Genomic DNA, 115,343 nt, shown 5'->3' on the forward strand with positions numbered 1-115,343 from the left:
GAAGTGAAAAGTTATATGACGTATTACAACCATTATCGAGGGCAATGGAACTTGAAAAAGCTGCCGCCTGCAAAATACAGACAGCAGCTTCAAAAAGTTGCCTAGCTTTTTTTCAAAATGACCTTTACAAAGGGTACACTTCAAAAGAGATAGCTTTTCTTCAACTAAATCAATTGTTTTTTTGCTCCTTGTTCAACTAAGGCACCCCGTTAGTTTAATAAGGACAGCTACGCTTCCGCCCGATTGCTGAATTAGTGAAAACTACTTTTCAATTGTAAATTCTTGACTATGAGTGCTACCATACCCCGATGACGAGTCAATAGCGATTTCATAGTTTCCTTTTAAGAATCTCATTTGTATTACTTTCATGTCTTTGAATATTCATAATTGCACCTCCATTATATTTATATATAACATGTGACTAATTATGATCTTTATGAATAAGTTAACCATATTTTCCCAATATTTTTAGGGGCATCTTATTTCGCCTTGTTACATTTCACTAATTGAATTTAAAACACATCCGTATGCTATTTGGTGAAATTTACCATTCGAGACGTAATTATTGCAGTAATTAAGATAATAATAGCGGTTATCAAACCAGATTCTCCAATCCAAATCTCAGTTTGATATCCTGTACTTGCACGTGCAAAAGGTCCTTGAATAATGGCATTCCAAGTAGTATGGATGATAACCGAAAGCCAAATGCTACCTGTGATAAGTCGTAAATAGGCTGTAATATAACTGAATGGCACAATACAAAAATAGATGCCAAGTACTGAAAGAAGGACAGGTGGTCCCTCTACATATAGACCAGCAATAACTATTGGAACATGCCACGTTGCCCAAATCAATCCACTAATAAGGATGGGCCGTGAAAACTCTGCATCGACTAGCCTTGTGAGCATATAACCTCGCCAACCCATTTCTTCTCCCAAAACTGGGATTAAGCTAAGCAAACTTCCGAAAATGCCGCTCAATACTACTAGATAAATGAAACTGAATGGGGCCGTTAGATACTGAAGCCCAAGTATATTGTAGATTGGTTCTAACATACCACCTTCGGGATTCTGAAACCCCGCAATTCCGCTCAACCAGGCGATAGAATAAGTAATTCCACAAATAATCATAGGGATTAGCAGAGCAAAACCAATCCCCTTCCATATCTTTAAGTTACCGAGACTAAAAGATACATCTTTAAACCCTTCTTTCAGTATTATGCGAGTCAAAACAGAAGAAAATGCTGGGGTAAACATATATACCACAATAAGCGGCATACTTTTCGTAATTATTACTACTACATTTAGGATGATAGAAGTAATGATTAAAATACTCAGAAAGAGTTGAAGTCCTATTTTAGCACGTTGGATTTTATCTTTATTGTGGAACGATTTTGCGTGTAATATCATTGTAATCCGCCCTTCCCCTTTAATTCATTTGTTTATCGTATTTACTTCCTGTCATTTCCACAGACACAACTTAGAATAAAAATATTTTGGCATACAGATTAATTCATCTTTAAAATCCCTCCCAAATTTATAATCTAGTCTTACTTGCGACTCATCAATGTAATTATTATTTATAAGTTGTCATAGCCGATAGTACAAAAGTGTAATGATTTTCCTATGACCTGTGTCAATTAACCTTATGACAATATGTAACTAGAAAATATGATATGGGATAGATAACAATTGAATTAAGGCAATTGATTCGTGCAAGTACATGAATCAATCTTGCTTTTACAAATAATTCAATTGAGGTGGAAAAAAATGAATAAGAAAAGAATAATTGCAATGGTTAGTACAGCTTTATTAGTCACAGGATGTGGAGAAGTAGGAAAGGCTCAAACAGTAGCAGTCGAAAAAGTAGCAGTCGAAAATTCAGGCCAATCAATCCAAAAAAATATAGTTAAATCAATACAATCACAGGCTTATCCATTAAAAACAATAGAGCCGTCAAAATCATTTGAGGATTTAAAACCACTTAAGAAAATGATTGGGAGTGCACAATATGTAGGATTAGGAGAGAATACTCATGGAAGCTCTGAAATTTTCACTATGAAGTTTCGCCTTGTGAAATATTTAGTTACTGAGATGGGTTTTACAAATTTCACAATGGAAGAAGATTGGGGAAACGGCTTAAAACTAAATGAATATATACAAACAGGAAAAGGAAACCCTAGGGAATTTTTAAATTATTTATATCCTACTGATGAAATTATAGCCATGATTGAGTGGATGAAAGATTATAATGCTGATCCATCCAATAAAAAAAAGATCCAATTTATTGGGCTCGACTTAAAGGAGTTGGACCAAGGTTGCTTTAATAAAGTAATTGATTATGTAAGGCTGCATCGACCAGATTTGCTGGCAGAAGTAGAAGAAAATTATAAAGAATTGTCGGCTTTTAATGGAAGTACACAGGAATATATGGACCTTGCTCCTGAAATAAAAGAAAAGTTCAAGGCAAACGCTGAGAGAGTAGCTCGATTATTAAAAGATGAGAATAAGCAAGCCAACACAGAAATAGCTTCACCCGAGTACATCTGGGCGAAAGCAACGGCAAGTGCAATAGAGAAATTTACCACAATGCTAATTCCTAACGACTATCCAAGTATGTTAAAGCTACATGAGCAATACTTGGCCGATCATGCAATGTGGGCACAAGAGACATTGGGTGGTAAAACGATGGTATGGGGACACAATATTCATATAGCTAAAGGAATTATCGATGAGAAATTATACCCTTATGTTGCAGGGCAGTATTTGAAGGAACGTTTAGACAATAATTATGTCACAATTGGCAGTACAACCACGGAGGGGAATTTCACCTTATACAACGACACCCAAGATAAGATTATAACGGATCCTATTCCACAAGATGTAAATAGTTTCAATTATACCCTTGGGAAAGTACCCTATAAAATGTTTTTATTGGATAACCGTCACCTTAAAGGACCAGCAGAGAAATGGGTTAAAACAAAAAGACCATTACTAAGTATAGGAGGACGACTCTTACCGAACGAATCGGCATACTTTGATAAGTCATTGCTTGAGCAATTTGATATTATTTTTCATATTCGAAAAACAAGTCCATCTCATATTCAATAAAAGTACAAAACAATCCCTTCTTGCATCTGCAAGAACGGGATTATTTTATGGTGATTGATATAAGCATCTTTTTTAACCAGAAGTAGGTTACTCTCCCCTTTTTAGCATTGTTTAGAATTGTCATATGACACTTTTACACTAGTGAGAATGACAAAAAAAGCAGTACAATTCGGTTATTACATAGATAGGAGCGAGAACTTTATGAAATCAAGATTCATCCAGAATGGTTATTTTTTATTGCTAACTTTCGTTACAGGATTGTTTTATTTTTGTTTTTATCTAATAGCTCTGCTATTCAGCTTCACCCTTTCATTTTCGGTAATTGGGATTCCACTAGTTATACGCGTACTACAGACTACTACACCTTTTATCCAATTCGAGCGCATACAGACGAAAATTTATACAGATATTTCAACAGACTCTTATGATAGAAGTATAACAATAGATACATCGAACTGGACTCAGGTGAAATTAGTGCTTACCGATCGTCGCAATTGGTCTGCTGTCTATTGGTTAATGCAGAAATTTGTGATTGGCATTTTTAGTCTCATTTGTGCAACCATTTTTTATATAATGCCACTTATGTTGCTGTTCGCACCGCTACTGTATCGCTACATCGAAATGAATATTATATTCATACAGATAGATACTTTTGCCAAGTCACTCTTTCTAATGTCTATGGGTATAGTATTTATCGCCATAAGTAGTAGAATAGTAGATCGTTTGACAAAGAAAATTGGGGGCTATACACGTAGCATGATCCGGCAACTAAATCAATAGAATTTTACCTTCTATGAGAGAATTGCAGTGTGAAATTAAAAAGTACAACCACAATGTATGAAGGATTAATTTATAATATAGGAAGTAAAAAGGTAGGCTATTTAGGGGGTAAATGACTTGTTAGATATGGTTAAGTATTGGTTTTGGTACGATTGGATTATGTTAGGAGTCCGTATACTTGTTAGTGTCTCTATCGCCATAACCACATTCGATTTTCAGGATAGTTTAACATTGCCACTTTGGATTATTATTCTTTGGGAAATTATTGCCTTCTCGATTCCATGGGTAGCCTTATTGTTCAATTACAAATATTACTTGTTCACAGAAATACTGCTATTTGGGGGACTGTGTATATATTTAACTTCTTTATTTCCGGGAGCTAACGTTACATTTCTTATATCGGTTTTTCTAATTGCTGCGAATAGTCAGCATCCTTCCTATTATTGGACCGCTCCAACAACAGTTTTTATAACAACTGGAATTTTCTATGCGGTTGCGCCAAGTAATAGCTACTGGATTATGGTTACCTACCATGGACTTGCTTATGTAATGGGCTTCGCTTTCCATTTATTAATTGTCAATCATAAGCAAAATGAAGCGATTCGTAAACAAAACGCGGTACTTGAGCAATATATGTCTCAGATTGAACGTATTACACTCGCAGAAGAACGGAACAGGCTGTCGAGCGAGCTTCATGATACAGTTGGTCACGCTTATACTTCTATTATTATGGGGATGGAAACGTTGCGTACCGAACTTGCTACTGAAATGGGTATACAGAGGCTAGATTCTTTGCTTGAAATGGGACGTAAAAGCATCGAGGACGTGAGAGGTTACCTACATCAAATGGATTCTCCGTGTCAATCGCCTTCCTTGATTCAATCTCTACAAAATCTTGGAGCCGAATTTCAGGAGCACGCTCAGGTAAATGTAAGTTTTAGGACATTCGGAGAGGAATATCAACTGTCTCAGCAAGCGAAGATCGCATTCATTCGTTGCTTACAAGAATCTCTTACAAATGCAGTACGTCATGGTCAGGGGACTGAAATTATAGTTTCATTGCAGTTTGAACAACAATATACGAGGTTAGAAGTTCAAGATAACGGAAAAGGAAATGTAGAATGGCAGGAAGGCTTCGGTATGAATGCGATGAAAGAACGGGCAATGAATTTGCAGGGGCAATTGTCTGTATATACAAAGCCAGAGGAAGGAATGCTTGTTACATGTACCATACCGCGACAAATTGAAATAAAAGATGGACTTATTCGTTTGTTAATTGTAGACGACCAGCCATTTGTTCGAGAAAGTTTGAGGACACTACTCGATAGATATGAAGATTTAAATGTAGTCGGTTTGGCTGAGGATGGCAATCAAGCCATCGATTTGTGTGGGCGTCTTCAACCCCAAATTATACTTATGGATTTAGATATGCAGCACATGGATGGAATCGAAGCAACCAAAAAGATTAAGCAACAATGGCCACATATCCGCGTATTGATTTTTACAATGTTTCAAGATACCGAACAGGCGTTAGAATCGCTTCGCAACGGTGCGGATGGTTTTTTACTCAAATCTATTGAAACGTTGGAGCTAGCTAATACGATCCGACTTATTCACAAAGGTGGGACACTGATTGATCAGGGGATGTCTCACAAAATATTTGAGAAGTTTGATGAGCAAAAAGAGACACCACAATCAAAAGCAACCGCTTATGAGCTAACAGCTAGGGAGATAGAAATATTGCAGCTAGTAGCAAAAGGACTTCGATACAATACGATAGCTTCAAGGCTATATTTATCGAATGGTACGGTCAGGAACTATGCTTCAACAGCTTACTCAAAGTTAGGAGTGCGTAACAAGGAAGAAGCTGTCCACAAGGCTCTAGAAATTGGAATTATTGATTGAACTACCCCCACTTTCACTTCGTGATATATAAAAAAATGGGTGTTTTGAATATGTTTTCTTATTAAAATTGTAACTAAACATTTTTATGAGATGATATTTAAACTTTTGACTATCCTTATACAAGAGATGCCTTTTTGGTAATATAAAAGTAAGCGTCAAATATTCCCCACCTACTATTTAACGCTTACTTTTAAAGGAAAACAATTCAAAAAAGTGAAACCCGCTAGGGTTTATTTCGTATGCAAATCTTTCAATCAACTACACTTGCCCCTTAAAAAAAAAGAAACAATCTTGTCTAAAATTGACTTTGCATAAGCTTGGCCAGATAGCGATGTGGCGGTACCCCATCGCCATCAAGTTAAGGTTCTGAAGCCCCCTAAATGAAAATTTCATTTCTCTGTAGTTATTTATTTCAGGAGTAAGCTCACAGTTAACTATGAATCTTGTTTTGTTAAATAATAGAACCACCTCCCGAATTTCGAGGGTAGTGACCCCTTAAAGTTAGAGTTTTTATTATGCAGCTAATTGGCTGGCTTGAGTTCGGTATTTTACTGGACTCATGCCAGCCAGTTTTTGTTTAATACGTTCATTGTTATAGTAGTCGATATATCGTTCGATTTTCTTCTTCAATTCTTCATATGAGAATAATATCTCACCGTAATACATCTCTTGTTTGAGTATGCCAAAGAAGTTTTCCATCGCCGCATTGTCTGCACATGTCGCTTTGCGAGACATGCTTTGGAAAATTTTATTTTGCCGTAATGTTTTCACCCATGAATTATGTTGATAATGCCAGCCTTGAACCGAATGAATCGTTGTACGATATGTAGCTTGGTTCTGAATGATTGGCAGAACTTGGTATAGCGATTCTAATACGAAATCCAATGTTGGGCGTTTAGACATACTAAACCCAATAATTTCGCCATTATAGAGATCCATAATTGGACTTAAATAAAGTTTTTCATCTTCTGTACACTTGAATTCTGTTACGTCTGTAACCAGTTTTTGTAAAGTGTTTGGCGTATTGAAACGGCGGTTTAATCGATTATGTGCGACCATTCAATCCCAAACTAATCATAACAAATGATAATTTTATACTTTTAATCTTCGGTAATCCAGCCGACCAAAATAAAATTTGGAAATTTCAATATTATATAGCTTCAGTAAGCCTTTTTGTAAAGATAATGCGTAATACAAACAAAACCAGCAAAACACCTTTTCGGTGTCGTACTGGTTTTATTGAAATCCTTCTTGAATTGTAGCTAGTTCAACGTGATTGCAAATTCCGAATTCGGCGCTCCAGCAAATACAACTGTTCCGTTCTTCGGTAGTTTTACTTTGTTATTGCCACTCACAACAGTAAAATTGACACATACACCATTCTCATCATACACCGCGAACGAACTCTTCGATGGCAACGCCACAGTCATCGTTTTCCCGGCTACCGCTTGTGGGATCGTAAACCATCTCGCATGCCCATTTGCTTGTAGCGTAACTTTGGATGATTGGCCTATATCAAGTGGCTTTATGTTGGATCCACTTACGTATAACAATCCGGACATCTCCATATATTCATTACCGCCTTCTGTATAGAAACGAGATTCCGTCGTATCACGGCCTGTCATCACGGGGATCTGGAGCTGATGTGCAGCAGTGTTTGGGCCTGTAATTTTTCTGCCGTTCCAATATCCCTCTAAACCCTCATTGCGATTAATTTGTGTTGTAAGCATCATTGGTAGGAAATATTGAGCAGAACTATATTTCTCGTTTATGAGATAGAACTTAACGCCTTCCCGCTTCGCCCATACGGCAGCGGTTTCCTTCGATAGCACATTGTCTTCTAGTTTCTCGGCTAAATATTGAGTAGCCGCTGCTTGCCCTAAACCTGGCAACGATATAAATGTGCTCTCCTTCAAATATGTTCGTCTATTCTTCTCTGTAACGAAGTTGAGCTTGGAGGTACCGGTCTCATTAATAAAGCTTCCATTCGCAGTATATACATATTTTTCTTCTGGATTAGATGGTAAGATCAGTTCTCCATTCTTCGTAATTTCTATTTTGAAATGACTGAAACTATTGCCGTAAAAACCCGCTTTCTTTTCTACTTCTTGAGGCATTTTGGCTTTGACCGGCTTGCCAAAGGATTTGTTCGGCTTGATATCCTTAATTGTGCCCTTCTCTTTAAGGGCTGCGAGCAGTAATTCAGTCGCCATCAGTTGATTTGTAGAGCTGCTACCGCCTGATGACAACACAGCCACTGCCATCTTCTGTTCAGGAAGTACGACCAGTGAAGCATGTTGCAGTCCCGTGTCGCCGCCTTTAGCCAAGCCCTTTATCCCATATTCACTAAATGGATATAGTTTCACACTATCCCAGCCAAGACCATAGTTGAAGGTATTATCTCCATCCCCTGGCCACATTCCTTTTTTATATTCCTCTTGCTCCATCGCCTTGACTGCCTTATCAGAGAGGATTCCTTTTCCCTGTCTCATAAATATTTGTGAGAATCGCACCATATCTTCTGCTGTGGAAGAGATCCCTCCCGTACCAATCACATTCACCAATTCAGTAGGAAGCTGCCCTTGGTACGTAGGAAAATAAAGCCCAGCCCGTTTATCGTTTTCCCATTTGTCCTGCGGAGTTTTCGTATGATTTAGCTTTAAGGGTTCTGTAAACCGTTGATGTATAAATTCGGTAAAGCTCATACCGCTTACTTTTTCCACCATTATCTCAGCCAGCGTAAAGCCGTCGTTGCAGTATACCGAGAACGCGCCAGGGTCCGCCTTCAAGCTCTGGTTGGACAATTGTCGCAACAAGTTATCATGGGCATAGGTATCATTATCTTTGAATAAAAATGAATTACCATACTCAGTACCTTGCAAGCCGGAGGAGTGGTTCAACAGCATACGCGGCGTAATACGTTTATACCGTTCATCCTTCATCTTGAAATCAGGAACATAGTGGACGGCAGGACCATCCAAATCAACTTTTCCTTCGTCTACTAATTTCATCACAGCCGCCGCTGCATACATTTTACTGACTGAACCAATCCCGTATAGGGTATCTTTGGTCAGTGGTTGTTTCCCATTCATATCGTTCTTACCTGTCTGACCCGACAAAATAAGTTTGCCATTATCAATTAGCGCATACTGCACGCTAGTCGTTTCATACGACTTCGTGAGTAGCGCAGCCTTCTCTGCCGCAATCTTCTTCAGTTCTTGGCTAGCTACTTCTTGGTTAGTTACTACAACCGTATTCTGACTGCTAGAAAACGCCATCGCCCCTGTTGGTAGGCTCATCGTTAACGCTAATGTAGCAGCTAACACCCCAGATAGTTTATTTTTCATAAAAGAATTGCCTCCTTAGATAAGTAATCGATTTCATTGCTTATTTCGAACAAAGGTGCCCCTTGTAGTCCTTGTTTAGCAGTATACATAAGCAAAAGTCAGCAGATTTGTTTTTAATATATAACTCATTTAATACCTCCTTTTATCTTATACTTTAATTGTAAGAATCTATCTTCTCTTTTTTCTTACTCATTTCTTACAAATTTATTAATTGTAAAAAAGATCGTCTCATACGGCCTTTGAGGGAATCATTCACTATTTATGCAGCTGGAGAAGGAAGAAGGAATTATATGATGTAATGCTACAGCCCAATCAAGTTCGTTGAATTTCATCTCTCCAAATTTTTAAAAAACTCATGTTGCCTTTTAGTCTTCCAAGCATTTAATCTAGTCACATTTCATTAGGAGAGAAATCTTGTACATTTAGCCAAAGGGTATACTCACTTAAATTCCCCTTACCTCTTCCTTCCTTTTTATAACATGCATCTTTTCTTCTGTTCATCCACTCTTTCTTTTTGCCATACATAAATAAACCCCAATTTTTATAAAATAAAAAATCATTTTTAAGGTAATAACTTCCTTAAATATGATCAAAATCAGAGAACTTGATTATTAAACTACTCGTTTCTTTCCTTTTGATTTAACATTTTTCAATATACTCATTTCTTCAGAGTGATCAATATAAGGAACATTTTTAATTTGAAGCCCTAATATTTCTTGTATCCTTGCTCCAGTACTTGCTAAAAGTATCCAAATCAAACGGTCACGTTTGTTATCTATAGCATTACGGATTTGTTTAATTTGTTCTAAGGTAAGGATATTAAAATCACTCTTTACCTCTTTAACCTTAAATATGGAATGAACTGTTGTATTGGCTGCACGAGCATGTTCTAAAAAACCTTTAAACACATTAAACCCACGATTGATCTCTTTCATAAGTATCGGATTTCCCACTTCATGAACTTCCCCCAAATAAACATAGAAGTTATATATGGTACTTAATATACGGTTAATTGTAGTGGGAGTTCGTTTACTTTCTTGATATAGGACAGGTGTACTGTCATATGGGTTTTCTTTGAAAAGGAATTCTCTAAATTGCTGAATATGTCTTGGAGTTATTTCATCATAAACATAATAATTATGGATAAGAAAATCCCAATATATTTTCAAATCCCTACCATTCGCTATTAATGTGTTATCTGCTTTGTTGTCTGATTTTAGTTTTTTCATATATTCATATACTGGCTTAACAATTTTCATTTCATCATCTAACAGTAGAGGGAATTTACCATTTTCACCTTCTAATATATGTAGTTCCAATTCTATATCACCACCAACACACAATATATACATATTATGTAATAATGCTTTAATATTACCATTTTATGTATAAATAATGTATCTTATTTCACTAAAAAATATTAGATTATTTGTTAAACTATAAAGCATTGTGTATCTCTGAATAATATCATTTTTTTCCAAAATAAAAATGGTGAAAGGTAGATATAAATCCTACTCTCATTCACCATTTTCTTTCTACTATATTATGTCTCTATGATCCTCATACGTGTTAAACACTTTTCACTTAAGATAACATCCGCCTCACCCCCCTTCAAAAGGGAGTTCAGCCGCCACCTGCATTATGAATTGTTGCTATTGTTAGTCTAACAATTTTACGAAATATATTCTATGGAAAATCCTCAGAAAATTTAAAATTGCTACTCACTTACATAATTAGTCAAACAACTCTAAAGAGTTGCTCTGTACATTAATCCAAGTCTGACAACTTAGCTAATGACTCTTTCAAAAGCTGTAATTCAGACAGTGACAACGTAACACCCTTCCCCATCTTTGTATGATCTTCCGACCAATCTCTAATATCGTATTTCGGCTCACGACCATTCCAGCTAATTAAATTCAATTCTTTTTTCCAGCCTTTATTGCCTTCCGATAATACCGCAACTGTTTCAACAATTTCGTATTTAATTTCAGCCATATTCATTCCTCCTTATTGTATCTGTAATAAGAACTATATCTTGAAATAATAGGATTATCAAACGTGACAACACTTGCAACTTGTATACCTTCCTTAGTTCCCATAACGTCGTATATCCGTTCATTATTGAGTAATCATATAAATCTACAAGTTTGTTATTTTCATATGTATAAAAATAATTGGTTCTCTAACAATTGACACTAAATTATGGTTTCTTTCAAGCATGGACTCTAAATAAAATTTAGTTGTGATTTTGTCACTTTTTTGCAAGTTACAATCATTACACGCCAACACTAAAATCCATAAATTATCATTTTGAACAAAGCTCCACGGAATGAAGTGATCGACGTGTGTTTTTCGGCGATTAGTTGATAAATCACAATTACAATAGAAGCATCGATTTTGTTCAAATTGTGTAGGAACCTTGTAAAATTAAAGAACTGTGCTTTGAAATCACTTCTACTTTCGAAAGCAAAGCCATTATACTTGTAACTTCATTCACTTTTTCGAGATATTTGGCTAAATGATAATTTGTTAGATTTGTTAAAACCCGCTGGTATTTTTCATGAATTGATAGACAGGATTGTTGAAACGAAAATGTGCATGTTTGATGTCAAATTCATAGAATACCCCTGCTGTATCTCCGTAAAATGCGCCGATCACGTTCTGCTTACAATCACGCTTTACCTCATTGACGATTTTTAGTTGCAACGAATCTAAAAGTTGATCGAATTGCCATTCGGGAGGGATAGCATTATCATTAGCATATTTCTGCAAGATGGTTCATACGACTACTGCTTCCTCCTAGTCCTTCACCTCAACTAAATATATACCTTTCGAAAAGCCTCCGCGTTGGCTCTTCTTCTGAGTACGTATTTGTTCTAATTGTTCGTAGGGCACGTCGTACATTTGTATAGCTGTATGTACTAATTCTAAAATATCCGCAAGTTCCTCAACGGCCTCTTTTGGTGAGGCTGCCTCTAGAAATTCTAATGCTTCTTCTTGCATTTTCACTTTTATTTCCTCTAAGTGTTCTCCTTGTTCTAATACTCTTATGCTACATGTTTTACCCTGCTCTTCAATTACTTGAGGAATTAAATCACGTACTAATTTATTGTATATTGACATGCCAACTGTCCCCTTTACATACGATTATTTTCCATATTTCTGCTGAATCGTTTGAATATGTTGTTTTTTGACTTCATTGGATACTTGCATTTGAGGTACCAGCTTATTGTAAATTGCTTGAATATCGTCTTGAGAGAAAAACTGTTGTGCAGTTTGCTTTTGTGTTTGGATAAAACGCCTTACATTTTCTCGTTTTATAACATGAACATTTTGGGAAGTTACTAACACCTTTTTTAATGTACAGCGGTCACTAAAGACAATGACTGAATGAATTGCTTCTTTCGGGAGGTCTAAAAAGTCTTGAATTGCACGGATATGCGTAGCATTTTGACGGATTGGATTGAAAAATTTATATTTTTTCTTATTCGGCATCGTTTGTGTCCATTGTTGTTGTGTTTCATTGCCAAAAATCCAACCACTATAGTTTTTTGACTCAATTACATATAGACCAGTTCGATCAATATAAAGTAAATCAATCTCCGTTAATTCATCTGAATTTCTTTTTGGAATATATACATTTAATAATTGTCTATGACTTTGTAAGGCATGCCGTTCAATAATTTTCGATGTTAAGTACTCACCATTTCTCCCTTTATTTAGTTTAACTGCAAAGTAATTATTTTTTGTCTGTTTATAATAGACACTTTTCCGATAATGTTTTTCCATAAAGTAAAAGCTTATCACTATCGATATAAAAATTATAATTAGCATAAACATACTCTCCTATCTCTTGTTTCTTTCACTTCATATAAGCCAAAAATCCTAAAACTATTATATCAATATTTTTATGGATATTTTTAGTATTTTTTTACATTAGTGTTCAATTTTTCATCAAAATAGTTTCTTGTAGCATTTTAGTTTGAATTAAATTATTTTTTGGAAGCTATCTTGTTCAAACACTGATTTTTTGTAACATCTACAACCCTTGGCTACTAGTTTACTAACCCCTTTTTTTGTTCCAATCAATCATTTGTCAAAAATTCATTATTAATACAATTTTCATATCCGTTGAAATAGTGTAAATGCATTATTAACATTAAATTCCGGATATAATTAACTGTAGATATATGACTTTAGTATTGTTATTATTATGAAGTATTTTTTAAGAAAGGGGGTTTTCTTATGTACGATTCTTCATATTACAATGATTTCGATGATTTAGACGTGGAATTTCTCATTATTATGTTAATTTGTATTGCATTGATAAGTATTGCAAGCTATGTAATTAGTTCACTTATTTATTACCAGGCATCTAAAGTAAATGGCTTTAGCAAACTGGCTTATATTGCTTGGATTCCGATCATTGGTATATATAACCTTTTCTTATTAACAGCAAAGGGTAATAATGACGTAACAGTTCGAGCAGCAGCAATGAAAAATGCTATTATTTATGCTGTATTGACATTTGTTTCTTTTATTCCGTTTCTGTTTCTGGATGTGATTGCTTCAATAGGTCTTCTCGGCTTTATTTTCTATATCACATATCGCCTCTTCTATCGTTGGACTGGTGGAACTGGGAAAGCTGTACTTTATACGATTTTATCGTTCATCACATTAGGACTATTCTATTTTATCTATGGCTTAATAAAAATGAATAAACCTTTCGTTGCATAATACATATGCAAGTACAAAAACCTCTTTTTACCATTTAAGGTTAAAGAGGTTTTCTAGTTATTCACGTAATTTCACACTATAGTGTCTTATGGACTTAGGAATACCTTTTAATGCAAGCACCCCACTATAGACTAAAAATCTTATTCTAGATTCTAAAAAGAAGACACTAGGAAGCTCTTCTATCAAAGGTAAGAGTTCCGCAATCACTGCCCCTGTCTTGATAAAATCTGTTGTTGCTTGTTCACTATGTAGCCTTTCTATCGTCTCTATAATAAGGGGATCAAAATAATTTTCTGGTACCCCTTTTATTCCATTATTAATCCATAAGCGCAGAATATCGTTAGTTTGCGATAATGTTTCCCATTCATTTTGGAAAATACGACGGTCCTGGATAGTTAATGGCTTTTTTTCTTCTATGTTCATAAAAAGCTGCGCTAATTGCTGTGAACTAAGATGGCTTGTCGCACAATTAACCTTACTCTGTTCTGTTGTATTAATAAGAAAAATCTCATTTGATTTATTTCGCAATAAATAGAGGAAAAAACGAAGCCCGCATTGTTCATCTGCATTATTACCATACCAAATATAGATAGGAACATGATTCGAAATATCTTCTATTTCACGCAAAGTATTTGTAAACTTATTTTGATAAACATCTTCTTGTTCATCGTTAATATTTTCAAATAACCAATTGTTTCGGAATGTTTGACCTCTTTTCTCCTCTAGCTTCCACAATGGTCCAATTGAGAAGCAATCAGGGAATCCAATCACATGTTTAGGTGGTGCTAGTGCTACTCTCACTGAACCAGCTGCAGATTCAGAGCTCACAATATGAACTGCCTGTGTTGTTATTCGTTGATCCACAGAACAATGTTTTTGAATACAGTCATTGATAATTTCTACGATGTCGCTTAATTTATGTTGCTCAAGCCAGAATCCCCACTCGTCAATTGCTTTACTTTCTTCATGGTTGAATGCTTCAAATTGAACATGATGCTGTAATTCATAAGCCTCCCATTCACTCCTATCTATCAAATCCGATGCGTTCAAATAATTATGTGTTTTAATTCGATAGACAAAAACCATATTTGATTCCAATAAAAAATAAATATATGGATACTTTACTTTCGATTCCATCACTTAGCCCCCCTTCTATAAAAATTTTACCATACAAAAAATTAATCAGATGTATTTCCTACTCTCTTACGACACTTGATCTATCAAATTTTGAAAAAGAAGTTAGCTAACAGAAAAAATATGCTATATTATAGTTAGAAAATTTCGAATTTCTAATTTTTAATACAAAGGGGTTTGATGATTGTGTATGAAAATATTTTAAGACATCCAGGACCTACGCCAATTCCTAAAAAGGTTCAGCTTGCGATGAATCGCGATATTATTAGTCATCGAAGCAATGAATTTGTAGCGCTTTACCGTGAAACAATTGAATTAGTAAAACCTATTTTCGGGACAAAGCAGGATATTTTACTTCTTCCATCAGGTGGTACAGCAGCTTTAGAGGCCGCGGCGGTTAACACTGTTTCTGCTGGTGAAAATGTTGTTGTGATCACTGTTGGAGCATTCGGAGACTATTTTGTTTCGATTTGTGAGAAATTCGGCTTTCATGTACATAAGCTTGAAAAAGAATGGGGACAAGCTTGCACAGCTAAGGGGCTACGAGAATTCTTGCAACCGTTGAAAGATATTAAAGCTGTTTTTGTCACATACAATGAAACTTCGACTGGTATCTTAAACCCAATTGCTGAATTAGCACAAGTTGTACGTGAGGAAACGGATGCATTGTGTATTGTCGATGGTGTAAGTTGCATAGGTGGAGCTCCTGCTGAAATGGATGCCTGGGGGATCGATATTCTTGTTACTGGATCTCAAAAAGCGATGATGCTACCTCCTGGACTTTCTCTTGTCAGCGTTAGTGATAGAGCTTGGAACGTTATTGAAGAAAATAATACACCGTCCTATTATTTAAACCTATTAAGCTATCGTAGCTGGGCAGAAAAAGGGATGACTCCAAACACGCCTACTGTGACACTTATTTCTGGACTTCATGAGGTTTGTAAACTTATAGAGGAAGAAGGAGGCTTTGAACATACAGTTGCTCGCCATGAGCTAATGAAAAACATGGTGCGTCATGCGATGAATGCCCTTCATATTGAACTTCTCACTACGGATGAGCATGCTTCTCCGACCATTACAGCGATTATGGCACCAAAAGGGATTGCACTCGGTAACTTCTTGGCACATTTAAAACAACAATATCATTTAGATTTTGCTGGTGGCCTCGGCCATTTGCAAGGTAAAATTTTTAGATTCGGCCATATGGGCTATTGTTTCCCAAGTGATATTTTACAAGCAGTTTCTTTAATGGAAGCGGCACTTCAAGACTTTGAATATGACTTTGAGCCAGGTGCAGGTGTGCGGGCAGCACAGGAAGTATTTTTAACCGCTCAGCGAAAACAATGCCACGATAAAGTGAAACTTTAATCAGCGAGGCCTTCTTCATCCCCACAGATATGATTCCCCTTCACCAATTGGGATTATATGGGTAATTATTCTTCCTCTTATTGCTTGATAATGTGGGATAAAGATTTAAACTTCCAAATCTATGTATGGATTTGGAAGTTTGTTTATTTATTGTCCCTATTCAATCTCTAATTAAGCAAAAGGGCCATATAATGTAGTAACTGATTGTACTAATTCAAAATGGTTTCATTCCTCATAATGAAAGGAGTTATTTCAATCAAAAACAATAATGATTGCCATCCTCTAGACAAAATAGAGAAGTGGTTGGTTTTTACTGGTTATGCAGCTTTTGTTTGGTCGACTCTATTCGGGTTGATCCACATTTACTGGGCTACAGGAGGCACTTTAGGATTTGAAGGCCAGACAATGGGCGAAGTGTTATTCATCATTAATCTGGTTGCAATTGGCCTATGTATAATTGCTGCATTTACTGCACTTGCACTTGTTCAAGCATGGGGACGACGGTTTCCATCCTGGTTGTTGCTCATTTTAGCATGGGGAGCATGTGTGGTTTTAGGTTTGCGGGGTGGTGTAGGGATAATTCAAAGCTTATCGGGATCAGATTCACTTCCTTTACTTTTAGTAATTGTTGAACCGTTTTTCTTGTTAGGAGGAATCTTATATGGACTTCTTGCTTTTCTTTATATCTATACGAAAAAAAGTAAAACAGGACGGGATAAATAGGAGATAACCCTTTAGTAATTCAAGAAACGAGCGCGATTACTGAGCAAGAAGAAATGTTCAATTTAATAATCCTTATAGACTGAACATCCTTATTTAGACCAATATCTTCAACTTTGATCTCATCATGTATACCTGTCATTAAATTGAAAATTCTTAATGCATAATGAAACGCACATATACTATTTCATTTTTTAGTTATTATTATTAAATATTAAACAAGCATTGAAATCTAAGAGAACGATACACCTAAGTACATGATCAACTGAATAATCTTTTACAGCCCGAATTATGAATATGAGTACATTTTCAAAAGCTAAAAGTGTTATACTAATAAACACGTTATAAATTGAGGAGTTAGACAGTATGAAATATTTTAAACCACAAATGCAGCAACTTGTGAAAGAAAACCGTGAATTACATGATCGCCTAAAAGAGTTAATGTCCGAAATGGATTTGCAAAAAAATTATGCTTTAAAAGCTTTATATCACGCTGAAGTAGCGGACGGTGGACGCTATCAGCAAGATTATCAAGCGTTGGACTATTTATATAAATAACTTTAAAAGTAATAAACGCAAGAATGTTGATTCCGATAGCATTCTTGCGTTTTCTTATTAACTAACTACCTTAATCATTAATTCTTGCTACTGGCACACCTTTGCCATGTATTCCCCACGCATTTCCTCCGGCACCATACTTCCACCTGTTGCCCATACAAGATGGGTAGCTTGCTCCATCTTATTAACTAAATCATGCTTTTCTAAATAACTTTGTCCATTTTTCATTAACTGAATTGGTCCGAACATCCCTGCATGTGCAGATGGTTCTAAAAATAGACCTTCCGAATCCAACGCTAAACCGAGCGACGTAAATAATTCTTCATCTTTCACTGTATAACAACCACTAATATATGTTTCCATCACTTTGCCAACAAATTTTGACGCACGACCAACAGCAAGGCCATCTGCTTCGGTTTTATTATTAAGACCGATATCTTCTACACTAATTTCATCATGTAAACCTGTCATTAAGCCAATTGTCATACAAGGAGATGCTACGGGCTCTGCGAAAAATATATGGGCATGCTCTCCAAAAATTTCACGTATCCCGTACGCAACTCCCCCCGGTCCTCCACCTACACCACATGGTAAATACACGAACAATGGATGGGTAGCATCCACAGAAATATTCGTCTTTTCAAACTGTGCTTTTAAACGCTTCGCCGCCACTGCATAGCCGGCAAATAGGTCCTTCGAATTTTCATCATCAATAAAATGACACATAGGATCTTGTTCAGCCTCTCGACGACCTTGTTCTACAGCAACACTATAATCTGCTTCATATTCAATAACTGTCGCACCTTTTTCACGCAGTAATGCTTTTTTCCACTCTTTTGCATCACTCGACATATGTACAACGACATTAAAGCCGAGTTTTTTGCCCATAATGCCGATACTCAATCCTAAATTACCTGTAGAACCTACGGCAATTGTGTATTGCTGAAAGAACGATTGAAAGTCCTCTGTTGCCAACACCGCATAACTATCCTCTTTTGTTAGCTTGCCACTAGCGATCGCAAGCCGTTCTGCCTGCCTTAATACTTCAAAAATACCACCACGGGCTTTAATAGAGCCGGAAATTGGCAAGGCATGATCGCATTTTAAGATAAATTGACCTGGTATTAATACATCAAATTCTTTTTCAAGAGCTTTCTTCATGCAAGGTATATCTAGTAAAGACGATTCAATAAGCCCTTTGCTTTCCAAAAGCTCTGGAAATGCTAAAGTTAAATAGGTAGAAAAGCGTTTAAGTGTTTCCTCTGCCTCCTCAACTTCCTCCATTGAAAAAAGATTTGTTTGCGCTTTTTTTTCTCGATTTGTATTTTTCCAAAGTACAGTATGATGATTTGCTAACTCGTTTAGTCCCGGAAATTGATTTAATAGTTCGTGTTTACGCTCATTTTCCACCTTCAGATCCCTCCATTTTTTGAGCTAAAATCGCTCGTTCACAAATTTGTCGAAATTTCAATTCAAACGAAATATTGTTTTCTTGAGTTCGTTTTTTAGGCCCTTTCGTCCGTCCTCCAGCACGTCTAATTTTCTGTCCAACATGGCGCATATCGAGCAAACGTTCGATATTTTCATTGGACATCTCTCTTCCATTTTGATCGATTGGATAACCTCCTCTTGCCAAAACCATAGCTGCTAAACCGTAATCCTGCGTAATGACAATATCATGTTTTGAAAGCGCATTCACTAGCGTAAAATCAACCGAATCTGGACCCTTCGGAACCATAATTGTTATTACATTATCACGTTCGATACGGTGGGATGTATCGCAAAACAAGATTGTTTCAATCTCAAACTCAGATGATATAGATAGCGCTAAATCCACGACTGGACAGGCATCAGCGTCAATTAAAACCTTCACAATAAAGCATCATTCCTTTCTCATAATTAGATAGATCGCTCAACCCATTATTATTTTAATATAATAAATTCTTTCCCCTATTTGCTCAATTCTTCACAAACTTTAGACTGTTGGAAAAAGTATTTTATTGAATAGTGTGAAAAATAGATATACGATACAAATATCAAATAACTGGAGGTTTTTTACTATGACAACTACAACTGTAAGCAACGAACAATTAGCAAAAGAATATGTTGATGGCGTATTCGAGCAACTAAAACAACAAAATAGTTATCAAGCAGAGTTCTTACAAGCAGCTGAAGAAATTTTCATTTCATTAGTGCCTGTATTTGCACAACACCCTGAATATATTAAAGCCAATATCTTATCTCGTATCGTTGAGCCAGATCGTATCATTTCTTTCCGTGTAGCTTGGCAAGATGATAACAATGAAGTTCAAGTAAACCGTGGTTACCGTGTGCAATACAGCAACGTAATGGGGCCATACAAAGGCGGTCTTCGCTTCCACCCTTCCGTTAATGAATCCATTATCAAATTCTTAGGCTTTGAACAAATCTTTAAAAATGCTTTAACAGGCCAACCAATCGGTGGTGGTAAAGGTGGTTCAAACTTCGATCCTAAAGGTAAATCAGATTCGGAAATTATGCGTTTCTGTCAAGCATTCATGACTGAATTATACCGCCATATTGGTCCAGATGTCGATGTTCCAGCAGGTGATATCGGTGTTGGCGCTCGTGAAGTAGGTTATTTATGGGGCCAATATAAACGTTTAACAAAAGCAAGCGAATCTGGTGTATTAACTGGTAAAACTCCTGGCTACGGTGGTTCTTTAGCCCGTAAAGAGGCAACTGGTTATGGTACTGTATATTTTGTAAACGAAATGCTAAAAGATGTCAATGATTCATTCGAAGGTAAAACAGTTGTAGTTTCTGGTTCTGGTAACGTTTCAACATATGCTATTGAAAAAGCACAAGCTTATGGCGCAAAAGTTGTTGCTTGCTCTGACTCTTCAGGCTATGTTTACGACCCAGAAGGTTTAGATCTTGATGCAATTAAAGCAATTAAAGAAGTAAAAGGCGATCGTATCTCCACTTACCTAAACTATCGTCCAAATGCTACATTTACAGAAGGTTGCACTGGTATCTGGACGATCCCTTGTGACATCGCGCTTCCATGTGCAACACAAAATGAAATTAATGGCGATTCGGCTCGTACTTTAATCTCTAACGGAGTGAAAGCTATTGGTGAAGGCGCAAACATGCCATCAGATCTTGAAGCAATTAACGAATTCTTAAATGCTGGCGTATTATTCGGTCCTGCTAAAGCTGCTAATGCCGGAGGTGTTGCTGTATCTGCTCTTGAAATGGCGCAAGATTCAAGTCGTGTTTTCTGGTCATTTGAAAAAGTAGATGCTAAATTACATGAAATTATGAAAAACATTTACGCGGACAGCAAAGCAGCTGCTGAAAAATATGGCTACCCCGGCAATCTTGTAGTTGGCGCGAACATCGCTGGCTTTATAAAAGTTGCTGATGGTATGCTAGCTGAAGGCGTTTATTAACATTAATTTCAGAATCCTTTCAATACACTTAAGGTGATAACGAACATTCGTTATTACCTTGATTCACCATTAGAAACGAAGTTGAAAACATAAAAAAATCGTTTAAAACGAACATTTTTACTATTAAATATCCAAAACATTCGTGTTATAATAATGAAGTAGTACGAAATATTGGAGGGGTGTTTGTGGAATTATTGTATACAGGTAAAACGAAAAATGTGTTTCAATTAGAAGATGGTCATTACTTATTACAATTTAAAGATGATGTAACTGGAGAAAACGGCGTATTCGATCCGGGTGCTAATACTGTAGGGTTAACAATCGACGGCGCTGGTTTAGCTGGACTTCGCTTAACTTCTTATTTCTACTCAAAACTAAACGAACAAGGTGTTCCTACTCACTACGTTGATGCAAACTTCAACGATGCAACAATGACAGTAAAGCCTGCAACTGTTTTTGGTAAGGGTTTAGAGGTCATCTGCCGCTTCAAGGCAGTAGGCTCTTTCCTACGTCGCTTTGGCGCTTACGTAAAAGAAGGACAAGACTTAGATTCTTTCGTAGAGGTTACCATCAAAGATGATGATCGACTAGATCCGCCCATTTCTGAAGATGCTTTAGCCATGTTAAACCTGTTAACACATGAAGAATACGCAATTTTAAAGCAACGTACAATTGAAATTGCTAAATTTGTTGCTGCAAAGCTTAACAAAAAAGGGTTAACACTTTATGATATCAAACTAGAGTTTGGCCGCGACGCTAAAACAAATGAAATTTTATTAATAGATGAAATTTCAGGTGGTAATATGCGTGCTTACAAAGGCGAACAATACATAGAACCATTAGATCTTGAAAAAATTATGTTAGCTGAATAAAAAATTATTCTATTAAAATGCCATGACTGACTAGATACGAGTAATCAAAAAGAGTCGCTTTCTTGCGGCTCTTTTTGTTGCTAACATGTTTTTTCGAAACTTTTCATCGAATTACACGTATACTAATTATACGCATCATGCATTTATACTATTATTTTGGAGGTAATTTAATGGATGACTTTAATGAAAGATCACAAGAAAGGCTAAAGGTTAATCCATTTTTGTCTATTTGGTTGCATCCAAAGCAAACAACCCGTTACATGATAGAAGAAAAATCAATTGGTTTTGCTCTTCTTCTTTTGTCAATTGGTTATATTGGTGTTACACTTTCAAACCTTATTGATAAGATATCCGTGATAGACTTTTCTCCTTGGTTTATCTTACTATTTTGTGTTATTGCATCACCGATTTCAGGAATAATCGGTACGGGTTTTCTTGCACTAATCGCTTGGCTGTTCGGTAAACTTTTTAAAGGAACAGGTACGTACTCACACTTATTTAAAGGGTTAAGTTTAACTGCTATTCCATCTATAGTACTTATTCCTTTTTATTTAATTTGGTTATTTACATCACCTGAGTCTTTAATGGATCCTGACTTCGCCGGGCCTTACCCTTGGGTTTTTTGGATTGCAATTTTATTATCGATTGTGGTTGCAATTTGGAACCTCATTATTACAGTAGGAATTATTGCAGAAGCACACCAAATAACCAATTGGAGGGCCTTCTTTACTCTCTATATTCCAGGCATTCTTCTCATTGTCCTCATTATTCTGATGATTGTTCTCTTTGCAGTTATCGGCATTTTAGCCGGAACGTAAAAAATCTCCCCTCTCTCTATGAGAGGGGGAGATTTTTTCACGTTAAACAGAAAGCACTGTATTTTGTTGGAAAAGCTCCGACACACCAGACTCAACAGCTGCTCCACTTACAGCTTGGGAAACAATTTCAACAACCCGCTCATCTAATGATTTAGGTACAATATATTCCTCCGTTAATTCCTCATCACTTACAAGAGCGGCTATCGCTTCCACTGCAGCTATTTTCATAGCCTCATTAATATCTGTTGCTCGAACATCCAATGCCCCACGGAAAATACCAGGGAAAGCAAGCACATTGTTAATTTGATTTGGATAATCGGAACGTCCTGTCCCCATAATACGCACACCCCATGCTTTAGCATTTTCATACGTAATTTCAGGATTTGGATTTGCTAGTGCAAACACGACTGGATCATCATTCATTGAAGCAATATGTGTTTCTGTTAATAAATTAGCAACTGATACACCGATAAAGACATCAGCACCTTTAATGGCGTCTTCCAATGTTCCATGTATTTTTTCAGGATTTGTTAAATGGGCTACTGTTTCTTTAATTGGATTCATACCTTCAGCGCGACCTTCATAAATGAGACCTTTTGTATCGCACATAAAAATATTTTTATAGCCCATTTGCACAAGAATACGCAAAATAGCAATTCCGGCTGCTCCTGCACCATTAATGACGACCTTCATCGTTGCCACATCTTTTTTCACAATGCGATTGGCATTAACCATCCCTGCACCTACTACAATCGCCGTTCCATGCTGGTCATCATGGAACACAGGAATATCACATTCTTGGCGCAGACGATCTTCAATTTCAAAGCATCTTGGCGCCGAAATATCTTCTAAATTCACAGCACCAAAAGTAGGGGCAAGCGCCTTCACAATGCTGACGATTTCATCCGTATTTTTCGTATCTAAACAAATAGGAAAAGCATCAACATTGGCAAAACGCTTTAATAAAATAGCCTTCCCCTCCATTACTGGTAATGCTGCCTTCGGGCCAATATCCCCTAACCCTAATACCGCCGTACCATCTGAAACAACCGCTACCATATTACCTTTCATTGTATAGTCGTAAACAAGCGATGGATTTCTTTCAATCTCTATACAAGGCGCAGCTACCCCAGGCGAATACGCGAGACTTAAATCATATGAATCTTGCACAGGTACTTTCGAAATTATCTCTAATTTTCCACTATAATACTCGTGCATTTCTAAAGCCTTTTTCATAATATCCATTCAATCCCATCCTTTTCTTTTCAAATTATTATATATTCCAGAATCATAATACTTTGTGAAAGTAAAGTCAACGAATTTTCTGTCAATTTTAATTTTCCTTCGAAATAGCGCTATTTATTATTAACTTCGATCATTTATTGCTTTGTTATTAAGTTCACAATCAATTATTTTAATATAACACTTACATCAATTGGCTTTATACAAAATGTACAAATACCGCCACTAAACCTGTTCAACTTTTCACATAGTATTTTTCTTGTGTAAATGAGAAATTTTTCACAAACTAATGTAAGCGTATCCATTATTCCATCTGGTTCCGTCACATTTTCTTCACATTTTTTCACAAAGTTTTTATTATGCATCCTCAAGTATTCTTTTTTACTTTCTGAATCCCTCGACTTCAAAGCACAAAAAAGAGCCCTTATTTTAAGGACTCTTGCGCAAACTTATTTATAAAAGCAGTGATAATATGCTTGGAAGACCACTGTTCTTCCGATACTTTGGTAATCGGATAATCACGAGAAAAGATTGATTTTGTTATTTCTTCTACCGAATAACCTTTATCAAATAATTGCCTTATATTGCCCTCCATTTCTTCTAAATAAGTAATTTTTTCTTGTATTTTCGCTCGACCATCCGCTAAAAAGCCCGCATGACAGCAATAAACTTCTTCGAAATCATAGTTTAATATTTTCTTCAATGACGCCAAGGTATGTACGATATTTTCTTCATCAAGGACAACCTTAGTTTTCGTCTGAATATACAAATCACCTGTAAACATAGCACCTGTTTCTCGATTGTAAAATGATACATGATCTGTCGTATGCCCTGGTGTTTCGATAACATCCCATGTAGCTGATTTCGTTTGTAATGTATTTCCTAGCGGTTGGGCAATAAACGCAGGTCGCTCCCCCCATAATGCCTGTCGATAAAAAGGATATTCACCATCCTTTGTACAAAGACTTACCGAATCACGGTGAACATAGATAGGAATACCCTTATGTTGCTGAATCCATGCTGCATTTCCTGAGTGATCCTCATGAGAATGAGTGAGCGCCAATTGTTCAATCGGTATTTCGTTAAAAAAGGATTGAAACTCCTGTGAAAGTGAATATGAGCCTGTATCAATTAGTAAACCATCCACAAAAAAACTATAAACACTCATTGCTATCCCCTGAACCGCCACTTTACCGTGAGCACATTGCACATCGCGATCTTGTTGAATCTCTATACTTTTCTCTCGTTTAATCATCCTTTTCCCCCCTTTGTAAAAAGAGTGTAGCATAAAATGAATAACCAGTCATTTTATGAATACATCACAACTCGCATCGTTATTTATTGTTTCATAATTACTCGCTCTGACGGGGCTATCCATCATTTTGACGATTCTATCCATGATTTGGGCGGGGCTATCCACGACTTTGGATTTCTATCCGTCGCTTCGGCTTTTCTTTCCGTCGCTCTGACGGGGCTATCCACGATTGGGCGGGGCTATCCAGCATTTCAACGATTCTATCCACGATTTGGGCGGGGCTATCCAGCATTTTGACGATTCTATCCACGATTTGGGCGGGGCTATCCAGCATTTTGATGATTCTATCCACGATTTGGGCAGGGTTATCCACGACTTTGGATTTCTATCCGTCACCTTGGCTCTTCTTTCCATCGCTCTTGCCTTTCTATCGTCACCTCGGCTCTTCTTCCCGCCGCTCTTGCCTTTCTTACCGTCGCGTCGGCTTTTCTATCCGTCACACTTGCCTTTCGTTCCGTCACTTCGCCCTTACTCCCCTTTCCACTCCAATAAAAGGAAAAAACGCCCACCAAAGTGAGCATTTTTTCCTCAATCATTTATTCATTAGTTCCTTTTTCTACATCATATTGTGTAATCCAGTCACTAAAGCTACCTACATACAGTTGAATATTTTCATAACCTTCATCTGCTAGTACTGCATACAATGGCGATGCTGTAACACCGCTGCCACAATACACAACAACGTGCTCGTCTTGAGAAACCTTGCTGCGTAACTCATCATTCGCTTGTAGACGACCATCTGACTTTAATTGTTCCCAGTCAAAGTTTTTCGCCGTTGGTATATGCCCAGCTACCATATCAAGTGGCTCTATGTCACCACGGTAGCGAGCTGCGGCACGTGCATCAAGCAATGTCGCTTCGACTTCTCTATCGACTATGGCTTTAACTGCTTCACGCGGAGCATACAGTTCATCTCGCCAAACAAATTCAATCGTAGATGGTGGGTATTTTATAATGTCTTTTGTAAAAGATATTTTTTCCTCGAGTGCAGGTGCACCACCATTCACAATCACTACATTTGGAAAGCCCGCATATGTCAGCATCCACCAGGCACGTGGTGCGAATGGTGCGGCGCCTTGATCGTAAATGACAATTTGATCTTCATAATTTAATCCTAATCCTTGAAATAATGCCAATAGCTTTTCTTTATTTGGCATAGGATGGCGGCCATTGATAGACCCCATATCTGATAGATCCTGCTCTAGATCGATATAAATCGCTCCTGGTGCGTGTCCCTCTTCAAATAGTTTATTCCCTGCCTCTTTGTTTTGTAAATCAAAGCGAGCATCTACGAAACGGACTCCATCTAACTGAATTTCCTCAACTGATTTGAATACTTTTCCCAAACGAATCACCTCATGCGTATTGTAATTGTTCGTAAATAGCTTTCCAAGAAGCTAAACGACTTTCTTCCTGAAGTGCAAGTCTTTCTGTTGCAATTTGTTCAAGTGCCTGATGGTAAATATGCAGACGTAATTGCTCTGCTTCCTCAGCAATATTGGTAATAGCCCATGTCATAAGGGATACTTTCTGTGAATCTAAATAGTTTTGCGCATCTGGTTTTGTTAATACTTCAAGCGCCTCACTTAGCTTAACTTTTTCATTCTTCTCAAAGAATGCCTTTTGATTTCTGAAGTGTGATTTAACACCCGAATATTTCGCGATATCTGTAAATGGTCCTTCAAAATCAAGTAAATCTGGCTCGGAAGATTCAAACGCTAGGAACGAGAAGCTACGGTTTAATTCTTTCAGCTCACGTACTTCATCTTTAAAGCGTAATTGCATCTTCTTACTAATAAACTGTGATAAACGGAAGTTTGTGACACGCATTTCTTGTGTAAAGTCAAAGCGTAAACTTTGCATTACTTCTTTTAAAGCATGCTCTAATGCTTGCTGAGCTGGCATTGCTGCAAATGTTGAAGGATTGTAGCCTTCCTTAAAGAACTCTGGGTAACGATAATACACACGCTGAAGAACATAATATAATAATTCATCAAGTTCTTGCTTCGTTTCACTTTCTAACATACTTGTATTAAGTGAATTAAACTTCGATGTTATATGCTGTTCAAGAGTTGTTAATTCCTCTAAACGTTCATCCTTACGCTTTAAGTTCTCTTCAGTCTGCGTAATTAAGTCACCTAAACGTTGCTCCGTTTTATCAACTTCCTCTGCAAGTGCCTGAACAGCCAATGCACTTAATTCATCATTTAGGAATGTGTGGAAGGCATCTTCGAAAGGTGGCATACCTGATGTTAAATCTGCACCCTCTACTTTTTCCTTCAATGCCAATAAGCTTGACACACCGTAAAGTCGAGGGAAGCGAATGCCAAAGCGTTGTAGCTCTGAACGTACATAGCCTTTGACATCTTCCTGCTCTTCTTCTGTTGTCGCTAAATCAATCGCATTGACGATAAAGAACATCTTATCAAGTTCGAAGGCATCCTTCACACGCCCTAGCTGAATTAAAAACTCACGGTCAGCTTTAGCAAAAGCATGATTATAATAAGTAATAAACAAGATTGCATCAGCATTACGAATATATTCAAATGCAACTCCTGTATGACGCGCATTAATAGAATCTGCTCCTGGTGTGTCAACAAGTGTCACACCCATGCGTGTTAACGGACTATCATAATAGAAATCAATATTATCGACAAAGCATGATTTATTTTCCTGCGCAACAAATTTTTCGAACTCTTCACGGTTAACACGTAATACTTTTCCAAGCTCAGACTTAAATGTTGGAAATCCTTCTTTATATGCACGAATAAATGATTTATGCACATTTAAGCGTTCGTCCGATAGCTGTACCGCAAGTCCTTCATCTGCACGATTAAATGCCTCTTCTAAAGAAGAAACTGATAAACCAACTGCTGCATATGAAGCTTGAATATCCTCTAGCATTTGGTCAGCTATTTTTAACAGTACATCTGCTGTTTCATGCGGATGCTCTGGTGTTACAGGGCGAATTTTATTAATAGCCGCTGTAGTTGGGTTTGGTGATACTGGTAAAACTTTAGCACCCATTAACGCATTAGAGAAGGAAGATTTCCCTGCACTAAATGCACCGAAAAGCGCGATTGTGAAATCTTTTTTCTGTAATCGTTCTACTTTATTTTCTAAGTAAGTTGCTACTTCCGCAAAGCCTTGTACATCCTTTACCGAGTTTGCCGTATGAAGTGCACGCTTAACTACACCTTCAATAGGTAGGCTTGTTGCACTTACTGCTTGCTGTGCCTCTTCCTGTTGTAACGCTTCCTCTTTTGGCTTTAACATTGATTCATCAAACAATCGAATATCCGCTAAATCTTGCTTAAAGGCTTGATCCCAATTTGTAAGCTGTTGATTTGCAAGCTGACGTATTTCATTGCTTGCCTGATGCATAATACTCGCACTATATTGTTGATACCCCTCGATTTCAAGCACTGCCTGAATAGCATCAACTTTCGCTTGCATCCCAGCCATTTTTAATTTAGATGGTGCTGCTGTTTCAGTAGCCACTGCTTCTAAAGTTGTCGCTTGTGCATCCTTCCAATTATCTGTGTCCTGGATGAAGTAGCGTTTTGTTGCCTCTGCTACACGGTTTGCGAAGTTTAGAACTGCATCTCCAGTTAATAGAGCACCAACTTGTACCTGCTGCTCAATAAGGGAGAAAGGTAATTCAAAGGCGTAGGCATCAATAGCGGTAGCACGTTCTTCATTTAATGCACTAACATCCTTTAACACCTGTTTCATTAGCCCTTTTAAATGTCCAGTAATCTGTGCATGCACAACATTTTGATAGGCACTATAGGCATCCTCTTTGCGGCGGTTACGCTCTTCCTCTGTTTTTTTCTTAGCAGTAAATAAACCTCCTACTTTGAAACCATCTTGCTGACTCTCTAAATATAGACGTAATTTATCGCGTAAATCAGCCGGCATAATGGCAGCATTCGCAAGAAGTTCTTTACGCTGGTCCTCGAACGTTTCATTCCAGGCCTCAATCGAAAACAATTCAACTTGACGATTTAGCTTATTGTACTGCTCTAAAATATCTTTATGGTTTGCCCAGTCATCGGCACTTAATACATCTTCATCGATGTCTAAACGATCTTCTCTTTCTTCTGTTAAATAAGTGTCATGTTCACTTTGTAATAAACGCAGTGTATTTGATGCTGTCTGTACAAGTTGATCCTGCCAATCATTCATACTATCCATAACAATTTTTTTAACAGCTTTAAAATCGTTATAAGGGTGCCCAGGCTCTCTTAATGAAGTGAAAAATACACCCTTAGGAACTACTCCCCAAGCTGCAAAGGAATTGTGAACAGTTGCTTTAAATTCCTCAAAGCTTAATTCATTTTCATTATGCTTATCAATCATGTTTACGATTAAATAAACGTTTGGATTGTACTTCATTAATTGCTTTGTAAATTGAAAATTCATTTCTGATTGCACATGATTGTAGTCCATTGTATAAAATACGATATCAGCAATATGAAGGGCTGACTCTGTTGACATACGGTGTGCATCATCTGTCGAGTCGACACCTGGCGTATCCATAACTGTGACGCCTAATGGTAATGTCGATGTACTATGACCAATTTCAATTTGAGACACTAGGTCCCCATTTTTACTAAGCTCTTTCACTGTTTTAAAATCATAACCCGCTTCAAATTTTACAGGTTTTTCATTGTGCATATAGACAATCGCAAAGTCTTCATCTGATTTATGGACTTTGACGATATTGGCACTCGTTGGAATAGGACTTGACGCAAGTAAATCTTCACCTGATAGCGCGTTAATCATACTAGACTTACCAGCAGAGAAATGGCCAGCAAAGCCGATAACATATTCTTTTTGCTGTATTTTACGCGCAAAAAGTGATGTCTTATCCATACGCTCTGTATCACCATTATGCTGATAAATTATGTATTGTAACGAAGCTTGCTTTAATAGCGCCTCCAACTGTTGTTCAAAATCATTCATAAAACCAGTAACCCCTTTATTCATATTAATCAATTTCACCTTGGCGTAATTGCCGCTGTCGCGCCGATCAACAATGCGTCCGGATTTTGAAGTGTTGAGCACAGTTCACTCCTTTAAAAATCTATGACATCCGCCGGAAGCTTTAGGCCAACAAATGTTTTTTGTGCGAAAGCGAAGCAGCAGCAACACGATGTTGGTCACTCAGTCGTTGCCACAGGACGTGGCGTTCTTAGACTGAGTTCCTCTATTTCAGTAATGTTTGGAAAGAAACTATATCCGCATTCATCTTACCACTTCAGAGGTGGTATTTTTCTGAATGAAGATAGTCATAAATAGTATTCTACCTTATTCGACAAGCAAAGTATAACACTAATTTACTTTAAAAAGCATATATATAAAGGTTTCAGACGCCATATTCATCCATATCGTCCTGTTTAATCAAAAGAATGCACTATTCAGGCTCACTATCAAAACGTGTGGTTGATTTCCGTTCCGACTGGGCGCTTTGTTGCTGTCGCTTCGCTTTCGCACAGTTAAAAAATTGTTGCTGTCGCTGCACTTTCGCACAGGTAATACATTGTTGCTGTCGCTTCGCCTTCGCGCAGAACAAAGCTTCTTGGGGGGCGTCCGATGAGCCGCTTCGCTCCAGGGTCTCTAACAAATGGTATCTTCAATTTATGATAGTAGGCCATTATTTTTTTATAAAACTACTAATTATTCCAAATGGTTGCACAACTAAGTAAATAATAATTTTCTCCATATTTTAAGGTAAGGAAAATTAAGTTTTAAAAAGGGGTATTATGCGATTGCAATACTAAAATTTCCAAATACAGTGGAAATTTTAACCACGAAACGAAATGAGGGACAAACAATTAAATGAGGTGATAAAAAAATGGTGAATTATAGGGATCACGGTAAGATCGAGCAAAAATGTAAATGTGGGTGTGAAGATCGGTTTATTTGGCCTCGAATAAAAGCTAGTACCATTCTTTCGGTAGACCCTCCCCCGGTTATTAAACCTAATGGAAATATCATTCCAACAGTAAATAGATATTTCTTTATTGCTACATCAGATATTCATTTAACGAATGGGGTGACTCTACCTGCTAGCCAATTTTGGGATGATGATGGAAACCCAGTAACTGAATTTAAGATTTTTAATCCGAATGGCTACGTTAATCTTTTTATCAATGCCGTAATGCAGGAAGGTGGAATTTATACTATAATCCCAACCTCGTTAACCTTAAGTCCAGATAATTCAACAATATATAAAGGAACTCCAATCATTATAGAATCATTAGGATTTTCTACAATGTAAGAAACAAACCTGAAAGGGGGTGAAAATAAGTGGCACTTTCTATTATTAATATTCATGTCAATGTTACAAGTACTTCGACTAGATTTTTCAATGTTTTAGCTACACCTTTAACGATCTCAGATGGTACAACGGTTGCCGCTACTACCTTTTTAAATGATAGCGGTTCTGCTGCAACTACTTTCCCAATCGTAACAAACGGGTACTATAATTTATATATAAACGGGGTGCTTCAGGAGGGTGGTTCCTATTCTGTTTCTGCAACCGAATTAACATTCCAAACTGTTACAGGCACTTTACCAGCAGGAACACCAATTATTGTTGAGGCTGTTGAATTAGTGACTACACTTTAATCATCTTAGGGAAATTGGGTAGAGAAGGAAATATATGTTGTTATACGAATCTATCCAATAATATGCTTCATCTATAAAAAAATAAACTTCATATAATAAAAATAATGGATGCCTTAAAAAATTTAAGAGCATCCATTATTTTTATTTTCCATTTGACATTTAAGCTCATATTTTTTTCATAATCCAGTGCACCCCGTGTTACACAGTGTTTGCAACTGAAATTTTATTTTTCTTTTGCTATACTGACATGACATCACTTCATTTGATGTTAGAATACTTTGACATGTACAAGCCTATTTGAATCAATGCATTTGATTGAAATCGACTCACAAATAGGAAATTAATTATTTGTTGCACGAATTGTCTCCTCGATACAGAGCCTAATGGACGTTATTAAATCTTGAATATTCCATCCCGGGATTTTTCCATGCTGAATCGCCAAATCAAATGACGCAGGAATATGAATAAATCCAGCGCGGACTCCTTTATGTTGCTTTGCGTAAACTAGCCCTTCATACATAATATTGTTGCATAAATAGGTACCCGCCGTATTTGATATTTCCGCTGGATACCCCTCTTTGCATAATCGATTCACCATATTTCTAATAGGTAAATTCGTTATATACGCGTCTTCACCGCCATCATAAATGCTTTCATCTGCTGGTGTATAACCATTATTATCCGCTTCGCCATCTTTAATATTAATCGCTATTCGCTCAGGTGTTATTTTAAAACGTCCTCCAGCTAAACCTAATGAAATAATGATTTCTGGCTTTATCTCAGCAATATATTGTTTCAGCTGCTGAGCAGATTGCTGAAAATCTACTGACAAAATGCGTCCTATAATTTCATAGCCATCCATCATTTCTCCATGTAAGTTTTCTACAATTTGCATTGTTGGATTAATTTTATACTCAAGAAATGGTACAAACCCTGTTAACAATATTTTTGTCATGTTTTCTTCACCTTAATTTCTATAGGACGTCGCTTGATTGCCCATCCTTTTTATTATTTTTATTTACTGGTCCGAATTCTGTAACCGAAATAACAACTGAATCCATCAATGACCCACATTGCACTGATATACTAATTTTTTTAATTCTACAAAAAAATGACTCCCATTTACAATATATTTCAGAAAAAACAAACAACTACCCTCTTTTTATTACAACAAAAGTATGAAAGATCAATAAAAAAAGCATGATCTCAAAATTACTTAGACCATGCTCTAGCTATATAAAAATTGTCTTTATTGATACCCTCTTATTTCAAATGTGCAGTCGCCTGTTTCATAACGTGTTTTCCCACTCCAATATAGATAACCACTGCCGCTCCAATAAATACGAATGTCATCGCTAACCGCTCCTTTTAATATAAATATTTGTATTCGAAAAGACTTAACGTCCACTTATTGATTTTGAAAATCATTCTCATTAATATAATATAAATTTCCCACTAATTCGTCAAGACATACTTTCATCTTACCCATTTAACATGGTAAGATGTAGAAAAGTCGGAAAAAGGATGCGGTAATGATGAGTAATTCGAAGTACTTTCAAACTATTTTAAACGGGACAATTCACGCTTTAAAATCGATCCTTCCTATGGATATAGAGGTGAAAACACCTAGTATTATTTCTGAACCATTTCAACAACAGCAAATGGGTGTTTTAATCGGTTTAATAGGAGATTTAAAGGGCCGTGTAATCATTGATTCCTCTCCTGAAATTTTTAGTGGTATCGGCAATATAATGTTTGGTATGCCTCTTGAAGGAGAAATGTTGGAATCCTTTACAGGGGAATTCGGAAATATGATTGCAGGAAATTTATGCACTACTGTAGGACAAGAAAGCTTAGAAATTGATATCACACCGCCAACAGTGATGGTTGGCAACACAAAGTTATACGGCTTTGAAAAGGCATTTATACTCCCTGTTACAATTCCAAGTGTTGGTCCGCTGACAGTTCTTTTAACAATTGAAGGAGAATAGAGTACTAGAATATCGAACTATTCCAAATGATATATCCTATGCCAATTCATTAAACATTTATGAACACACTTTGTCATTCTCAATAATTAACAGAGGATGCCCCATTAGGCTTAAGTCCAAAATACAATTAGTAAAATTTCTTGAAAATAAAGATATTTTAATAACAATTCCTCTAATTCTAACCAATAAGTGGCTATCTCAATGACTATTGAGGTGGCTATTTTTTATTCTACCCTCAATTTTTCACATTTTTTTCACACATTTCGCCAATATATGTGATTTTTTTCACATCTAAAAGAAATTTATTTATATATCATGGCAATAAGAAAGACACAAAAAAAGCGTAGGAGGAGCAAAAATGGCAAATAAAAAAAAGTCAGATGAAAATTTAAAAGGTTCACTCTATGCGGTATTTGGAGTAGGAATCATCATTATCTTGCTTTGGGTGTACTGCTTCGATTTGTTCATCAATCGTTTTTAACTTCTTTCAGCAATTGTTTTTTGTAGCAAAAGCGAAGCGACAGGTACAAAAGTCTCCACCTCTATAAGTGGTGGATGAATGCGGATTTAAGCTACTTTTCTGCGAGTATTCAAACGCCCGCTGAAAGAAGTTAAAGCCTCTGGCGGATGTCACGCAATCGGAAAAGAGTTCTTTGTGCAAGCACAAAGCCGATTTCAGAAGCATTGTTTATTTGCGCGAAAGCGTAGCGACAGCGGCAATTATGCCGAGGCATAATGATTCTACTAAGAAAGGACAGAGACATATGCACTTACATAAGTATGAAAAATATTGGCTTGTGTTTGGAGTTACTACTTTAGTAGCATTCCTTATCATTCTAGGCATCGGTGCATTCCATCAAGGCTCACATCCGAACAATGGTAAAAAAACACTAGATTATGAGAAAGTAAGAGAATTTGCACCCTTCGATAACCCGGGTGTACATAAAGTAGAAGGTAAAGATTGGGATTACGAAGTAGTTGTTTTAGCATCAGCATTTAACTACAATCCTCCAGAAATTGAAGTGCCACTTGGAGCTAAAGTGAAATTTATTGCAACGAGTGCAGATGTAATGCACGGTTTTGAAGTTGCAGGTACAAATATTAATATGATGCTTGAACCAGGTTACATTTCTGAATATGTAACTACAGTAAATAAAGAAGGAGAGTTTTTAATCGTATGTAATGAATATTGTGGTACAGGACATACGATGATGCACTCTATGCTAAAGGTGGTGAAGCCAAATGAGTCTCAACAATAATTTGACAAAAGTGGATCGTCGTGATGCGAAGCTAGCGATGGCACATATTTATGTGGCATTCATCGCATTGTTATTAGGGGGTCTTGCTGGTTTATTACAAGTTTTCGTTCGTTCTGGTCAATTTACATTACCAGCAGGCATTGGTTACTATCAAGTTTTAACCGTACATGGTGTTTTACTCGGTCTTATTTTAACAACATTCTTTATTTTTGGTTTCCAAATTGCTAGTGTTAGCCGTACGTCAGGGACTTTTTCAGACGGTCAACGTCGCCTTGGCTGGATCGGCTTCTGGTTAATGACTATCGGTACAGCAGCTGCTGCAACAATGGTTCTACTTAATGAGGCATCTGTTTTATATACGTTCTATGCTCCATTGAAAGCTCACTGGATATTCTATTTTGGCCTTACATTAGTCGTTGTTGGTTCTTGGGTTGGCGGCGCGGGTCAAATATTACGCTATGCACAGTGGCGCAAAGAAAACAAAGGAAGCGGACAACGAAGCCCATTACTATCATTTATGGTTGTTGTTAATAATTTAATGTGGTTTGTAGCAACTCTAGGTGTAGCTGCTTCTGTTCTATTCCAGTTACTACCATGGTCCTTAGGCTTTGTTGAACGTGTCGACATAGCACTATCCCGTACATTATTTTGGTATTTTGGTCATGCGCTTGTGTATTTCTGGTTATTACCAGCATACATGGTTTGGTATGTCATTATTCCGAAGGTTATTGGCGGAAAAATTTTCTCTGATTCTTTAGCAAGACTATCATTTATGCTATTTTTAATTTTCTCTGTACCAGTTGGGATTCATCACCAATTAACAGAGCCTGGTATTGCTAGCACATGGAAATTCATACAAGTTGTATTAACGTTTGCCGTAATCGTACCATCCTTAATGACTGCCTTTTCGATGTTTGCAATGTTTGAACTACGTGGTCGCGAATTAGGTGGTAAAGGTCTTTTCGGCTGGCTCAAAAAGTTACCATGGAAAGATGCTCGTTTCTTCGTGCCATTTATCGGTATGCTAGCGTTTATTCCTGGTGGCGCTGGCGGTATCATCAATGCTTCTTACCAAATGAACCAATTAATCCATAATACTATTTGGGTTACAGGGCATTTCCATTTAACAATTGCAACAACAGCCGTTTTAACTTATTTCGGTGCAGCATTTTGGTTAATTCCATATTTAACAGGTCGTACATTGACTAAATCTTTAAACAATCTTGGTAATTTTGCCGCTATTTTATGGGCTACTGGTATGACAATTATGTCTTCCGCTATGCATATCGCTGGGCTGATCGGTGCACCTCGTCGATCTGATTACTCTGAGTATGGCGGTGCTCAACAAGCTTATGATTGGATTCCTTATCAAATCGCTCAAGCTGTTGGTGGTACGATTCTATTCATCGCTATCTTAATCATCCTTTATATTGTGGTGAAATTAGCATGGTTTGCACCAAAAGGCGAAGAGGAATTCCCAGTTGGTGAAGTACATGAAAACGGTGGTACTACTCCAGCTATCTTAGAGAACTTTAAAGTATGGCTTGTTATTTTAGTAGCATTAATTTTATTTGCTTATACTATTCCAATTATCGATATTATTTCTAATTCCCCTCCTGGTTCTAAAGGCTATAAACTTTGGTAACAATGTTTTGCATCTTCATAAAAAAAGCGATTTCTCTAGCTGAGAAATCGCTTTTTACTTTGCTGAAAAAATGTAATTTAGGTATTAATTAAAGTAAAGCTTCTATGCAAAACAAGGGGTTGATTTCAGTTCCGGCTGGGCGCTTTGTTGCTGTCGCTTCGCTTTCGCACAGATAAAACATTTGTAGCTGACGCTTCGCTTTCTCACAGAGCAAAGCTTCCTGGGGGCGTCCGATGAGCCGCTTCACTCGCGAAGCTCGCTCCAGGGTCTTATCTGTGACGCAGATCCCCAAGAGTCGTTAGCCTCCACTTCAATCAACCAATTCACATTGCATATTTTTTATGTACGAAACGGAGCGGCAGTAACAAGATGTGTTTTTATGCCAAAGCGAATCAGGAAAATACTTAAACGGAGGAAGTTGCACAACTCCCTCCCCCAGGTGAGCGAGTAACTTAGATCCACCCTCATCGAAAACGCCACAACATACAAAGTAATTTCCTTGACCATTACCTTTTCAACATTATGAAAAGCGATTTCTCTGTAGTGGAGAAAACGCTTTGTCCTTTAGAGCTGATACAGCTTCGTATACTTTTCTTGTAAATAGTTTGCTAAATATTTGGCGTTTAAGCCTTCCCCTGTTGCCTCTTGTAACAATTCAAACGGCTTCTTCAACGCGCCGTATTGATGGACTTTGTCTGTTAACCACTCTCGAATTGGTAGGAGCTCTCCCTTTACTAACAGCTCATCAAAGTTTGGATGATCTTTATCCATTGCATGCTTCCATTGTGCAGCGTAAATCATTCCTAAAGCATAGGATGGGAAATAGCCAAACATGCCCCCTGACCAGTGCATATCTTGTAGTACCCCTTTTGCATCTGTTTCAGGACGAATGCCTAAATATTCTTCGTATTTATCATTCCATACTTGTGGAAGATCTTTCGCTTGAAGATCGCCGTTGAATAAATCACGTTCAATTTCATAGCGAATCATAATATGTAGTGGATACGTTAACTCATCTGCTTCAATGCGAATAAACGATGGCTCCACCATATTAATTGCTCGTAGGAATTCCGCTAATGCTACATCACCAAATTGCTCAGGTGAATACTTTTGAAGTCGCTCGTAGTTATGCTCCCAGAACTTTTCGTTCCTACCAACAAAATTTTCATAAAATAAAGATTGGGACTCATGTATTCCCATAGATGTACCTGTTGCTAACGGTAAACCATCAAGCTTCACATCAATATTTTGCTCGTACATGGCATGTCCACACTCATGGATAGTTCCAAAAATTGCTGAGCGGAAATCATTTTCATCATATTTCGTTGTAATACGATTATCTCCATGATTTATGCCTATCATAAATGGATGCACACTTTCGTCTAAGCGCCCTGCATCAAAATCATAGCCAAGTTGTGCTAACATTTCTAATGATAATGCACGCTGAGATTCACGAGGGAAATGCTTAAATAATAGGCTTGTATCTGGTTTCTTAGGTGAAGCTGCAATTTTTTGCACAAGAGAAACAATTGTTTCACGTAAGTCACTAAAAACTTGATCTAAAACATCAGTCGTCATATCAGGTTCATATAAATCTAGTAATGTATTGTACGGAGAACCGTTTTTAATACCCCAATATTGAATGAATTTCTTCTGCCAGCTTATAATTTCCTCTAGATAAGGTAGGAACAAAGCAAAATTATTAGCTTCCTTTGCTTCTTCCCATGCTGTTTCCGCTTTAGATTGTAAAATTACAAATTTCTTATATTCATCAGCCGGAATTTTTTTATTTTGATCATACTCTTTACGTACTTCCTCAACTAAACGCAGTGTAACATAATCAAGATCTGCCTTTTGCCCCTCTAGATCCGTTAGTAATTGCCCTAACTCTTCACTAGTTTGCATGTCAAATAAGGAGGCAGATAATGTTCCAACTACCTCTGAACGCTGAGCTAATCCCTTCTTAGGTGCACCCGTGCGCATATCCCAATAAATCACACTTAATGCTTCTCCGTAGTGCTTCATTTTTTTTACATAGTCAGTAAATTGTTGTACGGTCATGCTAACATCCTCCTTTTCACGCTACTAGTTTATCATATTTTCGAAAATTTTGTATATTATGGACTTTATAGTATTTTTTATAGGAATAGTAACTGTTCACAATTTTATTTCTACAAAACTATTCCATTGCGAATAGCATATACAACCGCTCTCGTTCGATCCACTGCACCAATTTTTTGTAAAATGCGAAAAGAAACGTTTTAAAATCCATATTTTTTTATCCAGTAAGTTGTTTGTATCTCATATAAATAATAAACCGACGAGCACATACACTACCAAGCGGTATAAACATAAGAGCATTCGTTAATGATATTACAGCATGCTCTTTTCCCCATTTTGCTGCAAGTAGACGCAAAAGAAGAATTCCTAGAAATACAATAACTCCAGCGACGGAGCTTTGTGTAGTTACGATTCCTCTTTCATGATTAACACGGATTTTTTCTAATTTTCCTCTCCAAATCCCGATACCTATGCCAATTGTTAAACAAATGAAGTACAAGATATAGCTTATCGGTGTTAATTTATCTGAACTTAAAATAGAAGTACACGTTAGCCCAATTAACAAAATCGGTATTATCCACATTCTAGTTGGTCTAACTTTTTTCTCCCTTAACATAAGAAGAATCATGACTATAAAGACAACCAAGTAGCTACTCATTTCACTCATTTCTTTCCTCTCTTTCTTTAATAAATTTTTAGTAAAAGTAGAATATCAATTATAGCTCGGCATAATTGCGTCCGGAATCGGCAGAAGGCTTTTGGCCAATACGAAGTTGGTCACGCAGTCATTGCCACAGGACGTGGCGTATTTAGACTGAGTTCCTCTATTTCAGCGGATGTTTGAACACCCGCTCCAAAAGTGACTTAAAACCGCATTCTTCTTTACCATCAATAGAGGTGGTAGACTTCTTTAGCTGTCACTTTGTTTTCGCTATAGAAAATAATTGCTGAAAGAAGTTAAAGAAAATAAAAAAAGTCCATTTTTTAGATTAATTTTTTTCCTGATAAATGACTTTGTTCCTCAAAATAAAACCTCCCCGTTAGGAATGTAAAAGACTTTCGCCACCTTTTCATTTCTACTCGGAGAGGATCAACTAATTGTAAGATTTGTATAAGTAGATGTTATTTTGATAACTCATATATCTACTTTTATGTACAATAGAAAAATTATAATACTGCTGGGATTATATACTCTTTTATTAATGGCCATCTATCTCGTGGATTCATGATGAATTCTGAACTAATTGCTACAATCATATTCATGTTTGGTATACAACAAATCATATTGCCCCCATCCCCTATTGCTGAAAAGGTAGAAAGTCCATCTTCTTGCCGTAGCCACCATAAATAACCGTAATTGTTATGGTTCATCTCCGTTGATTTACGAATCCATGCCTCAGAGAGAATCCTTTTATAATCCCAAATACCATTGTTTAAATAAAGGTAGCCAAATCGTGCCATATCACGTGTAGTTAATGTTAGCCCCCATCCACCTGTCGAATGACCGTTTGGATCATGGACCCACCCCTTAACGTTTTTTCCGAATAAATCATCAAACTCATATGCGTTCATTTGATAGTCAGGAATTTCTTTCATGCCAAGCGGTGTAAACAAATGTTCATTAGAAAACGCTCGTGCACTCTTGCCTGTACTTTCAGTAAGAATAGCTGACAATAAATGTGCTCCAGCTGTGGAGTATTTAAACGCGCCTAAATCCCCATTTTCACCTATTATATCAAGTGTATATTTTATCCAATCCTGCTGTTGACATAGAATATCTAGCGGTTCATGCCAATCCTCATATGGATATGGTACTGTCATCGTGAGAAGATGTCGTATAGTAATCTCCTGTTTCTGCTTATTAGCACCAGCAATATATTTAGGGAAAAAATCTAACACCTTTTCTTCAACGCTTTTAATATATCCTTTATCGATAGCGATGCCTATAAGTGCAGATAGTACACTTTTCGTTACAGATGCTACATGTTGACAATCATCAGGACTTTTCCCATTAAAATATTTTTCATATGCTAAATTACCATTTCTAATGATAACAATACCATTTATATTGTTATAATCACTTTTTATCGTGTGCTCTAGCTTGGAAAGCTTTTCATTGTTCAATTCAGGCTTTACCGTGTGCCAATTTATTGTTGTTTGCATAGGAACCTCCAAATGGTTTTGTCATTTTTTCTTGACAGGAAAATATACCTCAGTAATATAATCCTCAGAAGAGTTTGCTTGATTTGGATCTGTTACATATATTTCATATGGCGGCATTATCAATTCATAACCCTCGTCTTCAATCCACTTCATCAAATTAGCATAGACAGATGTTAATTCAGGATATGCTCCCTTTAAAACGGATTTAGCACAGAGACTACCAGGCAAATCTCTCGTTCCTTTAACAGACTCAGCTATTGGAATAGCGAACTCAGTATCATTACCAGTAGGGTTAAATTCAGGGCTGTGGTAAATCGTCATCGGCTTACCGAGTAAAGTAAGCTGCTCCGTCGCAATCTTTTCATATAGCTTGCTAAAATAGTTACCGTATCCTGATGAATAGTCATCACTGCTCATTACTAGACGCTTAAAAAGAATATTTTTTGGCTTCGTTTCAACTAGCTGTACCTCGATATCGTCAAGGTACGACATGATTGGCATCCCCTTTTCTAAGTTTGCAATATCATGACTTAGTTGTTTTACAAGATATTCAAAAGCCTTTAGTTTTTCTTGCATCTCATTTCTTTTATGGTTAAGCGCAGAAAAAAGCATTTCTTCGGATTGATCCTCTTCCAATTCCAACATTGCTTTAATTTCTTCAAGAGAAAAATGATAGGATTTTAAACGGTTGATATAGAGCATCCTTTTTAGTTGTTCGATGGAATAATACCTATAACCGCTTTCAGCATTAATCTCATCTGGGTTAATTAATCCAATTTCAGCGTAATATCGAAGTGTTTTTGTCGAGACACCACATATTTTTGAGAATTCTCCTATTGATAACACAAAACCACCTCATTTATTAATTTGTTACTTGCTACAATTCATTTATACACCTTCCCCTTAGGGCAAAGTCAATTACTTTCATTATTCCCATATGAACTACATTACGTGTGTTCCGGTGGCTCCAAGCCGTTTTTCAGCAGGTGTGTCCAAACATTCACCCTATCTTAAATTACTCAATTTGAGCTGTATATACCAAAGAAGCTCTCCTCATCATTTTCATGATCAAGGAGAGCTTCTTACTTTTATATAAATAAGGGGAAATTTTACTAGCTTTTAAATGCCTTGTTCGGTTTCCAATCAAACATTTTTAAGCGTTAAATTTTATAACAATATATAGTTGGGGATCCTACATATTAAATGTTTTGACAAATTGTTAATACTTGTTTGACGGCTTCTGCCGATTGATGGAGCGCCGCTTTTTCTTCATTCGTCAGATGTAATTCAATAACTGACTCAATGCCATTGCCTCCTAATATTGTCGGCACTCCTAAAAATAATTCGTGGTAACCATATTCTCCTTCTAAAAGGGCGATAGAAGGAATTATTTTACGTTGATCTTTCATGATGATTTCGACCATCTGTGCACATGCAGCAGCTGGTGCATAATAAGCACTACCATTGCCTAACAAACCAACAATTTCCCCGCCACCTTTACGTGTACGTTCTACGATTAGTTGCAGTCTGTCTTGAGGGATCAATTTTTCTAAAGGGATCCCTCCAGCATAGGAATATCGAATTAAAGGGACCATTTCGTCGCCATGTCCACCTAAGACGAATCCTGATACATCCTCCGGTGCAATTTGCAATTCTTGTGCCACAAAGGTATTAAAACGTGCCGTATCTAACACACCTGATTGACCAATGATACGATTTTTCGGAAAGCCTGTTTCCTTATAGCAAACATAGGTCATGGCATCGACTGGATTGCTTAATATAAGGATTATGCTGTTTGGAGCATAATGTTTTATTTGTCTAGATACTTGTTGAATAATTTTTGCATTCGTCGTCACTAAATCATCTCGGCTCATGCCTGGTTTACGAGGAATACCAGCTGTAATAATGACAATATTTGCTCCAGCAATATCCTCATAATTGCTCGTTCCTTTAATAGAAACATTAAATTTTTCTATTGGTCCTGTTTGTAATAAATCTAGCGCCTTTCCTTTTGTCGGATTCTCCGCTTCTGGAATATCTAACAGGACAACATCTCCTAGCTCTTTTTGTGCCAAAAATAAGCTTAAAGTTGCACCCGTATGACCAGCACCGATTACAGCAATTTTACTTTTTCGAAATGTCATTTTTCATCACCTCGATTGTCAGCGGCTGCTGTTTCCGTCGTTTTTTTAACACGTGTTGCTGCTGGTGCAGATTTTTTCTTTGGTGCTTCCGGTCCTTTAACCATCTGAAAAACATCTTCATCAGGTCTCGGAATTACGTGAGCGCCTAATAGTTCTCCAACGCGCTTAGCTGCCTCTTTCCCAGCATCTACAGCTGCTTGAACTGAACCAACATCACCTTTAACTACTACAGTAACGATGCCACCATCAACAAATTCTTGTTTGACGATGGTTACATCTGCCGCCTTTATCATCGCGTCTGCTGCCTCATAAGAACCAACTAATCCTTTCGTCTCAATCATTCCTATTGCGCTACCCATTTTCCTCACCTCGCATCACTTCCGTGGAATCAATAATACCTATAACGACCGCATCGATAGGCAATGGATTTTCTTTCATAATATATCGGGATGATCCACCACTTGTAATGAGCACATCATCTCCGATTCCTGCCCCGATACGGTCTGCTGCTACAATTTCTGTTCGAATCGGCTGTTGATTAGAATCGATTGGTTGAATAATTAATAATTTTAAGCCATTCAACCCTTCTTCTTTACGTGTTGCCCATACACTACCGATAACTCTGCCCATTTGCATGAACTTCACCTCTTTATCCCGTATGGACTATTGTTAGTCAGAGCGAATTGTTAACGTCTTATTCAGCTCTCGTATTTTGTCATACGCCAATGCCGTCACAATGGTTTTCTTAGGAACAACAATTTCCGGTGCTTCTATTTCAAGCACTTCTACTTGCGAAAGCAGTTTCTTATCAAATAGATAGCTTAACGGTTTTTCAGCTTGACTGACGATTGGCGGAAGTTCTTTGACGTTCATTTTTTCCTTAGCTTGAGCATTGACAATTTCTGCAAATGTACCCCGTTGGATTAAACCTGCATTTGCCTCATCAGTATCGATATGCATCTCCAATCGATAACGCTCTGAAACGCGAATCATTACATTTGATAAAATAATAGGTCTTATACCTTCTATTTTTATTTGTACCGATTGTCCGTCCACTACTTGGAACTGAGCACTGTCAGTCGGTGACATATGAATATGTGCTTGTGCTATAATGAGTCCCTCATTAAGCACGACACTGCCCTTTGGACCAATTAGTGTAACGGGGCTAGAGCCATTAATATCTCCTGATACCCTTAATGGTGGCTTAACCCCTAATTTCATCGCGTCTGTCCAACTAATTTCTACTTGAGATAATGAACGAGCTGGACCTAAAATGCGTACTCGTTCAATGGATCCCTTCTGACCAGCAATAACAACAGTTTCCTCAGCAGCAAACTGTCCTGGTTGTGAAAGCTCAAACTTAGGTGTTAATTGATAGTTTTCACCAAAAAGCTGCTCCACTTCCGTTTGAGCAAGATGTACATGTCGCGCTGAAACACCGACAGGGATTTTTCCGTCATGATGAGAGGAAGGCTGATTTTTTAAAACTTGCTGTAACACTTCTTCAACAATTTTTTGGATTAAATTTTCCTGCATCTAACCTCCTCCTTATGTCAATGATCTGATAATTCTTCCTTGGGCTTGCTGTTCAATAAAGCCAGCATTTGCTTCATCTGTATCGATATGCATCTCTAGACTAAAATCGTTTGATACACGAACTACAACCCCACGAAATGTCACAGGTCGCTCACTATCAACTTCAACAGATACTAATTCATTATTTTGTACGTCCAATACTAACGCATCTTCTTCCGTCATATGAATATGTGCCTGTGCAATAATGACCCCCTGCTTGATGATTATTTCTTGTTCTTGATTAATTAATTTGATGCTAGCTGAACTTTCGATATCACCCGATTGTCTCAAAGGAGGGGTTAATCCTAATTTCATTGCATCTGTTCGACTAATTTCCACCTGTGTCGCCGCTCTTACTGGACCTAATACACGAACATTGTGAAGAACACCTTTTGGTCCCTCAATAGAGACACGCTCTTTAGCTGCAAACTGCCCTGGCTGCGAAAGATCAAAATCCTTCGTTAGCGTCGCATTTGGACCAAAAAGTACCTGCAAATCTTCTTCACTGACATGTATATGACGAGCTGAAATGGCCACAGGAAATGTTTTTGTCGCTGTATTCAAGTTAGCCACCTCTATATCTATTTCACTATATTATTATAGGAAATGAAGCAGGATGAAGCGCAACGCAATGTGTAACATCCTGCCCTTTCCTTTATGATGTTCTTTCCATCACTCCGAGGATTCTTTCCGTCGCTTCGGCTCTTCTTTCCGTCGCTTTGACTTCCTTCCGTCACTCGAGGATTCTTTCCGTCACTTCGGCTCTTCTTTCCGTCGCTTTGACTTCTTTCCGTCACTCGAGGATTCTTTCCATCACTCCGAGGATTCTTTCCGCCGCTTCGGTCTTTCTTTCCGGCGCTTCAGCTCTTCTTTCCGTCGCTTCGGCTCTTCTTTCCATCGCTTTGACTTCCTTCCGTCACTCCGAGGATTCTTTCCGTCGCTTCAGCTCTTCTTTCCGTCGCTTTGACTTCCTTCCGTCACTCCGAGGATTCTTTCCGTCGCTTCAGCTCTTCTTTCCGTCACTTCGACCCTTCTTTCCGTCGCCCTTGTCCGGACTGAAATAAAATTAAGCCTCTGCTTTTGGTAAAATTAATTCTAATTCATGGTGTGGGCGTGGGATTACATGAACTGATAGAAGTTCTCCAACACGTTGGGCCGCTGCTGCACCTGCATCAGTAGCTGCTTTTACTGCGCCTACATCACCACGAACTAATACAGTGACAATACCGCCACCAACATGTACTTTTCCTACTAAATTAACACTAGCAGCCTTCACCATTGCATCTGCTGCTTCAATTGCTCCTACTAAACCTTTTGTTTCTACCATTCCTAATGCTGTACTCATTTGTCATTCCTCCAAATTATTTATTTTGTAATGTTATTTGTTTTAATACTTGATCAACAATTTGTTGAACTACTGCTGTATCCAAAGATGGATCGTGTGCCTTGATATTGTCTACTACTGGTTTTGCTAAAAATTCTGGTTTTGGCACTTCTACATCTTTAATGCCATAAGCCATGCGTTTAATATTCAATAAATGTCTTGCTGTAATGTTATCGGACGTAATATTGCCACCAAAAGTACCACACCCTAATGTAAAGGATGGTGCCAATCCAGTAGTTCCACCAACTGCGCCGATGGATGATAATGTATTAACAACAATTCTAGACACCGGTAATTCCACTGAAAACTGCTCAGCTAAAGCTGTATTTTCTGTATGAATCGAGCATGTATGCCCGCGTCCACCTATGTTTAGTAAATCAATCATTACCTGTTTTGCCTCTGTACTGTCCTCGACAGTGTATAACGCAAATATCGGTGATAATTTTTCCAGTGAAAATGGAATGTTCTTGCCAATCATCGTTTCCATACCAACAAGTACTTTTGTATCTTCCGGCACAGTAATACCGATAGAATCTGCTAAGCAAGCTGCTGACTTACCTACAATTTGAGGATTTACCTTCCCAGGGACTGGAGAAATCAGCTTCTCCATCTTCACCTTCTCTTCATCACTCAAAATATAAGCATTGTTTTTCTTTAGCTCTGTTAAAACTTGCTCTGCGATGACTTTATCTACGATAATTGATTGTTCTGTAGCACAAATTGTGCCGTTATCAAAAGACTTACTTTGCACAAGCTGGCGAACGGATTTGGATATATTCGCCGATTTTTCAATGTAAGCTGGAACATTTCCTGGTCCTACACCGTAAGCAGGTTTGCCCGAACTATAGGCTGCTTTTACTAGAGCACCGCCACCAGTCGCTAAAATTAAGTGAATATCTGGGTGCTTCATTAATTGCTGCGTAGCTTCCATAGAAGACATTGTTAAACAATGTAGCAATCCTGCTGGTGCTCCAGCTTGTTCTGCAGCTACTCTACAAATCTCTAAAGCTTCCTTTGTACAATCAACCGCATATGGGTGTGGGCTTAGTACGAGACCATTTCTAGTTTTCAATGAGATAAGTGTTTTAAAGATTGCTGTTGATGTTGGATTTGTTGTTGGTACGATGCCAGCGATGACTCCAAACGGACTAGCAATCTCTGTCACTTTCTTCATTCGATCGAAACCAACAACACCAACAGTCTTCAAATCTTTAATATCTTCATAAACATCTCTAGAGGCTACCTCATTTTTCATTTTTTTATGATTAGGTATGCCCATCCCCGTTTCCTGAACGGCCATATTTGCCAAACGTTCTGCCTCTTTATATGCTGCATCTGCAACAGCCTTGACGATATGATCTACTTGCTGCTGTGAATACTGCATGTAAGCAGTCTGGGCAATATTGGCATTTCTCACCGCGTCTCTCATTTCTTGAATTGCTAATAAATCTTTATCTAGTGTGGCCACTAAAGCCCCTCCTTTCTAAACAACTGGGTTTCTCGCTAAATTTTCAATAGCTTCTCTAAAAGCATTTGCAGCAGCTTGGCAGGAAGATTGGCTACCACTTAATAAACCGCCACCGAAATTGGTTTCAGATGGTGGACCAAAGAAAACCTTTAGTTCTACATCTGCAGCCTTTAATGCCGCATCTAAACCGACTACAGCCTCAAGGGGCGGTGCTATTAAATAAGCAAGGGCTGTTCCAACCTTAACGTTTGCTAGCTCAGCCAGATACGTACCACAGCTCGCTACAGTATGTGCAAAAAGAGCGTGGCTTTCATTTTGAAGAATGGCTTCAAAATACGTATCAAACTGAATTTTTTGCTGAATCGCATCAAAACCACTGCGTATTTCATCCGGCGAGCTACCAGCAATGATGCCAATGACCTCACCAGATAATGGCCCAGATGCATGTGCCGCTCCAGCATAAAAGCTTTTTGCATAAACAACGTCAACATCTGCTTTTTTCGTAGCCTCGTCCAACGCTACATATCCAATATCATCTATTGTTAGAGTTACGAGTCCAATGCTATTGTGATATGGCTTTAAATCTAATTGCTCTGCTAATTCATTATTCACTCTTGGAATGATTTGCATTGCCAAAATTTCTGCCATAAGTTTTTGAGGATTCATTGTTTGCCCCCTAACCTTCTTTTGCCACAAGACCTACTCCACTTGCCTTGTAATGCAATATTTTTTGAACGACTGTTCCTAAATAAGCACCTGCCTCTAATGGCGGGATACCACCTTTATGAATGTTCGAAACGACCATTCGATCAGCTTCTACTGTGCCAATTCTAGGTTGATAGCATATATAGGCACTCATGGACTCAGCCGATACAAGTCCAGGGCGCTCACCGATTAAATAAACGATCACTTCTGCTTGTAAAAGCTCCCCAATTTCATCCATAAGGGCAACACGCCCTTTATCAATATAGAAAGTAGTTCCTATTTCAATATTTAAATTGCGAAGACTTTGCTGTAAGGCTAAGTAAACGTCTTGCACATTTTCTTCAATCGCACTTGCACTTAATCCGTTAGAAATAATGATTTGTACTTTTGGATTTTTTGTACATTTAGATTGAATAAGTATCTTTGATTCTTCTGATAAACGACGACCTAAATCTGGTCTAGTAATGTATTCTTCCTTATCTGTAACTCTTGTTGTTACTTGAAAGACATCAAGCTTTTGTAGTAGCTCTTCTGTCACTTCTCCATATACCGCATCTACTGCCGCTGCATGATCGAGTCGGAACTTTAGCCAAGTTTTTGTTTTAGGCCTTGTCCCAGCTCTTCCAACACCAATTCTTGCTGGTGTATGCTTTTTAGCAGCTTGAACACTTTCAGACACTTCATCCTCTTCAAATTTAAATTCTGTGATAGGTACTGAAGTATAAGTCGATTCATCATTACTTGCGCTGTAAGATGATTGTTCATGATTACTTGATTCAGTATGATAAAGCTTAATTAATGGTTCATTTGATTGTTCTATTGTGCTCGGGCTTGCTACTTCATCAGTACCATTAGCATTAGCTACCGTATTGTGAAACTTAATAAGTGTTTCCTTGTGGTTTTCTGTTGGCACAGCTGTGTCATGAGAAGACTTTTCTGACGCATTATTGCCCACCTTTTCCATAACTAACTGTGTAATCATCGATACTAATTGTTCATTCAATGGATTCACCTACCTTTCAAATATAGATAAATCGCCAGCTCTTGCAGATAGACGACCATTTTCATAGATGCCCATTTTTTCTAACCACGCTAGATATTCAGGAGCTGGTTTTTTACCAAACGTTTGAAGTAATGTTGCGACATCATGGAAGCTCATTGACTGATAGTTCAGCATGACATCGTCGCCCATAGCGGCAGCGATAATAAAGTTGACACCAGCTGCTGTTAGCAAAACACTTAAATCTTCAATATCATTTTGGTCTGCCTTAATATGGTTTGTGTAACAAATATCCACGCCCATTGGGAGACCGTGCATTTTACCCATGAAATGATCTTCAAGGCCAGCACGTATTACCTGTTTGTTATTGTATAAATACTCAGGTCCAATAAAGCCAACAACCGTGTTCACAATATACGGATTAAAATGTCTAGCAAAGCCGTAATTGCGCGATTCAAGTGTTACTTGGTCAATACCCATATGTGCCTCAGCAGATAGCTCCGAACCTTGTCCAGTTTCAAAATAGAATAAGTTCGGGCCAGTTCCTGTTCCGTGCTTTTTCACAAGCTCTTCTGCTTCTCTTATTAAGTCAGCAGAAATGCCGAACGAGCGATTGGCAATTTCCGTTCCAGCAATACTTTGGAAAATCATATCGGCTGGCGCCCCTTGTTTAATGGCTTTCATCTGTGTTGTAATATGTGCTAACACACAGTTTTGTGTAGGAATCGACCAATCATTGATAAACTCCTTTGTGGCTTGCAATACTTTTTTTACACTTTCAACTGAGTCATCTACAGGGTTAATTCCAATGACTGCATCGCCAATACCATAGGACAATCCTTCTTTTAATGAGGCAATAATACCGTCAATATTGTCTGTTGGATGATTGGGCTGCAATCTTGAGGAAAGCGTGCCCTTTTGTCCGATCGTAATATTGCAAGTTGACAGTATTTCTACTTTATTGGCAGCATGGACAAGATCTAAGTTGGACATTAGCTTTGTTACGGCCGCAATAATTTCTGAATTCATGCCCTTGCTTAAGCGTTTTAATTCCCGATCGCCTGTTTCATTGGATAAAATGTATTCTCTTAGTCCCTCGATACTCCAGTTTTTAATTTCTTCATAAATTTGCTCATTAATATCACCTTCAATAATGCGTGATACTTCATCATTTTCAGAAGGAACTAATGGATTTTCTCTTATATCCTTCACTAACAGCTCACTTAAAACGGCCTTTGCCGCAATTCGTTGCTGTACAGATTCAGCCGCAATCCCCGCTAGCTGATCTCCTGATTTTTCTTCATTGGCCTTAGCCATTACATCCTTTAATGACTTAAAATTATATTTTTCTCCACCAAATATCACCGATAGATTCACATTCATCCTCCTTACTTTGAATGGAAAGCAAGTGTTTTTATAACGACTGGGACAACACCAGATGGTAGTACATGCCCAATGTCAATATAATCACCTGTTTCTACTTTGATTTGATCGATGCAAATGATGGGAACTGTTCGATTGATCGCTTGTATCGTTTGCCCAATAACCTTTGCATAATCTGATTGAATGACTATGATAATTGGTATTTCCTTGGAGTTTCTCATAGCTAAGTGCTTCAAAATGGCCTCACATAATGTATGGACATCCGTGAAGCTTAAATATGGTAAATGACTAAAATAGAGTGCAAACGGAGAACGATTCTCCTGTATAGAAAATAGTGCATCTGCTCGTGCAACGGCTGTTTTCACCGCATCGTCGAATTCTTTGCTGTGCGTATCCATATAGCAATCGAAAACAGGCACATTTTTTAAAGGTAATACTTCCGCATCTACCTGAATCGTTGCACCACTAATCTCAGTTGTTTGCGTACCCGCTCCAGTCACTGTTGCCCGAGCTGTTTCCTCTGGTTTTAGCCATAAAAAGGATTGTAGCTGTTCATGCTGTAAAAGACTTTTTGCCAATTTTTCGCCGATATCATCATACTGACGATTTGTACATTCATTTTCATAAATACAGGCGGCTACCCCACCGGAAAAAACGAGTGCATCAATCGGATTATCCCAAGTTGGCAAATGTCCTAGCAATAAAGGATGCTGTTCGTCTGTTAATTGTCCGCTTAGCGTCATCGCTACTATATCCGCCATTTCTTGGATTAATTTTGTAACACGTACATCCTCTGCTGAATCACCAACCTTTAATGGCTTTGACCATCTCTCCATTAGTTTCATAATGGGTGGCGAAATCGATTGGACAACGCTATTCTGAAATTCTATAAGTCTTCCACCGACATGCAATGTACACGTACCAATTACTTCGCCAAACTGCATTACCGCAATATTTGCAGTACCACCGCCGATATCGATGTTAGCGATAACTTTGGCAGTGTTTTTTGATTGCTGTAATGTACCTGCTCCTTTTGCTGCAATGATGCCTTCCAAATCGGGTCCAGCAGTAGCAACTAAAAAGTGCCCGGCTGTATCTGCAATCGCATGAACAACCTCGCTGGCATTTTCCTTTGTGGCAGATTCGCCTGTAATGATAATGGCACCTGTTGAAATATCTGCTGGTGCAATTTGGGCCAATTGATATTGCTGAAAAATAAATTGCTCGATTTTTTCCATATCGATAATTTCTTTATTGATAAACGGTGTTTTAATAATAGGACTTTGATGCAAAACCTTTTTTTCAATAATTTCTATTCGTGGCACATGCGTTACACCTGCAACGTTTTTCAATAGAAAACTACTGACCACCATCTTTGTTGTACTTGTACCAATATCAATGCCTGCACTATAAATTTTTTCTGTCTTCAACTTACTCTCCCCTCTCGCCACTTAAGGGACAATACATGAGATAAGGACTATCACGATCCTTTACAAACTGACGAATTTCTTCGTCAGAATTGAGCTGAATAAGTGGCGCAATAAACTCAATACCAAGCTTTTGCCACGAAGAGGTTTTCACTACAGGACCATGCATCATGACATTTTGTAATAAAGCTGTTGCTCTTTCCACATCTGCAAGGGGTGCATCAATTTTTGTAATGACACCAATTTGTATTTTGGGAATTCCTAAGCTAAATTGCGGAGGAAAAACACTCTTTGATGACGTGGCATCCTGTAAATAAATCACATGTGTCACTTCAAGCGATGTTGCCATAATGTTTCTGTAATACATCGGATTTTCTATATATTCTCCAGGTGTATCAACAATCCAGTCATCATAAACGAGCGCCTGTGTTTTATTGGCTTGTCCATCTTTCCCCAATAACGCATTCATCAGTGTCGACTTACCTGCTTGCACACCACCTATTATCATTACTCGATTTTTCATACGGCACATCCTATGACTTCGTTATTTTTGATGGCGTATAGCCTAGCATCTCTGATAGAAAACGATTAATTTCTAACATCGCCATTTCAACCTCGGAGACACTACCAACAATAACGAGACTGCCAGTAAAGCGATCTAAAAATCCTAGTCTTACGTTGGCTGCCTTTGTTGCTAAATCCCCTGCGATAATAACTGTCTCACTCGGTGTACATGTCATGATGCCCAGTGCACCTGCTTCTTGAATGCCCAGCTTTTGAAACATCTCAGGATCAGGATTTGCTATAAGATGACTCAATGTTAGTTGCTTACCTGGCACAAACTCCTGAATAAACCGTTTCTTTTCTTCACTCACACGTCATCACCTCTTTCAAGATTTTTATCTGTTAGATATTCACCTTCTTTAATAATTCCTGCCTTGCGATCCTCTTGTTCTAGCCTTAAAGCTGTCGGAACAGATAACTTATAGGCTAAAATAATAGCGATAACACCCGCTAAAAACTTACCTGCAATAACCGGTAAAATAATGGTCGGTTGGAAGTTAGCCGTAAACGATAAATGATCTCCTAGAAGGAATGCTGAACAAACTCCAAAGGCAATGTTAATGACCTTATCTTTCGGTGGCATATGTCGAACAAGTGTAAACATGGCTAAGATATTAGCAATTGTCGCTAAAATACCTGCGCTTCCTACTGACGATAAGCCTAATTTTTCACCTACTGCTTCTAGAGGTTTCGATGCATATTTTCTAATTAAGTACACCATAGGGAATGCACCCGCTAGCATAATACCGATATACCCAGCCGTTTCTAATGCCCGGAATTGATCGACTTTATCTGCCATGATCGGATCAAAGCCCCATGCACCAAAGATCTTTGTAAAAATACCTGTAAAAATTTCTACAATCGAGAACACTAGCACAAGCTTGATAGCAGCATCCATCACGCGTCCAAAAATCATGAAGCCTTTGATCATGCCATTTGGAATTAGCTTAAGACCTAACGCAATTAACACTACGAAAATAAATAAAGGTAATAAATTAATTAATATTTGTAAAACTGAAATGGCAAAAACATATGTTGGTTCTGCTGTTGTACTAATCACTTCCCGAACATTTGTATTAAACGTTACAATCATGATGGAAGAAATAAATGCTCCAATCGGAATTGTTAAAACACCCGCCATAATACCTAAAGCCATATATTTATGATCACGCTTATCTAACATGGCAAGACCCATAGGAATAGAGAACACAATTGTTGCGCCAGACATAAATCCGACCACTAGAGCCATGACCCATCCTTCATACGACTCTTTTAACGCATTTGCTAACTGGTATCCTCCCATATCTGAAGCTAAAATTGTCGTTGCTGCAATAGCTGGATCAGCACCAATTAATTCAAAAATTGGACTAATAAAATGACTTATAAACCACGTTAAGTAAGGTATAGCAGCCATGATCCCTGCAGCAGGTACAAAAATATGTCCAACCGTATGAATACCATTCATAAACTCTTTCCCGATTCCATATTCAGCATCTCGAATTGCTCCGAATGCTCCTAAAACTGCACAAATCATAATAAGATAAACGATAACCGTTCCTATCATTGCCATCCTTATCATCACCCCTTTAGTTTTGCTAAAAAATTATGTTATTTATAAAAAAAAAGACGCATTAAAGAGGAAATCTCTTTAAAGCGTCTTTGCTTTAACTATTTACTTGTAATGAATTGATAATGCGCCTTGCAATAAGCACCATTTCCTGTTGAGTCTGCATACTCTCACTGCGAATTTTTTTATAAGCCTCGTCCTCACTAAGGTTTTCTGACTGCATTAGCAAACCTTTTGCTCGTTCGATTATCTTTCGCTTTTCTATTTCTGTTTGTGTATGCAGCAATTCCCCATTTAGACGATTAAACTTATCAATCTGATGAAACGCCACTTCTAATGATGGAAGAACATTTCTTTCGGAAAAAGGTTTCATAACATAGCCTAAAATATTGTCCTGCTTCATGTACAGTAACAATTCTTTTTCACTATAAGCTGATATAAATAGCACCGGTATACCGAGTTGCTGTTCAATAATTTTGCTTGCCTTTAAACCATCTAGCTTTGGCATTTTAATGTCCATTAAGATTAACTGTGGCTTATGTGTAAATGCCAACTCAATTGCTGATTCTCCATTATTCGCTTGTGCTACCACTTCGTAGCCGTTATCCTCTAGCATAAACTTCAAATCAATTGCAATAAGCGACTCATCTTCGACAATCATAACTTTCCTAGTCATTTAGGATAAATACCTCCTCACTTACAGGGAACTGAATATGAGTATGTGTACCTTGTTCGCTAGGGATAATTGAAAATGTGCCAGCTAAATCATATTCAACAAGCCTTGTAATAATCTCCATTCCAAATGATGCTTTCACCTCTTGCATTCCAACGCCGTTGTCAGAAATATAAAGTGAAATAGAGAAAGCATCCTGTTGAAATTGAATATCGATTGTACCCTCCTCACGACCAATAAAAGCATATTTCAGTGCATTTTGCAGTAGCTCACAAATGATTAACGCGAGCGAAACAGCTTTTTTAGAATGACAAAATAACTGTACATTGTCGTCATGAAAGGTTAACTGAATAGATGGTGTGTCGGATGTCCCAACCATTTTATGTCCAATTTTTTTAGACAACGCGATAACGTCTACTTTCTCTTCAGCGTTATCCTCATTTTCTAAAATAAGTTCATAAACAGATGAAATACTATATATTCGGTTTAATGCCTCTTGAAATGCACTTGCACTAGAGGCTGACAAGTCATTTCTCATTTGCAAACGCAATAGACTTGTAACGGTCTGTAAATTATTTTTCACGCGGTGGTGAATTTCTCGTATAGCAAATGTTTTCATCATTAGTTCATTTTCTTTCAGCTTTAGCTCTGTAAGATCGTGAATAATGAGGAGTGTCACTTTATCGTTTTGATCACGAATAGGAATTTTCTTTACAATAAAGGATTTACGATCAATCGTAATTTCTAAGAAAAAGACATCATCGCCTTTATCATAGACCTCCTGTAAAAAAGGTAAAATCTTATTCAATGCAACGTTGTCAAAACGTTCTAGCCCTGATAGTTCCGATATAAATCGGTGACCCGCAGGATTGCTATAGATCACTTTGTTTTCATGATTTGTGAGAATAATGGATTCTACGAGCAAATCAGAAACCACTGGAATCGGTTGAGAATTTGGCTCTACAATATGCTCAATTAATGCAAAAGGCATATGTCGAAAATCATCTATAGGTGTTGTTTGCACTTCCACCTTTTTTTCCTGGATTAACACTGCAATAACCTGTTGTTGGTCATTAAAGAGAGGGACAACGTTTTGTTCAACCGTTATACCTTCCTGTGTGATTGCTCGAGTAATTGATGATTTTTCTTTATTTTTAAACGCAGCAAATACTGCAGGTTCGAAGCTTTCAAATACAAATTTGCCAATTACAGATTTTTCGTATAAGCCATTTTTTGTTTTTGGGAAAGCCTCTGCCACAACAATTGCATGTGGTAAGTTTTCCAGCATACAATCTATGAACATATAACAATCTGTCAACTCAGCATAATACGATAATGAAGCTTCTATTTCTATTAACTTTTCTACATCTGTTGCAGATAAGCTCGTATATTTTTGGCACACCGATTGAATGTTCGACGGGCTCAAACCCCCTATCACGGAATAACCAAATGTTGATTTTGATTATTCTTAAAATTCTTGTCATCATTATAAACCTTTTGCAAAATTATTTTCAATATAAAAAATAATTTATTTTAATAATTTTCGTTGCATTACAAAGAACTATATAGCGTAAAAGAGAAATATTCAACACTTTTTTCAACCTCAACATTATCTCGCGATAGAAATATTATTTTAATATACAAAAAAGCGAGCTTGCATCAGATGCAAACTCGCTTTTTTCTACTTAATTTCTGGTGTAACGGCTAATATATTTTCAAATGTTTCACGTTGCTTTGCTTCTTCTTCATTTAACAAAATATGAATATCTCCATGGTCGTTTGAAGTACGAATTAAACGCCCCATTCCTTGCTGTAAACGAAGTTGCATAAACGGTAATTCCACTTCTTCATATGGATTTTCAGCAAATGTACGTTTCGCATCAAATAATGGATCATGTGGAGGGAAAGGCAAATCATAAATAATAACGCGTGTTAATGCCTCCTCTGGCAAATCTAGACCTTCCCATAAATGATAGGAACATAATGTTTTGATGGTGCCTTCTTGGAAATCACGCACAATTCCTGATAGTTCGCGGTCCCCCTCAAACGCTACATACATCCGTTCCATAAGAGGTAACTCTGCTTTGAAATCTAACATTGCTTGTTTTGATTTAAATAAAACTAATGTTTTTTCACCGTCACGTAATAGCTGTTGAACACGCGCCGTTTTCCCTTTTTGTGATAGCTCATGTAAATAAATTCGCATAACTTTTTCATAATCGAATGGTGATGGAACAGAAAATGATTGATAATCACGGATTCCTAAGCTATAAGCAATATAGGAAAAATCTTTGTTGACTGATAAAGTTGCTGAAGAGAATATTATTGGAAGTTTTTTAGAGAATAATTTTTCTGCTAAAACTTCTGTGATGAGGCGGGGCATAATTACGAGCGTTTCCTCTCCATCAGTTTCCTCTAACCAATCGACTGCATCTCCCTGCGCTATGAAAATACGTAAGGATGCCTCGTATTGTTCTAAATACTCCTCTGCCATATTTAATTCATATTCTGGAATCATATACATTTCAGATTCAAAGACAAGTTCCTCGAGTAATGTTTCAACATCAGCAATAAGTTGTTTACCGTATTTCAATAAATTTGGCGATTTATTAATACGTTTACGCTCTTCTTCAGAAGCTACTAGATCATCTCGTAGCTGGTCAAAAAATAACTCATGGTCATCTTGTAATTTTTCCATAGCATATAATGTACGTTCTCGCACACCATCTACCATTAAACGCTCTAACAATGTAACAATTGTTGTCGCCTGTACTTTATACGTCATTGCTTTTTGTGCGGCATATTCTAATAAATGGCCTTCATCTAGCACAATCATTGACACTTCAGGCAATAAAGCTAATTGCCCTTCACGTTCACGAGAATCCTTTGTAGCTAAATGTTCCATTAAAAAATCTTGTGAACAAATAATGAGATCCGCCGATTTACGATAATGTGCACGATGTAATGTTTGACCACATCGATTACGCAGGTCACATACTGAACACTGCATAATCGAGTTGTAGTTTACTTTTTGCCAATCTTCATCACTGACAGTTGGATAATCACTACGCTCACCATAAGGTTGTATAGCAATCATCGAGCCCTGTGCATATACTCCATCAGGTATAGAAAACGCAATATCGTCGATCCATTCATCGGACACCACTTTTTCAGCTTCCTCAAAACGCTTTAAACATAAATATTGATCTCGTGACTTTGCTAAGCGAACATCAATTTCAAGACCTAACGTTTTTTGTAGCTTATAAATATCGCCGCCCTCTTTTACTAGCTGATCGATTAAAGTTTCATCAGCACATGCGATCAGAGCTGGTTTTCCAGTATAACGTGCATAGGATACAGCTGGTAGTAAATAGGCAATTGTTTTTCCAGTCCCTACACCTGCCTCAGCAAAAAGCACGTTTTTCTCTTTTAGAGCCTGCTCAATTTGATATGCCATAAAAATTTGTTCATCACGACATTCAAAGCCCTTTTCTGGTAATTCATCGTAAAGGACGTCCCCCATCCAGTCACCTAATGACTCAAAAAATGAGCGGTCCTTCGTTAATACAAATGGTAAAGATTTACGCAATTGACGTTCCCCCTCTAACTATCTGTTCCTATTATACGCGACGAAACGGAAGATAAGAAAAAATCTTATCTTCCGTTACCGTTTGTTAATCTCTTTTAGACTTTTGTCCCCAGAACTGGTAATAATTTGTTTCAATAAAGCCATTGAATAATTTACGCTTCTTCGTCGATTGACGACCGTACAATTCCTCAAAGTTTTTCATTGAAGATAACATGTATACAGACCAAGTCGGATAGTTTTTCATGACTTTTCCTAAATCACGAATTACCTGTTCCACGACTTCGATGTCACCAATACGCTCTCCGTATGGTGGATTACCAATCAAAACACCATCTGTTAGCTGTGTTGTAAAATCACGTGCTTGCATTTGCTTGAACGTAATCATATCACCAAAGCCCGCTTCTAGTGCATTTTCTTGTGCAATACTCACCATACGATGATCTATATCAGACCCGATAATTTCTAATGGTTGATCGTAGTTCGCTAAGCTATCCGCTTCATCTCGCGCTGCATCCCAAATTTTTGCCTTCATCCATGGCCAATTCTCTGAAATAAACTCACGATTATAGCCCGGTGCAATATTTTGGCCAAACATTGCTGCTTCTAATGCAATTGTACCTGAACCGCAGAATGGATCAACGAATGGTCGATTCGGATTCCACTTTGAAATTTGTACGAGTGCTGCTGCTAATGTTTCTTTTAATGGTGCTTCACCCTGTGCTTGACGATAACCACGCTTATGCAAGCCAGCACCCGAAGTATCAATAGTAAGTGTAGCCACATCTTTTAAAATTGAAACTTCTATTTTATACGTTGCACCTGATTCATCTAAAAATCCTAAACGCTTATAATGTTGTTTCATGCGCTCTACAATTGCTTTTTTAGTAATTGCCTGACAATCGGGTACACTAAATAATTTGGATTTAACAGATTTCCCCGATACTGGGAAAGCTGCATCAACTGGTAAGTATTTTTCCCAAGGTAGCGCTTTTACACTTTCAAATAACTGTTCAAAAGATTTAGCAGGGAACTGTCCCACAACGATTTTTACTCGGTCAGCTACACGTAGCCATAAGTTTGTCCGTGCAATGGCCGTTTCGTCACCTTCAAAATACACTTTGCCGTTATCGACTGTTGTTTCATAGCCTAATGCCTGTACCTCTTGTGCTACAATCGACTCTAGTCCCATTGCTGCAGTTGCTACTAATTTATAGTTTGCCATACACTAATTCCTTCCTTGATGTTCAATTTCCCAATACTCCATAAACTCCATAAGTTCGTGAAGTGGCAACGGTTTGCTGTAATAATAACCTTGAATTATATCACAGTTCATTTTACGTAGTATATCCACTTGTTGTGCTTGTTCTACACCTTCAGCAACAACTTTCATTTTTAGACGATGCGACATTTGAATAATTGCATCCACTACTGCCTGTTTTTCATCGAGTGAGCCAATATGCTGAATGAAGCTTCGGTCGATTTTTAAATAATCAAGGGGGAAGCGAACCAAATAACTAAGAGATGAATAACCTGTCCCAAAATCATCAATAGAAATTTTAAAGCCCATTTTCTTCAGCTGCACAAGCTTGCTAACCGTTTCATTGGCACTGTTCATCACAGTACGTTCTGTAACTTCGATTTCAAAATTGTTAGCAGGCGTGTTATAACGCTCTAATATTGACTGAACAGAGTCTAAAAAGTTTTGTTGCTTAAAGTGAATACTTGAAATATTAATAGCAACTGGCGTTTTGTAGCCACATTGACGCATCTCTATAACTGCCTCACAAGCTTTTTCTATGATCACTTCACTTAAAGGAATGATTAATCCTGTTTCCTCAGCATACGGAATAAATTCTGCTGGAGAGACGAATCCTAGTCTTTCACTATTCCAACGAACAAGTGCCTCTAGCCCTTGAATTTCTTCATTTTCCATAGATACTTTAGGTTGGAAATGCAGATGAAATTCCCGGTTTTCGATTGCTCTTCGTAGTTCTGAATCTAATAATAAAACACGCTGTGAGTCAGTCTTCAATTCATCAAAATAAAAAGCATAGTCGTTAAGGCCATTCTTTTTTGAATAAGTCATTGCCTTGTCAGCGCAATGAATCAATTGCTCCGTTGCTTCACCATCTAATGGATACATACTGATACCAATACTCGTAGAAATAAAAATATCTTGACCATTAATATCCAAAGGCTGTTCAATAATTCCAATAATTTGTTCAGCAAAATTTGCGGCTTCTTTGGCATTCTTCACGTTTGTTAACGTAATAATAAATTCGTCACCGCCATATCTAGCAATGATATCTTTATTTTTCAACAATGTTTTTAAGCGCTTTGCCACTTCTACTAGAATGGTATCTCCGACCGCATGACCTAACGTATCATTAATTTGCTTAAATCGATCTAAATCTAAAAAATAGACTGCATGCTGTACTGAATGAGAAATAGTAGAAGTTGATTCTAGTAGATTATCCATTCTTTCAATATATGCAAATCGATTTGATACATCCGTTAATGAGTCAGTTAATAAACGCTTTTCTAGTTCATTTTCTACTATTTTTCTCTCAGACAAATCTGTGAAAATACCACAGTAATTTGTAATTTCTCCCTCATCGTTGGTTATACCAACAATTGTTAACCATTCTGGATATACGTCTCCGGTTTTACGACGATTCCATATTTCCCCCTGCCAATTGCCTTCTTGTCGTATCTTTTGCCACATATCTAAATAAAATTGCAATTCATGAACACCTGACTGTAGAACGGCTGGCGTTTTTCCAATCACTTCATTACGCTTATAGCCGGTAACAAATTCAAATGCAGGATTGACCATTTCTATTCTTTTCTCTTTATCCGTAATCATGATGCCTTCAGATACATTTTCGAAGATTTTTGTTATTAATGCAGTAGGATATTTGGAAATCGAATTTAGCTTCTCCAGACTATCGTTCACTCCGTTCATGTTTCCGCTCCATCCTATCTCTCTTTACTACCCTCATTTTTCAGAAAAGCGCTTTTGCGTCAGTCTACTCGTATGTAGACAATATGTACATCGATGCGATAATAGTTTATTAGATGTTTATGTTTCGAATCGTAGTGACAGGGGCATGACCAACAGTGTACAGCCTTATTCTCAAACGTATATCGCTCATGTCTAGACATGATTAACAAGTAACTTTTTTCTTACTGTATTCAAAAGAAAAGCTCTCCACCAAATTGGAGAGCGCTTGTCATTTCATAATAAGCATCAAAAAAATTCCATAAGCCATGTTTTGTTCCCGAGTACTCAAACAGCTATCGCCTCGTACGACCGGGTAGTAATCATCTATCTACAGAGCCAGCTCTGTCCCTCTATCCGTTCAATTCCTTCAAGAGAGTGCCCCTACCATAATTTGGGTTTCTCACTCGTGGGGTTTACCTCGTTCCACCTTGCATGTTTCCAAGCAAGCTACGTCACTGTGGCACTTTCAGGAAGTTTCAACCATATCATTAAGACTTAGGTTTTCCTTCCGCCGTCAGCCTTTACAGCTGCCTTACCTTATTTTTTCAGTAAGCACGAACACTACGGTCATCTCAGAACCGTGCGAGCATGGACTTTCCTCTACGACGTCTAGCGCCGCAGCGATTACCAGAATTTCATGATGATAAAAAGATTATACTAGAGTTTTATGATAAATACAATATATTTGACAAAAAATTATTCGTACAACTTACTACCAAATACGTGTTTCTCTAAATTCGAAAGACGTTTTAAAATATCAAAGTTTGTCGTACCAGTAGCAGATGCAACAGGTTGTCTCTTAGGAGTATTATCAATTTCTTCTTTTAGCTGTTTATTTTCTTCACGAAGTTGGGCCACCACTTTTTCAAACGTTTCATAGTCTTGTATTATCTCATCAAGAAATGAATCGACTTCTTCTACATTGTAGCCTTTAAAATTCTTCTTAAATTCCTTTTCAAGGATCTTTTTTGACGTTAATTTAATATCCATTCACATCGCCCTTCCTCACACTACATGCGTTACATTATAGCATACTTCATCACATTATATCGTCTGAAAACATTAAATGTAAGGCTAAACTTGTCGTTTCTTGCGCTTACCCGGGAAATTATTTCTTATTTCCTAACCTGAGTAACCTCTTTTCCCAAGAAATTTCCCATTTCTCCTTTTGTTCTACTCTCCATTGCTCATTCTTTTTAATTAATTTTATGCCCTCTTGCGTATAATAAATGGCCTGGTTATAATCTTTCATTTGATGTTCATATATCATAGCGAGCTGTTCTAATACATGCAACTTTTTTCGTGAATCAACGAAATGAAGAGCAGCCACAAATGCATCGATTGCTTCACTAAACTTTTTATTTTTTTTCTGCTGGATTGCTAAATAAAATTGTGCATTTCCTGCTTCTAGTGCATCAAATTGGGTCGTTACCTTTTCCAAAACTTTTACGCTCTGTGAACCCTCTTTTAAATCAGCATACCATTTCCCGATATTTGTAAACGTTTTTGCCGATTCTTCGCTTGCCTCCTCAAATAGCAAATTTGTAGAATGGACATAAAGCGTAATCAGTGAAAGTAAATCCCATTCATTGTGAAGAAGGACTTTCATAAGTGCATCTGGAACACCGCTTTTAATTGCATCTAAATAAATGATTGGTGCTAGATATCCAGGTATATCTCCAATGCGGGAAAAGCCAAGCTTCTCTTCTTCCACAGATGTTAATTTCATTCGTTCCATATCATTTTTCCATAAACGCTTTGAACTATGCAACAAATCAATTTGCCGCTGTGTACGCAATTTAGGTAATTCTTTTTGATGGAGTGTCCAACGTGTTTCAAGTTGCGGCCAGTCAAAGCTTTTTCCATTGTAGGTAATCACCGTTGCTGTTTTTTGCCAAAGCTTCGATTCAAAAAGTAACGCGGCCTCATGAGCAGGATCGGCTAGAATAAATTGCGTTAAAATAAAGCTTTCATCTTCTTTTGACACTTCTAAAAAGCCCAGAAGAAAAATTTGTGTACCTACACCCTTTAACCCAGTAGTTTCCGTATCAAAAAATAATACCTTTTCATCCATTTTTAACGCATATGGATGTTCAAACTTTGCCTCTTGCCATTTTACTAATGCATCAAAATATGACTGCAACTTATAATGACCATGCTGAAAACCAAACGGATATCGCACTTGTCGTTTAAAAACAATACCGAAATCATTTTCTACAACTGTCAGGCCCGCTTTTGCCCACTGCTCTGTATAGCTTGGAGCAATAGGCTTTTGATAAGCAGGTTTATCCTCTTTTTTTATAGTTGTTGTCGTTTTTTTACCGAGCATTTTTTTCATTTGTAAAATTTTATTTTCGTAAGACATTTACTTCACTCATTTTCTGCATGTAAAATTGCTAAAATTTGTGTACGTTTTTCTTTGCTTGCTATAAACTATTTTGAGTTTTTACCACAAGTATAACTTATAGTAATCATAGTGCAACTTTTAGCTATTGCACAAAAAGTACGTGATTTTTAGAAGGGCTAGACGAATGCTCTTGTCGTTTTGATTTCGTCGCAGAGTACAGGTGAATTTAGTGGATAAAGTTAATCCTATAATAATTGAAATCTTTTTCGGATAAGAGTAGATTTTTCGCTGAAATCGAGCAACCGTAAATTGATTTATACACGAATGCAAGAAGAGGACTTAAAGGAATAGAATTAGACTTTTTCCTATCAAGCCCTCTTCGTACTCTTATTTAAAATTCGAAGTAAATCTACTACCTTTTTCTTTGCTTGTTGTAAGCTATCTTGAGATCCTATGCACGATGGGCATCCTGATTCGCAAGCACAATTTGCTACATGCTCCAATGTCTTAGTCAACAAATCTTCCCACAAATCATATACTTTTTCACTTAAGCCGATACCACCAGGATACTTGTCATAGACAAAGAATGTTGGCAATTCATTATGAGTTGCCTTTACCTGTGGGACAACTGCTACATCACTACTATCACATTGAATAAACAAAGGTATGAACGCATTCATCGCATATGCAGCTTCTGTCATGGCGTCTGTTAGCTCCTCCTCCGACCATTTTTCCAGCGCAGAGAATGATAGCCACGAAGAGCTTGTATGCATTTCGTCCGGTGGTAATGAATAGGGCCCGAACCGATATTATCGTGTGTACCGAAGCGTATTTTTTAAAGATCGTTGCCTGTGCGACTAACCCAACATCACCGAAGCCAATAATACCGCCTTTATAATCTCGGCTCCGATCTTCCTCTAGCACCTTCATCTCCCAGCTAGATTAGCGTCAGTATAGTAATCGACATCTACTTCTCGTACATACGCTTTATATTACGATAATTGTTTACAGCTTAAACGTGCTAGCATAGCTTCACGTACTTACAAATTGTAGTCTCTTAAAAGCAGTACTATGGAAATCAGCACGTATTTGGCTTCGAGAAATTGAAGAAAAAAAGGTCCCCTAAGGATTTTGAGCCGTCAGTTTCCCCTGTTAAAGATTATAGTAAATAAATGGATGTTTACTACTTTTATTTGAGTGTCTTTCATTTTCTTAAAAACGGAAGAAAATGAATAGACGGAAAATTCATTTAATTTTATACAACGCTAGTGAATCCTAGTATCAAAAATATCATTTTAGTAATATAATTATATATTATACTAGATATTTATTCTTATTTTCATCATAAACTATATATTAAATACATTATTTTGTATAATATGTATATATATTACAAGAAAGGGAGTGTAGTTTTGAAAAAATGGGTTATGAGTTTATTCACAGTATTTATAGCTACATTTGTATTATCTATTAACGAGGATTCTGTTAAAGCAGCGGAAATGGAAAATACTAACGAAAATAATATGGCAAAATATTATGATGCCGATAATCAGGAAATAACACCCTATACTGAAGAGGAATATTTAAAAAAAATAGAGGATTCCTCTAAACAGGAAGAGACATTAATTTCTTCAAGAAGTGCTCAATATCCTAATCATTATGATGATTTTGGCAAAGGTGAATTTAAAAATTTTGTATGGATTAACAATGGCAAACTATATAAAAATCCTGTTTATGTAACTGTAGAAAGAGTAAACAGAACAAAGGATCTTGCGGTTTATTTTTATGACAGCTCAGATAAATTCGTAGGGAAAGTAGTTTTCCCTACATCTGGAACTTTCTGGAAATCAGCACCAACAGATCACTTACCTCGTGGAAAATCTTATAAATTTAAATTGGTAAGTGAGAGTGGTGAATTAGCGAAAGTTAAACAAGGGGAAATCGGATACGACAATTAAAATAGAAACATATAAGGTTTCCTATTAAATGGGTTAGCTATAAGTTGTAATTGACTTATCAGCTAGCCCGTTTTATTTTTCCATTTCCATCACGCATCAGTTACGTCACATGTTACAGTCCATCCAGTACTGGCAAACAAGTAACTACAAATTACAAACTCCAGACTAAGAGTGAGTTCCACTATAAGTTGTGCGTTTAAACTGATATGCTAAATCGAAAAATGTTGAGAAAGCTATGATTGTTTTACGAACTGACTTATCATCCTTGTTGGAAAATTGGTGCTGATGTTATGAAAAATGACAATGTATTTACTCTTAAATCAGATTAATGCAGATTCGGGAAATTTAAAAATGTAGCCAATTGCAGAAGGTAGTATCGAACTGAGTGCAAAAAGACTTAAGTTACTTCGCTTAATTTTGAAAAAACACCCTAACTCTTCTCGACGTCAACTAAAAGCACTTACTAGGAACAACTGTAAGATGATTTATAAATTAATCAAAGAAGAGGGCATGGTGGGATAGTGCTAGACTTTTTCCTCTCATACCCTCTTTTATCTCTAATTTAAAATTCGAAGTAACTCTATTACTTTTTTCTTCGCTTGTTCCAAGCTATCCTGAGCCCCTATACATGATGGGCATCCTGATTCGCAAGCACAATTTGCTACATGCTCCAATGTCTTAGTCAACAAATCTTCCCACAAATCATATACTTTTTCACTTAAGCCGATACCACCAGGGTACTTATCATAAACAAAAAATGTCGGCTGCTCATTATGAGTTGCCTTTACCTGTGGGACAACTGCTACGTCGCTACTATCACATTGAATAAACAAAGGTATGAACGCATTCATCGCATATGCAGCTCCTGTCATGGCGTCTGTTAGCTCCGCCTCCGACCATTTTTCTAGCGCAGAGAATGATAGCCACGAAGAGCTTGTATGCATTTCGTCCGGTGGTAAATGAATAGGACCAGAACCGATATTATCGTGTGTACCGAAGCGTATTTTTTTAAAGATCGTTGCCTGTGCGACTAAACCAACATCACCGAAGCCAATAACTCCACCATGATAATCTCGGCTCCGATCTTCTTCTAGCACCTTCATCTCAACTGCAAGATTAGCGTCAGTATAGTAATCGACATCTACTTCCCGTACATACGCTTTCTTCTCTTCCCAATCAAGCTTTTCTACTTGAAATTGAATGCCCTGATGCAAATAAATCGCCTCTTCATGTAGTAATGTCATCGCACTATGACGATCCATTTCACCAATAACCTTTGTTTGCGCAGCGATAGTCATATCAATGATTACAACATTTTCTTGCGAAGCAGAGCGAAGACTAATGTCATGGGCCGGGAAACGGTCACTCATCCAATGCCACTTCTCACTCGTTTTAAAAACAACGCCTTCCTCCGCTAAATAGGCCAGTAACTCCTGAATCTCATATTCACCATACATATCATGTATGGAAAATGGTAGCTCAAACGCTGCACATTTCAAATGATCCATTAAAATCAACATATTTTCAGGATAAATTCGCGCTTCCTCTGGTGCACTACCAAGTAAAAAAAGTGGATGGTTCACTACGTACTGGTCAAGTGCTGCCGATTGTGCTACATAAATGATTAGCGCCTCGTCCTGACGACGGCCAGCACGACCAGCTTGCTGCCAAGCACTAGCGATATTTCCCGGGTATCCCGTCATGATACATGCTTGTAATTGGCCAATATCGACACCTAATTCCAGTGCATTTGTACTAACCACCGTTTGAATAGTACCATCACGAAGCCCTCGTTCAATAACACGTCGCTCAGAGGGTAAATAACCACCACGATAACCTCTCACCGATTCATCTAAAAGCTTATTGCGTGTAAGTTCCTTTAAGTACGTTACAATCATTTCTACTCGTACACGACTTTTAGCAAAAATAATGGTTTGAATACCTGCTGTATATAATCTTTTCGCGAGATCGCTTACCTCTAAAACAGCACTTCGACGCACGCCAAATGTTTTATGGACGATTGGTGGATTATAAAAAAGAAATGTCTTTTTCCCAACTGGCGCGCCAGAATCGCTAATTAAGGCATGGCTTTCATTCGTTAAAGCTTCCGCTAACTCTTTTGGATTTTTGATGGTTGCTGATGTACAAATGAAAATCGGCTTACTGCCATAAAACTCACAAATACGTTTTAATCTTCGAATAACGTGCGCAACATGCGAGCCAAACACACCTTTATATGTATGCAACTCATCAATGACGATATACTGCAAATTTTCAAATAGTGAAACCCATTTCGTATGATGTGGCAAAATCCCTGAATGAAGCATATCAGGATTTGTCATTACAATATGCCCTGCCTTACGAACCTTTTGGCGAATGCCAGGCGCGGTATCCCCATCATACGTATAACTTAAAATTTCCTCACCGCTTTGTTCGATTAGTTCATTTAAATCATTTTTCTGATCCTGCGCCAAAGCTTTCGTTGGAAATAAATAAATCGCGCGTGAATTTTTATCTTCTACTATTTTTTGTAGTACCGGTAAATGGTAGCAATATGATTTTCCAGACGCTGTTGGTGTAACGGCAGTAAAGGAAACACCCTCCATCGCGTATTCAAACGCCTGACGTTGATGGGTATACAGTTGTTCTATCCCTCTTGCGCGAAGAGCCTTTACAAGTGAAGGATGTAAATTCTCTGGTAAAGGTACATATTTAGCTTCACGCCCTTCAAGCGTTTGCCAGTGTAAAATGCGTTCCTTTAACTCCTCATCATATCTCCACTCGTTTAACAGTTCACTAATGGTCCTTTTTTTCGATAACATCTGTTTCTATCTCCTTCACTAACCTTTCAAAAATTTTTAATGTATAAGAGGTTGAATGAATCGCATCTAAAAAACGCTTTTTACTCGTTTCTTTATAAAAGGATTGCACAACAAACTGCTCCATCGATTCCACCGCTGAAGCAATTTGTTGTGTATGCATATATTTTGGCTGATTTTTTTGAATCCACTTATTCGCCTCTTGCTGCCATTCCTTTAAAAGCTGGTGAATGACATCAGCGTGTGGCTTAACCTCCACAAAAAAGTCAGGAGAACGATTCTCCTCACGCATTTGCCAAAAGCGTGAAACACATTTTTCACATTCATCTACTAATTGGGAAGTTTGCTGCAGTAACAACAATTTCGCACCTCATCTCATTAATGAAGGCTCATCACCATAAAGTAGGGTTGAATCCGTTTCAACTATGCACTTTCCTGAGGGCGTCCGATAAGTCGCTTGGAACAACCAAGGTTCTTCTGTGCGAAAGCCTTAACGCATTACATGTCACATGTTTCAACACAACTTTTGGTGATGAACCTTAGAATTTTATCGTATTTAGGTTGAATCCATCCTTAAAATGAAGATTCACCTGCATTTACATGAACGCAAGCGAACCTATGTTTCTAAAATTCGTTCTACCTTAGTCTACAAAATATTTATATTATATGAGTTATATTACTCCCAATGATGAATAAAAGCTTTATTTATGGCTCATCACCATAAACTTGGGATTGATTTCCGTTTCGACTGTGGGAAAGAGCAACGACAGCTCACAATGTTGGTCTCAAAAGAGCTATCACAGGACATAATGTTTTTAGTCTTTGTCCCACTACTAGCTCGTTCTCGGGTCTCACCAGTGACTAAAGCGTTGCCTTTAGTCTTCACACCAATCAGCCCATATAAATGGCATATCTTTCAAGAAAATGACATCCCTAGCTTTTGGTGATGAGTACTATTTAAGGTACATCACTCATAGTGGTAGATAATGTATGAAAAATACTCATATTGGGTTATTTATATTGCATATGAGATAAGTGTACCAAAGTCTATCATTTTTCACTACTAATAGGCGAACAAGCATTCTTTACTTGCCAGTTCTTTTCTGCTAAGCTTACTTTCTGGCTAACAGATTTAAGCTGCATAAAAAAATTCATGCTCTGTGCGTTGTTTTCCAAAGACACTCTCGTTAACAGTAATTGATTGACCAGATCCAACTGCGCAACTAATTGTTTTAACTTGTTCAAAATAACGCCTCCTTTGCTTTAATTTATGTATTCCTCGCATGTATAAAATTACCTTCATGCGTGACAAAATAAGCGTAAGTTAGCTGAAAGAAGAAGTATTTCGATAAAATTTAATTGAACTAGTCTATTTTCGTAGTCTTCAAAATCGTCTATTAAGTAGAGAAACTAACGTAGAAACCAGTTTTTTCTATAAATTCGTTTGGAAATTTCATCAGTTATTTTGACGATTCTCGAGTTATATTACATGATATTTTTCGACTTTAAGAGGCGAAAATTGCCCAAAGATCGGTTATTTAATGGTAATTTAAATCACCGTTAATCTAGCATCAATCATACTATTATTGGAAGTGGAGAACTGCTACTTAATCATGGTAAACTATTGTATAATAGCAGTATTATAGAGGGTGAACTAAGTGACAATTCGTTATCCGAATGGGAAATTATATTCCCCTAATCCAACTGTTGAAAAAACAGCAAAAAAGGGAAAGGACAAGGATTTTTCTTTTAGTAATCGAGGGAAAACACTAGAAGATGAAATTAATGAAGCAAATGATTATTATGTAAAAAGGCGATTTGCTATCATTCATAAGAAACCTGTTCCCGTGCAAATCGTCAAAGTAGAGTACCCATCACGAAGTGCTGCAGTTATTCGTGAGGCTTATTTCCGAACACCATCGACAACAGATTACAATGGGGTTTGGAATGGGCATTATATTGATTTTGATGCAAAGGAAACTGCTTCAAAGACTAGCTTTCCCCTAAAGAATATTCACGTACATCAAATGACACATATGCAGCAAGTGACGGAACAAAATGGTGTGGCTTTTATTATCGTTCGTTTCTCAGCTTTTGAACGATATTTTATCGTGCCATACGATGTTTTACAAAAGGCCTGGCTAGCGATGGAAAACGGTGAACGTAAATCGATTTCCTTTTCAACTATAGAAAAGGAAGCTTTTGAAATTCCTACAAGCTATTATCCACGGATCGATTATTTACCGATTGTCCAAAAGCTAATTGAAGCAAAAAGCCATGGTTCTGAAAGTGAGGAGATAGTAGAATGACTGAACGTCGTCCGACACGCGGTGAGCATCAAAAGGCTCTCGCTCAAAAAAATAAAAAAAGCGCTCCGAAACCAGCGAAGAAAAAATGGTTCAAGCGCATTACGTTAACAATAGTAGCTGTTATAGCTGCATGTTTTATTGGAGGTGCAGGGTTATTCGCCTATTATGCAAGTAGCGCACCTGAACTAGATGAAAACTTACTGAAGGATCCAGTTTCCTCAGAGTTCTATGATAAAAACGGTGATTTATTTGCAACGATAGGTGCAAAAAACCGTAAATATGTAAAATATGAAGATATACCAAAGGATATGATTAACGCTATCCTTGCAACGGAAGATGCACGCTTTTTCGAGCACGGTGGTATGGATTTTTATCGCCTTGGTGGCGCAATACTCGCTAACTTCCGTGATGGCTTCGGGGCACAAGGGGCCTCTACATTAACACAGCAAGTTGTTAAAAACTCATTTTTACAAAATGAGAAAAAATTAAAACGTAAAGCACAGGAAGCTTGGCTTGCCTACCAATTAGAACGTAAATATTCAAAAGAAGAAATTTTTGAAATGTACTTTAACAAAATGCTGATGTCAGGTCGTGTTTATGGCTTCGGTACAGCAGCCCAATATTTCTATGGGAAAGAACTAAAAGATTTAACTTTAGATGAAGAAGCATTACTTGCAGGTTTAGTACAACGTCCAAATGCATACAATCCAATAAAATACCCAGAGCTTGCCGAGAAACGTCGGAACACTGTTTTAGGTTTAATGTATCAGCATGGTAAAATTTCAAAAGAGGAAATGGAAGAAGCAAAAAAAGTAGATGTTAAAATCGGCCTCGCTGATGATGAAACTCGTCAAAAATTTGCTGGCACTAAATACGATGCCTTCCTTGATGTTGTTATTAATGAGCTAGAGGAAAACGGTGATGGAAGTGCAATGGCGGAAGGAATTAAAGTTTACACAACTCTTGATCCGAAAGCCCAACAAATTGTGGAAAACATTATGAATGATGACAGTAACTTCCCAACTAAAGAGATTCAATCTGGTGTAACTGTCGTTGATACGAAAAGTGGTCAAATTCAAGCAATCGGTGGCGGACGCAATTACGGGGTTAACCGTGGTTTCAACTATGCATATGATTTAAAACATCAACCAGGCTCAACTATGAAGCCATTACTAGATTATGGACCAGCAATCGAAAATTTAAAATGGTCAACAGGTCAAACACTTGTGGATGAACCTATGAAATACTCAAGTTCGGATCAAACTATTACAAACTGGGATAATAAGTATATGGGAGCAATAACAGCACGTAAAGCTTTATATGCTTCACGTAACGTTCCAGCTGTTAAAGTATTAAAAGAAGTAGGTATTGATAAAGCTCAAGAATTTGTTGGTCGTTTAGGCATTAATGCTGAAAAAGTTTATGAATCTGATGCGATCGGTGGTGGGGATATTACAATGTCTCCTACACAAATGGCAGCTTCCTATGCAGCATTTGGGAATAACGGTGTTTACACTGATCCTTATGCGATTACAAAAATCGTTTACCGTGATGGTAAAACAACAAAAGACTACACACCAGAACCAACTGTAGCAATGAGCGATTATACAGCTTACATGGTGACAGATATGTTACGTGACGTTGTCGGTAATAAACCTGATGCGTCAGGTACTGCAGCCAATGTACCTGGATTAGATATCGCAGGTAAAACAGGTACAACAAACTATTCACGCGCTGATTTTAACAAGCATAATTTACCGGATACAAGTGTACCTGATTCATGGTTTGCTGGTTACACATCAAACTATTCAATCGCTATTTGGAGTGGTTATGAAAAACACTTTGATCCTATTACAACTTGGGATGAACGTCGTTTACCACAACATTTATTTAAACAAATTATGAAAGAGATTTCGGCGAACGTTGAAACACCACGTTTCAAAAAACCAAACTCAGTTGTGGAAGCTACAATTGAAGCAGGCACAAAACCACTTAAATTAGCAAGTAACTTTACTCCAAGTGAGAAACGTCGAACAGAGCTATTTGTACGTGGAACAGAGCCTAAGGAAGTTTCAAATGAATACGCAATGCCGGAACTTTCTTCACCTTACAATGTAAGTGCAAGCCTTGATATAGAAGGTCAATCAATCAATATTTCTTGGGAGCATGATGCAATGCTTAATCCGGAAACAAATGAACCGCTACCAACTACTTTCGAGGTATCTGCTAAACGAGAAGGCGGAAAGACTATTTCTCTTGGTAAAACGGAAAGCAAAGACTTAACAATTAGCAGCAAAGAACTGGAAGATGGCAATTACACGATTTCTGTCGTAGCAGTTGTTGATGATACACGCAGTAAACCAGGTACAGCTACCTTCCAAGTAACAGGTACGACTGATGAAGAGGATAAAGATAAAGAGCCAGATACTCCGGATAAACCTGATGTTGAGGAGCCAACAGCACCTGATCAAAATGGCAACAACGGGGACAACGGTAACCACAATGGTAACGGAAATGGTAACAATGGCAATAACAGCAACAATGGTAATGGCAATGCTAATACTGGTGGGAATGGTAACAGCGGCAATACAGGAAATAACGGTAACCCCCCAGGTAACAACAGCAACAATAATGGTAGCAAGCCACCAACAACGCCAACTGAACCAACCGCACCGGATGATGGTACTGGTAGTACTGAATAAAATAAAGCAGAGTAGCATAACGCTACTCTGCTTTTTTGCTGTTGGAAAACTATATGTCTATAAGTCAAAGTGTCAAAAAAGTATGTCTCTTCGTCAAGAGAGGAGTTGATTGCCGTTCCGGCTGGTCGCTTCCCCACCAATCAACCACATCACATAAAACGTTTCTTTGGCAGGGCAATCTAATTTAAAGTGATAAATTGAAACTTCAAAAGATGCTTTTTTTGCGCGAAAGCGTAGCAACAAACTGTGGAAGTGGCTCAACACTTTGACCACAGAAAAGCGCGAGAAATCAACATTTTAAAATTGATTTCTCACGCTTTTAAGGTTTTGACCAGTTATGTACCAGCCTCATTTTATATCTTTCAGGTCTATCTGTCTGTATTATTTTTTGGCAGCCTGCAAGCGTAGCCGTGCTGCTCGTTTTTTTGTTTCCTTAAATAATTCATCGAGCTGACGATAACAGGCATATTGGCCAGGCTTTGCTTTTATAAAGGTTAAGCGTTCGACACCATTAATAGGCAACACTTCATCCCCTGCATCTTGCACTGAGCGCTCAAACAATAAAATGGCCATTTCCATCAATCCTTTTGCTTCACCAGTCCTTGCATCATGAGCTGCATGAATTTTGCCTTCTAGTTCTGCCCATTCTGCAAACCAAGCATCTACTTTTTCCTTTTCGAGTGCCTCTACATTCACGCTTCCTTCACCAACCCTTTCTTTAAACGTTTTTGCCCCTCTCTACAATCATCAAGTAAAGGGCAAGTGTGACAGTTAGGGTTTTGAGCTTTACAATGATAACGACCGAAGAAAATTAGCTGGTGATGTGTTTTCGACCACTTGTCCATCGGTGTTTTTTTCATAATTGTTTCTTCGACTTCGAGCACTGAATCCTTCCAGCGACAAAGCCCCAATCTCTTAGAGACGCGCTCTACATGTGTATCCACTGCAAGTGCAGGAATTTCAAAAGCTACAGACAACACAACATTAGCAGTCTTACGACCAACACCAGGCAATGTGACTAGTGCTTCTCGACTTGCGGGTATTTCCCCCTCGTATTCCTCTAATAACCTTTGACATAATGCTTGAATATTCTTTGCCTTATTCCGATACAAACCAATGGAGCGAATGTCCTGTTGCAGCTCTTCTAAGGATACAGCTAAGTAATCTTCCGGCTTTTTATATTTTTGAAACAATGTTTTCGTTACTTTGTTTACAAGTACATCCGTACACTGTGCCGATAATAACGTGGCAATAGTTAGTTCAAACGGATTGTCATGTACTAACTCACAATGTGCATCAGGAAACATACGATCCATTTCCGCTAGACAATGCTCCCATTGTTTTTTTGTTAACATGTCGGAAGCCTCCTATTCTCTTTCTTCTAACCAATTATAAAATGGTACTTTATTTGTCGACTGCGTTTCTTGCTGCATTGTTCGGACTGGCGGTCGGTTAAATGTTTGTTTTTCCCGGAACTGCTCGCTTTGCTTCTGTGCTGCCTGTGGTGTCGTAATATTTTTCTTTTTCCACTCCAGTAATATACGATCTATATAACGAATACTAAGCTTGCCAGCAAATACAGACTCCTTAAGCGCCTCCTTAATAAGCGCCGGACTGTGCTTATCCTCATCTAACCAATATCCGATTTTTTCTAGCTCTAAAGGAGATAAAAGACGCCCCATTTCCTCTTCAAATAATCGGAATATTTCACCCTCTTCTTGTCGAAGTGATGCTGTTGATTTTTGATGTTCCTTCATTTCAATCATCTGCATAATACGCTCCCAAAGTGGGTATACCGAATATTTTTCATATAGTTTGCCATTTGCATCGACGTCGCTTGTTATTTCAAGGAAACCTTTTTGCATTAATCGCTGTAGTCGTGAAGTAATGTCATTGCCAGGCATTGTCAGACGATTCATCAGGTCATTAGGCGTAGGAAAATCATTTCCCTCCATATGGAACGCAAGTAAATGCATAACAATAAGTGCCTCATCATCCTCAATATTTAACTCCTTATAAAACTGAAAAAAAAGCTGAGGAATTTGAATCATTCTCTGCTCAGTCCATGTACGGAGTCGATTGTTATTTGTGCTCATATTATATTTGACTCCTTTTTCTATCGTAAGTAGAAAAGCCGCGTAGACACATCACTACGCGACTTTTTTTAATTTTAACTGCTTTGACGGGCAGCAAAACCTAAAACCAAACTAGGTATTGCTTATGGATATAAGCGATTTAGTAAACGTGGGAATGGAATCGTTTCACGAATGTGCTCCGTGCCAGAAATCCATGCCACCGTACGTTCCAATCCAAGACCGAAGCCTGAATGTGGTACAGAACCTTGTTTACGTAGCTCTAAATACCATGCATAAGCATCTAAAGATAATTGATGTTCTTCAAGACGTGATTTTAATAAATCATAGTCGTGAATACGCTCAGAACCACCAATTATTTCACCATAACCTTCTGGTGCAATTAAATCTGCACATAATACTACATCATCACGGTCAGGATGTGGTTGCATGTAGAATGGCTTAATGCCTACTGGGTAACAAGTGATGAATACAGGTTTATCAAATGAATTAGCAATTGCTGTTTCATGTGGTGCACCGAAATCATCGCCCCATTCAATATCGTCAAATCCTTGCTCATGTAATAATTTAATGGCATCGTCGTAAGAAATACGAGGGAATGGTGCTTTGATATTTTCAAGTGTTGAAGTATCACGACCAAGTCGCTCTAATTCTAATTTGCAGTTTGCCAGAACTGATTGCACAATATGCGCTACATACTGTTCTTGCACTTCTAGGTTTTCTTCAAATTCCACAAATGCCATTTCTGGTTCAATCATCCAAAACTCGATTAAGTGACGACGTGTTTTAGATTTTTCTGCACGGAATGTAGGACCGAATGAGAACACTTTACCTAATGCCATCGCAGCCGCTTCCATATAAAGTTGACCAGATTGAGAAAGATATGCATCCTCATCGAAATATTTTGTGTGGAATAGCTCAGAAGTACCTTCTGGAGCTGACCCAGTTAAAATCGGTGGGTCCATTTTTGTAAAGCCATTGTCGTTGAAAAACTCGTAAGTTGCACGAATAATTTCGTTACGAATTTTCATGATCGCATGTTGCTTACGAGAACGTAGCCATAAGTGACGGTTATCCATTAAAAACTCTGGACCATGTTCTTTTGGCGTAATAGGGAAATCAGTTGCAGCATGTAGTACTTCAATACCAGTTACAGCAATTTCACAGCCAAAGCTTGAACGCTCATCTGCTTTAACCTCTCCCGTAATGTACATTGAAGTTTCTTGGGACATTCCTTTTGCAATGGCGAAAATTTCTTCGCCTACTTCTTCTTTTACAACAACGCCCTGAACAAAGCCAGAACCATCACGTAATTGTAAGAAGGCAATTTTCCCACTTGATCGTTTGTTCGCTAACCAAGCTCCTAGCTTGACGGTTTCACCGATATGCTTTGGCATATCTTGAATCATAATTTTTTTCATAGAAATCCTCCAAAGTTCAATCAATTGTGCCTTGGCATAATTGCGTCTGGAATCGGCTTTGTGCTTGCACAAAGAACTCCTTTCCGATTCCATGACATCCGCCGGAGGCTTTAGGCCAACAAGATGTTGGTCACTCAGTCGTTGCCACAGGACGTGGCGTTCTTAGACTGAGTTCCACTATTTCAGCGGGCGTTTGGACCCCCTCTGAAAAATAGCTTACATTCGCATTCATCTCACCACCTATAGAGGTGGGCGACTTCTGCTGAAAGATGTTAAAAGGATTAGTCTTGCCATTTTGATTTTACAAATGTATCAATTCGACGGACTGCCTCTTCTAATAAGTCTAAAGATGTAGCATAAGATAATCGCATTGTAGTTGGTGCACCAAAGCCAGAACCTGGAATCACTGCTACGTTTGCTTCTGTTAAAATATCCGAAGCGAATGCATCTACTGAATCATAGCCAGTATGAGCCATAGCTTCTGCTACATCTGGTAATAAATAGAATGCACCCTGCGGTTTTAAAACGTTGAAGCCAGGAATTGCACTTAACTGTGGATAAATTTTTTCAAGACGAGTTTCGAATGCTTGACGCATTTCTTCTACAGTGTCTTGTGGTCCATTATACGCTTCCACTGCTGCATATTGTGCAGTTGTTGTTGCGTTCGATGTAGAGTGTGATGCAAGATCGGTCATTGATTTAATAATGTCCGCATCCCCTGCGGCATAACCGATACGCCAGCCTGTCATAGAGTGAGATTTTGCAACACCATTTACAACGATTGTACGTGCTTTCACTGCATCAGATAGCTGTGCAATTGAAAAATGCTCAATACCATTGTATACAAGCTTCTCATAAATTTCATCTGACACGATTAAAATATCTTTTTCTTCTGCAACAGCAGCAATTTCAGCAATCTCTTCACGAGAATAAATCATACCTGATGGGTTGCTAGGAGAGTTAATAATAACTGCTTTTGTTTTATCTGTCACAGCAGCTCTTAATTGATCCGCAGTAATTTTATAGCCTTGCTCACGTGTGCCTTCAACATAAACAGGTACACCGCCCGCTAATTTTACTTGCTCAGGATAAGATACCCAATAAGGAATTGGAATAATAACTTCATCGCCCTCGTTTAAAATCACTTGGAATAAAGTATAAAGAATATGTTTTGCTCCAACACCTACAATTACTTCATTCGGCTTGTATGTAAGATTGTTGTCGCGGTGAAGTTTATCGATAATAGCTTTCTTAAGTACTGGAAGACCGCCAGCAGGTGTATATTTTGTTAAACCTTTTTCCATCGAGTCAATGGCAGCATTTAAAATATTTTGTGGCGTGTTGAAGTCAGGCTCACCAGCGCCTAGACCAATAACGTCAATACCTTGCTCTTTTAATTCCTTTGCTTTCGCAGTAATTGCTAAAGTTGAAGAAGGTGTTAAAGTTTTTACACGGTTTGCTAATAAATTTTTCATACGAGATCTACTCCTCTTATAAATTCGTAATGCGCTTCCACCAGTCGCCGTCCTTAAACATAATATAGACATAGTTGAGCTTATCGTGATCGTTTAGGTATGTAATTTCCCAAACAGCACCTGGCTCCTCATAGCCTAATTTGATATTAAGGACTGTTTGTACATTGCCTTCTTTTTTCAAAACCGATAATGCCTGCTTTTCCGTAATACCATCTTTTAAAAGTACTTCCTTAATTGAATCAGCTTTTAGATTCGTCGGAACAAAGACAGCTTTTTTATCACCATATTCATCTGCCCCGAACACAGTGACATACGAATGTTTGCCATTATATGTGTAAGACTCCGAGACAATTGCGAGGGCTTTGGCATCGAGTGCCAACTGTTCAGCCTGCTCTTCAATTGAACGGAATGGAGCCTCGGCTTTCCAGAGTACTAAAATACTAATGACAAGTGACAATGAAACCATAAAGACAGAAATGAAAATCAACCAGTTTTTCATATATTCACCTTAAGTTTCACATCTAGCGTATTCTTTAACACGAATGCCTGATGCTTTTGCATATCTATAACTGCGTATACATTCATTTTGCTTTCCATTTTTGTCAACCTGCTTTCTTTCCTCATACCACAACATTATACAACAATTTTGTGCTGTCGTGTTTCTTATTTCATATATTGTACGTTGATAGAATAACGTTTTCAAATGATTCGGGTAGTAATTTTTTTCTTTTCCGTGCAGCCCTTAAGAAAGAAAACCCTTTCAATGGAAAAATTCCTATTCACAATTGCAAATAGGAAGCAAAATTTGTCGCTAAAATCCTATGATACTCCACAAAAAACATAGTAGGACGACCGTCATTTATAGCACTGTACAAGCATTGATTTGCCTGCTTATATAAAGATTTTTTTGTAATTGGCACACCTTTTGCTGTCACTTCGCTTTTGCCACAGAACGTAGCGTTCTTAGACTGAGTTCCTGAGGCACCGACTGAAAAGCAACATAAATTTGCAATTATCTCACCACCTATCGAGGTGGAGACTTCTGTCCTGTCGCTACGCTTTCGGCACATAAGATATTTGCTGAAATAAATTAAATGTTTTTTTATAAGTACAATTATCTCCATTATTGTCCTAGTTGCCTATTGTTTTTACCCATATGATGAGGTAATGAGCAATTTTAAGAATTGAAAAGGGACGTGATGTTTTGACTAAAGAAGTTAATCCTACAGATCCAGAGACAATACCAAAATTTGTGGATGAGCTGCCAAAACCGGTTACCGCTAAACCTAAATACTATAAAGGCCAACAGAGAAAAAATTATTATGAACTTAAAATGATGCAAGCAGAGCATTCTTTCCATAAAGATTTCCCCAAATCAATCATATGGGGCTATAACGGACTTTATCCCGGACCGACAATTGAGGCTACAAAAGACAAAAGCATTTATGTTAGATATAAAAATCAATTGCCCCTAAATCACTTTTTACCCGTTGATTTTTCACTTCATGCGGCAAACGATTCAACGGAAGTAAGAACTGTTACACATTTACATGGCGCAAATGTAGATTGGGAGAGTGACGGACATCCCGATGCATGGTATACAAGAGATTATGCACAAACAGGTCCAAAGTTCAATAAAGACATACATGAATATACTAATCATCAACCCGGCGCAACTCTGTGGTACCATGATCATGCAATGGCGCTAACTCGTTTAAATGTGTATGCTGGATTAGCCGGTTTTTATTTACTTCGAGATTCGCTTGAGGAGCGTTCTAACCTACCTTGTGGTGACTATGAGTATCCCATCTTAATACAAGATAAATCATTTAATGAAGACGGCTCACTTTTCTATCCTGATGAACCACCATTCCCAGTTCCCGTTCATCCATCAATTACACCTGGCTTTGTTGGTAATACTATCGTTGTAAACGGGAAGGTCTGGCCATATTTAAATGTCGAACCTCGTAAATATAGATTTCGTTTTCTCAATGGTTCCAATAGAAGAGGTTATGTCATTAGCCTTTCAAACGGTGATCCTATGATACAAATCGGAACAGACGGAGGCTTTTTAACTGCGCCTCAAGAAATTCAATCTGTCGAATTATTGCCGGCAGAACGAACAGATGTTATAGTCGATTTTTCATCATTTGAAGGTCAGGAAATAATGTTAGTCAATTCTGATGAAGATTTCATTGATGAACATACATGTGTAATCATGCAGTTTAACGTGTGTCTTCCTCTAAAATGTGAGGATACTAGTGAAATACCAGAAAGACTCGCAGTATCTACGGATTTACATTCACACGATGCACATATCGAGAGACATTTACCATTAACTGCTACGACAGACGATTTTGGTCGACCAATGTTATTATTAAATAATCGTATGTATCATGATCCTACTACCGAAAAGCCTGCACTTGATAGTATAGAGATTTGGAATTTTATAAATGCCACGCAGTTTGACCACCCTATCCATCTACATTTAATTCAATTTAAAATACTAGAACGACGCCCTTTCGATATGGAGCTATATCGAAATGAAGGTAGACTGGAATTTACAGGTCCCCCTGAAAAACCGCATAACTATGAGCAAGGTTGGAAGGATACTGTAAAAGCGGAAGCTGGGAAGGTTACGAAAATTATTATGCATTGGAAAGATCATGTCGGCCATTATATGTGGCATTGTCATTTCCTAGAACATGAAGATCATGACATGATGCGACCAATACTTGTCATGAAGGATTTTCACCCTGTGCAAGAGCCACATGCTGAAATCCAGCATGAAATAGAGCATGCACAAGAACGGCATCATGACGACTCTACTATTGTTACGGGCAATAATGAGCACACTGTACCATTCTTGAACACTTCTCCACACATCACGCCAGTTGAAGAAATTGTAGAATACTCTCAAGCCTCTTTGCAAACAACATATTTAGAAGACGAAATAGAATATACTCCGCAAACTATTCCTCTCTTAACTAGTACGCAAAACAATACTCACTCTACTGAAACAGCTTATTTAGAAGACAATGTGGAATATAATCAGCTATCTTCACCACTTTTGAACAATACTCAAAATATCACGTTTTCAAAAATAGAACTTCCGCAACATCAAATTATTCGTTCTGATATTGAAAGCATTCCCCAACCAATCTTCCCGTCTGACGAGTTTCAATCTCGACAAAGAATACCTGCGAGGCGTCGGAGAAGATGGTACTAATGTTACCAATATAAAAGGCTTGGAAAAAACTGAGCAAACTCTTAAAATGCGCGAGATATCAATTTTAGAAACATGATTTCTCGCGCTTTTCTGATGTGAGGAAAATCTTTTTTGAAAATATACTTACGTCCCTCCTCTCTATGATTTTAATTGTTAATTAGACTATAAAGAATAGGTACGATAAACAATGTTCTGACTATCCGCATAAACTCGATAGCCATTTGAACTTCTTTCCTCCGGTAACAGTAAATTTTTTGTTTCATAAAAGCGTAATGTACTTTTGGCTATACCATTTCTTTCTGAAAATTCTTGAATCGTCATATCAAAGCGCCCAGTTGGAACGGAAATCAACCACACGTTTTGGTGATGATCCATTATTAAGGGTTTTAATTAACCATTTGTTATCCAATACGCTGATTTCCGCTACCATCAGCTAAAAATAGGTACACCTAAGCAAAACATCACCTAAAGATCCTTTAATCGGTCAATAATATTTTCCTAAGACAAAAAAGAGCCCCTTTTGCTGTGCATTAAGGGACTTAAAGGTTAATCGTTTGAAAATGATTGTCAGTATTTACTGTTGCTTAGAATGCTCGAGTAAAGCATTGTGCAATAGATTTCTTATGAATTATTCTGCTACCTCGCTCTTTTCAAAGCGTAAAATTCTCTTTGTTGCAATTGCCATCACTACCATGGCAATACTAATCATTAAAATAGGAACGTAGACTTTAATTCTAAATGCTTCAAATAAAAAGCCATACAATATTTGCCCAATCGGTGCCATACATTGTGAAACGGCGATGATGATAGCCAAGACCTTCCCTAAGTTTTCATTAGGCGTTTCTTTTTGTACAAGTGTAATAACATATATTGAAATAACGGTCAGAATCATAGCTATAACAAGCGCACTACCGACAAATAAAGTATAAGACGGATAATATCCTATATTAAGAATGAGTGGCGTAACTGCTAGAGCCATTGGAACAATCAATAAAGCTGTGATAAACACCCAAAAGTATAAATTATTGATACCCATTTTTTTCGCAAAGTACCCCATTGATAAAGCTCCTAAAATTGTAGCAAAATCGATTAATCCCATCCCTATTCCATACAATGTATCACTACTTTGCATTGTAACACGCAGAATAATCGGTACACCTACGACAAACAGCGGTGTTAATAATAAATTTAATAATGCAGCTAAAATCATACATTTGAAGATAAAAGATTTCTTCACTACATAACTAAAGCCTTCTTTCAAATCATTTACAAGCGTCGGAATAATATGTCTATCCTGTTCTCGTTGCATAAATGGTATATGAATAAACATCTCTAATATGGCAGAAAGGAAAAAGAACACACCACTCACTATGACAAGCACTTTTAAGCCAATCAAACCGTAAAGTATTCCTCCTAATACAGGAGCAGCTACATTAGACAATGATTGAATACCATTGACTATTCCATTTGCTTGCTCTAGTTTTTCCTCTTCTACAAGTACTGGAATACTGGCCATCACTGCAGGTGCATACATAGCACTAACAAAGGAAAGAAGCACCATCACAACACCAATAACCCAAATGGAACTATTACCATAAGCTAGCATTGCAAAGAAAATAAAAACTATTATGCTACTCGTAAAATCAAAAATCACCATTAAATTGCGCCGATTAAACCTGTCAGCAATTGCTCCTCCTAGCGGTGCTAGTAAAATTGGGACACTCGATATCGCAAATAGTACTGCAAAAAGATCTGCACGTCCTGTAATATCTAGTACATAAAGTGATAAAGCAAACCTTAAAAGCGCAGATCCTAATATAGAAATAATTTGCCCAATCACCATAAGATTAAAATCTTTTGAAAAGCCTTTTCTTTTAATCTGTGATTCCATTCATTAGACCCCTTCCTTTACCATTCATGCCCCTTTTGAAAGGGTAGAATATTTTTGTATTGTAAGAAGAAAGATATTACTAAAAATACTTATAGTACTTAACCAAATGAGCCACTCTATTTGCACACTCCAAGACATTATTAGCAATAAGAACCCCACGATAATGGATACATAATTTCCAGAACGATTAATTTTTGAATTCCGATAAAATTTTTCCTTAACCTCATACGTAAATTTCTTTATTTTACGTTTCATAAAATAAACTTTTTCCTTTAACTTCTGCTTAGTATCTTTTGCTTTTTGAGGATAAAAAAAAGTTATAGCTCCTTTAGTCACGGCGTTCTTCATCTCCATATCGTTTTTTTAATAACTCAGTAAAAACTCTCTCTTGGAAGTCCGAAATCTGTTTTGGCTCCTCGATCTCCATATTTACCGTTTCTTCATATCCATCTAGTTCTTCACCGTCAAAGCGATAGAGTTTTTGTAATAGCTTCCATAATGTTTCAATTTCCTCTGTTGTAAAGTCTTTAAAGATATCTGCTAAAAAGTAAGTAGACTTCTCCGAACAAGCAATTAAAGCTGTTTTTCCCTCTGAGGTAATCTCGACATTGATCGACCTTTTATCTAATTTACTTGGTACCGTTTGGACATATCCTTTTTTCACAAGACTCGTTATTAACTTATTCGCAGTCTGCTTAGTTGTACCAAGTTTTTTGGCGATATTTACGAGTGTTGTATTTTCTACTGGTAAATGCGCAATGGCAATAAGAGCCATATGCTGTCTCGAAGTTAATACCTCTAAATACTCATCTCCTTTGATTTGAACTTTATTGACAACTGAAAACAATGTCGCATAACTTTGCTGCATAAAATGTAATTCCTTCAATAAAAGCTGTAAATCCATATGTAGCACCTCGCTATTTAGTCACCATGTTTACTAAATAATACACAATAGCATTATTAACGTCAACATGGTGACTATTATTTTTTGAATAAATCAAACATCCAATAGACCGACTGTCGGTTTATAATATTATATGATATCCCTCCAAAAAAAGGAACTTATTTTAAACATTCCTCTTAAAAAAATGCTAGAAAAATCCCACACAGGAACAAATACCTATTACTTAATCCCTAAATTATATGAAAAGTAATTTTTATCATTAAAGGTACTACCCATATTCCTTTTTATAGTATATTATATTCGTTGTTTCCTTTTATTGAAAAACTTGATTAAATAGGTGATTTCGTGAATCGATATTTTCAACTTTTATTCCTTTGCCATAGATTACCAAGTCGATCTTTTTTTTATAGAGGTGTTCAATTTCCAATTTGCGCACGTTGCACAGGAATTTGTATAGGATATATAATTGGCATTATATTGGCATTTTTTAAAATTTTACCCTTTTTTTATGCTCTTATTTTAACAATTCCTATGATTATAGACGGAACGGGACAATTATTTAATAAATGGCTTAGTACTAATAATCGGCGATTAGTAACGGGAATACTCGGGGGAATAGGCATTGTTTTTATGATTTTACACGCCGCTCTCTTATTTTGGAAACTAACTATGTATCTCTATAAAAAAGGAGAATATATTGGTTCATTAATTTTTAACTAAGGAGACTGAAAATGTTTTGTACATATTGTGCATCCAATCTATCAGAACACGCAGAAATTTGCTCAAATTGTGGTGTTAGAAAATTCAAAGTGCATAATTACTGCCATAATTGTGGGAATGAATTAAATGCTTTACAAGAAATGTGTACTTCATGCGGTATTATTTTAAAAAATTCTTCAAAGGGTACTCATCCACTAGTTCCTACATTACTTACATTTCTAATACCTGGTGTAGGCCAAATCATTAATAATCAAATGGGTAAGGGATTTCTTTGCTTATTTATATCTATAATATTTATTATTTTCATTCCTTTTCCTATTGGATTCATTATGGTTGGTATACCCATTTTAATTGATGCTTATTTAATCGGGAAAAAAATATATGAAGGAAAAGCAGTAGGAAAATGGGAATTCTTTTAATTTTAGGAGGTATACTTTAATGTTTTGTCCACACTGTAGTGAAGAAATTGCAGCACAAGCAGAAATTTGTCCAAAATGTGGTGTTCGTGTACATAATACATCCGAAGAGGATAAACCAAATATAGCTATTAATATCCTTTCCTTTTGTTGTACACCGCTTTTAGGGATTATTATGTATTTTGTATGGAAAGGTGATAAGCCTAAAGCAGCTAAATCTGCTTTAGTATGGGCGTTGATTGCAATAGGTTTATATGTAGTATTAATGGTTTTATTTGGAATACTAGGGTTTGTGCTTGGTTCTATCGACGAGTATAATTATTAAAAAAGACTAGGAATTAGCTAGTCGACATCTTAAAAAGCGCGAGACATCAATTTTAAAACATTGATTCCTCGCGCTTTTCTGATTTATTTTTTCCATCCTAAAAATTCACTTATGTCCAGCCTCTTTTCATATTTACTCCTTTAATTAAAATTATTCAATTGATCATACTCTTACCTATCCTCATTACCTCCTCATTTCATATTCAGTTCATATTGACATGTTATAGTTAGTCATATAAAAGATTCATATTTTATTGTTGATGAAATCAAAGGAGGATTTACTGTGCAGGAGGTATCAAAAGATACGACAAAACTGAAGGATTGGCGGCGCTTTATTCGCTTAGTCAAACAGGCTGAACCACCAATATGGCTTTTAATTATTGCATTAATAATGAGTTTAGCAACTACGGGCGTAGGCTTTATCGTTCCGCTATTTACAAAAAAATTAGTCGATGGCTTTTCATTAGCATCCCTTAATTATTGGCAAATACTTTTGTTAGGGATTGCTTTTATCGCGCAGGCCATTGCGGGTGGACTTTCCATTTATTATTTAAATCGTGTCGGACATCATGTTGTTGCGAAATTACGAGATCAGCTTTGGAGAAAGCTACTTCATTTACCAATTCCTTATTATGATGAGAACGATACAGGTGAAACATTAAGCCGTGTTACGAATGACACAGCTGTTGTTAAGGATCTCATTACGGAACATCTTGCGAACTGTTTATCAGGCGTACTATCTATTATTGGATCAATCATCATTCTATTAATCTTAGACTGGAAAATGACCTTAGTCATGCTGATTGCTGTTCCGCTTGCTATGGTTATTTTAATGCTATTAGGAAGACGAATGTTTGTCATTTCAAAAGGGATGCAAGATGAGACAGCAAAATTTACGGCTGTGCTCAATCAAGTTTTACCTGAAACGCGATTAGTAAAAGCTTCAAATGCCGAGAATATTGAATATGAGCGTGGCAAGAAAGGCATTACAAACCTTTTTACGTTTGGCTTAAAAGAGTCTAAAATCCATGCGCTTATTTCGCCTCTCATTTCGTTTGTATTAATGTCAGTCCTTGTGGCCATTATTGGTTATGGCGGTATACGAGTTTCTTCAGGAGAGCTTACAGCAGGCGACATGGTGGCATTTATTTTATATTTAATCCAAATCATCATGCCGATGACCCAATTAACAATGTTCTTTACACAGCTACAAAAAGCAATGGGTGCTACTGAGCGAATTAGTGCATTACTTGAGCATGAGGAAGAAAATATTTTCGAAGGAAACACATTAGAAAAAGTGGATCAACCGATTTATGTAAAAAATGTTGACTTTGCTTATGGAGAAGACCTAATTTTATCGAATATTAATTTTACCATTGAACCAGGTCAAGTGACGGCCATCGTAGGACCTAGTGGCGGAGGAAAAACAACAACATTTTCTCTGTTAGAAAGATATTATCAGCCTACTAACGGACGTATTACACTTGGAGAAACCCCTATCAACAAGTACTCCCTACATTCTTGGAGAAGCCAAATCGGCTACGTTGCTCAGGAGAGTGCACTGCTGTCTGGTACAATTCGTGAAAATATTTGCTATGGCATTGACAGAGAAGTACAGGATGAAGAACTTAATAGAGTTGCTAAAATGGCCTATGCCGATCAATTTATCAATGAATTACCAGAGCAATTTGATACAGAGGTAGGAGAACGAGGCATTAAGCTTTCTGGTGGTCAACGACAACGAATCTCTATCGCAAGAGCACTTTTGCGTGACCCTCAAATATTAATGCTAGATGAAGCAACATCTAGTCTAGATAGTAAATCGGAAATCTATGTTCAAAAAGCTTTGGATAATTTAATGCAAGGTAGAACAACGCTTGTCATTGCACACCGCCTTTCGACAGTAGTAGATGCAGATCAAATACTTTTTGTGGAGAAAGGACATATTACGGGCAGTGGCACACACGATACGCTATTTAGGACTCATGATATGTATCGGGAGTTTGCCAAGCAACAATTACGTATTAAAGAGGAATAACGAAGGGATTTGTTAGCATGACAAAACTATTAGTAGTAGATGATGATGCGCATATTCGGGAATTAGTTAAAGTATTTTTACTAAATGAAGGCTTAGAGGTAATTGAAGCTACGGACGGTGTCGATGCACTGTCCAAATTGGAATCTGAAAAGGTGGATATGATTATAATGGATATCATATAGTATGTTAATCTATCAGCATTTACTGCTTTATTTTTGGTGTATTACACCAACTGAAAACATGATGTAACTTTCTTAATTTCTATCAATCTACGTTCTTTTCTATTAGTTTGGGCATCGTTTTGGCATCATTTAAACTAAAAAATCACTCATTATTCAAACGAGTGATTTTCTTGTATTTATGTAATTTTTTAGTTAACCAATATCTCTAATTCAGTGATTCGACTGGATAGAAGATTGTTCATAAATTTCAATTCTTCATTATCATGACGTCCCAGTACATTATTGTCATGCAATAGATAAAGAAACTCTATTTCTATATCGTTTACAACTTGGTACCACCAACTTCCGATATCGTTTGAATTAGGCGGTGGTATATTAAAAATTTCCGAAAATTTTATTAATACATCCAGTAATTCTTTTGTTGTTGTTTCCATTATTTGCCCCCTCAAAAATGAGGACATCCACTTTTAAATGTACCCTTTTTAGGGTATAATTAAGCTTATATTGTTTTGGGTGGATGTCACTCGAATTGTATCACGATCTAAGTTGGCGCTTAGATTGTGATTTTTTTATTTTCTTGAAACATTTATGAAACCTCTTTCACTTGACCTAATAATAAAGGAATAAGCTCACTAAACTTTGATGGATAATACAAGGGCTGTGTTTCTTTTGGATTTCGAGGACTAATTGCGTTTGATCCGTAATACTGTCCCTTTTCTGTAATCGACTTAAATGCTTTTGTTCCACCTTTTGATGATGGACGATGTTTAATTTCCAGAATGCCTGCGGCTATTAAGATATTGTTAGCTTTAATTGCACTTATACCTACATTATGTTCCTTAAGTAAATCTGAAATTGGTTTCTTCAACTCCTCATTTTCTACATAAACAGGCAAATGATTCGTTGGCACACCATGTTGTTCGTGTACAGCTGTTAGCATCCGCACTTTAGAAGATTCGTCCGTACGTAGGATTTCAATAGCATACTTCACACCGATTAGCTGCTTTTCAAAATCCACCACATTACTTGATGATGAAGCTTGGCTTAGTATTTGTTCCATTTCTTCAAACCGAATAACATATGTTGCTGTGAATAAAATACCCTTTTCACCAGTCATTTTGTTTGCTACCATGTCACAGCCTTTGCGTGTGAGTAGGTAACACTTATTTTCTTTTCCAGAAGAATCTTTATAGGTGTTTTCAATAAAAAAATCCGCTGAACGCATTTTTGCGTTGAGTAAAATTTCACTATAATTATCGATGCTTCTTAATAAATCCGTATGGCGTTTCCCAACCATTTCTGCTACATCTCGACTATCCGTTACTAGCTGACCATTAAACGAAACTACATTTAATTGATTCATATCGTGTTCCTCCTGTTTTTTAGGCGTTAATAATCTTTCACTTCAGTTTTAACAACATTTCAATATCGTGTTCCTCTATATAACAAACGTCTGTATTATATTTATCACCCCCTTTCGTTATTTTTATATCCATTAAACTATTAAATGATACATATAATTTAATTTATTTTTATTTAAAAAAGATATTCTCCCTTAATTATACAGAGGGAATTTTTAGTGACAAAATCACATATAGAAGAAATAAATGTGTTTTATAGAGCTACAATCAAAAAAGCACCACGAAAACGTTGATTATTAGTGAATAATAATCAGACGCTCTCGTTGGTGCTTCCAACTGAGAACATTAGCTATGAGGGTTTTCCTCAAGCCTTTGTTATTTAATTAATTGTAATCAAAACTTAATTGAATCTATTTACAATTACACACATTAACATAAATAACAAACTGATTACTAGCATAAATTCAAATTTTTCTTAAATTAATAAAACAAAACACCCCAAATGAAGGGTTATCTCTTGATAACCAGGCTCAAATGGGGTGTTCCCTTTTTAGATATGCAGTTTCAATGTTTTTTACTTATATACATCTTACTGCGATATATGCCTGGTTTCAAGTGTATTTTTCCAATCTATTCATACTATCTTAATCTTTTTGATTTTCTAAGTAGTCTACTCATACATAATATCAAAATGAATAATTTCCATTTTTGATGAGATAATATATTTAATTTGTTTATATTTGTTTAAAAATGTTTATATTTGTTCAATGTAATGATCAAATATGCTTTAAAAATTGGAAAACCTCCAAATAATCATGTCAAGAGATTTTTTTCATCATTTAAAATCCTCAACTTAAAGTCCACCAGCCCTAGAGAAATTTTCTACATCTTGTATAGGTGTCAATTTAATCATTTATCAAATTTAATTTGATTATAAATAAAATATAATTTGATTTCAATTATAAAATATTATTATTCCATTTGTGTTATCAATTATGATTTGATATTATTGATTTACAATCTTATAATTTTGGGAAGTGAAGAAGATGAAAACTTTTGGGGATAAAATGAAAGTCCTAAGAGAGAGTAAGGGTTGGACGCAAAAGTATACGTCCGAAAAAATGGAAGTCTCACCACAAATGTACAATAATTACGAAAAGAATAAAACAAATCCTTCTTTAGAAATTTTAAAACGTGTATGTGATTTATATAACATTTATTTAGATACGTTGGATGGTAATTATGATAATGCTTCTGATTTTCTTAGATCTGTTGAATTAGACAATTCATATTTTGAAAAACAAGAAGATGTCGAGAAAAATACCCCCCAAGAAGAGTATCCATATTTCATTCCTAACATTGCTGGGTTAGGATATAATTCTCTATTTAATGCTGATTTATATAATAACCAGATTGACTATGAAGAAAACGAATTCTTTTTCTTTGAAAATACTGATATCGATTATTCACCAGGACGATTAAAAGAAGATGACTTGTTATATTGTGAAGGAATCAACCCAAAAAAAGAGCCTAAAGCAACCAGTATTTATTTGATTCATTTAAAAAGTGAGGATAAATATTACTTAAGAAATTTTTTGGACCAAAAATTAGTTTTGGGAATAATTAAAGGATTAAAAGGTACACCACAAGAAGAACTTCTTCAAAATATACCGGAATCTAATCTTCTTAAGGATTTTTATTTCTTAATGCCTAATCTTTCTAAGTTAACGAACATGTCCATAGTTAATAAAAGCGAAGTAAAAATAATAGGTGAACTCCAATATGTTATTTATAACCCACAGGTTGATCTATTTGAAAGTCTAGGTTTTAACTATAAAGAACTTGCTCAAAAACAATGGGATGATGGTGTAATTGAATTTAGAAAAAAAGTAGCTAACATTATTCAGGAAAAAGAGAATTCTTCCAAAAAAACAGAGTCCAGAAAATAGTTGACTTGATTTGTGCAACGAAATAAAAAGTCATTCATTCTAAAAATGAGTGACTTTTTTAAGTTTAATCTTTATCTATAATACTTCCACTAGTTGTCCATTCGTACTCGCCTTCTCCAGACATTATATATCGTAATTTTAATAATTGATTAATTACTACATCCAAACTCTCTACTTTATTAAAACCAAGCGTAACAGGTGCATCAGTTAAATTTAACATTTCATCTGTTTTTATTTTTGTTCCAATGGGTACAGGATCAATTCTGGTAAATTGAATTGCCCCCGTTTTTTGCTTCTTATTTCCAACTAAGCGAACACCTACATCTCCATTTCCAAATAATATTTGAACAGAACTAGTTCTTAGAATTGGCATTATCATTTTTCTCCTTTAAGTAGTTAAATATCAAATTTTCCACTTGTGTTTTTAAAGCTTGTTTAGCGTACCTTAGTTCCACATCGTTTCCTGCTGTAGCAATCTGCACATCACTAAAGTTTTCATCTATCTTAGTCCATCCAACAATTCGTATTTTTTGTTGAGCAAGTTGTCTTTTCAAATCAAAACATTCATTGCGTAAATCTTTTAACAGCACATCCATCAATGGGAGAAATACATTCTTTAACTTAAATTGTTCTGTCTTTAGATAATCAACCAATAGCGATTTGACAGCTAAGTCTAACAATAAAAATTTGTGCACAAGCTGTCGTTGCTCTGAATTAATCATCTATATTTACCATTGATGCTTTTTGTATCTGATCAAATGTAATACGTTTGATTGAGATATCTATATCCAAGAGTAATTCCTTATGAAATGCATTAATTGCAGTAATCTTTCCTCCAACATCATGTAATTTATTGTCGCTCCAAAAAGTTATCTTGACTTCTTCATGCAGTTTATATGCTAGCTGCACTATTTGTTCAATCTCTTCCATTTCCCATTCAGTCAGTTCACGCTTTTTATCATAATACTGCTCCTGTTTCCATTCCTTGATTTTCATCAAATGCTCAGGCAACATCATCGCCGTCCACTTCATATTCCCACGATCGTTTAACATAATATCGCCCCTCACTAAGAACGTTTGTTTGTATATATTATAGAACTAATGTTCTGTTTTTAGCAAGTGAAAATCACAGGAATAAATTATAAGTAACGTGATTTCAGTTACTATTGCCTAATTTTATATATACAATTCATGCTTAATTTCCTAAAATGGTAATTAGAAGATAAGATTAGTGAGGAGAATATAATTGAGTAATTGCCCTAATTGTTTAGCCATAAATCCATTTAAGAAAGTACAAAGAGATGGGGCTGAGATTGAAATATGTGCATATTGTAATACGATTAAGGAGGAAGAGTACGAGGAATATACCAAAAAACAAGTACAAAATAAAAATGATTCAGATCCATTTATTTCAGATCCATTTATCACTAAAATTTTTATATTCGCATGTATTCTGCTAGTGTTCATTGTTTTATTTTCATTATTGCCATACTTATAAATGAACATTGACCAAGATGGCATTTAGCTATCTTGGTCTTTAATATTATTCAGCTACTATATTTGTTACTTGTGCTAATTTAGCTGTTTTAATTTTATTTGCTCCTGCTTGTGCTGCGGCCATTCCAGTAAATGTACCTGTTTTAACACGCCATTTTGACCCGACCGGATCGATGTAAGCCACCCAACCAAAACGGTGTTTAAGTACATCTTGTGTATTTTCTGCAGCTTGTTTTGTAGCGTATGTTCCAGTAAGTACGCGGTATTTATTATTGTCTGCAATAGGTGCAGGTTGTTGCACATTGCTACTCGCATTTTTAACCATAGAAATAAATTGTGACCAACTAATTTTACCTTCACGCATATTTCGAGGGCAATTTTTACCGCTAAAATGGTTGTGCTGAACTACATTACTAATTGGAATGTTTTCATCCTTCATGATTTTAGCAACTAACTCTGCAGCATTTTGCATTGCCTTTGGATAGTTACCGTCACTGTTTACGCAAACCTCTACTTGTATACCTTGGTTATTACCTGTCGTGCTTCCTGCGGCCCAACATCTCCAAGCATGTTCAAAAGATTGTACAGCTTCTTTATCGTCCACAGTATAGTGCCAGGAAGCTGAACGGCTATTACCGTTGTATTGTAAACGTGCGTGTGCGTCTGCGTCAGCTCCGGATCTAGTATTATCCGTTTCATGAACAACGATAAATTTTTTAGTGTTTCCTTTTCCATAAGTAACCTTGTTTGCTTGTAGATCCGTAACTAATTTTTTACGAGTTACAACCATTATTGTCCACCGTCCTTTGGTTTGTTATAATCCATTGCTAGTTGGCTATCTGAAACGCCTTTTGTTGTTGGGTCGATGATAATACCAAGCAAGCCTAAAATACTTAGAATCGTCTCCGAAATGGCTGTTACTTGATCGTTGTAAATCGTAATATCAACATTAAAAATGCCTGCTATTTGATTAGCAAGCACAATAAGTAATGCAATTAATGACACCCAAAACTGTTTATGACGAATACGTACTTTCCAATTAATCTTCATGACTGTTTCCCTCCACTTTATCAATTCGTTTATGCGCTTGTTTTGCTGATTCCTCAACACGTATTAATCGCTCGTTTTGCGATTCAATCTTTCGTGCCTGGTCTTTAAAATCAAGTTTAATATCATCGACACCTCGCGCTATGTAATCGACTTTAGATGTAATACTGGCTTCCGATGCACCTTGATTTTTACTATCTTTTTTCATTGTAATTATTGCACCCAGCACTCCTAACACTGTACCGATAGCGCCAAACAATAAGGACATTTCTATACTCATAGAACACCTACTTTCACCAATATAAAAAGGACACGTCATAAAGACGCATCCTTCATTTTCCCAAGCGTTTGAGATTAATTATTTTTCATCAGGCCATAATACTACTGTTAACAGTATACAAATTACTAAAACATTCGAAACAAAATAGATACCATTTACAATTGCAGGAAATTGCGCATTAGCTACTAAAAATGTCAATAAGCTTAGGACTGATATATGCACAGTTAATTGCTTTAACAGATTTATAGTTTTTACTTTTTTAATATCCCCTACCGATAGGGCAGCTACTCCAACTGCAATCGCAATATTTATTTGTGCTAATGTAATCAAAGTATTTTTCCACTCTGCCTGCGGCAATACATATGCAACATATAGAGCTATAACACATAATCCTATTGTAAATAATTTAATAATTTTATTTTTACCCATTTTAATCCCTCCATCTTATATCTCTTAATACGAATGGAGAATTGGGAAAGTTTCTACTTTATAAACTATTTTTCCATAAAAATAACGCTAGGCTTATGCCTGCGTTTCGTCTGTTTCTTTTTGCTGTTCATCCATCAAGGTACATAACTTTGTATACTCGTCTTGGCTAACCTGCTTATTTAACATAAGTAAACTTAAATTTGTTGCCATCACATCGTAGTTACATCCTGGACTAATGATTAATAACTCTGCAGCACGATAAACAATTTTCATGTTTGTTCCTCCCTACACTCCGATATTTTTCATTGCAATTAATACTTCTGTATTCAATAGCGTTTGTGCTTGCATTTCTTCTAGTGATGGCTGTGGTTCTATTGGATTTGGTTCCGGGATGATAGGCGCTGTAAATTCGCCTGTTCCGCTGTTATAAATACTTCCTAACTTAACTTCTAAATCATTAATTAGCACCATATCATTTCTATCATCTTTGGAACTTAATTGGCTGACACCTATAACGACATTGTTTTCATTTAACTGCGCGTAAGTATGCATTCTCTCACTTCCTTTTTATTAATAGTACTCTGTAACTTCCCATGATAAATAAGTAGGAGCGTACATAGTACCTTCATTAGAAACGGATAATTTCATTGATGTCGAAGTAAAACTAGATACATAAATAACTTCAGTACCTTTGAAATCTACAGAACATTTACCGATGTCTACGGAACTAAAGTTAATAGTTACACTATTTCCTCCTTGAAGCATCAAGGTCGTCCCTCTTTGTACAGATTTTACTACACGACCATTAAGTAAAGTATTAATATTAGTATTCATTGTACTTGTTCGTGTATCAATTGCATCAACTTTAGTTTTTGTACTATCAACAGTTGTTTTGGTGTTGTCTACCACTATTTTTGTTGAATTGGTAGTAGTTTTAATTGTTTCTGTATTTTGTTTAATTTGGTCTGATTTTGAGTTGATGTCGTCAAGCTTGACATCGATAGCGTTTAAATCTTCATGAGTAACGCCATCTGCTATTTTGTTGTCCAAGACTTTTAGAGTAGTATCAATTTTGTCCATGTTTTTGTTTTGTACATCAACATTGTAGAAATCATCTTGATTCGGTTTTTCTAAGTTGTAGTTAGGTGTGCTTTTTGGCATTATGGCATCACGACCTCTCTTAATTGTTCATGTGTAAATGCTGCTAACTGAGCATGTGTAAAACGCACTAAAGTACTATGTTGGTTGTATCGTAATTGGACAGTTAAAACCATGTTCTGAGGTGTTATGCGTTCTAGCATGACTACAACTGCATCAAACATGCCCTTAACAGTCAATTCGATTTTTACACTTAGCGTTTTTGCTGCTACATCACGTTTCAACTCATATTGTCCTACTCCTAAGAGGCTATCTAGTAATTGTTTAAGCACTCTAAAAGAGTAAGGAGCCTGTTCTTGATATCGAGTTAGAATCCTAAATCTTCGTGTTTCGATGGTGTCTGTCGCTGGTACTTTTAGCTTCAACATTTTTTCATATCTCTCTGCGCCTTGCTCATTTGCAGTTACTACAAATTGATTATTTAATGTATCTTCGATTTGTTGCCACAGACTCTCAAGTACAGGATTTTCAACATTTGTGATTGCTATTATCTCTTTAATCTCGTGTAAGATTGGTGGTAAATAGCCAATAATATCAATATCTCTAGCCACTCACAACACCTCGCTTGGGTATTGATTCAGGACCAAGTGCTATATTCGATTGCACACCATTCAACTTTGTATCAGCAATGTCTAGCACACCTGTAACACCTAACAGTCGATATTCTATTTGTGATACACGTACTACAACCCCAGCATGATCTTCATCATAACTGTTTGCCTTGGCCCATTCTTCGGCAAGCTCTTTAAAGTAGTCGTCTATAACCTTTTGTACTTGCTCTTTAATATCATCCCATGTCCATCCAGATTGATAAGTGATATTTAGAGCTACATCAATTGTTGGTTCGTTCACACCAAAAACTGTTACTATATGATCAATTGGAGCTGTGCCGAACCCTTCTCCTTGATGGTCCAATGGATCAACAGTTAACTGTACTTCGTCGAGTAATGTTTGAGATGGCTTTTCATACTGAGAGTTGATAATGACTAACTTAACCGTACCACCACCATCCCAAGCCCTATAAACGCGTACTCCGCCGACACCTGGTAAAGAACCGATTTTCTCCTTATAATCAGCTCTATTACCTCCGAAAGCTATTGATTCAAAACTATTGAAATAACGTGTACGAAAATCCTCTGTATCTTCTTCGTCATCCCATGGTACTAAAACATCGTTTAATACAGCGGTTTGTAAGCCGTCGGTATATTCAATCGGTATCAATTGACCAGAAAATAAATTTCCGACATTACCAGCTGTTTCACACTGTAGTATGAACTGTCCTTGTGAAATACGCTCAACAACTTCGTAATTTAGATCATCTAAACTGAATCGACTTCCAATAGGTACATCAATATTAAATATCCCCTTACGTTTGGCTCGTGTTGCTTCGTGAGGCTTTAAGCCACGTTCGGCAGCACGTCTTATTAAATACTCTCTTGGTGAAGTATCAGCAAATACCATGTCAATGAAGTTCTTAACAGTAGTTAACATTTGTATGGTTTCCGCACTATTGGCAGCTGTTGCGTTATAAATCATTGATGTACCTTCCCGTTTATCAAGAGAATTGTCAACACCAGCTAGTTTTTGCGCCATTAAATCCTCGTAGGTTGTATCTAAGTTAAGTGGTTCGGTCATTAGTATTCCACCTCTTTCTCCGCTGTGATTTCACCATAAATAGTGTGAGCTGTGTATTGAATGTGTACTTTATTTTTGTGGGTGGTGACAACGAAAGAATCAACCTCATTTATACGATCATCTTGTATCAATGCATCTCTAATTCTTCGCTTTGCCTCGCTTGCTACAAAAGAAACTGGCTTACCAAATAAATCTTTAAACTCAGCACCAAAATTCCATGAGTAGATAATGTGATCGTATCGTTCAACTGAAAGCATTAAAAAAATCGCTTGTTTCATGGCTTCTATTTCATCAACATAGCCAACACAGCGATTCTTATTAGGTATTAATTTATAGTTTTTTGATGGCTCAATAACTTCCTCGAAATCGAGTGTCAGTCCATCATTTTCGACTCGTGGAATCATTCAACCACCTCTTTATCCATGATGACGTATTGTTGCCCCCCATGAGCACGAATCATTGTTACTTTGTCGCCTTGTATTAATCCATAATCTTTAACAACGTTAGTCAACTTTAAATGTACTTCTTCCAAAATTAATTTTTGATCAATTTGAACCTTCAAAGGACTTGTACTAACGACAGTGCCATAAACAATATCAGTAAGTTTTTGTGAGTTTACAGCAGCTATCGCAACCCTTTTAACAAGCTTTAAAAAATCAGTCATATCACGCAATGAAATCACCGCCAATCAAATTCAAATCCATTCGATGGTCTGAATCATTAAAAGTATGTTTCACTGTCTCGACCATCATAAAATTAGCGACAGTTAAATCACCTAAGTACATTTGAACAGCTACCTGACTACCGCCTCGTATTGTTGGGTCACCAAACACTTTATTTATGTGTAACTTTCGAGACTTTTGATTATAAAGCTTCAACATTCCATCAGCTTTAGCCTTACCATTCCCATTTTCATCGAGTTTTTCTGTCAGTTGCAGGACGCCCCATTCATTAATTTTGGAACTATCTTGAGCTATATAAATTTCGCGTTTTTTGGTCTCCTTATTTTCGCGAACTAATTTGATTTTGTTATATGTGTTTTCGTCGATGGATGTTGTGTACTCGAAAGATTCGCCAGAATCTTCATCGATTAGCAAATCTGATTTAAGCATCTTGATATTACGTAGATTTAATGAGCCATAGTCGTCATACAGTACATATAAATCACCTGTATTTAGAGTTGTATCTGACAAGGCATTTTCCATGATAGTAAACAACTCTTGATTATCCTCTACTCTAGAAGCAATCACATGCTTTGTATTAGCGACAATACCTGTCTTTAATCTAAAGTCCTCTGCAATCATTTGGAGTACTTGAGCAGCTGTTTTATTGGCGTATACATAGGTGTCTTTGTTTTTAAAATATCGAAGTTGATCATAGCAAGTAACACTGATAATACGATTATTATTACGTTTCTTGGTAAAAACAAAGCCAAAAAATATCTTATGGCCATCATGATGCCTAATATGGATGGCTGGGAATTATGCGAAGAAATACGTTCATTTAATGACAATCTACCAATCTTAATGTTAACCGCAAAGGGAGAAACCTCGCAAAAAGTCAAGGGTTTTCATCTTGGAACAGATGATTATCTTGTTAAACCATTTGAGCCAGCAGAGTTGATCGTCCGTGTGAAATCGATACTTAAAAGATACCATATTTCCCTATCTCAACTTGTGGAGGCTGGCAATATTAAGTTAAATCGTAATACACATGAAGTCTTGTATAACGGTAAATCTTTAACACTTCGTTTAAAGGAATTTGAACTGTTATTTACGTTAGCAAGCTATGCTGGAAAAACTTTTTCACGCGAACAACTAATCGAAGAAATTTTGGGATATGACTATGAAGGTGATGAACGGACAGTCGATGTTCACATTAAAAGACTTCGTCAACGTTTCCCTCAAGAAACAAGTGGATTTGTTATTCGTACAATTCGTGGCCTAGGCTATCGATTGGAACTTGTTTTATGAGAAGACTAAAAAATTTTTTAAAGCTTTTTTTAATTTTAATGCTTCTTCTTACCATTAGCATCGTATTTGCTTTTATTTCCTACCACATAACGTCCTGGCTTTATGATTGGTTAGGCAAACATCCACAAGGTTTCTGGCTACAATTATGGACCGTAGTTGGTGTTTTTGTTCTCTTTGCTTGTTCAGTCATCATCACCTTTTTAATAGGGCTAAAAAGACAACGGAACTATTGGAATACGATTGTAGATGCATTAAGCCGGATTGCTAAAGGTGATTTTACTGTTAAATTAGATCTGAAAACAGATGAAGATCAATTTGGTCAATTAATACATGGCATCAACCATATGGCAGTCGAATTAGGTGAAATGGAAAGAATGCGTCAAGAATTTATCTCGAATGTATCTCATGAAATTCAGTCGCCTCTAACATCTATTAATGGCTTTGCTAAAGCATTGAAAAACATTGACCTCCCTGAGGATAAACGACAGCGTTATTTAGCAATCATTGAGATGGAAAGTAATCGACTATCAAAAATTAGTGACAATTTACTAAAGCTGACGTCGTTAGAATCACAACACCATCCCTTCGAGCCAAGGCATTACCGACTCGATAAGCAATTGCGTAATGTCGTACTAGCGCTGGAACCAAATTGGCTAGTAAAAAATATCGACATGGATATGCAATTAGAAAACATTTCGGTAATGGCTGATGAAGATTTAATGAATCAAGTATGGATGAATTTACTAAGCAACAGCATTAAATTCACACCAGTTGCTGGCACTATTACGATATCTATGACAAAACAAAAGGATACAATGACTATCAACGTTCATGATAACGGTATCGGTTTAACAGTAGAACAACAAAAGCATGTATTCGAAAGATTTTATAAGGCAGACCAATCAAGAACTACTGAGAATGGCGGAAGTGGCTTAGGACTATCTATAGTAAAGAAAATCATCGATATGCATAACGGAACAATTACTGTTGAAAGTATACCAGCTGAATTTACAACGTTTTTTGTAACACTGCCATTAGAAATCAATGAGACTCGTGCAAACGAATAGGAGATTCGTTCTTCGTCTGCACGAGTCTATTAGGCTGAAGAACTAGTAAGCTACTTTTCTAAAATATTGATAAACTTTTTCAAGTTTTCTGCTTTGTCTCCCCTTCTTACTTTCCATATTGCCAAATTCAAAAAACTTCACTTGTTTAATACCAACAAAATTAAATAACGCTCTTTTCATTAATATTTTATGCGCATTATTGAGCCATAATAGTGGATATTTTGTTGGCCCTTTCATTGTCGAAATACACACCACTGATTTTCCTTTTAGAAGCCCCTCAGGAAGTAGTCCCTTTTTATCTTTATAGGCAAAATTGGCCGCAAATAATTGATCAATATACCCTAAAAGCATTGCTGGTGGTCTTCCCCACCATATCGGATAAACAAAAACGATTTTATCAGCCCACTTAATTTGTTCACGATATTTCTCTAGCTTCGGATCACGAAACATATCACGACGGCGTTTATGTTCATGAAATACTAAAATTGGGTTAAATTGCTCCTCGTATAAATCTAATACTTGAATCTCATTTACGAGCGGATTGTCATGACAACCCTTAATAGCCTCCTGTAAAAAAGCATAATTCAAACTTTTATGATTGGGATATGTATAAATAATTAATGTATTCATCATAAATCCTCCATTACTTATCATTTGATAACAAAATAATAAACCGTTTAACTTTAGTTGTCAAATGATAATTGTTTTGAGATAAGTTTTTTGTTATCTTGTCAGTAAGAGGTGAACCCATTTGGACAAAAAACAATTATTTAATCAGTTCGTAGCTTTTACAACAGCGGTACACCAAGTAACGCACGAACTAACTCAAAACGTTAAAATCGATCATATTACACCAGTTCAATATAAAATTCTAGAATATATTAAAGTAAGTCAGCCAGTTACACCTACTGAAATTAGTGATTGCCAGCATATGTCCTTACCTAATACAAGCCGTGAATTACGAAAATTACAGGAAAGAAAGTTTATTAAAAAAATTAGCGATACTGAAGATCGAAGAAAGCACTATGTTTGCCTTACAGAGGATGGAGAAAAAATAATGGGAGAAGCATTCGCCTGTATAGAAGAGCGCTTTCAACAACTTATCCAACATGCATCTAAAGAAGATATAGAGGACATTCATCATGCATTAAACGTTCTTGATGAAAAGGTCTTTAACCCAAAATCATAAATGAAAACCTGCATGCTTTTCATTAAGACAAGCATTGCAGGTTCTTTTTACTGTTTATTATATTGGCATAGAAAGCGTTCCACACCCGGGTATTTCTCTCCTAGGCTAGTTATGAAAAAACTATAGCGTCTATAAAAATCTACGGCCTCATAATCTGTTTCTGCCACAATTGATGGGTACTTACTTGCTATAAAATGAATCATTTTACTGCCAATGCCTTTTCCTCTTTGATCAGCTAATACAGCAATATGCTTAATTTCACACTTTGATCAATTACGCCAAGGCGTAATTGCGTCCGGATTTTGAATTGTGTCCGCACAATTCATTCCTTTAAAAATCCGTGACATCCGCCGGAGGCTTTATCTTCATTCAATAAATGTTTGGCTGAAAAGAACCACACTTTATTCATCTCGCCATCTTCAGAGGTGGAATTCTTCTGCTGAATGAAGATAAACTGATTTGTTCTATCCCAATACAACCGACTATTTTACCCCTAACTCCAAAACTATATAATGTCCTATTCGATAAAAGGATATATTTTTCATACTCTTGTTGAACTTTTTTATCCGAAGTTGCAAAAGAAAGTAGTTTTCTAATAGCTGGTGAAATAGTGTTTGCTTGAACTATATTCATAACTTTCTCCTTAACTGTAGGTAGCAGGAATGACGACAGCTTGACAAGCTTTTTCATAAAATTCGATTGGACCTGCTCCTCCGATAATTGCATAATCATAACCAATTTCGTGCATTTCTTTTAAACAATGATGGAGGAGGGAATATCCTATCCCCTTCACTCGATTAGCTTTAGCTACACCCATCGGGCCAAAATAACATTTTTTATTTTGATAAACGTCAAATCCAGCAAATCCAATAAGATCTCCATTATTATCAAAAGCTACATAGATGGGAGGCGTAGTACTTAAAAATGCACTGTTAATCGTTTCTGACCACTCTTGCGAAAAATGACTTTCTACAAAATGAATTAGCTTCTTTTTATCATCGCGATTGACTCTACGAATATTACTAGAAATCGAAACTGGGAATTGGTAATTGTGAAGATGTGCAACCATATCTCGCGAAGTCGTACCAAGCTTTAAAATCATTTTTTTGTCTTCTTCTGAAACGAATTCCTCCAGCATATTCGCCTTTATTAACGCTTTAAGTAAGTGACCTTCATTTATATAAACCTGGTTATAGTTTTGCATATAAAAAGTCGTTTGTTCCAATACTGTTAAAACCTCATTTGTTATAGGAACGTTAAATAAAGTATGGCTCGTAACTTCCTTGTCTGATTTTAGATCAAGTTCATTCATCAAATTTCTTATAGAGGCTTCATCTATAGTACATTTTAATACTATTTCGCCAAGGACCCCCTCTTTTTCTTTTAAACAAGCAAGTAAAAAATGAATAGGCTGTAACACTTTATGTTGTGAAGAGGCTGCTTCTTTTTCCGCATTCTTGAAGATTCTTAACATACGATTTGTTAATTTTATATTAACTGAATTCATTTGCCCTCATCCCTTCGTTTCATCTAACCTTAATGATCGAGCTATATGTAATTTTTAATTGTCAGAACTTATCGTATCATTAATCATTTTTTCTATAAATAAAATCCGAACTATTTAGTGGGGATTCCCCTTGTTTTTCCAATTCAGAAAACGTAAATGCCTGTACATCGTCACCTATTTACACTTTTTTTAATAGTATAAAGATGTATAGAAGGAGGAGACATAAGTGGAAGTAGCAGTGTTAGACAAGAAGTGGATTGAAGATCATTTTGAAACACTTCCATTATGGCAACAGTCAGCATATACCGACTTCGCTGCCATGGTTGCAGATGAAGCAAATACGTTTCCCTGTATTCCAGCTAGAAAAGGCTTTTTATCGAACGAGCTACGCTATAGTTTTATCGGAGATCCACGAGAGGAGCAATCGATAAAGACGTTAGCACGATGCTTAAAAGAATACGATAAGTACGCTAAAACGTTTGGTAAATATACAACACATACCATTTTCTTCAAAACCCCTAATGATATGCATAAAAATTTCGATGTTGCAGATTATAGAAATTTATTTTGGTCTGTTTTAAACAATTTGACGAAATTCGATGATATCGATTGGCCAAAGGAAATTCCAACTGATCCAGCGCATCATGAATGGGAATTTTGTTTTAACGGTGAGCCTTATTTTGTGTCTTGTGCAACGCCCGCACATAAATTGCGCAAGAGTCGTAATTTTTCTACTTTATTAATGGCATTTCAGCCACGCTGGATATTTGAGGAAATGAACGACTCTACTGTCTTTGGTCGCAAGTTAAAGAAGCTTATTCGTCAACGCATTAACGAATACGACGCTATTCCAGCTCATTCTGATTTAAAATGGTATGGGCAAGAAGGTAGTTATGAATGGAAGCAGTATTTTTTAAGTGATGATAATAGTAGTGCATCGAAATGTCCTTTTTTACGAATGCAACATTCTCTTCAGAACAAAGAGCATTAAACATGCTTACCGTGTTTTTGCCTTTTCATGACAATGCAAGTCGCAATTCCTATGATGATGATAAAAAGCAGGCTTACGAAAAAACCGAGTCTGCTTGTTTTTTCCCCTAACGTCCCAGACACCGTCACTACAATGAGCAACATCCCGATGCCATTCTTCACATGCTCCCACTTCGACAGCTCCATTAGCTTTCTATATGTCACTAAGATAAAGAGCCAGTTATAAATTAGCATTAAGCCTGCTGCTGTAACCAAATATTCAAAAATCTTTTCTGGCATAAGAAAGCCAATAACAATAGTGATGATTAAACCACTAGCTAAAAAGAGAAATGCAGGAAATGGAATCTTCATCTTCCCTTTTTTCGCCAAAGCCGTTGGCGCATCATGATCCTCTGCCAAAGTAATGAGAATCGTAATAACCGCATATAACGAGGCTACCATTGTTGAAAAACCTGCAATAATTAACACGCCATTAAAAATGTCTGCAAAAAAAGGAATGTGAAAACCATTAAGCGCTGTAATAAATGGGCTTTCCTCAATATTAAAGTCCTTCCAAGATACAAGCGCCAAGGCAAGCATAATAGCCATTATAAAAATGACGGTTATAGCAATAATCATGACTTTTCCAGCTTTCGGTGCTTCTTTAGGATTTTTTAAATCAATGACCATTAAACCCATAACTTCAATTCCACCAAATGCATAAAAGGCATATAGCAGCCCAAGCCATAGTCCTTTCACACCTTGCGAGAAAAATTCTCCATAATTTGCATGCAATGCATCGAGTGTCGTTGATTCCGAATTAAATCCTTTTATTATTAAGACAGCCGCTACTATAATAAACATCACAACCGCCGCTGCCTTTAACGCACCAAAAATATTTTGAAATTTTTCAAAGCCCTTCATACCCGTTAGAATAACGGCTAATCCAAGTGCAGCATAAATAGACGCAGCAACCCATAATGGAAGCGCCGGAAACCATAGCTTTGTGAAAATACCAAGCGCCGTCAATTGGCTACCCATAATGAGCATCTCAGAAATCAAGTAAATCCAGCCATTACTAAATCCTGCCCAATTGCCAAAAGCTTGCTTTGCATAAGTACGGAATGATCCCTTATCTGGATTATCAACTGACATCTTAACAAGGCCATCATAGACAATATACGTAGCAATGGCCGCTAACAAAAAAGGAATCACAACAGCAGGACCACTCTTATGAATGGCCATACTTGTCCCAAGAAAAAAACCTGTTCCTAGTGTACAACCTATACCGAGAAGCGAAAGCTGCCACCAAGACAACCTCCCTTTACTTGTTTTAGATGTCATTTTGATCAACCCTCCTGCCTTTTGGCTACTTTCTTAACAATGGCAATGTCATGCAACGAATGCCACCACCGCCTTTTTCAAGCTCTGTGACATCAATTTCTATCAAATTTTTCTTTTGTAATAGTGGATGCTTCGTCCAGTGCTGCTTCGTTGCTTGCTTACTAATTAACAGTGTTTCGGGATTAAGATTAATAAAATTGATATCAGGGATTGTCTTATATTTTTCAAGCCAGTAAACATCAAAGCCATGGTGATTTAAAAATTGCTCGGTCATTTCAAAACGATTTGTTTGAGCTGTGAACACGTGTACAGGAAAATAACGCATAAAGTTTTTAGCTATTAGCAAATTAGCGTTCGTCACATTGCAACTCATATCTAAATGAAGTGTATCGGAGCGTCTTGGCAAATCAATGATGGCAATTTCCGAAAATCCTTCTTGGAAAATACGATCCTTGATACTTTCCACAGCCTCTAACGTTGTTCTCATTCCAATATTAATAAGTACGGCATCCTTATTTAAAATGAGCACGTCTCCACATTCTAAAGCAGTAGAAGGTTGTTTAACTTTTAAATTTTTTTCTGGAAACCACTTTTCTAATAATGAGTGTGCATGTGGATACTCCGGACGCCTTAGCGAACTACCCGCCGCTCCATGGAAAATGCTATTCCCTATCACACAGGCTAGATCGCGAACAAAGTATCTATTAATAAGCTGCTCACTTACTGTTTTTACATCAGTTGATAGCTCTTTCGAATAATCAATAACCTGGACACCTGCATTTTCTAATGTTGTCTTAAATCCCATGAAATTCTCCATTGCTTTTACATGATTAACAGCAGCATCCCATCCTACATTTTCTGCTATTGTTAAATCTGGTACATCTAATTTTGAAGGTGCACAAAGCATAACAACCTTAAGTTCTTCATGCTCCGACCAACAATTCGGTTGAAATGAGTCCATAATGTATTCCCCCTTTCTTCATGACTATCTTTGTTAGCGTTACCACCAAGATTGAGATTATACAAATTAAAGTAGGATTTTTTGTTTTTTAGACAATTTATATATAAGGACAATAACAAATACAAAAATGGTTGGGGGCTTCCAGGCGGTTTTGATGGAATTAGGGGAAAGCTTTGAAGATACCGTAAAAAGAGAAGTTTTAGAAGAAACAGGTTTAGTTATAAAGGACCTAAAGTTATTATAGGTATTTTTTCAGGACCAGATTATTATCTTAAAGTATCGAATGGGGATGAATTTTACCCAGTTACGGCAGTCTACTATACAATAAATGTTAAAGGCGCTTTAATTATTGATTATAAAGAATCAGAGACAATGCAATATTACTCACTAATCAATTATGCCTCAGCATAATTGCGTTTGGAATCGGCTTTGCGCTTGCACAAAGCGCTACTTTCCGATTCCGGTTAGATAGCAGATATATTGAACCATCTATACCAAAGTTAATTAAGCTTTAGAGAGAAAACTTATTAATCAAGTATTTGTTTTCTCTCATAAAGTGTTTGAAAAATTATTTCATCTCGTTGAGGGAAGGTAAATCAATTTCTACAAGTGGCTTCTCTTGTTCTACCTCCATCAATGAAAATATTGGTGATAAGCTTGCTCAGCATCCATTTCACTCGTAAATATTAACATATCATTTGTTAGCGGGTAATACGTCTCAAAGAGAAATAGCGCTAGCTCCTTTGGATTATCTGGATTGTTCACTACTGCAGCTTCCTGTATGTTTACTACTTGCTGAATAGATGGATATTGATAAAAAACGAAAACTATATCCCCTACACGATATTGCTGTTGCTTCATTCCATCACCTTCCTATGCCTTTCCACTAGTTTGGTGTAAGAAGATATTAATTATCATTAAGTTTAAAAATTATTTAATTGCAAATATTCACCTGTATAAAAGAACCGACATTATGGAACGCCTCCGTTCCAAAATGAAGCTTTGTGCCAGATGGGGATGGCTCTCTCCTTGTGACGGAATTATTTGTTACAGCAGAAGAATGCGGCAAAGGATTTATTAAGGGTGGTACAATTTAAGGCTTCTCCAAATATTCAGGCGCTCCGCCGGCTGATCGTAAAGCCAGTTTCTCTCTTAACATCAAAAAAGCAAGTCACCTTTTAATGATGACTTGCATTACTCTTCAATTTATTTCGTCAAATCAATTTTTTTATTTAATAAATAAATAGTCATACCACCAACAGTCATGGATAGCAACTCCCCAACTCCTACAGTAAACCAGGTCGCCCAAAAAGGAAAATCATTGAGAATTGTTAATTGTCCTGCAACGGTGAACATTGATACAGCAAAAACCAATGCAGTAATAACCATTTTCATTATATCATTTGTTATATTTTTCGTTACTCTGCGGCAAAGAATTAAAACTAGAAATGTCGCAATTCCACCAATAGGTACATCTAATACCCACGTTGGTGACATGAAATTTGCGAGTACTACTCCTAGAGTCACGGCTAATACATAGCGCTTGTTATATAGGGCTAGGTAGTTAAACATTTCCGACAAACGTAGTTGAACTGCCCCAAAACTAATGACTGACAATAAAACTGTTACAGCCACATATAAAGCTGCAACAAGTGCCGTCTTTGTAAGTTCGGTTACAGAAGCACGGCTGGAATCTTTTACAATAGATGTATGCAATTTTATTCTCCTTTGTAAAATAGCATATCCGCTATTTTAGTAATAACTACGGCCAAAGGAAGAGAGCTTTTCGCCCTATCTGAAGTGCCGCAGTGCAAGCTGAATTTTGCTTACTTGCGTATTATAGCAGAACAATTTACGATTGAACAATACTATTTAGTAAGCCAACCGCCATCAATCGGTATAATTGCACCGTGTATATAATCAGCTGATGGACTAGCCAAATAAAGTGTTAAACTCGCCACTTCACTTGGTTGGGCCCAGCGTCCAGCAGGCGTTTCATCGGCGACCCATTTTGCGATCGTACCATCACCTTCAAAATCTGCTTTGTTCATCGGTGTTTGAATGGCTCCAGGTGCAATGGCATTGGCACGAATTCCTTCACGGCAATAATCTAAGTCTAACTGCTTCGTATAGCCGACAATTGCATGTTTAGATGCTGTATACGCTGCGCCCCCACCGCCAGCAACAAGCCCAGCGATAGATGCCATATTAACGATTGTGCCTGATTTTCGTTTAACCATATGGGGTAATATCGTATTTGTCACAAAATAAGTACCTTTTACATTGGTATTCATAATTTTATCCCAAAGCGCCTCATCTGTATCAAGCGTTTTAGCAAAGCCATCTAATACGCCTGCGGTATTTAATAAAATATCTACATGTTTAAATATTGAAAGCGCCGCTTCAAATGCTTGCTCTACATCGTCCTTATTGCATACACTGCCTACTTTATAGGCAAATTGTTCAGGATATTGATGATGTAGACTTTCTAACCCTTGCTCATCTAAATCAAACCCGAATACACTCGCCCCATTTTCTAAAAATGCAATAGCTTGGGCTTGACCAATACCTGAAGCAGCCCCCGTTACAAATACCGTTTTACCGTGATATTCTTCAAACTTCATACATATCTCTCCTCAAAAAACAAAGAAACCACCTCATTTGAGATGGCTCTTTCGATTAATTGACAATTACCCAATCTTCCGCTAATAAATCACAGACTGTTGGTGTGAACATTGTATAGCCCTCACCACGTACATTAATTAAAAAATAAGGATTCAAAGCCTCGCCATCATGTTCGCTTTGTCCAACAAGCTTTACATATAATTCAGCACCGCCCCATCCTTTACGAATTACTTTTTCTCCCGCTTTTAAGCGTGGTAATATCTCTTCAAACGTCATTTAAATTCATCCTTTATTTACTTTCTTTATCGGATTAGTATACTGGAAATCTCAAATGTTGACAACCTAATCAATTTTGCCTCGGCATAATTGTAGCTGTCCGCAACAGATCAACAAAGCGTCCGGAATCGGCTTTGCGCTTAGGCCAGCGTGAAGTAGGTCAGTTAGCCGTTAGTGCATAGACGCAATGATTTTTGGCAACACCTTATATAAGAACTCCATTCCGATTCTGTGATATTCACCATAGGCTATAACTACTTGAAACAATTCGAGTTTAATTTAAATTCATCAACTTAGAGCTAAACTTTGATATTTCAAGCCTTCCGTAATTTTCTCTACTCACCTTATATCAATCCATTTTCTTCTTCATTTGCACTTGTTCTGTCTTTACCTCTAGCCCATTTTCCATCAAATAGCTTGCCGCTGGATTGCTTGCTAAAAAGTTAACTGTAGCTAAATTTACTTTGTGATTTGTAATGCTTGCGATAAAGTGCGGTATATGTTCTACCTTGCCTTTTTCCAATAACACTAATTGATAAAGCACTATGTGATCGATTGCTCCATCCATATACCATACTATTTTATATAACATATAACCAATCGCTTCATTATTCTCGTTGAAAAAAACTTTAGCTTCACCTTGTTTATTACTTTGCCAGCTACATTGCCAAGGAACATCTTCCTGATAAAAAAATAAATAAGGAAGCTGCTCTGGCCGAATAGTTTCCACATGAATTGCGGCTTGTTCCTCTACTTTTGCTTCATATTCGCCACTTAAAAATAGCAATTTATTTGTAATTGTATAGCCATGCTTCTCATATAACGCAATTGCTACTTTATTCTCTTTTATAGCTTCAAGCGTTGCAACTTCCACATTCTCTCTTTCATAGATGGCGTTTGTTTCTTCCATTAAAACACGAGAAACACCTTGACCGCGATAGTCGGGAGAGATACCTGTTCCACCATTCCAAGCGATTTTCTTACCATCCATTTCTCTAAAGCCATTTAATACAATACCTACAGGATTATTTCGATCAAATGCGACAATTGAAAGCTCTGGCGATAATCCTTCTTTAACGAGTCGATTTAAAAACATCTCTTCATTCATTTCTATTTGAACAAAATATCCCTCAAAGCCTTTATTCCAAGCTTTTAAAACTTCCGCTAAAGTGCACTGTGAAACTGTTTTTATTTCCATGCTTTTCTCCCATCCCTAGCTTAATTAGAGCCACTACCTAAAAGTGGTAAATCTTCTAAAGTTAATTTTTTTATTATTTCATACCCATTTCCAGGACCTTTTGGCCTAACAATAACCATTCCCATATTAGAAATATTCCCTAACCCAACACCTTCAGGAAAGCTGTGGGCAACGATCACTTGATTCGTACCCTGTGGTGGCTTTCTTTCTAACATCGATTGCAGATTTGATAATATATTTGTTTTTTCAACGATAGGTATGTTTCCACCCAATTTATAAATTTCATACCCGATTGGATCAATTTGGATATAGGCATATGGAAATGCGAGCTGTGCCGTTTCAATTGTACGACAAAAAGGACTTGCGACAATCGGTGAACTGATCGGGATTTGATAATAGCGAAGCATTTGTCCAAAGTAAATTGCCTCCCTTCGCCCAACTTCAGACAAATTTCTTTGCGTATAGCAATCTTGAAAATTTAAATTTGTCTGATCTACCCCGACAGTTGCTTGGCCATGCCTCGCATACAAAACGAATCCACCCTTTTTCAATAAAGAAAGGATTGATTTATCCAAATATTTCATCTCCTCCTAATAGAGTACCATTTTGATTATTAATAATATATGAAATGAATCGCTTAAAAAATGTAAAAATGAAAGTTAAAAAAGCGCGAGTTACTTCACCAGTAGAGCAGCTAATTTAGTCAACAAAGAGCTTGGAGCAGTTCGAGGATTATGCTAAGTTTGAAGCTTATATTTTTAAAACGGATGGCAGATGAGTTAGGAACACGGCTAGAAGGAGTAGAATCGATAAAAGCAACTACTGAATTTTTATCAAAGATGAGTGAGGAATATAAAAACTATTTAGAGAGCGTTGCTTAGAAATGCGGGCGTATAATAATTGCAAATAAAGCCGTCCAATCCGACGGCTTTATTTGCATTACTTTAACGCTTGATTTTAAAAATTTTATGAAGTTTAGAAATTTACTTTATTGGAATGGTAATTATTGCTGTTGTCTCTAAATGTTTTGATGAATCGATAGAAATTTGACCGTCGTACTTATTAACAATTTCATTCACAATAAACAAGCCTTGCCCTCTTATTTTTCCACTTTTTGTCTTTTTAGTGGAAAATCCTTGCTTGAATATTTGCCCTGCCTCTACAATATTTGGTCCGGTATTTGTAACCTTAAATTCATATTGCTTATCATCAGCTTTACAGCAAATTGTAATTTTTCGTTGCTCTTCCGGTAATTCATTTGCCGCATCAATCGCATTATCTATTAAATTCGACAAGATTTTGATTAAATCCGTTGTTTTAATTTTATTAAATGCATCCTGTGAGACTGAAAAAACCATATCAATATTATGATTTTGTGCAGTTAGTTTTTTCGTTTGTAATAATATCGCCAAGCCAGGATGATCAATATTTAATTTGAGTGACTTAATAGCCTGAACCTCTTTGGATAGTGAAGATAAATATTGTTTGGCCTGATCAGGTTTGTCTAATTGCAGAAATCCATGTAACACTTGTATATGATTTGTGAAATCATGTCTTAAAGAGGACACGGAAGTGATTAAAGTTTTAATTTCTGCTTGATATGTATCTTCTGTCGCTCCAACTTCCTCCGCTACTTCTTTTTGATACCATCTCTGTAAGAAGAAAACAGAGCAGATAACGATTAAAATGAGTAAACCATTAAAAATAAAGATAAAAAGATTGTCTTTGATCACTTTTCCCTTGATGCCATTTAATGTGTCTGCACTAATATCAATGCCTATGTATGCAATATTCTTCCCTGCTTTATCTTTGACCGGTGCACCAACAGTTAAGTAAGACCCGTATACAGGATCTGATATTACTTCTGTTACAAATGTTTCTCCTTTATAAGCTCTTTGCACTTGCATCTCGGGTACTGTACAGTACATTCCGATATCAAAGCCTTTAAATTCAGGTGGTAAACCCATAATCATTGCTTTGGATACCTTTGGATTCTCAATCTCTAATGTATAAACAAATAAGGCACCTATTTTTACTCTTGCATCATTTAAGTAATTTCTTAATTGCCAATAATAATTGTTTTTCACAGGGTTATCTAAAAATTGTTTGTACGCTTCTACATCAATTGAAGATGCAATAGAACTAGCCGCTTCGAGACTTTGGTTAGCTATTGACTCTTCAACTGTCTTTTTCATTTTTATGTAGGATGTAAAGATGTTTAAACTGGTAAACAATATTAATAAGATAGTTGATAGTAGTAAAATTAGTTTTATTTTTCGTGTTTTCATACAAACTGGTACTTCCTCATCTATAGACATGAATAATGCCTTAATTTAGTTGGGCTTGGCTTTCGCATCAAATACAAAAATCGTTAGCCGAAGTTAACATCAAGTAAACTTCTTTTTTATAGTTGTTCAATTATACCTCTGCATAATGACGTCAGGAATCGACTTTTTGTAAATACATAAGATTCCGGATTTTTCGCCTCTCTAAATAACAATATTCGTTCTATCTTATCATCCCAAGCAAGTTTTGACTATTCCCAACCCAATTATCGCCACTTACTTTTGGGCTATCTCCTTCCCATATTGATGTTGGAGAAGTCTGTCAGGAACTGATAAAATTCTAAAACAATTTTTATTTTTCGAGCGAAACACCCTTCTAGTCGCAACCATTAGTTTAATAATCCTTCCCTAGAAAGTAAACTAAAAAGCAGAACAAACTTTTATCATGCCCCCTTTATTATATTTTACTTAGTCCATTCCATCGTTTAGATCAATCCAACCTTTTAACCTTTTAGGAAGCGTTAGCGCTTCGTCCAAATAATCTTTAAAAGAAATTGTAACAGTTCTGCGTCCTCTCCTAAGATTGACAGACCCTGAATATTTTTCTTATTTTTCTCTTTCATACTCGTTGCTTGAATTGTAACAATAAGTGCTTCTTCAATATTTTTACATTGTTCTAATAATATTCGGATCAATCGTTGAAGCAATAAAGCCCCCCACCACGGTACTCATTGTTGACAAAATGTAGACCAACAACTAACCCACACTCATTCATCCCATCAAGTCTACCGATAATTTGTTGGCTAAATCCAACACTTGCATATCCATTTATTGGATGAGAAAATACAAGTCTTCCATCATATAATGTTGGTCTAAAATCATAGTCTCTAATATAATTTCCGTCTTATACCAAAGATGTACAGCCCATTTCTGGAAAGGTAATATTATAGCCACTATACATATCAATGACTGAATTCGGCGTTTGAGCTAATCCACCTTCCATTTTTTGCAAAAGACTAGGGGAATGAAATCGTAGTAGTTGTATTGCCATTTGTTCAGAGATTCATACTGTAGTGGATGACAAGTTGACAGTAGTTCTTTACCTTGCCGAAAGCCCAATTTGCCCCTTAGATTTATAACTTCTACGATTAATTCTTCATAAGATCTCATTACTTTTCTCTCCTTACCTAATAAAAGGTCAAGTGAAATAAGACATAAAAAGATCAGGCCTATAAAAGCCCGATCTCTACATTTTAAATATTTATTTTTTCCTACTCGATGTCTTTGTCTTATCCTGTACATTTAAAAATTTAGGTCGCGTACGATAACCTGCTGGAGATAAGCGAAATAAAGATCTTTTTATCTCCTGCCAATCTAAATCTGCGCCCATATTTAAGAATGGAACACCTAATACTCGTATATTCGCAGTATATAGAAGTATGAAGAACACCGAAATGAAGAATCCAAATAACCCAAAAAAGGCAGATGCTAAAATGATGATAATCCTGAGAATACTCATTGCTGTTACGATAGACTGATTGATAAGTGTATAGGCTGCTATACTGGAAGTAGCGATAACTACAATCATGGAGGGGCTCGTAACACCCGATTTAATGGCTGCATCTCCTATAATTAACCCCCCAACAACACTTATGGAACCACTAATAACATTGGGTAAATGTATATTTGCTTCTCGAAATAATTCAAACATAAAAAGCATCATTAATGTTTCAAGAATTGTTGGAAATGGGAGACCCGTTCTTGACTCAACAACTGTTGCCAATAGAATGAATGGCAATTGCTCTTGATGGTAGGTTGTAAGTGCAAGCCAAAAACCTGGTAAAAGTACACTTATTAAAATAGCTATTATTCGTAGTATACGCTCCATAGAACTTATAATAATCGGATACTCATTATCCTCACCGGATTTAAAGAGTAACATTGAATTTGTAGGTGTAATAACGGCATATGATACACCATCAACTATGATGATAATGCGCCCTCTACTTAAAGCTTGCACAGCATAATCAGGGCGTCCAGTATAATCATGTCTTGGTATAATTTTAGTACTTTGTTCAATTCTTTCCATTAATAAATCCCCACTAAATACAATATCCGTATCAATTTGCTGCAGCTGTAATTTCAATTTCTCAAGCATCTTTTGATTGACGACATCTTCAAAATAAA

At 36.9% G+C, this 115,343-nt stretch carries 120 protein-coding genes, 1 other RNA gene and 3 pseudogenes (1 of these 124 running past the window's edge); 34 read left to right on the top strand and 90 right to left on the bottom strand.

The window, feature by feature from the left end; genetic code table 11:
• A partial coding sequence (locus tag ACIPKN_RS19580; protein ID WP_400939473.1) for an IS3 family transposase occupies positions 1-105 on the top strand: 105 nt, incomplete at its 5' end.
• 425 nt (positions 106-530) lie between these two features.
• Here ACIPKN_RS19580 and ACIPKN_RS19585 read toward each other — a convergent pair.
• Entirely contained in the window at positions 531-1,409 is an 879-nt protein-coding gene (locus ACIPKN_RS19585) for a CPBP family intramembrane glutamic endopeptidase (RefSeq protein ID WP_400939212.1), read from the bottom strand.
• 360 nt (positions 1,410-1,769) lie between these two features.
• Here ACIPKN_RS19585 and ACIPKN_RS19590 point away from each other — a divergent pair, with 360 nt between their 5' ends.
• The 3 genes from ACIPKN_RS19590 (at position 1,770) to ACIPKN_RS19600 (ending at position 5,795) form a co-directional block, all read left to right on the top strand.
• The gene (locus ACIPKN_RS19590) at positions 1,770-3,110 is read left to right on the top strand and encodes an erythromycin esterase family protein (protein WP_400939214.1); all 1,341 of its coding nucleotides are present in this window, start codon (positions 1,770-1,772) and stop codon (positions 3,108-3,110) included.
• 201 nt (positions 3,111-3,311) lie between these two features.
• Complete coding sequence (locus ACIPKN_RS19595) at positions 3,312-3,890, top strand: sensor domain-containing protein (protein ID WP_400939216.1); 579 nt, start codon at positions 3,312-3,314, stop codon at positions 3,888-3,890.
• Positions 3,891-4,007: 117 nt separating this feature from the next.
• Positions 4,008-5,795: a response regulator gene (locus ACIPKN_RS19600; protein ID WP_400939219.1), complete on the top strand. Its 1,788-nt coding sequence runs from the start codon at positions 4,008-4,010 to the stop codon at positions 5,793-5,795.
• A gap of 513 nt (positions 5,796-6,308) precedes the next feature.
• On the opposite strand, the gene ACIPKN_RS19605 is transcribed toward ACIPKN_RS19600, so the two are convergent.
• The 7 genes and pseudogenes from ACIPKN_RS19605 to ACIPKN_RS19635 form a co-directional block, all read right to left on the bottom strand.
• Positions 6,309-6,854, bottom strand: coding sequence for an IS3 family transposase (locus ACIPKN_RS19605; protein WP_400939222.1), 546 nt, complete (start codon positions 6,852-6,854; stop codon positions 6,309-6,311).
• A gap of 203 nt (positions 6,855-7,057) precedes the next feature.
• The gene (locus ACIPKN_RS19610; protein WP_400939224.1) at positions 7,058-9,142 is read right to left on the bottom strand and encodes a serine hydrolase domain-containing protein; all 2,085 of its coding nucleotides are present in this window, start codon (positions 9,140-9,142) and stop codon (positions 7,058-7,060) included.
• A gap of 611 nt (positions 9,143-9,753) precedes the next feature.
• On the bottom strand, positions 9,754-10,461 hold the full coding sequence (locus tag ACIPKN_RS19615) for a tyrosine-type recombinase/integrase (protein ID WP_400939227.1): 708 nt from the start codon (positions 10,459-10,461) through the stop codon (positions 9,754-9,756).
• A 448-nt stretch (positions 10,462-10,909) separates the two neighbouring features.
• Positions 10,910-11,137: a YdbC family protein gene (locus ACIPKN_RS19620; protein ID WP_400939229.1), complete on the bottom strand. Its 228-nt coding sequence runs from the start codon at positions 11,135-11,137 to the stop codon at positions 10,910-10,912.
• 144 nt (positions 11,138-11,281) lie between these two features.
• Positions 11,282-11,521 (bottom strand): annotated as a pseudogene (locus ACIPKN_RS19625) (HNH endonuclease domain-containing protein); the annotation flags it as partial.
• A 420-nt stretch (positions 11,522-11,941) separates the two neighbouring features.
• Positions 11,942-12,265: a pyrophosphohydrolase domain-containing protein gene (locus tag ACIPKN_RS19630; RefSeq protein WP_400939231.1), complete on the bottom strand. Its 324-nt coding sequence runs from the start codon at positions 12,263-12,265 to the stop codon at positions 11,942-11,944.
• Between the two features lie 24 nt (positions 12,266-12,289).
• On the bottom strand, positions 12,290-12,976 hold the full coding sequence (locus tag ACIPKN_RS19635; RefSeq protein WP_400939234.1) for an NERD domain-containing protein: 687 nt from the start codon (positions 12,974-12,976) through the stop codon (positions 12,290-12,292).
• A 411-nt stretch (positions 12,977-13,387) separates the two neighbouring features.
• Here ACIPKN_RS19635 and ACIPKN_RS19640 point away from each other — a divergent pair, with 411 nt between their 5' ends.
• The gene (locus ACIPKN_RS19640) at positions 13,388-13,879 is read left to right on the top strand and encodes a hypothetical protein (RefSeq protein WP_400939236.1); all 492 of its coding nucleotides are present in this window, start codon (positions 13,388-13,390) and stop codon (positions 13,877-13,879) included.
• A gap of 57 nt (positions 13,880-13,936) precedes the next feature.
• Here the strand turns inward: ACIPKN_RS19640 and ACIPKN_RS19645 are convergent, their stop codons facing one another.
• The gene (locus ACIPKN_RS19645) at positions 13,937-15,016 is read right to left on the bottom strand and encodes a DUF1835 domain-containing protein (protein WP_400939238.1); all 1,080 of its coding nucleotides are present in this window, start codon (positions 15,014-15,016) and stop codon (positions 13,937-13,939) included.
• Positions 15,017-15,199: 183 nt separating this feature from the next.
• Here ACIPKN_RS19645 and ACIPKN_RS19650 point away from each other — a divergent pair, with 183 nt between their 5' ends.
• The 3 genes from ACIPKN_RS19650 (at position 15,200) to ACIPKN_RS19660 (ending at position 17,659) form a co-directional block, all read left to right on the top strand.
• On the top strand, positions 15,200-16,381 hold the full coding sequence (locus tag ACIPKN_RS19650; RefSeq protein WP_400939240.1) for a pyridoxal-phosphate-dependent aminotransferase family protein: 1,182 nt from the start codon (positions 15,200-15,202) through the stop codon (positions 16,379-16,381).
• Positions 16,382-16,618: 237 nt separating this feature from the next.
• Entirely contained in the window at positions 16,619-17,104 is a 486-nt protein-coding gene (locus tag ACIPKN_RS19655) for a DUF3995 domain-containing protein (protein WP_400939242.1), read from the top strand.
• A gap of 363 nt (positions 17,105-17,467) precedes the next feature.
• Positions 17,468-17,659: a hypothetical protein gene (locus tag ACIPKN_RS19660; protein WP_049666523.1), complete on the top strand. Its 192-nt coding sequence runs from the start codon at positions 17,468-17,470 to the stop codon at positions 17,657-17,659.
• 87 nt (positions 17,660-17,746) lie between these two features.
• Here ACIPKN_RS19660 and ACIPKN_RS19665 read toward each other — a convergent pair whose 3' ends face one another.
• A complete protein-coding gene (locus ACIPKN_RS19665) occupies positions 17,747-19,069 on the bottom strand; it encodes a D-serine ammonia-lyase (protein ID WP_400939244.1) in 1,323 nt (440 codons plus the stop codon).
• Positions 19,059-19,532 carry a YaiI/YqxD family protein gene (locus ACIPKN_RS19670; RefSeq protein ID WP_400939247.1) on the bottom strand — a complete coding sequence of 158 codons (474 nt, stop codon included), beginning with the start codon at positions 19,530-19,532 and terminating at the stop codon, positions 19,059-19,061. Before ACIPKN_RS19670 ends, ACIPKN_RS19665 begins: the two co-directional genes overlap by 11 nt.
• A 187-nt stretch (positions 19,533-19,719) precedes the next feature.
• On the opposite strand from ACIPKN_RS19670, the gene gdhA reads away from it, so the two are divergent.
• The 3 genes from gdhA (at position 19,720) to ACIPKN_RS19685 (ending at position 22,783) form a co-directional block, all read left to right on the top strand.
• Complete coding sequence (gene gdhA, locus ACIPKN_RS19675; protein WP_400939248.1) at positions 19,720-21,093, top strand: NADP-specific glutamate dehydrogenase; 1,374 nt, start codon at positions 19,720-19,722, stop codon at positions 21,091-21,093.
• Between the two features lie 185 nt (positions 21,094-21,278).
• The gene (locus ACIPKN_RS19680) at positions 21,279-21,965 is read left to right on the top strand and encodes a phosphoribosylaminoimidazolesuccinocarboxamide synthase (protein WP_400939251.1); all 687 of its coding nucleotides are present in this window, start codon (positions 21,279-21,281) and stop codon (positions 21,963-21,965) included.
• Between the two features lie 170 nt (positions 21,966-22,135).
• Complete coding sequence (locus ACIPKN_RS19685) at positions 22,136-22,783, top strand: Yip1 family protein (protein WP_400939253.1); 648 nt, start codon at positions 22,136-22,138, stop codon at positions 22,781-22,783.
• Positions 22,784-22,825: 42 nt separating this feature from the next.
• Here ACIPKN_RS19685 and ACIPKN_RS19690 read toward each other — a convergent pair whose 3' ends face one another.
• From ACIPKN_RS19690 to ACIPKN_RS19710, 5 genes are all read right to left on the bottom strand, one after another.
• A complete protein-coding gene (locus ACIPKN_RS19690) occupies positions 22,826-24,028 on the bottom strand; it encodes an NAD(P)-dependent malic enzyme (RefSeq protein WP_400939256.1) in 1,203 nt (400 codons plus the stop codon).
• Between the two features lie 421 nt (positions 24,029-24,449).
• The gene (locus ACIPKN_RS19695; RefSeq protein WP_400939259.1) at positions 24,450-25,280 is read right to left on the bottom strand and encodes an MBL fold metallo-hydrolase; all 831 of its coding nucleotides are present in this window, start codon (positions 25,278-25,280) and stop codon (positions 24,450-24,452) included.
• Between the two features lie 392 nt (positions 25,281-25,672).
• On the bottom strand, positions 25,673-25,801 hold the full coding sequence (locus ACIPKN_RS19700; RefSeq protein ID WP_400939261.1) for a hypothetical protein: 129 nt from the start codon (positions 25,799-25,801) through the stop codon (positions 25,673-25,675).
• A gap of 75 nt (positions 25,802-25,876) precedes the next feature.
• Positions 25,877-26,686, bottom strand: coding sequence for a sulfurtransferase (locus ACIPKN_RS19705; protein WP_400939264.1), 810 nt, complete (start codon positions 26,684-26,686; stop codon positions 25,877-25,879).
• Between the two features lie 10 nt (positions 26,687-26,696).
• A complete protein-coding gene (locus ACIPKN_RS19710; protein WP_400939476.1) occupies positions 26,697-30,308 on the bottom strand; it encodes a dynamin family protein in 3,612 nt (1,203 codons plus the stop codon).
• 892 nt (positions 30,309-31,200) lie between these two features.
• Here ACIPKN_RS19710 and ACIPKN_RS19715 point away from each other — a divergent pair.
• Positions 31,201-31,626, top strand: a complete 426-nt coding sequence (locus ACIPKN_RS19715) for a DUF4183 domain-containing protein (protein ID WP_400939267.1) — start codon at positions 31,201-31,203, stop codon at positions 31,624-31,626.
• Positions 31,627-31,655: 29 nt separating this feature from the next.
• Complete coding sequence (locus tag ACIPKN_RS19720; RefSeq protein WP_142508263.1) at positions 31,656-31,976, top strand: DUF4183 domain-containing protein; 321 nt, start codon at positions 31,656-31,658, stop codon at positions 31,974-31,976.
• Between the two features lie 340 nt (positions 31,977-32,316).
• Here the strand turns inward: ACIPKN_RS19720 and ACIPKN_RS19725 are convergent, their stop codons facing one another.
• Positions 32,317-32,931, bottom strand: a complete 615-nt coding sequence (locus ACIPKN_RS19725) for a pyroglutamyl-peptidase I (RefSeq protein ID WP_400939270.1) — start codon at positions 32,929-32,931, stop codon at positions 32,317-32,319.
• 580 nt (positions 32,932-33,511) lie between these two features.
• On the opposite strand from ACIPKN_RS19725, the gene ACIPKN_RS19730 reads away from it, so the two are divergent.
• The 4 genes from ACIPKN_RS19730 to ACIPKN_RS19745 all read left to right on the top strand — a co-directional run bounded on the left by ACIPKN_RS19730 (position 33,512) and on the right by ACIPKN_RS19745 (position 36,871).
• Entirely contained in the window at positions 33,512-33,967 is a 456-nt protein-coding gene (locus tag ACIPKN_RS19730; RefSeq protein WP_142508472.1) for a chemotaxis protein CheX, read from the top strand.
• Positions 33,968-34,325: 358 nt separating this feature from the next.
• Complete coding sequence (locus ACIPKN_RS19735) at positions 34,326-34,448, top strand: hypothetical protein (RefSeq protein WP_255505077.1); 123 nt, start codon at positions 34,326-34,328, stop codon at positions 34,446-34,448.
• 283 nt (positions 34,449-34,731) lie between these two features.
• Positions 34,732-35,226 carry a cytochrome c oxidase subunit II gene (locus tag ACIPKN_RS19740; protein ID WP_132359007.1) on the top strand — a complete coding sequence of 165 codons (495 nt, stop codon included), beginning with the start codon at positions 34,732-34,734 and terminating at the stop codon, positions 35,224-35,226.
• Positions 35,210-36,871 carry a b(o/a)3-type cytochrome-c oxidase subunit 1 gene (locus ACIPKN_RS19745; RefSeq protein ID WP_400939272.1) on the top strand — a complete coding sequence of 554 codons (1,662 nt, stop codon included), beginning with the start codon at positions 35,210-35,212 and terminating at the stop codon, positions 36,869-36,871. The genes ACIPKN_RS19740 and ACIPKN_RS19745 overlap by 17 nt, the downstream gene beginning before the upstream one ends.
• A gap of 564 nt (positions 36,872-37,435) precedes the next feature.
• Here ACIPKN_RS19745 and ACIPKN_RS19750 read toward each other — a convergent pair.
• From ACIPKN_RS19750 to ACIPKN_RS19880, 27 genes and pseudogenes are all read right to left on the bottom strand, one after another.
• Positions 37,436-38,932 (bottom strand): carboxypeptidase M32, encoded by a 1,497-nt coding sequence (locus tag ACIPKN_RS19750; protein WP_400939274.1) that lies wholly within the window; start codon positions 38,930-38,932, stop codon positions 37,436-37,438.
• 217 nt (positions 38,933-39,149) lie between these two features.
• Entirely contained in the window at positions 39,150-39,599 is a 450-nt protein-coding gene (locus ACIPKN_RS19755) for a CcdC protein domain-containing protein (RefSeq protein WP_400939277.1), read from the bottom strand.
• Between the two features lie 500 nt (positions 39,600-40,099).
• Positions 40,100-41,095 (bottom strand): serine hydrolase domain-containing protein, encoded by a 996-nt coding sequence (locus ACIPKN_RS19760; RefSeq protein WP_400939280.1) that lies wholly within the window; start codon positions 41,093-41,095, stop codon positions 40,100-40,102.
• Positions 41,096-41,116: 21 nt separating this feature from the next.
• Positions 41,117-41,941: a MerR family transcriptional regulator gene (locus ACIPKN_RS19765; protein ID WP_400939283.1), complete on the bottom strand. Its 825-nt coding sequence runs from the start codon at positions 41,939-41,941 to the stop codon at positions 41,117-41,119.
• A gap of 353 nt (positions 41,942-42,294) precedes the next feature.
• On the bottom strand, positions 42,295-43,239 hold the full coding sequence (gene mdh / locus ACIPKN_RS19770) for a malate dehydrogenase (RefSeq protein ID WP_400939286.1): 945 nt from the start codon (positions 43,237-43,239) through the stop codon (positions 42,295-42,297).
• Complete coding sequence (locus tag ACIPKN_RS19775) at positions 43,236-43,598, bottom strand: BMC domain-containing protein (RefSeq protein ID WP_142508272.1); 363 nt, start codon at positions 43,596-43,598, stop codon at positions 43,236-43,238. Before ACIPKN_RS19775 ends, mdh begins: the two co-directional genes overlap by 4 nt.
• Positions 43,591-43,875 carry a EutN/CcmL family microcompartment protein gene (locus tag ACIPKN_RS19780; RefSeq protein ID WP_132359031.1) on the bottom strand — a complete coding sequence of 95 codons (285 nt, stop codon included), beginning with the start codon at positions 43,873-43,875 and terminating at the stop codon, positions 43,591-43,593. The genes ACIPKN_RS19775 and ACIPKN_RS19780 overlap by 8 nt, the downstream gene beginning before the upstream one ends.
• A gap of 33 nt (positions 43,876-43,908) precedes the next feature.
• Positions 43,909-44,775 (bottom strand): phosphate propanoyltransferase, encoded by an 867-nt coding sequence (locus ACIPKN_RS19785; protein WP_400939289.1) that lies wholly within the window; start codon positions 44,773-44,775, stop codon positions 43,909-43,911.
• A 12-nt stretch (positions 44,776-44,787) separates the two neighbouring features.
• Positions 44,788-45,378, bottom strand: a complete 591-nt coding sequence (pduL, locus tag ACIPKN_RS19790) for a phosphate propanoyltransferase (protein ID WP_142508274.1) — start codon at positions 45,376-45,378, stop codon at positions 44,788-44,790.
• A 502-nt stretch (positions 45,379-45,880) separates the two neighbouring features.
• On the bottom strand, positions 45,881-46,159 hold the full coding sequence (locus tag ACIPKN_RS19795) for a BMC domain-containing protein (protein WP_053482447.1): 279 nt from the start codon (positions 46,157-46,159) through the stop codon (positions 45,881-45,883).
• Between the two features lie 16 nt (positions 46,160-46,175).
• Entirely contained in the window at positions 46,176-47,666 is a 1,491-nt protein-coding gene (locus ACIPKN_RS19800; protein ID WP_400939292.1) for an aldehyde dehydrogenase family protein, read from the bottom strand.
• Between the two features lie 15 nt (positions 47,667-47,681).
• Complete coding sequence (gene eutL, locus ACIPKN_RS19805; RefSeq protein ID WP_400939294.1) at positions 47,682-48,332, bottom strand: ethanolamine utilization microcompartment protein EutL; 651 nt, start codon at positions 48,330-48,332, stop codon at positions 47,682-47,684.
• Between the two features lie 10 nt (positions 48,333-48,342).
• Complete coding sequence (gene eutC / locus ACIPKN_RS19810) at positions 48,343-49,374, bottom strand: ethanolamine ammonia-lyase subunit EutC (RefSeq protein WP_400939297.1); 1,032 nt, start codon at positions 49,372-49,374, stop codon at positions 48,343-48,345.
• A gap of 9 nt (positions 49,375-49,383) precedes the next feature.
• Positions 49,384-50,754, bottom strand: a complete 1,371-nt coding sequence (locus ACIPKN_RS19815) for an ethanolamine ammonia-lyase subunit EutB (protein WP_400939299.1) — start codon at positions 50,752-50,754, stop codon at positions 49,384-49,386.
• Positions 50,755-50,759: 5 nt separating this feature from the next.
• The gene (locus ACIPKN_RS19820; protein ID WP_400939302.1) at positions 50,760-52,184 is read right to left on the bottom strand and encodes an ethanolamine ammonia-lyase reactivating factor EutA; all 1,425 of its coding nucleotides are present in this window, start codon (positions 52,182-52,184) and stop codon (positions 50,760-50,762) included.
• A gap of 1 nt (position 52,185) precedes the next feature.
• Positions 52,186-52,704, bottom strand: coding sequence for a EutP/PduV family microcompartment system protein (locus ACIPKN_RS19825; protein WP_400939304.1), 519 nt, complete (start codon positions 52,702-52,704; stop codon positions 52,186-52,188).
• A 10-nt stretch (positions 52,705-52,714) separates the two neighbouring features.
• Positions 52,715-53,056, bottom strand: coding sequence for an ethanolamine utilization microcompartment protein EutS (gene eutS, locus ACIPKN_RS19830; protein WP_053482454.1), 342 nt, complete (start codon positions 53,054-53,056; stop codon positions 52,715-52,717).
• A complete protein-coding gene (eutH, locus tag ACIPKN_RS19835; protein WP_400939307.1) occupies positions 53,053-54,315 on the bottom strand; it encodes an ethanolamine utilization protein EutH in 1,263 nt (420 codons plus the stop codon). Before eutH ends, eutS begins: the two co-directional genes overlap by 4 nt.
• Before the next feature lie 94 nt (positions 54,316-54,409).
• Positions 54,410-54,988 (bottom strand): ANTAR domain-containing response regulator, encoded by a 579-nt coding sequence (locus ACIPKN_RS19840; protein WP_142508283.1) that lies wholly within the window; start codon positions 54,986-54,988, stop codon positions 54,410-54,412.
• Positions 54,981-56,411 (bottom strand): sensor histidine kinase, encoded by a 1,431-nt coding sequence (locus tag ACIPKN_RS19845; protein ID WP_400939310.1) that lies wholly within the window; start codon positions 56,409-56,411, stop codon positions 54,981-54,983. Before ACIPKN_RS19845 ends, ACIPKN_RS19840 begins: the two co-directional genes overlap by 8 nt.
• 255 nt (positions 56,412-56,666) lie before the next feature.
• A complete protein-coding gene (locus ACIPKN_RS19850; RefSeq protein ID WP_142508284.1) occupies positions 56,667-58,574 on the bottom strand; it encodes an ATP-dependent DNA helicase in 1,908 nt (635 codons plus the stop codon).
• A gap of 85 nt (positions 58,575-58,659) precedes the next feature.
• Positions 58,660-59,796: a THUMP domain-containing class I SAM-dependent RNA methyltransferase gene (locus ACIPKN_RS19855; protein WP_142508285.1), complete on the bottom strand. Its 1,137-nt coding sequence runs from the start codon at positions 59,794-59,796 to the stop codon at positions 58,660-58,662.
• Positions 59,797-59,799: 3 nt separating this feature from the next.
• Entirely contained in the window at positions 59,800-61,539 is a 1,740-nt protein-coding gene (locus tag ACIPKN_RS19860; RefSeq protein WP_400939314.1) for an EAL domain-containing protein, read from the bottom strand.
• A gap of 294 nt (positions 61,540-61,833) precedes the next feature.
• Positions 61,834-62,214, bottom strand: an RNA gene (gene rnpB / locus ACIPKN_RS19865) — RNase P RNA component class B.
• 60 nt (positions 62,215-62,274) lie between these two features.
• A complete protein-coding gene (gene gpsB, locus ACIPKN_RS19870; RefSeq protein WP_100544475.1) occupies positions 62,275-62,568 on the bottom strand; it encodes a cell division regulator GpsB in 294 nt (97 codons plus the stop codon).
• A gap of 118 nt (positions 62,569-62,686) precedes the next feature.
• A complete protein-coding gene (locus ACIPKN_RS19875) occupies positions 62,687-63,943 on the bottom strand; it encodes a ribonuclease H-like domain-containing protein (protein ID WP_400939316.1) in 1,257 nt (418 codons plus the stop codon).
• A gap of 350 nt (positions 63,944-64,293) precedes the next feature.
• A pseudogene (locus ACIPKN_RS19880) lies at positions 64,294-64,914 on the bottom strand (Zn-binding domain-containing protein); the annotation flags it as partial.
• A gap of 423 nt (positions 64,915-65,337) precedes the next feature.
• Here ACIPKN_RS19880 and ACIPKN_RS19885 point away from each other — a divergent pair.
• Positions 65,338-65,883, top strand: a complete 546-nt coding sequence (locus ACIPKN_RS19885; RefSeq protein WP_142508288.1) for a hypothetical protein — start codon at positions 65,338-65,340, stop codon at positions 65,881-65,883.
• 557 nt (positions 65,884-66,440) lie between these two features.
• Here ACIPKN_RS19885 and ACIPKN_RS19890 read toward each other — a convergent pair.
• The 3 genes from ACIPKN_RS19890 to ACIPKN_RS19900 all read right to left on the bottom strand — a co-directional run bounded on the left by ACIPKN_RS19890 (position 66,441) and on the right by ACIPKN_RS19900 (position 69,947).
• The gene (locus ACIPKN_RS19890) at positions 66,441-68,705 is read right to left on the bottom strand and encodes a DEAD/DEAH box helicase (protein ID WP_400939319.1); all 2,265 of its coding nucleotides are present in this window, start codon (positions 68,703-68,705) and stop codon (positions 66,441-66,443) included.
• The gene (locus ACIPKN_RS19895) at positions 68,680-69,063 is read right to left on the bottom strand and encodes a YppE family protein (RefSeq protein WP_142508290.1); all 384 of its coding nucleotides are present in this window, start codon (positions 69,061-69,063) and stop codon (positions 68,680-68,682) included. The genes ACIPKN_RS19890 and ACIPKN_RS19895 overlap by 26 nt, the downstream gene beginning before the upstream one ends.
• Before the next feature lie 689 nt (positions 69,064-69,752).
• Positions 69,753-69,947 (bottom strand): hypothetical protein, encoded by a 195-nt coding sequence (locus ACIPKN_RS19900; protein WP_053482465.1) that lies wholly within the window; start codon positions 69,945-69,947, stop codon positions 69,753-69,755.
• Between the two features lie 413 nt (positions 69,948-70,360).
• Between ACIPKN_RS19900 and recU the strand changes: the two genes are divergently transcribed.
• Both recU and ACIPKN_RS19910 read left to right on the top strand, forming a co-directional pair.
• Entirely contained in the window at positions 70,361-71,011 is a 651-nt protein-coding gene (recU, locus tag ACIPKN_RS19905; RefSeq protein WP_400939323.1) for a Holliday junction resolvase RecU, read from the top strand.
• A complete protein-coding gene (locus ACIPKN_RS19910; protein ID WP_400939325.1) occupies positions 71,008-73,713 on the top strand; it encodes a PBP1A family penicillin-binding protein in 2,706 nt (901 codons plus the stop codon). Before recU ends, ACIPKN_RS19910 begins: the two co-directional genes overlap by 4 nt.
• Positions 73,714-74,094: 381 nt before the next feature.
• Here the strand turns inward: ACIPKN_RS19910 and ACIPKN_RS19915 are convergent, their stop codons facing one another.
• The 6 genes from ACIPKN_RS19915 to ACIPKN_RS19940 all read right to left on the bottom strand — a co-directional run bounded on the left by ACIPKN_RS19915 (position 74,095) and on the right by ACIPKN_RS19940 (position 79,201).
• Positions 74,095-74,409: a YpoC family protein gene (locus tag ACIPKN_RS19915; RefSeq protein WP_400939328.1), complete on the bottom strand. Its 315-nt coding sequence runs from the start codon at positions 74,407-74,409 to the stop codon at positions 74,095-74,097.
• Positions 74,406-75,068, bottom strand: coding sequence for an endonuclease III (gene nth / locus ACIPKN_RS19920; protein ID WP_049666611.1), 663 nt, complete (start codon positions 75,066-75,068; stop codon positions 74,406-74,408). The genes ACIPKN_RS19915 and nth overlap by 4 nt, the downstream gene beginning before the upstream one ends.
• Positions 75,069-75,080: 12 nt before the next feature.
• Positions 75,081-75,809 carry a DnaD domain-containing protein gene (locus ACIPKN_RS19925; RefSeq protein WP_400939331.1) on the bottom strand — a complete coding sequence of 243 codons (729 nt, stop codon included), beginning with the start codon at positions 75,807-75,809 and terminating at the stop codon, positions 75,081-75,083.
• A gap of 122 nt (positions 75,810-75,931) precedes the next feature.
• Complete coding sequence (gene asnS / locus ACIPKN_RS19930) at positions 75,932-77,227, bottom strand: asparagine--tRNA ligase (protein WP_132359094.1); 1,296 nt, start codon at positions 77,225-77,227, stop codon at positions 75,932-75,934.
• Between the two features lie 281 nt (positions 77,228-77,508).
• Positions 77,509-78,702 (bottom strand): pyridoxal phosphate-dependent aminotransferase, encoded by a 1,194-nt coding sequence (locus tag ACIPKN_RS19935; RefSeq protein WP_400939334.1) that lies wholly within the window; start codon positions 78,700-78,702, stop codon positions 77,509-77,511.
• 16 nt (positions 78,703-78,718) lie between these two features.
• Positions 78,719-79,201 carry a cell wall elongation regulator TseB-like domain-containing protein gene (locus ACIPKN_RS19940; protein ID WP_400939336.1) on the bottom strand — a complete coding sequence of 161 codons (483 nt, stop codon included), beginning with the start codon at positions 79,199-79,201 and terminating at the stop codon, positions 78,719-78,721.
• Between the two features lie 705 nt (positions 79,202-79,906).
• Here ACIPKN_RS19940 and ACIPKN_RS19945 point away from each other — a divergent pair.
• Complete coding sequence (locus ACIPKN_RS19945) at positions 79,907-81,931, top strand: multicopper oxidase family protein (protein WP_400939339.1); 2,025 nt, start codon at positions 79,907-79,909, stop codon at positions 81,929-81,931.
• 162 nt (positions 81,932-82,093) lie between these two features.
• Here the strand turns inward: ACIPKN_RS19945 and ACIPKN_RS19950 are convergent, their stop codons facing one another.
• From ACIPKN_RS19950 to ACIPKN_RS19965, 4 genes are all read right to left on the bottom strand, one after another.
• Positions 82,094-82,252 carry a MerR family DNA-binding transcriptional regulator gene (locus ACIPKN_RS19950; RefSeq protein WP_400939341.1) on the bottom strand — a complete coding sequence of 53 codons (159 nt, stop codon included), beginning with the start codon at positions 82,250-82,252 and terminating at the stop codon, positions 82,094-82,096.
• Between the two features lie 307 nt (positions 82,253-82,559).
• On the bottom strand, positions 82,560-83,822 hold the full coding sequence (locus tag ACIPKN_RS19955) for an MFS transporter (RefSeq protein ID WP_400939344.1): 1,263 nt from the start codon (positions 83,820-83,822) through the stop codon (positions 82,560-82,562).
• Positions 83,823-83,846: 24 nt separating this feature from the next.
• Positions 83,847-84,158 carry a YtxH domain-containing protein gene (locus tag ACIPKN_RS19960; RefSeq protein ID WP_400939347.1) on the bottom strand — a complete coding sequence of 104 codons (312 nt, stop codon included), beginning with the start codon at positions 84,156-84,158 and terminating at the stop codon, positions 83,847-83,849.
• Positions 84,151-84,726 (bottom strand): MarR family winged helix-turn-helix transcriptional regulator, encoded by a 576-nt coding sequence (locus tag ACIPKN_RS19965; protein ID WP_400939350.1) that lies wholly within the window; start codon positions 84,724-84,726, stop codon positions 84,151-84,153. Before ACIPKN_RS19965 ends, ACIPKN_RS19960 begins: the two co-directional genes overlap by 8 nt.
• Positions 84,727-85,071: 345 nt before the next feature.
• On the opposite strand from ACIPKN_RS19965, the gene ACIPKN_RS19970 reads away from it, so the two are divergent.
• From ACIPKN_RS19970 to ACIPKN_RS19990, 5 genes and pseudogenes are all read left to right on the top strand, one after another.
• Positions 85,072-85,446, top strand: a complete 375-nt coding sequence (locus ACIPKN_RS19970; RefSeq protein ID WP_142508301.1) for a DUF2085 domain-containing protein — start codon at positions 85,072-85,074, stop codon at positions 85,444-85,446.
• An 11-nt stretch (positions 85,447-85,457) separates the two neighbouring features.
• Positions 85,458-85,865, top strand: coding sequence for a zinc ribbon domain-containing protein (locus ACIPKN_RS19975; protein WP_400939352.1), 408 nt, complete (start codon positions 85,458-85,460; stop codon positions 85,863-85,865).
• Positions 85,866-85,884: 19 nt separating this feature from the next.
• Positions 85,885-86,187, top strand: a complete 303-nt coding sequence (locus ACIPKN_RS19980; RefSeq protein WP_400939354.1) for a zinc ribbon domain-containing protein — start codon at positions 85,885-85,887, stop codon at positions 86,185-86,187.
• 282 nt (positions 86,188-86,469) lie between these two features.
• Positions 86,470-88,224, top strand: a complete 1,755-nt coding sequence (locus tag ACIPKN_RS19985) for an ABC transporter ATP-binding protein (protein ID WP_400939356.1) — start codon at positions 86,470-86,472, stop codon at positions 88,222-88,224.
• 17 nt (positions 88,225-88,241) lie between these two features.
• Positions 88,242-88,403: pseudogene (locus ACIPKN_RS19990) on the top strand (response regulator); the annotation flags it as partial.
• Positions 88,404-88,594: 191 nt separating this feature from the next.
• Here ACIPKN_RS19990 and ACIPKN_RS19995 read toward each other — a convergent pair.
• Positions 88,595-88,840, bottom strand: coding sequence for a hypothetical protein (locus ACIPKN_RS19995; RefSeq protein WP_400939358.1), 246 nt, complete (start codon positions 88,838-88,840; stop codon positions 88,595-88,597).
• Positions 88,841-88,992: 152 nt separating this feature from the next.
• Positions 88,993-89,769, bottom strand: coding sequence for a Rha family transcriptional regulator (locus tag ACIPKN_RS20000; RefSeq protein ID WP_400939360.1), 777 nt, complete (start codon positions 89,767-89,769; stop codon positions 88,993-88,995).
• A 1,044-nt stretch (positions 89,770-90,813) separates the two neighbouring features.
• On the opposite strand from ACIPKN_RS20000, the gene ACIPKN_RS20005 reads away from it, so the two are divergent.
• Entirely contained in the window at positions 90,814-91,716 is a 903-nt protein-coding gene (locus ACIPKN_RS20005) for a helix-turn-helix domain-containing protein (RefSeq protein ID WP_400939362.1), read from the top strand.
• 64 nt (positions 91,717-91,780) lie between these two features.
• Here the strand turns inward: ACIPKN_RS20005 and ACIPKN_RS20010 are convergent, their stop codons facing one another.
• Genes ACIPKN_RS20010 through ACIPKN_RS20020 form a run of 3 tightly spaced genes read right to left on the bottom strand, consistent with a single transcriptional unit; the run spans position 91,781 to position 92,769 of the window.
• On the bottom strand, positions 91,781-92,089 hold the full coding sequence (locus ACIPKN_RS20010; protein WP_400939365.1) for a hypothetical protein: 309 nt from the start codon (positions 92,087-92,089) through the stop codon (positions 91,781-91,783).
• The gene (locus ACIPKN_RS20015; RefSeq protein ID WP_400939367.1) at positions 92,070-92,438 is read right to left on the bottom strand and encodes a YhjD family protein; all 369 of its coding nucleotides are present in this window, start codon (positions 92,436-92,438) and stop codon (positions 92,070-92,072) included. Before ACIPKN_RS20015 ends, ACIPKN_RS20010 begins: the two co-directional genes overlap by 20 nt.
• Positions 92,431-92,769: a YolD-like family protein gene (locus ACIPKN_RS20020; protein ID WP_400939369.1), complete on the bottom strand. Its 339-nt coding sequence runs from the start codon at positions 92,767-92,769 to the stop codon at positions 92,431-92,433. The genes ACIPKN_RS20015 and ACIPKN_RS20020 overlap by 8 nt, the downstream gene beginning before the upstream one ends.
• Before the next feature lie 193 nt (positions 92,770-92,962).
• Here ACIPKN_RS20020 and ACIPKN_RS20025 point away from each other — a divergent pair, with 193 nt between their 5' ends.
• Positions 92,963-93,214, top strand: coding sequence for a hypothetical protein (locus ACIPKN_RS20025; RefSeq protein ID WP_400939371.1), 252 nt, complete (start codon positions 92,963-92,965; stop codon positions 93,212-93,214).
• A 45-nt stretch (positions 93,215-93,259) separates the two neighbouring features.
• Here the strand turns inward: ACIPKN_RS20025 and ACIPKN_RS20030 are convergent, their stop codons facing one another.
• The 12 genes from ACIPKN_RS20030 to ACIPKN_RS20085 all read right to left on the bottom strand — a co-directional run bounded on the left by ACIPKN_RS20030 (position 93,260) and on the right by ACIPKN_RS20085 (position 99,159).
• On the bottom strand, positions 93,260-94,003 hold the full coding sequence (locus ACIPKN_RS20030; protein ID WP_400939374.1) for an N-acetylmuramoyl-L-alanine amidase: 744 nt from the start codon (positions 94,001-94,003) through the stop codon (positions 93,260-93,262).
• Positions 94,003-94,263 carry a phage holin gene (locus tag ACIPKN_RS20035; protein ID WP_400939376.1) on the bottom strand — a complete coding sequence of 87 codons (261 nt, stop codon included), beginning with the start codon at positions 94,261-94,263 and terminating at the stop codon, positions 94,003-94,005. The genes ACIPKN_RS20030 and ACIPKN_RS20035 overlap by 1 nt, the downstream gene beginning before the upstream one ends.
• Complete coding sequence (locus ACIPKN_RS20040; RefSeq protein ID WP_387091448.1) at positions 94,253-94,540, bottom strand: hypothetical protein; 288 nt, start codon at positions 94,538-94,540, stop codon at positions 94,253-94,255. The genes ACIPKN_RS20035 and ACIPKN_RS20040 overlap by 11 nt, the downstream gene beginning before the upstream one ends.
• A gap of 78 nt (positions 94,541-94,618) precedes the next feature.
• Positions 94,619-94,969, bottom strand: coding sequence for a hypothetical protein (locus ACIPKN_RS20045; protein ID WP_400939378.1), 351 nt, complete (start codon positions 94,967-94,969; stop codon positions 94,619-94,621).
• A gap of 93 nt (positions 94,970-95,062) precedes the next feature.
• On the bottom strand, positions 95,063-95,242 hold the full coding sequence (locus ACIPKN_RS20050; protein WP_400939381.1) for a hypothetical protein: 180 nt from the start codon (positions 95,240-95,242) through the stop codon (positions 95,063-95,065).
• 12 nt (positions 95,243-95,254) lie between these two features.
• On the bottom strand, positions 95,255-95,521 hold the full coding sequence (locus ACIPKN_RS20055; protein WP_400939383.1) for a hypothetical protein: 267 nt from the start codon (positions 95,519-95,521) through the stop codon (positions 95,255-95,257).
• An 18-nt stretch (positions 95,522-95,539) separates the two neighbouring features.
• The gene (locus tag ACIPKN_RS20060; RefSeq protein ID WP_400939386.1) at positions 95,540-96,130 is read right to left on the bottom strand and encodes a hypothetical protein; all 591 of its coding nucleotides are present in this window, start codon (positions 96,128-96,130) and stop codon (positions 95,540-95,542) included.
• On the bottom strand, positions 96,130-96,678 hold the full coding sequence (locus ACIPKN_RS20065) for a putative phage tail protein (protein WP_400939389.1): 549 nt from the start codon (positions 96,676-96,678) through the stop codon (positions 96,130-96,132). Before ACIPKN_RS20065 ends, ACIPKN_RS20060 begins: the two co-directional genes overlap by 1 nt.
• Positions 96,671-97,762 carry a baseplate J/gp47 family protein gene (locus tag ACIPKN_RS20070; RefSeq protein WP_400939392.1) on the bottom strand — a complete coding sequence of 364 codons (1,092 nt, stop codon included), beginning with the start codon at positions 97,760-97,762 and terminating at the stop codon, positions 96,671-96,673. The genes ACIPKN_RS20065 and ACIPKN_RS20070 overlap by 8 nt, the downstream gene beginning before the upstream one ends.
• Complete coding sequence (locus ACIPKN_RS20075; protein ID WP_400939395.1) at positions 97,762-98,166, bottom strand: DUF2634 domain-containing protein; 405 nt, start codon at positions 98,164-98,166, stop codon at positions 97,762-97,764. Before ACIPKN_RS20075 ends, ACIPKN_RS20070 begins: the two co-directional genes overlap by 1 nt.
• The gene (locus tag ACIPKN_RS20080; protein WP_400939479.1) at positions 98,163-98,426 is read right to left on the bottom strand and encodes a DUF2577 domain-containing protein; all 264 of its coding nucleotides are present in this window, start codon (positions 98,424-98,426) and stop codon (positions 98,163-98,165) included. The genes ACIPKN_RS20075 and ACIPKN_RS20080 overlap by 4 nt, the downstream gene beginning before the upstream one ends.
• A gap of 1 nt (position 98,427) precedes the next feature.
• Positions 98,428-99,159 (bottom strand): XkdQ/YqbQ family protein, encoded by a 732-nt coding sequence (locus ACIPKN_RS20085; protein WP_483869536.1) that lies wholly within the window; start codon positions 99,157-99,159, stop codon positions 98,428-98,430.
• Between ACIPKN_RS20085 and ACIPKN_RS20090 the strand changes: the two genes are divergently transcribed.
• The gene (locus tag ACIPKN_RS20090; RefSeq protein ID WP_483869535.1) at positions 99,076-99,735 is read left to right on the top strand and encodes a response regulator transcription factor; all 660 of its coding nucleotides are present in this window, start codon (positions 99,076-99,078) and stop codon (positions 99,733-99,735) included. The genes ACIPKN_RS20085 and ACIPKN_RS20090 overlap by 84 nt on opposite strands.
• Positions 99,732-100,802 carry a HAMP domain-containing sensor histidine kinase gene (locus ACIPKN_RS20095; protein ID WP_400939401.1) on the top strand — a complete coding sequence of 357 codons (1,071 nt, stop codon included), beginning with the start codon at positions 99,732-99,734 and terminating at the stop codon, positions 100,800-100,802. The genes ACIPKN_RS20090 and ACIPKN_RS20095 overlap by 4 nt, the downstream gene beginning before the upstream one ends.
• Positions 100,803-100,844: 42 nt before the next feature.
• Here the strand turns inward: ACIPKN_RS20095 and ACIPKN_RS20100 are convergent, their stop codons facing one another.
• The gene (locus ACIPKN_RS20100) at positions 100,845-101,432 is read right to left on the bottom strand and encodes an NAD(P)H-dependent oxidoreductase (protein ID WP_142508474.1); all 588 of its coding nucleotides are present in this window, start codon (positions 101,430-101,432) and stop codon (positions 100,845-100,847) included.
• Between the two features lie 121 nt (positions 101,433-101,553).
• Between ACIPKN_RS20100 and ACIPKN_RS20105 the strand changes: the two genes are divergently transcribed.
• Positions 101,554-101,991 (top strand): MarR family winged helix-turn-helix transcriptional regulator, encoded by a 438-nt coding sequence (locus ACIPKN_RS20105; protein ID WP_142508307.1) that lies wholly within the window; start codon positions 101,554-101,556, stop codon positions 101,989-101,991.
• Between the two features lie 47 nt (positions 101,992-102,038).
• Here ACIPKN_RS20105 and ACIPKN_RS20110 read toward each other — a convergent pair whose 3' ends face one another.
• The 3 genes from ACIPKN_RS20110 to ACIPKN_RS20120 form a co-directional block, all read right to left on the bottom strand.
• The gene (locus ACIPKN_RS20110) at positions 102,039-102,248 is read right to left on the bottom strand and encodes a GNAT family N-acetyltransferase (protein WP_400939485.1); all 210 of its coding nucleotides are present in this window, start codon (positions 102,246-102,248) and stop codon (positions 102,039-102,041) included.
• 148 nt (positions 102,249-102,396) lie between these two features.
• Positions 102,397-102,624: a hypothetical protein gene (locus ACIPKN_RS20115; RefSeq protein WP_400939404.1), complete on the bottom strand. Its 228-nt coding sequence runs from the start codon at positions 102,622-102,624 to the stop codon at positions 102,397-102,399.
• 10 nt (positions 102,625-102,634) lie between these two features.
• Positions 102,635-103,498, bottom strand: a complete 864-nt coding sequence (locus ACIPKN_RS20120) for a GNAT family N-acetyltransferase (RefSeq protein WP_400939406.1) — start codon at positions 103,496-103,498, stop codon at positions 102,635-102,637.
• Positions 103,499-103,724: 226 nt separating this feature from the next.
• Between ACIPKN_RS20120 and ACIPKN_RS20125 the strand changes: the two genes are divergently transcribed.
• Positions 103,725-104,489 (top strand): YqcI/YcgG family protein, encoded by a 765-nt coding sequence (locus ACIPKN_RS20125; protein ID WP_142508315.1) that lies wholly within the window; start codon positions 103,725-103,727, stop codon positions 104,487-104,489.
• Here the strand turns inward: ACIPKN_RS20125 and ACIPKN_RS20130 are convergent.
• A complete protein-coding gene (locus ACIPKN_RS20130) occupies positions 104,486-105,811 on the bottom strand; it encodes an amino acid permease (protein WP_142508316.1) in 1,326 nt (441 codons plus the stop codon). The two genes, ACIPKN_RS20125 and ACIPKN_RS20130, sit on opposite strands and share 4 nt — an antisense overlap.
• Positions 105,812-105,836: 25 nt before the next feature.
• A complete protein-coding gene (locus ACIPKN_RS20135) occupies positions 105,837-106,772 on the bottom strand; it encodes an arginine deiminase family protein (protein WP_400939409.1) in 936 nt (311 codons plus the stop codon).
• A 154-nt stretch (positions 106,773-106,926) separates the two neighbouring features.
• On the opposite strand from ACIPKN_RS20135, the gene ACIPKN_RS20140 reads away from it, so the two are divergent.
• Positions 106,927-107,016: an NUDIX domain-containing protein gene (locus tag ACIPKN_RS20140; protein ID WP_400939411.1), complete on the top strand. Its 90-nt coding sequence runs from the start codon at positions 106,927-106,929 to the stop codon at positions 107,014-107,016.
• Between the two features lie 389 nt (positions 107,017-107,405).
• Here ACIPKN_RS20140 and ACIPKN_RS20145 read toward each other — a convergent pair whose 3' ends face one another.
• The 6 genes from ACIPKN_RS20145 to ACIPKN_RS20170 all read right to left on the bottom strand — a co-directional run bounded on the left by ACIPKN_RS20145 (position 107,406) and on the right by ACIPKN_RS20170 (position 111,455).
• The gene (locus tag ACIPKN_RS20145) at positions 107,406-107,633 is read right to left on the bottom strand and encodes a transcriptional regulator SplA domain-containing protein (RefSeq protein WP_400939414.1); all 228 of its coding nucleotides are present in this window, start codon (positions 107,631-107,633) and stop codon (positions 107,406-107,408) included.
• A gap of 345 nt (positions 107,634-107,978) precedes the next feature.
• Positions 107,979-108,488 (bottom strand): QueT transporter family protein, encoded by a 510-nt coding sequence (locus tag ACIPKN_RS20150; protein WP_400939416.1) that lies wholly within the window; start codon positions 108,486-108,488, stop codon positions 107,979-107,981.
• Positions 108,489-108,640: 152 nt separating this feature from the next.
• The gene (locus ACIPKN_RS20155) at positions 108,641-109,396 is read right to left on the bottom strand and encodes a 3-oxoacyl-ACP reductase (RefSeq protein WP_400939419.1); all 756 of its coding nucleotides are present in this window, start codon (positions 109,394-109,396) and stop codon (positions 108,641-108,643) included.
• 55 nt (positions 109,397-109,451) lie between these two features.
• A complete protein-coding gene (locus ACIPKN_RS20160) occupies positions 109,452-109,673 on the bottom strand; it encodes a DUF2829 domain-containing protein (protein ID WP_142508321.1) in 222 nt (73 codons plus the stop codon).
• A 349-nt stretch (positions 109,674-110,022) separates the two neighbouring features.
• On the bottom strand, positions 110,023-110,871 hold the full coding sequence (locus tag ACIPKN_RS20165) for a GNAT family N-acetyltransferase (RefSeq protein ID WP_400939422.1): 849 nt from the start codon (positions 110,869-110,871) through the stop codon (positions 110,023-110,025).
• A 20-nt stretch (positions 110,872-110,891) separates the two neighbouring features.
• On the bottom strand, positions 110,892-111,455 hold the full coding sequence (locus ACIPKN_RS20170; protein WP_400939424.1) for a histidine phosphatase family protein: 564 nt from the start codon (positions 111,453-111,455) through the stop codon (positions 110,892-110,894).
• Positions 111,456-111,614: 159 nt separating this feature from the next.
• Here ACIPKN_RS20170 and ACIPKN_RS20175 point away from each other — a divergent pair, with 159 nt between their 5' ends.
• Positions 111,615-111,752 carry a hypothetical protein gene (locus ACIPKN_RS20175; protein WP_400939426.1) on the top strand — a complete coding sequence of 46 codons (138 nt, stop codon included), beginning with the start codon at positions 111,615-111,617 and terminating at the stop codon, positions 111,750-111,752.
• A gap of 102 nt (positions 111,753-111,854) precedes the next feature.
• Here ACIPKN_RS20175 and ACIPKN_RS20180 read toward each other — a convergent pair whose 3' ends face one another.
• From ACIPKN_RS20180 to ACIPKN_RS20195, 4 genes are all read right to left on the bottom strand, one after another.
• Positions 111,855-113,159 (bottom strand): ATP-binding protein, encoded by a 1,305-nt coding sequence (locus ACIPKN_RS20180; RefSeq protein ID WP_400939429.1) that lies wholly within the window; start codon positions 113,157-113,159, stop codon positions 111,855-111,857.
• Positions 113,160-113,677: 518 nt separating this feature from the next.
• A complete protein-coding gene (locus ACIPKN_RS20185; protein WP_400939431.1) occupies positions 113,678-113,863 on the bottom strand; it encodes a hypothetical protein in 186 nt (61 codons plus the stop codon).
• On the bottom strand, positions 113,848-114,048 hold the full coding sequence (locus ACIPKN_RS20190) for a carcinine hydrolase/isopenicillin-N N-acyltransferase family protein (RefSeq protein WP_400939488.1): 201 nt from the start codon (positions 114,046-114,048) through the stop codon (positions 113,848-113,850). Before ACIPKN_RS20190 ends, ACIPKN_RS20185 begins: the two co-directional genes overlap by 16 nt.
• A 369-nt stretch (positions 114,049-114,417) precedes the next feature.
• Positions 114,418-115,343: the 3' portion of a spore germination protein gene (locus ACIPKN_RS20195; RefSeq protein WP_400939434.1), read on the bottom strand. The gene runs 520 nt beyond the window's last position; only the last 926 of its 1,446 coding nucleotides appear in the window; the start codon falls outside the window, past its right edge; its stop codon occupies positions 114,418-114,420.

The sequence above is a fragment of the Lysinibacillus sp. NPDC086135 genome (assembly GCF_044746345.1).
In the GTDB taxonomy this organism is placed as follows: domain Bacteria; phylum Bacillota; class Bacilli; order Bacillales_A; family Planococcaceae; genus Lysinibacillus.

Excerpts from the sequence above, each read along its gene's own strand:
- ACIPKN_RS19585 (WP_400939212.1), bottom strand. The coding sequence starts at position 1,409 with ATGATATTACACGCAAAATCGTTCCACAATAAAGATAAAATCCAACGT.
- ACIPKN_RS19590 (WP_400939214.1), top strand. The coding sequence starts at position 1,770 with ATGAATAAGAAAAGAATAATTGCAATGGTTAGTACAGCTTTATTAGTC.
- ACIPKN_RS19595 (WP_400939216.1), top strand. The coding sequence starts at position 3,312 with ATGAAATCAAGATTCATCCAGAATGGTTATTTTTTATTGCTAACTTTC.
- ACIPKN_RS19605 (WP_400939222.1), bottom strand. The coding sequence starts at position 6,854 with ATGGTCGCACATAATCGATTAAACCGCCGTTTCAATACGCCAAACACT.
- ACIPKN_RS19610 (WP_400939224.1), bottom strand. The coding sequence starts at position 9,142 with ATGAAAAATAAACTATCTGGGGTGTTAGCTGCTACATTAGCGTTAACG.
- ACIPKN_RS19620 (WP_400939229.1), bottom strand. The coding sequence starts at position 11,137 with ATGGCTGAAATTAAATACGAAATTGTTGAAACAGTTGCGGTATTATCG.
- ACIPKN_RS19630 (WP_400939231.1), bottom strand. The coding sequence starts at position 12,265 with ATGTCAATATACAATAAATTAGTACGTGATTTAATTCCTCAAGTAATT.
- ACIPKN_RS19635 (WP_400939234.1), bottom strand. The coding sequence starts at position 12,976 with ATGCTAATTATAATTTTTATATCGATAGTGATAAGCTTTTACTTTATG.
- ACIPKN_RS19640 (WP_400939236.1), top strand. The coding sequence starts at position 13,388 with ATGTACGATTCTTCATATTACAATGATTTCGATGATTTAGACGTGGAA.
- ACIPKN_RS19645 (WP_400939238.1), bottom strand. The coding sequence starts at position 15,016 with ATGGAATCGAAAGTAAAGTATCCATATATTTATTTTTTATTGGAATCA.
- ACIPKN_RS19655 (WP_400939242.1), top strand. The coding sequence starts at position 16,619 with ATGAAAGGAGTTATTTCAATCAAAAACAATAATGATTGCCATCCTCTA.
- ACIPKN_RS19660 (WP_049666523.1), top strand. The coding sequence starts at position 17,468 with ATGAAATATTTTAAACCACAAATGCAGCAACTTGTGAAAGAAAACCGT.
- gdhA (WP_400939248.1), top strand. The coding sequence starts at position 19,720 with ATGACAACTACAACTGTAAGCAACGAACAATTAGCAAAAGAATATGTT.
- ACIPKN_RS19685 (WP_400939253.1), top strand. The coding sequence starts at position 22,136 with ATGGATGACTTTAATGAAAGATCACAAGAAAGGCTAAAGGTTAATCCA.
- ACIPKN_RS19690 (WP_400939256.1), bottom strand. The coding sequence starts at position 24,028 with ATGGATATTATGAAAAAGGCTTTAGAAATGCACGAGTATTATAGTGGA.
- ACIPKN_RS19695 (WP_400939259.1), bottom strand. The coding sequence starts at position 25,280 with ATGATTAAACGAGAGAAAAGTATAGAGATTCAACAAGATCGCGATGTG.
- ACIPKN_RS19710 (WP_400939476.1), bottom strand. The coding sequence starts at position 30,308 with ATGAATGATTTTGAACAACAGTTGGAGGCGCTATTAAAGCAAGCTTCG.
- ACIPKN_RS19715 (WP_400939267.1), top strand. The coding sequence starts at position 31,201 with ATGGTGAATTATAGGGATCACGGTAAGATCGAGCAAAAATGTAAATGT.
- ACIPKN_RS19725 (WP_400939270.1), bottom strand. The coding sequence starts at position 32,931 with ATGACAAAAATATTGTTAACAGGGTTTGTACCATTTCTTGAGTATAAA.
- ACIPKN_RS19730 (WP_142508472.1), top strand. The coding sequence starts at position 33,512 with ATGAGTAATTCGAAGTACTTTCAAACTATTTTAAACGGGACAATTCAC.
- ACIPKN_RS19735 (WP_255505077.1), top strand. The coding sequence starts at position 34,326 with ATGGCAAATAAAAAAAAGTCAGATGAAAATTTAAAAGGTTCACTCTAT.
- ACIPKN_RS19740 (WP_132359007.1), top strand. The coding sequence starts at position 34,732 with ATGCACTTACATAAGTATGAAAAATATTGGCTTGTGTTTGGAGTTACT.
- ACIPKN_RS19745 (WP_400939272.1), top strand. The coding sequence starts at position 35,210 with ATGAGTCTCAACAATAATTTGACAAAAGTGGATCGTCGTGATGCGAAG.
- ACIPKN_RS19750 (WP_400939274.1), bottom strand. The coding sequence starts at position 38,932 with ATGACCGTACAACAATTTACTGACTATGTAAAAAAAATGAAGCACTAC.
- ACIPKN_RS19755 (WP_400939277.1), bottom strand. The coding sequence starts at position 39,599 with ATGAGTGAAATGAGTAGCTACTTGGTTGTCTTTATAGTCATGATTCTT.
- ACIPKN_RS19760 (WP_400939280.1), bottom strand. The coding sequence starts at position 41,095 with ATGCAAACAACAATAAATTGGCACACGGTAAAGCCTGAATTGAACAAT.
- mdh (WP_400939286.1), bottom strand. The coding sequence starts at position 43,239 with ATGACATTTCGAAAAAGTAAAATTGCTGTAATCGGTGCTGGTCATACG.
- ACIPKN_RS19775 (WP_142508272.1), bottom strand. The coding sequence starts at position 43,598 with ATGGGTAGCGCAATAGGAATGATTGAGACGAAAGGATTAGTTGGTTCT.
- ACIPKN_RS19780 (WP_132359031.1), bottom strand. The coding sequence starts at position 43,875 with ATGCAAATGGGCAGAGTTATCGGTAGTGTATGGGCAACACGTAAAGAA.
- ACIPKN_RS19785 (WP_400939289.1), bottom strand. The coding sequence starts at position 44,775 with ATGCAGGAAAATTTAATCCAAAAAATTGTTGAAGAAGTGTTACAGCAA.
- ACIPKN_RS19795 (WP_053482447.1), bottom strand. The coding sequence starts at position 46,159 with ATGAGTACAGCATTAGGAATGGTAGAAACAAAAGGTTTAGTAGGAGCA.
- eutL (WP_400939294.1), bottom strand. The coding sequence starts at position 48,332 with ATGAATCCTCAAAAACTTATGGCAGAAATTTTGGCAATGCAAATCATT.
- ACIPKN_RS19815 (WP_400939299.1), bottom strand. The coding sequence starts at position 50,754 with ATGAATGTGAATCTATCGGTGATATTTGGTGGAGAAAAATATAATTTT.
- ACIPKN_RS19825 (WP_400939304.1), bottom strand. The coding sequence starts at position 52,704 with ATGAAAAATCGAGTAATGATAATAGGTGGTGTGCAAGCAGGTAAGTCG.
- eutH (WP_400939307.1), bottom strand. The coding sequence starts at position 54,315 with ATGGCAATGATAGGAACGGTTATCGTTTATCTTATTATGATTTGTGCA.
- ACIPKN_RS19840 (WP_142508283.1), bottom strand. The coding sequence starts at position 54,988 with ATGACTAGGAAAGTTATGATTGTCGAAGATGAGTCGCTTATTGCAATT.
- ACIPKN_RS19855 (WP_142508285.1), bottom strand. The coding sequence starts at position 59,796 with ATGGCAAACTATAAATTAGTAGCAACTGCAGCAATGGGACTAGAGTCG.
- ACIPKN_RS19860 (WP_400939314.1), bottom strand. The coding sequence starts at position 61,539 with ATGAACGGAGTGAACGATAGTCTGGAGAAGCTAAATTCGATTTCCAAA.
- gpsB (WP_100544475.1), bottom strand. The coding sequence starts at position 62,568 with ATGGATATTAAATTAACGTCAAAAAAGATCCTTGAAAAGGAATTTAAG.
- ACIPKN_RS19875 (WP_400939316.1), bottom strand. The coding sequence starts at position 63,943 with ATGTCTTACGAAAATAAAATTTTACAAATGAAAAAAATGCTCGGTAAA.
- ACIPKN_RS19890 (WP_400939319.1), bottom strand. The coding sequence starts at position 68,705 with ATGTTATCGAAAAAAAGGACCATTAGTGAACTGTTAAACGAGTGGAGA.
- ACIPKN_RS19910 (WP_400939325.1), top strand. The coding sequence starts at position 71,008 with ATGACTGAACGTCGTCCGACACGCGGTGAGCATCAAAAGGCTCTCGCT.
- nth (WP_049666611.1), bottom strand. The coding sequence starts at position 75,068 with ATGTTAACAAAAAAACAATGGGAGCATTGTCTAGCGGAAATGGATCGT.
- ACIPKN_RS19925 (WP_400939331.1), bottom strand. The coding sequence starts at position 75,809 with ATGAGCACAAATAACAATCGACTCCGTACATGGACTGAGCAGAGAATG.
- asnS (WP_132359094.1), bottom strand. The coding sequence starts at position 77,227 with ATGAAAAAAATTATGATTCAAGATATGCCAAAGCATATCGGTGAAACC.
- ACIPKN_RS19935 (WP_400939334.1), bottom strand. The coding sequence starts at position 78,702 with ATGAAAAATTTATTAGCAAACCGTGTAAAAACTTTAACACCTTCTTCA.
- ACIPKN_RS19940 (WP_400939336.1), bottom strand. The coding sequence starts at position 79,201 with ATGAAAAACTGGTTGATTTTCATTTCTGTCTTTATGGTTTCATTGTCA.
- ACIPKN_RS19950 (WP_400939341.1), bottom strand. The coding sequence starts at position 82,252 with ATGACGATTCAAGAATTTTCAGAAAGAAATGGTATAGCCAAAAGTACA.
- ACIPKN_RS19955 (WP_400939344.1), bottom strand. The coding sequence starts at position 83,822 with ATGGAATCACAGATTAAAAGAAAAGGCTTTTCAAAAGATTTTAATCTT.
- ACIPKN_RS19965 (WP_400939350.1), bottom strand. The coding sequence starts at position 84,726 with ATGGATTTACAGCTTTTATTGAAGGAATTACATTTTATGCAGCAAAGT.
- ACIPKN_RS19975 (WP_400939352.1), top strand. The coding sequence starts at position 85,458 with ATGTTTTGTACATATTGTGCATCCAATCTATCAGAACACGCAGAAATT.
- ACIPKN_RS19980 (WP_400939354.1), top strand. The coding sequence starts at position 85,885 with ATGTTTTGTCCACACTGTAGTGAAGAAATTGCAGCACAAGCAGAAATT.
- ACIPKN_RS19995 (WP_400939358.1), bottom strand. The coding sequence starts at position 88,840 with ATGGAAACAACAACAAAAGAATTACTGGATGTATTAATAAAATTTTCG.
- ACIPKN_RS20000 (WP_400939360.1), bottom strand. The coding sequence starts at position 89,769 with ATGAATCAATTAAATGTAGTTTCGTTTAATGGTCAGCTAGTAACGGAT.
- ACIPKN_RS20005 (WP_400939362.1), top strand. The coding sequence starts at position 90,814 with ATGAAAACTTTTGGGGATAAAATGAAAGTCCTAAGAGAGAGTAAGGGT.
- ACIPKN_RS20010 (WP_400939365.1), bottom strand. The coding sequence starts at position 92,089 with ATGCCAATTCTAAGAACTAGTTCTGTTCAAATATTATTTGGAAATGGA.
- ACIPKN_RS20015 (WP_400939367.1), bottom strand. The coding sequence starts at position 92,438 with ATGATTAATTCAGAGCAACGACAGCTTGTGCACAAATTTTTATTGTTA.
- ACIPKN_RS20020 (WP_400939369.1), bottom strand. The coding sequence starts at position 92,769 with ATGTTAAACGATCGTGGGAATATGAAGTGGACGGCGATGATGTTGCCT.
- ACIPKN_RS20030 (WP_400939374.1), bottom strand. The coding sequence starts at position 94,003 with ATGGTTGTAACTCGTAAAAAATTAGTTACGGATCTACAAGCAAACAAG.
- ACIPKN_RS20035 (WP_400939376.1), bottom strand. The coding sequence starts at position 94,263 with ATGAAGATTAATTGGAAAGTACGTATTCGTCATAAACAGTTTTGGGTG.
- ACIPKN_RS20040 (WP_387091448.1), bottom strand. The coding sequence starts at position 94,540 with ATGAGTATAGAAATGTCCTTATTGTTTGGCGCTATCGGTACAGTGTTA.
- ACIPKN_RS20045 (WP_400939378.1), bottom strand. The coding sequence starts at position 94,969 with ATGGGTAAAAATAAAATTATTAAATTATTTACAATAGGATTATGTGTT.
- ACIPKN_RS20050 (WP_400939381.1), bottom strand. The coding sequence starts at position 95,242 with ATGAAAATTGTTTATCGTGCTGCAGAGTTATTAATCATTAGTCCAGGA.
- ACIPKN_RS20055 (WP_400939383.1), bottom strand. The coding sequence starts at position 95,521 with ATGCATACTTACGCGCAGTTAAATGAAAACAATGTCGTTATAGGTGTC.
- ACIPKN_RS20060 (WP_400939386.1), bottom strand. The coding sequence starts at position 96,130 with ATGCCAAAAAGCACACCTAACTACAACTTAGAAAAACCGAATCAAGAT.
- ACIPKN_RS20070 (WP_400939392.1), bottom strand. The coding sequence starts at position 97,762 with ATGACCGAACCACTTAACTTAGATACAACCTACGAGGATTTAATGGCG.
- ACIPKN_RS20075 (WP_400939395.1), bottom strand. The coding sequence starts at position 98,166 with ATGATTCCACGAGTCGAAAATGATGGACTGACACTCGATTTCGAGGAA.
- ACIPKN_RS20080 (WP_400939479.1), bottom strand. The coding sequence starts at position 98,426 with ATGACTGATTTTTTAAAGCTTGTTAAAAGGGTTGCGATAGCTGCTGTA.
- ACIPKN_RS20095 (WP_400939401.1), top strand. The coding sequence starts at position 99,732 with ATGAGAAGACTAAAAAATTTTTTAAAGCTTTTTTTAATTTTAATGCTT.
- ACIPKN_RS20100 (WP_142508474.1), bottom strand. The coding sequence starts at position 101,432 with ATGAATACATTAATTATTTATACATATCCCAATCATAAAAGTTTGAAT.
- ACIPKN_RS20115 (WP_400939404.1), bottom strand. The coding sequence starts at position 102,624 with ATGAATATAGTTCAAGCAAACACTATTTCACCAGCTATTAGAAAACTA.
- ACIPKN_RS20120 (WP_400939406.1), bottom strand. The coding sequence starts at position 103,498 with ATGAATTCAGTTAATATAAAATTAACAAATCGTATGTTAAGAATCTTC.
- ACIPKN_RS20130 (WP_142508316.1), bottom strand. The coding sequence starts at position 105,811 with ATGACATCTAAAACAAGTAAAGGGAGGTTGTCTTGGTGGCAGCTTTCG.
- ACIPKN_RS20135 (WP_400939409.1), bottom strand. The coding sequence starts at position 106,772 with ATGGACTCATTTCAACCGAATTGTTGGTCGGAGCATGAAGAACTTAAG.
- ACIPKN_RS20140 (WP_400939411.1), top strand. The coding sequence starts at position 106,927 with ATGGAATTAGGGGAAAGCTTTGAAGATACCGTAAAAAGAGAAGTTTTA.
- ACIPKN_RS20145 (WP_400939414.1), bottom strand. The coding sequence starts at position 107,633 with ATGAAGCAACAGCAATATCGTGTAGGGGATATAGTTTTCGTTTTTTAT.
- ACIPKN_RS20155 (WP_400939419.1), bottom strand. The coding sequence starts at position 109,396 with ATGAAGTTTGAAGAATATCACGGTAAAACGGTATTTGTAACGGGGGCT.
- ACIPKN_RS20160 (WP_142508321.1), bottom strand. The coding sequence starts at position 109,673 with ATGACGTTTGAAGAGATATTACCACGCTTAAAAGCGGGAGAAAAAGTA.
- ACIPKN_RS20165 (WP_400939422.1), bottom strand. The coding sequence starts at position 110,871 with ATGGAAATAAAAACAGTTTCACAGTGCACTTTAGCGGAAGTTTTAAAA.
- ACIPKN_RS20170 (WP_400939424.1), bottom strand. The coding sequence starts at position 111,455 with ATGAAATATTTGGATAAATCAATCCTTTCTTTATTGAAAAAGGGTGGA.
- ACIPKN_RS20180 (WP_400939429.1), bottom strand. The coding sequence starts at position 113,159 with ATGAAAACACGAAAAATAAAACTAATTTTACTACTATCAACTATCTTA.